Origin of the sequence: Paenarthrobacter sp. AMU7 (genome assembly GCF_041200195.1) — a bacterium.
Classification (GTDB): domain Bacteria; phylum Actinomycetota; class Actinomycetes; order Actinomycetales; family Micrococcaceae; genus Arthrobacter.
In genome coordinates this window covers 2,635,688-2,746,488 of record NZ_CP165735.1, presented here as the reverse complement: position 1 = coordinate 2,746,488, position 110,801 = coordinate 2,635,688, and the positions used below count along the sequence as shown (strand labels likewise).

Below are 110,801 nucleotides of genomic sequence, written 5' to 3'. Positions count from 1 at the left end.
GCGTGATGACGTTGAAGATGTGACGGGCTCTGAGCTGTTGGATGAAGACGACCACGACGTAGTAGATGCCGTTGTCTTTTGGTGGCGGGATGGCGACGGCGATCTTGTTGATGCCCTCATGGATTCGCTCACCACGCTGAAGGAAGGCGGAGTTGTCTGGGTGATGACCCCTAAGTCAGGCCGTGACAACTATGTTTCTCCGGCTGATATCCAGGATGCGGCCCCCACGTCCGGGTTGCACCTCACCACCTCTGCCGGGGTGTCGAAAGACTGGAGCGCCACCCGACTGGTGCCGAAGAAGAACAAGTGACCGATGTCCGACTGGCGCCGGCGCCTGCGGTTGTACCGCAGCCGGGCCAAACTGCGCCGGACTTTGAGCTCGTAAACCAGTTTGGCGAGCCTGTCCGCCTGTCGGATTACCGGGGCCGCAACGTAGTTGTGGTGTTCTACCCCTTCGCGTTCTCCGGGATCTGCACCGGTGAACTCTGTGAGATTCGTGACAACATTTCGGCGTTCGAGGATTCGAACGCCGTGGTACTTGCCGTCTCCGTGGACAGTAAATTCACCCTGCGCGCTTACGCCCACCAGGAAAGCTATGGATTTGACCTCCTGGCTGATTTTTGGCCCCATGGGGCGGTGGCAAGGTCCTATGGGGTTTTCGACGACGTCAGTGGTATGGCTCTGCGGGGAACGTTCATCATCGACGCCGCGGGGATCATCCGGTACGTTGTCGTCAATCCACGTGGACAAGCGAGGGACTTGGCTGAATACCGCCTCGCGCTCACGGCGCTCGATCAGCAGCAAGCATGAGTGCCGGCCGGCCCGGCGTGGGAATGACTGGTTTTGCCAGCATGGCTCCTGCGCCGGCGGCGCAGCTTGATCCCGATGAGCTTCTGTCAGTCAGGAAGGCTGTAGAGGCCATGGGTGGAAAGCGTCTGGCGGTGCTGACGGGCGCCGGGCTCAGCACCGACTCCGGTATTCCGGATTATCGAGGGCCAGGTTCTGCACCCCGGAATCCCATGACCTTCCAGGAGTTCATCGGCAGCGAGGCCAACCGCAGACGCTATTGGGCCCGGAATCATCTTGGGTGGTCCCACTTGAGGCATGCCGACCCCAACGCCGGACACGCCGCGGTCGCGCTGATGGAGCGCAGGGGCCTCCTGTCCGGCCTCATCACTCAGAACGTCGACAGGCTCCACGAGGACGCCGGCAGCGTCAATGTGGTGGATTTGCACGGGCGCTTTGACCAGGTGGTCTGTCTGGAGAACCGCCATATATTCAGCAGGCGGCTCATTGCAGCGATCCTTGAGGAGATCAATCCAGGGTTCCTTGAAGCCGCCCTGGAGTCCGGGCTCGTGGAAATGGCTCCGGATGCTGATGCAACGGTTGAGGATCCGGAGCTCATCACCTCGTTCATCATGGCGGTGTGTCCCAGGTGCGGAGGGATACTTAAGCCCGACTTCGTCTATTTCGGCGAAAACGTTCCCAAGGACCGCGTTGAGCGCGCCTACGCCATGGTTGATCAAGCGGAGGCACTCCTCGTAGCAGGCTCGTCGCTGACGGTGCAGAGCGGGCTGCGCTTCGTGCGCCACGCTGCCAAGGCCGAAAAGCCGGTAGTCATCATCAATCGGGGAGCTACCCGGGGTGACAGCTATGCCACCCTGAAACTCGAGCTCGGAGTCAGCGGCGCCTTGGACTATTTGGCACGGAATTTGCCGGATCTTACAAGCGCGAATCCGCCGATTGGTGTTTCTCCCGATTGATCATGTAGAGTCGTTGTTCGTTGGTTGAAGCGCTGAGGCACTGAAACCGCACAATGGGTCTTTAGCTCAGCTGGTAGAGCGCCACGTTTACACCGTGGATGTCATCGGTTCGATCCCGGTAGGACCCACCGATGGAAACCCCGTCACTCCTAGCCTTTGGCTGGCAGTGGCGGGGTTTTTTCGCGCGAAGGCCACGTTCTCCACAACCCTTTAATGTCAGGGCCGGCTTCTAGGATTTTCTCCATGGAGCACGTATACATCCGCAGCAGCACGCAGGGCACGCCCGCGGTGGTGGTGAGGGGCAATCGGGAATGGCGGATCGTGGTCGAGCCTGTGCGTTGGTTTGAGCGCGTCCCATGGTGGGAGCAGTCACGGCGAATGCCGAGGGGGCAAGGCCGCGTTGATGTGGAGATCTGGCAGGTTCAGGTTCGCTTGGGAAGCAATCTCCGGTCCGGCATTGCTACGTGGGAGCTGATGCGGGACGGTGCCGGAGGAGGTTGGTGCCTCAGGGGCGAAGAAGTGGCCGCGGCCTAGGTTTCCCGGGAAATGGATGAGCTCTCCACCGCGACTATTGGGGGATGCCGCGGTGGAGAGCTCGAAAATGAATATACAGAGAACTTTTCGGTTTGGAAAGCTGAGCATGCCAAACGGCAGGAACGTGTCCAAGAACCGGTTGGGTCTTGCCTCATGGTGGCAGCAGGGCGACACACTATGATGGGAAGTGTTCAGCTGAATGAACGCGATGAGAGAGTTCTGACGAAGGAGAATCATGGCCGATTCCCGCACCACCCGTTCCGAGGGGCTGGGTGCTTCGTCGCCTGCCCCTGCCGTGACCCGCGCAGCAGCGGTTCTTGAGGCGCTTGCAGGATCTCCGTCGGGTCGGCTGACGCTGAGTGATCTTTCCCGCGAACTTGGCATCCCCAAATCGTCCACGTCCAATCTCTTGCTGGCGCTTGAGGAAGCCCGCCTCATTACCAGGCAGGGCGCGGACTTTGCCTTGGGGCGGAAACTGGTGGAGCTGGGCGCCGCCTACCTGAGCCGGCTCGACGAGGTCCAGGAGTTCTACAAATACTGCGAGCAGGCGCCTACCCTTTCGGGTGAGACGGTGCGCATCGCCATGCTCGACGGCGACCACGTCATCTACCTGGCCCGCTATGAGGGGCATCCTGCGGTGAGGCTGACCTCCAATATTGGCGACAAGATGCCCGTCTCCCTTTGCAGCGTTGGCAAAGCCCTGCTGGCGCAACTGCATGATCACGACATTGAATCGATGTTCCCTGACGGCATGGAACTGCCGGTCATGACTGCCAACTCACTTCGCACCGCAGAGGAACTCAAGTCCCAAATAGCTGCCATCCGGAAGCAGGGGTTCGCTTTCGAAGATGAGGAGTCGACGGTGGGTGTGGTCTGCCTCGCTGTGCCCGTCCCTACGCATGGAGCCCACGGTCCCAGTTTGGGACTTTCGGTGACTGCGCTGAAGGCCACCTACTCCGAGGAGCAGGGCGCCTTGATGGTCAAGGAACTCAAGGAGTTGGCGCGATCACTGGGTAACCCGATGGGCTAATCCCTTATCTCCCTGGGACGCAATAAATAAATCTGATTACAACCTTGGCAGCGAGTTCAACAAGCTGTACGCTGTTCATCATAGTGATCTTGGCGGTGATGCCATCACTATCTCGCCGGGCCAACGGGGGCCTGGGGTGATTTTGAGGGAGTGCTTGTGATAACTCGTACTAATGAACGGCTCGCAGCTGATGCTGACGATGCTGTTGTTGAGCCGGAACAGCTGCGCAGGGCTACCTTGGCCAGCTCCGTAGGCTCAGCCTTGGAGTACTACGATTTCTACATTTACGGATTGGCTTCCGCGCTGATCTTTGGCCCATTGTTCTTTTCCCCCCTGGGCCCGGAGGGTGCTCTGATCGCCTCCTTCGCCACCTATGGCGTTGGATTCGCGGCGCGGCCCTTCGGCGGGTTGATCTTTGGCTACATCGGCGACAGGTTTGGCCGCAAGATGGTCTTGATCCTAACCATTGCCTTGATGGGTACGGCAAGCTTCGCTATTGGGTTGCTTCCGACCTTCGAGCAGGCCGGAATGCTCGGGGCTGTCCTGCTGGTGACCTTGCGGATCATCCAGGGCCTTGGCGCAGGCGCAGAACAGGCCGGCGCCACTACGTTGATTTCCGAAGTAGCTCCGCGCCGTCGTCGTGGTTTCTTCGCATCATTGCCTTTCGTGGGCATCCAACTGGGTACCCTCCTCGGCGCGGGAACCTTTGCTTTGATTGCCATGGCTGACAAGGCCGTCCTGCAGGGCTGGCTGTGGCGGGTGCCCTTCCTGGCCAGCTTCATCCTGATCGCGGTGGCCATCTTCATTCGCCTCAAGCTCAAGGAAACGCCTGCCTTCCAGGAGTTGGAGAAGCACAAGAATGTGGTCAAGAACCCCATCAGTGCGCTGTGGAAGCACTCCAAGAAGAATGTGCTCCTGGGCATCGGGCTCCGTATGGGCGAAAACGGCAATTCATCGATCTACTCGGCCCTGCTGGTGTCGTTCATGAGCATGCCGGCAGGCGTCTTTGCCGGAAACAACTCGATCGGTCCGGTGGGCTTGCTGATCGCCGCTGGGTTCGCTGCGGTCCTGGTGGTGACGTTCGGCGCGCTGTCCGATAGGTTCGGCCGCGTTCCGGTGTACCGCTACGGGGCCCTGTTCCAAGCCATCATTGCGGTTCCTGCCTTCTACCTGGTCACCCTGGGCAACGTCACTCTGGTGTGGGTTGTCATGTCCGTGGGCATCGCCATCGGCGTCCAGTCGATGCTGGGCCCCCAGTGCCCGCTGCTGCCGGAGCTGTTCGGCTCCCAGTACCGCTTTACCGGTGTGGCCATGAGCCGGGAAATCTCAGCCGTCCTGGCCGGCGGACTCGCACCCCTGCTGGGTGCGCTCATGCTGGCGGCCACCAACCACTCGTGGTGGGTGCTGGCCATCTACTCCCTGGTCCTGGCGCTGATCTCCTTCGTCACCACCTTCTTCACTCCGGAGACGGCGGGCCGCGATCTCGTCAGCACCGAAGACGCCAAGTAGCGTCCCGGCACCACAAACACAGCGTGGCACCCTCCACACGGAGGGTGCCACGCTGTTTTGTAGGGAACTGGCGCTTGCCGAACTATTCCTGTTCTGCCTGCATCGGCCTGAAAACGCTGCCTGACAGGGGAGAGGTTGCGAACCATCCGGTGCCTGTTCCGGGTGGGGCGTAGGCCAAAGAACGTGCGATTCTCTCCTTTTCTGCGTGTGCCGCAGCTGCAAGGGCATCGAAGGCAGCAACTACCTGCGGGTTGGGGGCTCTGGTGCCGCAAAACCGGTGCGGCCGGGCATTTTCTTCAGAGGGCCAGAACTCAACTTCATAACCGTCGCCGAGTTCGTCCGCCACTCGCTGGGCCAGGCGATGACCTTCAGCGGAGTATCTGGCAGCAGTCTCCGCTGACTTCCAGGTGAAATCGCGTGTCAGAGACTCGTAGTAGAACTGTTCCCAGTCCCGGAGCTCATGCACCAGGCCTCCAGGCAGCCTCGTGAGGGAGTAGTCGATGGGACCGTCAAGCCAGAGCGCCGTGTCCCCGTAGTCCGGAAACAGGCGCACGGTGAAGCGTTGAAGACTCTCCGAGGCTGCCATGGGGCGATGCTACCTCAGCCGGTACGACAATAGGCACGGCCATGGTTGCCCTTGGCCGTGCCCATTGCAGGAATGTATGTCTGAAGCCCACAGCCGCCGCGGGTGGCTGTGGGGCCTAGTAGAAGTGGACGGGATCCACCAGGTGGGGCAGTTCCCCGCCGGCCAGGAACGTGCGGAGGTTGCTGCAGAACCGTTCGGCGATGAGGCGGTTCTCCGCAGAGCTCAGGGCGGAGGTGTGCGGAGACACCAGTACCCGGGGATGGCTCCACAGGGGGCTGTCCTGGGGGAGCGGCTCCACGGCGAAGACATCAAGGCAAGCGTAGGAGACCTGACCGTTGTCGAGTGCTTCGAGCAATGCGTCCTCGTCCACCACTGTTCCGCGGCCCACATTGACGAAGACTGTGCCGGGTTTCATGGCAGCGAAAATGTCCCTGTTGAACAGCTTCTCCGTGTAAGGAGTGCCGGGGAGGGTGTTGACCACTGCGTCGGCGCCTGCCAGCAGTCCGGGGAGTCCGTCGTTGCCGGTGACCTCATCAATCCCATCGATGGCTTCGACATTGCGCTTGGTTCCGCTGACCTTCATGCCCAGGGCGCGTGCGATGCGTGCCGTCTCCGTGCCGATCTCACCGAGCCCGGCAATGACCACCTTGGAGCCGTTGGCCAATTTGGTGGGGGTGCGGAGCCCGGGCCAGAACTTGGTGGCTTGGTCTTGTGCCATCTCTGCGCTGCGCTTGAATCCGTTGAGGATGCCGAACGCGCAGAACTCTGCCAGCGGTAGCGCGTGGACGCCTGCGGATGTGGTGACGCGGAACTTCTGCAGGGTCTCGGTGTCCAGGCCTGAGGCTTTAACTGCTCCGCCTGCGCCGGCGGCCATGGCGTGGATCCACTGCAGGTGGGGGTTGCTGGCAGCAACGCGTGCCAGCCCGGCGGGGCTTTCATTGGGGAAGCCGTAGAGAACCTGCGCCCGGTTCAGCAGGGACCAATAGCGCTCCTCCTGCTCGGGCGTGCGCTTGAAGTCGGGATCGCCTGCGTGATCGGCAGGAAACCGCTCGGGGGGCAGCAGATCGGGTTCGTAGAGAACTGTTACGGAAGGATCTACAGCGCGGATCAGCTCTACGTGCTCTGCTTCGAGCGGCACAGCGATGGCGATGGTAAGTTCATCAGTCGTCATGGTGTTCATCATACTGAATGGCGGCTAGGATATTGAACAGAATTTCTGAAGATGACCACAAAGAAGTGAGGTGTTACCTTCCATGATCAGTCAACGAGTGGGCTTCGTGGGCCTGGGACTCATGGGCGCACCCATGGCCGCCAACATCGCCAAAGCCGGCTGGTCCGTCACGGGCTGGAACCGATCCGATGCAGCCTTCGAAAGGCTGACCGGCGTTCGTCGCGCAGCAAGCGTCGCGGAACTCCGTGACGAGGACGCCATCATCTTCATGCTCCCTGACCTGCCGTTCATTGAAGGAGCCGCCGAGGACCTGCTTGGCTCATGGCGGAACCAACCGCCAAAGCCCGGCACCGCCGTCGTGATTATGAGCAGTGTCTCGCCAACAGCGGTACAGCAGTTCGGTACGACAGTCCATGAGGCAAGCAGTGGCAACGCCGTGGTGATGGACGCGCCGGTCAGTGGAGGCACAGCCGGTGCGCAAAACGGGACACTGGCCATCATGGTTGGAGCCACCGAATCCGGTTTCCAAACGCTGCAACCACTGCTGGGCGCCATGGGGACCACCGTTCGTCGGATGGGACCACTGGGAGCAGGGTCCCTCGCCAAGGCGTGCAACCAACTGATTGTCGGAACCACGACGGCGGCGCTCGCCGAAGCCGCCGAACTCGCCGAACGGTCCGGTATGGAAGTGGGAGCCCTCTTTGACGTCCTGTCCGGCGGGCTGGCGGGAAGCCGGGTTCTGGACATCGTTGGTCCACGACTGGCCGCCAAGGACTACGCACCTACCGGTCCGGCCAAGTTCATGCACAAGGACCTTGGCTTCGTGGTGTCCAGCGCGGAAGCCGTTGGTTCCGCCGTTCCCATGGCTGCAGCCGCGATTGAACTCTACGCAGAACTCAAACGCCAGGGCCTCGGCGACCAGGACCTCGCCGTGGTCCGCCAAACCATCGCAAACCTGAGCCGGGCGCACGCAGCGTCGGCGAACACCAACTGAACCGGCGCAACCACAGAAGGAATGAAGAACAAAAGATGAGTGGACTTTTTGATCTGACAGGGCGGGTTGCCTTGGTCACTGGTTCGAGCAGGGGGATTGGTAACGCGTTGGCCAGGGGCCTGGCCGATGCCGGCGCTACGGTTGTGCTCAATGGCATCAATCCGGAGCGGCTTGAAGCGGCCCATCAAGCCATGGCGGTGGATTATCCGGCGGCCCGGGTGCACAGCCGCGCCTTCGACGTTACGGACGCTGCGTCCGCTGCTGCGGGAGTTGCCTGGGTGGAGGAGAACGTTGGCCCACTGGAGATCCTGGTGAACAACGCCGGGATACAGCACCGCGTTCCCATGCTGGATTTGGACGTCAAGGACTGGGACCGGGTGATCACCACGGACCTGACCAGTGCATTCCTGGTAGGCAGGGAAGCTGCACGGCACATGATCCCCCGGGGACAAGGGAAGATCATCAATATCTGTTCGGTCCAGACGGACCTTGCCCGGCCAACCATCGCACCGTATGTGGCTGCCAAGGGCGGCCTCCGGAACCTGACCCGCGCCATGACTGCTGAGTGGGCCGCGTCAGGTTTGCAGATCAACGGCATCGCGCCGGGGTACATCCACACGGAAATGACGCAGAACCTGGTGGATGATTCCGACTTCAACTCCTGGATACTGGGCCGCACACCGGCCAACCGGTGGGGGACGGTGGCCGATCTTGCCGGACCCGTGGTGTGGCTTGCCTCCCAAGCGTCCAACTTCGTCAACGGCCAGACGATCTTCGTCGACGGCGGAATGACGGTGGTGGTCTGATGAACATCACTCTTCCGGCTTTCGGGCCCGCTGTGGTTGCCCATGGAAAGGGCGATCTCCGGATCGAAGACATCCCGTTGACCGCACCGGCTACCGGGGAAGCGATCGTGGAGATTGCCTACGGCGGGATCTGCGGTTCAGACCTTCATTACTGGTTGCATGGTGCGGCAGGGGAGTCGATCCTCAAAGAACCCATGGTCCTCGGGCACGAGATTGTGGGAGTGGTGGTCCAGCAGGCCGCCGATGGTTCCGGCCCTGGCGTGGGAACGCCGGTGGCCGTCCATCCAGCGACCCCGGCCCCTGGGGACGCCAGGTATCCGGAAGACCGGCCGAACCTCTCCCCTGGCTGCACGTACTTGGGCAGTGCTGCCCGGCATCCGCATACGGACGGCGCGTTCAGCCGCTACGCCAACCTGCCCTCCAGGATGCTCCGCCCGCTGCCGGAAAACCTGGACCTTCGCACCGCTGCGCTCGTCGAACCGGCCAGTGTTGCATGGCACGCAGTGGCCCGCGCGGGCGACGTCAAGGGGAAGACGGCCCTGGTGATCGGCAGTGGCCCGATCGGCGCCCTTGCCGTCGCAGTCCTCAAGCGTGCCGGCGCGGCCAGGATCGTCGCTGTCGACATGCATGACAAGCCGCTGGAAATCGCCGGCGCTGTTGGCGCGGATGAAGTCCTCAAGGGCGATGAAGCGGAGGCCATAGCGGCAGTGGATGCCGACGTCGTTATTGAGTCCTCGGGAAGCCACTACGGACTGGCCTCGGCCATCAAGGGAGCCACGCGCGGCGGCAAGGTAGTGATGGTTGGCCTGCTGCCGTCAGGACCGCAACCGGTGTTCATCTCTCTGGCCATCACCCGCGAGTTGGAACTGCTCGGCTCGTTCCGCTTCAATGACGAAATAGACGACGTAATTACTGCTTTAGCCGATGGGTCGCTGTTCGTGGACCCCGTGGTGACGCACGAATTCGACCTCGCCCACGGACTGGAAGCCTTTGAGGTAGCCAGGAACTCCGCCGAATCCGGCAAGGTCCTGCTGAACTTCGGATAACTGCCGGCTAGTTTTTGGACACAGGCACGAAGACGCGGGGCTGGTCATCCCAGCTGGGTGCCAGCTCCGCTATGGTCTGCCGCATGATCTTTGCCGCCGCGTCCCGCGCCAGGGAACCGTCTCCGGCGTCGATCGCGTGGGCGACGTCCATGTGCCACTGCAATGCCTGCTTCTGGGGGTGTTCAGGCATAAGTCCGTGCACCGTACGTCCGGTGAGTGTCTCGGTGACCTGGCCAATGAGGTTGGCGAACATTTCGTTGCCCGAGCCGGACAGCACCAGGGCGTGGAAACGGATGTCAAGGTCCAGGAACCTGGCCATGTCGCCGGCGTCGCCGGCTTCCTTCATGGCCAAAGAAATACCCACCAGCTCTTGGCGGAGGCTTTCCGGTGCATTGACTGCGGCAAGTTCTGCAGCAACGGGCTCGACGGCGGAACGCAGCTCTGCGAGAGACCGCAACTGGGCGCCACGCCCTTCGCCTGCCAGCCGCCAACGAATCACCAAGGGATCGAAAGGATTCCACCGGTGCGCAGGAAGGACCCGAATGCCCACCCGCTTGATGGTCTCCACGAGGCCCAGCGACTGCAGGACGCGCACAGCTTCCCGTACTACCGAGCGGGACACTTTGAGTTCGTCTTCCAAGTGCTCCGCCAACATCACATGTCCGGTTGGCAGGGCGCCACCCACAATCCGGGTTCCCAAATGCTCAACGGCGCGGTGGTGGAGGCTGGTCGACATAGAGGTAAGCATAGTGGCGCACGGGTCGCCTGCGTGCAGGACCCGGCGTCGCATGCACGGGTGGATCCGGGCGCTCATCATAGACTGTTTATGACGCGGGGAGCTTCCATAACGTGGGCACCGCTTTCCCGCCCTAGGTTTTAATACGTATGGTTTATTACAGCCCCTGGTTTTGAAATCGCTTCCTGTGTGCCCCCAGGGGGGCACGGCAGGACTGTTTGTACACGAACGAATTGGAGTTTTGATGTCAGCACACATCGGTGTCACCGGCCTTGCGGTGATGGGCGCCAACCTGGCCCGCAACCTCGCCCGCAACGGCTTCACCGTGGCTCTCCACAACCGCTCCGTGGAAAAGACTGACGCCCTGCTCGAAAAGCACGGCACGGATGGCGACTTCATCCGCACGGAAACGCTGCAGGAACTCGTCGATTCCCTCGAAAAGCCCCGTCGCGTCCTCATTATGGTCAAGGCAGGTGCTCCTGTTGACAACGTGATCGAACAGCTCGAACCGCTGCTTGAAGCCGGTGACATCATCATCGACGCCGGCAACTCGCACTACGAGGACACCCGCCGCCGCGAGGCCGCGCTGGCAAAGAAGGATCTCCACTTTGTCGGCGTCGGTGTATCCGGTGGCGAAGAAGGCGCCCTTAACGGCCCATCCATCATGCCCGGCGGCTCCCGCGAGTCCTACGACGCCCTCGGCCCGCTGCTGGAGAAGATTTCCGCCAAGGTCGACGGCGAACCCTGCTGCGCCTGGATCGGCACCGACGGTGCCGGCCACTTCGTCAAGATGGTCCACAACGGCATTGAATACGCCGACATGCAGGTCATCGGTGAAGCATTCGACCTCCTCCGTTCCGGTGCAGGCATCGAGCCCGCCGAGCAGTCCAAGATCTTCGCAGAATGGAACAAGGGCGATCTGTCCTCCTTCCTGATCGAAATTTCCGCTGAAGTCCTGGGGCACGTTGACGCCAAGACGGGCAAGCCGTTCGTGGACGTCGTCGTCGATGCCGCAGGCCAGAAGGGCACGGGCCGCTGGACGGTCATCTCCGCCCTGGAACTCGGCTCCCCGGTCTCCGGCATCGCCGAGTCCGTTTTCGCCCGCGCACTGTCCTCCCAGACCGAGCAGCGCAAGCTTGGCCAGGAACTGCTCGCCGGCGAAGAAGCCTCCGTGGAAATCCCCGAGACCTTCGTCGAGGACGTCCGCCAGGCACTGTACGCCTCCAAGCTGGTCTCCTATGCCCAGGGCCTGGACATGCTGACCTCAGCAGCCAAGGAGTACGGCTGGGACCTCAAGCTGGATGAGATCGCTTCGCTCTGGCGTGCAGGCTGCATCATCCGTGCAGAACTGCTCAAGGACATCACCAAGGCATATGCCGCGGAAGAGAAGCCCGCCAACCTGCTGTTCGCGCCGGCGTTCACCAAGGCCATCGCCGAGGCACTCCCGGCGTGGCGCCGCGTCGTGGCCACCGCAGTCCAGTTGGGCATCCCGGTACCGGTGTTCTCCTCCTCGCTGGCCTACTACGACGGCCTGCGCCGCAAGCGCGTTGCCGCTGCCCTGATCCAGGGCCAGCGCGACCTCTTCGGAGCACACACCTACGGCCGTGTGGACACCGAGGGTACGTTCCACACACTGTGGGGCGAAGACAAGTCCGAGATCTCGGCGGTCGACACCCACTAGCATCACCGTCCCGTCAAAGGCCGGTCCATCCCCGTTAAGCTGGGGAGGGCCGGCCTTTGCCGTACGCGAAAGAAGGAGAACCGCCATGGCATCCCGTATTGCGGTGGTCACCGGGGCCTCCACAGGAATTGGCTTTGACACAGCCATCGCCCTGAGTGCGGCCGGATTCACGGTCTACGCCGGCGCGCGCCGCGTGGAGAAGATGGAGCCACTGAAACCCCACGGCATTACAGTCATGTCCTTGGATGTCACCTCGGAGGAATCCATGGCATCGGCGGTGGCGCTGGTGGAAGCGGCCCACGGACACATCGATGTGCTGGTGAACAATGCTGGCTATGGCTCCTACGGATCCCTCGAGGAAGTGCCGTTGGCCGAGGGCAGGCGCCAATTCGAGGTCAACGTCATGGGCCTGGCCAGGATGACCCAGCTGGTGATCCCAGGGATGCGTGCCGCCGGCTCCGGCAGGATCATCAATGTCACGTCCATAGGCGGAAAAATCTACGAGCCATTGGGCGCCTGGTACCACGGAACCAAATTCGCCGTCGAAGGCATGAGCGACGCCCTGCGCCTGGAACTGAAGCCGCACGGCATCGACGTCGTAATCATCGAACCGTCAGGGACCAACAGTGAATGGGGCACCATTGCCGGGGAGAGCCTGCTGGCTACGTCCGGCGACGGGCCTTATCAGCAGCAGGCTCATGTTGTGGCTGCTGCTTTGGCGTCTACATCGGGAGAGGGCCACGTGTTGTCGACTCCGGCACGGGTTGTTGCCAACGCCATCGTTCGGGCCGCAACGGCAAAACGCCCCAGGACCCGCTACCCGGTGGGCAGGGGAGCCTGGAGCGTCCTGGCGATGCGAAGGATTCTTCCGGACCGTGCGTTCGATGCTGTCTTCTGGAATTTCTACAGAAGGCTGGCGGGCTAGATCCGGTATTCGATGTAGTACTCCGCGGGATCCACGGCGGGCTTGGTTTCGGACCTCGCGTCACGGTGCCGCCAGGTGGCAGGTATGCCCGTGATGATGGACTCCGGTGGCGCGTCCTTGACCACCACGGCGTTGGCACCGATTGCGCTGCCGGCACCGATAGTGATGGGACCCAGGACTTTTGCGCCTGCGCCGATGGTGACGCGGTCGCCGATGGTGGGGTGCCGCTTGACTTTGGCCAGCGAACGGCCGCCAAGTGTTACGCCGTGATAGATCATCACGTCCTCGCCGATTTCGGCGGTTTCTCCGATCACCACACCCATCCCGTGGTCGATGAAGAACCGGCGGCCAATGGTGGCACCAGGATGGATCTCGATGCCCGTCAGGAACCTTGCCAGTTGGGAGATCAGGCGCGCCGGAAAACGGAGCGCCGGATTCTGCCACAGCCGGTGCGTCACTCGGTGGGCCCAGATGGCGTGCAGGCCGGAATATGCGAAAAAGTTCTCGAAAGAGCCTCGAGCCGCCGGGTCGTGTGACCGGGCGGCGTCGAGGTCTTCCTTAAGCCTTGCGAAGAAGCTCACAAAGACCTTTCTACAGGAAGTGAAGGTTTGCAGGCGTTGTCTCAGCCGCGGATGTCGTCGAACAGCACAGTGGAGATGTAACGCTCTCCAAAGTCGCAGACAACAGCGACAATCAACTTGCCGGCGTTCTCGGGGCGCTTGGCCAGTTCGAGGGCACCCCACACGATGGCACCGGAGGAGATGCCACCGAGGATGCCTTCACGGGCGCCGAGTTCACGGGCAACACGGACGGAATCTTCCAGCGTGGCGTCCAGGACTTCGTCGTAGATGTTGGTGTCCAGGATTTCGGGAACAAAGTTGGCGCCGATTCCCTGGATCTTGTGGGGACCCGGAGCGCCACCGTTCAGGATCGCGGAGTCCTTGGGTTCGATAGCCACGATCTGTACGCCCGGCTTGCGTTCCTTGAGGACCTGCCCGACGCCGGTGATGGTGCCGCCGGTGCCCACGCCTGCAACAAAGATGTCCACTTCACCGTCGGTGTCTTCCCAGACTTCCTCGGCAGTGGTGGTGCGGTGGATTGCCGGGTTGGCCTCATTGGCGAACTGCTGCGCCCAAATGGAGTTCTCGGTGTTGGCGACGATTTCCTGGGCCTTCTCCACCGCGCCGCGCATGCCTTCGGATCCGGGCGTGAGAACGATTTCGGCACCGTAGGCGCGCAGCATGACGCGGCGCTCGGTGGACATGGTCTCCGGCATGGTCAGGATGACCTTGTAGCCGCGGGCTGCGCCCACCAGGGCCAGTGCGATGCCGGTGTTGCCGGAGGTGCCTTCGACGATGGTTCCGCCGGGCTTCAAAGCGCCGGACTTCTCGGCAGCGTCAATGATGGCCACACCGATGCGGTCCTTGACGCTGTTGGCCGGGTTGTAGAACTCAAGCTTGACGGCAACCGTGGCGTCAAGGCCTTCGGTAAGCCGGTTCAAGCGGACCAGCGGTGTGCGGCCGACCAGCTGCGTGACGTCGTCGTAGATCCTAGCCATGAAAATTTCGCCTATCTCTGAAGAGGGAATGCTGAGGTCAGCCTAACCAGCCGGATCGAAACACCGCTAAGCAGTAAGCCATGCAGAGTAATATTTCCGGGCCTTGGCCAGCTTCGGGTTAATAATCACCTGGCAGTAACCCTGATAGGGGAATTTGGCGTAGTAATTCTGGTGGACTTCCTCGGCCTCGTGGAACTCAGGCAGGCGGCTGACTTCCGTCACAATCGGATCCGACCAGAGCGCCTGGGCACGCTCGATGGCTTCCTCGAACAGCACTTTTTCTTCCGTGGTGGTGTAGAACATCGAAGACCTGTACTGGGTACCGACGTCATAGCCTTGCCGGTTCAGCGTGGTGGGGTCATGCAGGGCAAAGAACATGTCCAGAATGACCTCTTCGGGGACCACGGTTTCATCGAAGGTTACGGCCACCACTTCGGCATGGCCCGTGGTTCCTGAGCAGACCTGGTAGTAGTCGGGATTGCGGACGTGGCCGCCCGTGTAGCCCGAAACAACTGAGCTGACACCGCGGGTTTTCTGGTAAACGGCGTCCAGGCACCAAAAGCAGCCACCGCCAAGTACGAAAGTTTTCATGTTCTCTTCAATGGATCGGAGGGCTTGATGATTCCCGCTTCACCTTACGGGAGAATTACGGCACCCGGCAGGCCTGCGGGTGGCGGAACTGCCTCATCCGCCGTGGAAGGGAAGAAGTAGGGAAGAATAGGAGCATGGAAGCAGTAAACACCGGTATTTCTGATGCGGATTCGGTCGATGATGACCAAGCAGTTGAAGAGGACGAAACAGTTGACGCCGGCGGAGACCCCACGCTTGGCCAGGTGTTGCTTGCTGTTGAAGAACTCTGGCCCGAGTCACTGGCCGAGGACTGGGACGAAGTTGGCTTGGTGGTGGGACGCCCCAACGTCCCCGTGACCAAGGTCCTCTTCGCAGTAGACCCCACGTTGGCTGTCATCGACGAAGCCATTGAGTGGGGCGCCGGACTGCTGATCACCCACCACCCTCTGCTCCTTAAAGGGGTGAACTCCGTGGCCGCCACCTCTGCCAAGGGCTTGGCGGTCCACCGGTTGATCGAGGCCGGAACGGGCCTTCTGACCGTCCACACCAACGGCGACTCCGCAGTCGGGGGAGTCTCGGACGTCCTGGCTGACGCCTTTGGACTGGAAAACGTGGAGCCGCTGACTCCGGCTGCCAACGGCTTGCCTGAAGAGGGCATCGGCCGCGTGGGTGACCTTCCGGAACTCATCACGCTCGGTGATTTCGCGGCGAGGGTCTTTGAAATGCTGCCTGCAGTGGCCGGCGGCGTCCGCGTGGCCGGTGACAAGGACGGGCTGGTGCGGCGGGTTGCCGTCTGCGGGGGCGCCGGCGACAGCTTGTTCGACGCCGTTCGTGCCAGCCATGCCGACGTATACGTGACCGCTGACATGCGCCACCACCCGGCCTCCGAAGCCCGTGAGGGTGCAAGCAATGGCCGGCCATATTTGATCGACGTTTCACACTTTGCCAGCGAGTGGCTGTGGCTCCCTGCCGCCGCAGAAGCGCTGGGCAACGTGCTCGCAGACCAAGGCTACGACGTCGAGATCCGTGTCAGCAGCACCAACAGCGATCCCTGGGACTTCATACTCACTCCCGGCGGGGACTAGAGTCTAGAAGGATACGGACGGTCTCAACAGGATGGGGCCGGTCCGGCCGGAACTGATCTCCAGGCCCGGCATCGATAAGCGGAGGTAAGCGTGGCGAAAGCAGCACCGGCAGAACAACTGAAATTGCTTGAACTGCAGGGACTGGATGCCAAGCTGAAGTCGCTGGCCGGCCGTCGGAAAGTCCTGGAGACGGATCCCCGGATCACGGACCTCACGGATGCGCTGAACGTGGCCAACGGCGAACTGGGGGCAGCCAAAGTTGCCGTCCATGACGCCGAGGCCGAACTTCGCCGGGCGGAAGCCGACGTGGAGCAGGTGGCCACCCGCATTGAGCGTGACGAGACCCGGCTCAACAGCGGCACCGGCCTGTCCAAGGATCTGGTGGCGCTCCAAAGCGACATTGCCTCACTGAACAAGCGCCGCTCTGACCTTGAAGACGTCGAGCTCGAGATCCTGGAACGCTTGGATACGTTGCGCGAACGCCAGGCTGCCCAGCAGGTGATCGTCGATGACATCCAGGGATCCTTCGGCAGCATCCGGGCAGAACTCGATGAGGCGATCGCAGAGATCGCTGCTGAAGAGACGGTGGTGCGGGGCCAGCGCGCGGCTTTTGCGGAGGCTTTGGATGCCGGCCTCCTGGCCGTATACGAGAAGACCATTGCCAAGAGGGGAGTGGGCGCTGCCCGGCTGTTCCACGGCAAATCCGAGGGATCCGGCATGATGCTCAGCCCGGGAGACCTCGCCGAAGTCAAAGCCGCCGCGGAAGATGACATCGTGTTCTGCCCGGACTCAGGCGTTATCTTGGTCCGTTCGGCAGACTGGAACTGACAGGGCCTCAGCTAGCCGGCCCGAACTCAGCTGGACAGGATGATGTTGAGCGCGTGGGGCTTGCGGGAAGTGCCCTCAACGAGTTCTGCCGTCCAGACTTCGCCGGCAGCCTTCAGGAGTTGATCCGGGGTTGCCGGCGCCTTGCCACGCCGGGTGATCAAGTGCCGCGCCAATTCTCCGCGGGTGTGCTTGGCGAAGTGGCTCACCACTGTGCGCTTGCCGTTGGCTTCATTGAAGACGTTGACGTTGACCGTCTGCGCGGCTGGGGGAGCCCAAGCAGCGGCATAGGTGCTGGAGCGGCAATCCACCATGAGTTCGCCGTCGGCACGTGAGGCGAGGGCGGCGTTAAGCTGCGGCTTCCAGAACGAGGCGAGGCGTCCGACGTCGGGCAGTGCCGTTCCCATGGACAGCCGGTAGGCAGGCACATGGTCGCCAAAGCCGATGGCGCCCCAGAGGGCGGACACCACCAGAATGGATTCAGTGGCCTTACGGCGCTGGGTTGGCGTCATGCTATTATAGCCCAGGGCGTCGTAAAGCACGCCCGAATACACCTGGTGCGCAGGGGCTGCCGGTTCGGTATGGAGCCGGGTATTACGTTCGACGTCGTCCCGCAACGAGGCGCCGACGCCCAGGAGGGAAAGTGCGTCCTCGTGTGCGCTCACTGTGCCCAAAGCCTCGAGCACTTTTGCCCGGTAAGGATTCAGCTCCGGAAAGCTCAGCGACTCCCACTCGATGACGGGACCTTTGGGGGCAGGGGTCTTGCCTTCGGAAGGCGGCAGCAGAATCAGCACCCGTCGATATTACCGCCGGACTTTGGCCGGTCCCAACGCCGGTAGACTGGACGGCGGATGGGTCGACCAGGCGGTCGCGCGTCACGAAAGTGGCTCGAGGAACGTCCGGGCTCCGTAGAGCAGGGTGGTGGGTAACGCCCACTCGGGGTAACCCGCAGGCCAGTGCCACAGAGAACAGACCGCCTGCGCTGCGTGATGTTTTTCATCGCGGAGCAGCAGGTAAGGGTGAAACGGTGGTGTAAGAGACCACCAGCTCCCTGGGTGACCGGGGAGGCTAGGTAAACCCCACCCGGAGCAAGGCCAGACAGGACACGTTTGAGGGCTGCTCGCCCGAGTGTCCGGGTAGGCTGCTGGAGGGCGTCGGCAACGGCGTTCGTAGATGGATGGCCGCCACTCCCTTTCCGGTAACGGTAGGGGATGACAGAACCCGGCGTATCGGTCGACCCATCCATTTATGACTCGCGTAAACGCGCCGTGTGAGTGATTTCACGCCCCTGGGCGGCCTACGCCCCCTCCTTCCGCCCTAGAATGGTTACTGAACGTAGATGTTCTGCCGCCGGGACTGCGTTCGCAGCCGGCGGATTTTCTTTGCTCTCGTTCAAGGCGCTGTGGGTGGACCGAAGCCCGCCGGCGCATGTGCCGCAGGACTACTCCGGGCGGCCGCTGCCATCTGCATACGAGGACGTATGTGGTTGACCCAAGGAAGGTAGTTCTGTGAGCCAGACGTCAGATTCTTGTCTTGATAAGTGGATGGGCCGGGAGGCTCTCGCCGAGGCCATGATTCCGGTGATCGGCCGGCTGTACCGGGAAAACAACGTGGTCACCAGCATCCATGGCCGCAGCCTGATCAACAAGTCCACCATGAACATCCTCAAGGCGCACCGATTTGCCCGCCGGATGAGCAACCACGAGCTCCTGCTCGAAGAGACCGCACCCTTGCTGAACGCCCTGTCGGAGCTGGAACTCGGCGCAGCAGCCATTGACATCGCGCGCCTGACCGAAAAGTTCCGGGCAGAAGGCAATGGCGCCTCCCTGGACGAGTACTTGCGCGCTGAACTTGCCGAGATCGTGGGCAAGCGCGGCGCTGACGACCGGACCAGCACCGACGTCGTGCTTTACGGCTTCGGCCGGATCGGCCGTCTCCTGGCCCGCATCCTCATCGAAAAGGCCGGCGGCGGACACGGCCTTCGACTCCGTGCGATCGTAGTGCGCAAGGGCGCCGAGAATGATCTTGTGAAGCGCGCGAGCCTGCTGCGCCGCGACTCCGTGCACGGCTCCTTCGAGGGCACCATCCGCGTTGACGAGGAAGCCAACACCATCACTGCCAACGGCGTGCAGGTCCAGGTCATCTACTCGGACAACCCCGCCACGGTGGACTACACCGCCTACGGAATCAAGGACGCCCTGGTAGTCGACAACACGGGCCGCTGGCGCGACGCTGAGGGCCTCTCCCAGCACCTGCAAAGCAAGGGTGCTGCCCGCGTCCTGCTCACAGCTCCGGGCAAGGGCGACCTCAAGAACATCGTCCACGGCATCAACCACAAGGACATCTCGGACGATGACAAGATCGTCACTGCTGCTTCCTGCACCACCAACGCCATTACACCGGTGCTCAAGGCCATCAATGACAAGTTCGGCATCATCCACGGCCACGTGGAAACAGTGCACTCGTTCACGAACGACCAGAACCTTATTGACAACTTCCACAAGGGCGATCGCCGCGGACGTTCCGCTGCGCTGAACATGGTCATCACCGAAACCGGTGCCGCCAAGGCCGTGGCCAAGGCTCTGCCGGAACTTCAGGGCAAGTTGACCGGCAATGCCATCCGCGTTCCCACGCCGGATGTTTCCATGGCCATCCTCAACCTGAACCTGGAAAAGGGCACCACCCGGGACGAAGTCAACGACTTCCTTCGCGAAATGTCCTTGCACTCCGATCTTCGGAAGCAGATCGACTACATCGATTCTCCCGATGTTGTCTCAACGGACTTCGTCGGCTCGCGCCGTGCAGGCATCGTCGACGGCCTGGCAACGATCTCCAATGACAAGAACCTCGTACTTTACGTTTGGTACGACAACGAGTTCGGTTACTCATGCCAGGTTGTCCGTGTCATGGAGGAAATGGCCGGCGTCAACCCGCCGTCGTTCCCTGCCCGCGACGTCGTGGCTCCCATCGCCGTTCTGGAAACGGCCGGCGCCTAGTAGCCGTAAGTATTCGCGGGTTTCCCGGCTGAATCACTGGTATCAGCCGGGAAACCTGACCAAAATGGGTTCATGGAAAATGAATCAACTTTGGAGCACGAAACAGCACTGGAACACGCACTGGACGTAGCCCGAGCCAATCACAAACAAGCCCAAAAACTCCTGGATCAGGCTGTTGCGGCCAACGCCTCCGGCGACGTCCCGGACCAACGGGTGGAGCAACTGCGGGCACTCCTCGCGCTGGCAACCGAGGACCTCCAACGCGTGCTGCGCGAGCAATAAACCCGGAGATCCGCCCCCACGGTGTGACTTCTCCTACACACTGTGGATACCGGCTCTTTCTGTCGGGGCCTTGTCCTACGCTCGTAGGACATGCCTGCCCCCACTGGACGGAGTCCCTTGAGTATCACCTGGTCTGCCTACAAACGCGCCCGCCGCAGATCCCGGCAAGCATGGACGATTCTCGCCTTGGCTGCCGCAACCATCGTGGCGGCGCTTTCCTGGTTTTTCACCGCGGGCCAATTCTCCGCAGCAGATCCATGGGTAGCAGGACCCAGCGAAGCGCCCGTTTACAACTCCCTCTGGATGAAACCCGTGCGCGGCGCCGCCGCGGTGACTGCCGAGAAGGCCGCCGATGCCTTGGACCGGCTGCCGGTCAAGGGCAGGGCCCCCAAATCAGACTATGACCGGGCGGCCTTCGGACAGGCCTGGGCCGATGCCGACCGTAACGGGTGCGACACCAGGAACGACATCCTCCGGCGTGACCTTTCCGCTGTCGAGTTCACAGAAGGATCTTCCTGCAAGGTGGCCGGTGGCAGTTTCCACGAACCCTACACCGGGGCACAGGTGGTTTTCAGGCGGGGGCAGGAAACAAGTGCGGCCGTCCAAATCGACCATGTGGTTGCCTTGGCGGACGCATGGCAAAAAGGGGCACAACAGCTGACCGTTCAGCAGCGGCAGACTTTCGCCAACGATCCTTTGAACCTGATTGCGGCCGACGGTCCTGCGAACGTCAAGAAAGGGGCGGGTGACGCTGCGACGTGGCTGCCGGCCAACAAGAACTTCCGCTGCCACTACGTCGCCCGGCAAATTTCCGTGAAGGCCGCGTACAAGCTCTGGGTAACACAGGCGGAAAAGGACGCCATGAAGGGCGTCCTCTCCTCCTGTCCGGAGCAACAGACCATCTACAGCTCGAGGTGACCGTGCCCCAACTGCCAGGTGCCGCCGTCGTCGATTCTCTCCAAGACCACCCGCTGAAGTGACGTCTCCCGGGGAAGCTTGTCCAGGTCCTGGAGCCCGCGCTGCCGGAAGGTGAAATACACGGCGTCGGTAGGGGCTTCAGAACAACGGTCCAGCGTGAAGCGCCGGGCAAACGAGGCAATGTTGCTCTCAGGCAGGTGGTCAGCAAGATAGGGGTCCAGCATCCACGAATCGCACGTGGCAACGGCTGCTGGCTTATCAGGGAAGTATCGGGGGAAGAACAGGCGGGCCTCGGACAAGCTGGCATCCACCGAGGCGGGGGACAGCCCGCCATCTTCTGGAATGTGGACGCCGAGTACCCAGTGACCGTCAGCCGCGGGGGTACCGGCTTGAGCGGTTTCCTCCGGGCTGCGGACCAGATGGAACTGCAGGCGGCCCAGCCTGAACAGGTTCCCTGCCATGTGCAAGGTCATCCAGCCCCAGGTATCGAGGCCGAACCGGCCATGGACCCGCCGGTTGATCCTGAGCTGCAGTCCCATGTCAGCCAGCGATGCCGCAGAGACTTCGGGAATGATACCGAGCTTCAGGTGATAAGCGTGGACGGTGGGGGAGAAGCGGAGCAGTGCTTCGATCCAGACCGATTCGTCGGGGTTGTCTTCCTGGATGCTGTCCAGTGGAAAGGAACCCAGCCGCTCGTCCATGGCAGCCATGGCGCGCAGCACCGCTTCGCCGGGCGGAGTTGCGAGAAGGGCGGTGCACTCCTCCGCGTCGTCACCGCTGATGTCCAGGAGTTCGAAGAGTCCAGTGTGCGGGGTCGGGGTCATGGCTCAGTGTCCAAAAGGATCGGGATCGACGCCGGGCATCCACGTCAGGCCGGGCACGCCCCAGCCGTGCTTCTTCGCTTGCTTGAGGGCCTTCTTTGCGTACCTGTCCACCAGCCGGTTAACGTACAGCTTGCCGTCCAGGTGGTCGAACTCGTGCTGCAGAATCCGGGCAAACCAGCCGGTCGCTTCAAAGTCCACAGGGTTGCCGTCACCGTCGAAGCCCTGGACGCGCGTCCATTCAGCACGCTGCAACGGGTAGTACTCTCCCGGGAAGGACAAGCAACCCTCAACATGCTCGTCAGGGTCCGGGAGAGCTCCCGAGACTTTGGAGAGGGTGAGTACCGGGTTGACCAGCACGCCCTGTTCCGGAACGTCGTCGTCGTTGGCGTACTTGTAGACGAAAATGCGCTTGCCCACACCGATCTGAGGGGCTGCGAGCCCTACCCCGTTGGCGGCGTCGTTGGTCTCGAACATATCCGCGATCAGCACGCGGAGTTGGTCGTCGAAAACCTCCACTTCGCTGGCCCGGCGATGCAAAACAGGTTCGCCCCAAATGGTGACTGGCAGGACGGTCATGTCAGTTCTTCCTTTGTTGATCGCTGAAGTCCGTAGCGGCGCAGGTCCGCTTCAGGGTTAAAAGCAAAGGCCGCACCGGATAACCGGTGCGGCCTTTGTGGAAACCGGCTCTGCAGCCAATCTCGGTGGGGTGAGCTACGGGGGTTGAACCCGCGACCTCCTGGACCACAACCAGGCGCTCTGCCAACTGAGCTAAGCCCACCATGTGCCTTTTGGGGCTGAACCGTTTGACCGGCTTTCCTTCAAGGCAACGACAAATAGCTTACCTGCTGTTTAGGGGTGCAAAGTCCACTTTTGCCGGTTTTGGCGAAAAAACCTTGAAAAATGGTGCAGATCACACAGTTTCTGTGGAGCCCAAGGTCTCCGCAGTGGCCATGACGTCCCTGGAGATGCGCTGTGCCGTGGCCGTGTCCGGTCCGGGCGCGGGCACGAAGACGGCCTGGCGGTAGTAGCGAAGTTCGTCGATGGAGTCCTTGATGTCGCCGAGGGCGCGGTGCCCGCCGTGCTTGGCAGGCGACTGGAAGTAGGCGCGCGGGAACCAACGCCGCGAGAGTTCCTTGATGGTGCTGACATCGATCACGCGGTAGTGGAGGTGCTCCACGATGTTTGGCATGTCCCTGGCCAGGAACATGCGGTCTGTTCCCACGGAGTTGCCGCCCAAAGGCGCTTTACGGGGGTCCGGAACCCACTTCTCGATGTATTCAAGTACCTCGGCTTCGGCCTCGGCCATGGTCTTCCCATGGGGGAGTTCGTCGAGGAGCTTTGACCGGGTATGCATGTCCCGCACAAAATCATTCATTTGTTCCAGGGCAGCATCGTCCGGCTTGATGACGACGTCGACGCCGTCGCCGAGGATGTTGAGCTCGGAATCCGTCACCAGCGCCGCAACCTCGATTAGGGCGTCGTTATTCAGGTCCAGGCCGGTCATTTCGCAGTCGATCCAGACGATGCGTTCATTAGTAATAGGCACGCGCCCAGCCTATCCTTCAGCCGCTTCGAAGTGCTCTGATGGTACGATTTTTGAGCGCGGCAGTGTCTTTTTCTTCCTGCCGTGGAAAGTCCCAAAGACGCAGAATTTCTCCCGAATGTACCGGGCGAACGATTGGATGACGACCACATGACGGTGCCAGTACCCGCCGCCCAGAAGGCAGGGACAGCAGCGCCGACGGCAGATGCTGCGGCCAGCGAGGTTGATAATGCCCGTTCGCCGCTGATTGCCGGTTTCATCGGCTCCATGTTCATGGTCTTCGGGTCCCTGGGCGTGGGCTGGCTGGCTCCGGTCTCCGAACTTCGGAGGTTGCCACTCTTCATCTGGATGCGCACCGAAGGTGTTGGAGTCGCCCTGTCGATTGTCCTGCTGGCCGTCGGTGGAATGCTGCTGGTCCGGGCCTGGCTGCGCTTGGGTCAACGCGTCCGGGTCTGGGGGCTGGAGGCGCGGAAGGCAACGCTTCAGGCCGTGGCTGCGTGGGGATTGCCCATGATGTTCACCGTTCCCCTCTTCAGCAGGGACGTTTACGCGTACATCGGTCAGGGCCGTCTGATGGTCGAAGGCATCAATCCCTACGAGAATGGGATTTCCGCGCTGCCCAATTACTTCCAATTGGGTGCGGACAAGATGTGGACCGAAGCGCCGGTGCCGTACGGGCAATTGTTCCTGTGGATCGAGCAGTTCGTCGTCTGGGTGACCAATGTCCAACCTGAAGCAAGCATCATGTTGTTCCGGCTGGTTGCCCTTGTGGGAATCGTCCTCTGCATCATCTACGTACCCAAGCTGGCGGAACTTCACGGAGTGAATCCGCACCGGGCACTGTGGCTGACAGCCGCAAATCCGCTCTTCCTCACCAACTTCATTGCCAGTGTCCACAACGACGCCCTGATGATCGGGCTGGCCCTTGCGGGACTCTACTACTGCGCAACACGTCGCGTGATCCTGGGCTTGGTGCTGGTCACCCTCTCCATCTCCGTTAAGCCCATTACGGTGGTGTTCCTTCCCTTTATTGGGCTCTTGTGGGCCGGCAAGGGGGCTTCCTGGCCACGGAAGTTCGCCTTCTGGTTCTTGACCGCCGGGCTGAGCTTCGGATTGCTGTATGCCATGAGCATGGTTAATGGCTTCGGATTTGGCTGGATCAATGGCCTGTCAGCTCCGGGCAGTGTTTGGATCTGGTACGCCCCCATCGGCCTGATCGGCTTGGTGGTGGCGTCCATCTTCAATGTCTTTGGACTGGATGGCTGGGGCATGGCCAAGTGGGTTTACGACGCCGGCAAGGTGCTCATGGTGGGCGCCATCGCCTGGCAGGTCTTCCGCGGTGACTACGACCGCCTGATGCGCCGTCTCACTCTGGCGTTTGCAGCTATCGTCATTCTGGCTCCGATGATCCAGTCCTGGTACGTGGTCTGGCTGATTCCGCTCTTTGCCGTGACCGGTATCCGCAATGACTGGCAGGTCAAGGCCGTCTATTTCGTGGTCTCCTTCTTCATGGTCTACGCGATCTCGGACCAGCTGGACGTCTTCCCGTACCTCCAGAGCGAAGACCTGGGCCTGGCTTTGACGTTGGCGCGGAATGCAGCGGCCATCATTGCCTTGCTCTTCGCCGTGTACCTGATCTTTGTGGACCCTAAAACCAAGAGCCTGTTCCGGAAACACGACGAGCCAGGCCTCCGTCCGATCATCTGAGCCGCATCAGCTCGACGACAAAAGCCGTGTCCCCTCACGAAGGGACAAAGGACTCAGCGATGACGCGTTATCTGCGGCAAAATTCCGGACCCATTCGGGATCTGATTTGCTGTATTCGCGCAGCGCCCAGCCGATGGCCTTGCGGATGAAAAACTCCCTGCTGTGCAAATTGGGTTCGATGACTGCAGCCAGCAAGCCGTGATCGGTCATGGACTTCGCCCCCAGCTGGGCAGTAATTGCAGCCCGGCGGATCCACAGGTCGTTGTCCTCGGCCCAGCGAAGCAGCAAGGGGGTCATCGTCGGCTTATGCGCAAGCAACAGTGCGCATATCCGGGGCGAAACTCCATCCACCAGGTCCCACCAGGCTCCTGTCCGGATAATTTCCTCGTACACGGGCAGCATGTCCAGGTCTTCCTTCACCATCCGCTGGCCCGTCAGGTCAATGGCTGCGTACCGCTCTTCGCGTGCCTCGGCATCGCGCCACAACAGGAGAACCGCCTCCCGCAACTCGTCAGGGGATGAGACAGGAAACTCTCTTGCTGCTGCTTTGACGATGCTCCGCACCTCGGGAACCCTGACCCCGAGTGAGGGCATGGCCGACTTCATGTACTTCTGGGCACCAAGCGCCCGTTCAGCGTCCCCGGACGAGCGGAGTGAGGAGCGGATCGAGTCCACCAGTTCCTTGGTCATGCGTCCAATGTAGGACCGATGTATGGCGGAGGGTCTCCTGCCATTGCCCGGAGACCCTCGCAGGCATAGCCGGGGAGTCGTAGAGTGGGCAACGTGGCCGCAGTTGGCCGCACAACCAGCCCCTGAGGGCACGCCCAGCAACGGAGGACCTTTGATGTCAATGCTGAAAACTCCCGAGCAGATTACGTTGATGCGTGAGGCCGGCAGGGTGGTGGCCAATGCTTTGAAGGCCGTCAAGAAGCACGCTGCCGTGGGAGTTTCCCTGAAGGAGCTTGACGACGTCGCGGCGGCAGTGATGTCCGACGCCGGCGCCAGGCCCGCCTTCCTCGACTATCATCCCCGCTGGGCGTCCGTGCCGTTTCCCGGCGTGATCTGCGCCAGTGTCAATGATGCCGTGGTGCACGGTATCCCTAACGGCTATGCCCTTGAAGACGGCGATCTGCTGAGCGTTGACTGCGGTGCTTTCCTGGAGGGATGGTGCGGAGACGCCGCCATCAGCTTCATTGTCGGGGAGGGCGATCCCTTGGACCAGGAACTCATAAATGCGACGGATGCCGCACTGGCGCGGGGAATAGAAGCAGCGCGCGTGGGCAACAAAATGGGGGATCTTGCCTACGCCATAGGTGGTGAAGCCAAACGCGCAGGTTACGGCCTGTTGGCCGATCACGGCGGACATGGCATCGGCCGGACCATGCATGCCGAACCTCCCGTTCCCAACATCGGGCGTCCGGGGCGGGGCATGAAGCTGGAGGAGGGCCTGGTCATCGCCATCGAGCCCATGTTGATTCTGGGGGGCAAAGACGATTACTACCATGATGAGGACGAATGGACCCTGCGTTCGGCGAACGGACGTAGAGCAGCCCACAGCGAGCACACGGTTGCCATCACGGCGGACGGCCCGATGATCCTGACCCTCCCTTGATTCCGGCACTGCCGCATAACAGGCCACGCTTTGAATCAGGCACGCTCTGAATCAGGCCACGCTTTGAATCAGGCACGCTCTGAATCAGGCACGGTCTCAGGGCGCCGCCTGGCCCTTGGTCAGCCTCACCACGGGCCGGCCTGGCACGGATTCGGAGACCGGGCCGAATCCGGCAGCCAGGAAAAGCGACAGAGTGCCGTGGTAAAGCTCCGCTGAGGTTGCCTTGGTCCTGAGCCCTGTGTCGACGGGATAGGCCTCCACGACCTCAGCACCGTTGGTGAACGCATGGCTTACGGCGGCGGCCAGGAGCGCGGCCGACACCCCGGTGCGGCGATGACGTGGTGCCACGACGAAACAGCTGATGGCCCAAAGCGCGGTGTCGTCCGTTGTGGCCGATGGTATTGCCCTCAGCACTGGTGACCGTTTCAGCCGCCCGTAGGTTGCCCGGGGCTCAACAGCGCACCAACCCACTGGATCACCGTTCCTGAAGGCCATGACCCCCGGTGCAGGTTCATTGCTGAAAGCTGACTTCAGCATTTCCTTTCGATCATCCGGAGACGTGGTGTCCCAATCCTTGCCGGCAAGGACGAACCACCGGCACCAGCACCGGGATGGTTCGCCCTTGGTCCCAAACAGTTCCTCAACTGCTGCCCACGACGCAGGTGCCGTTTCTAGCCTGAGTGCATCCTCGTGCTGTGCCATGGACCCAGAATAGGCCTCACCGTCGCGGCTGGAATGGCGGGTTACGGGCACCAGGCTCAAGGTTCAAGCGCCAGCACCCACCAGCTCTCCTGTCGAGGTGTTCACCATCAATGGCCCGGTTCCATCGGGATCATCCATCCCGGCTGCTACTGACTCTTCCTCCGGAGGAGCTTGTTCGGCATCCTCAGTGTCCCACTCGCCGCTGCTCCCGGGGCCACCCGGGGCGGGGCTGGACAGAGCCTCGTCCGAGGGCGCAGTGTCTGCGGCGGCGGAGTCCGCTGGAGCAGAGGTGCCGTTCATGCGGGTGAAGTTGGCGGAGCCCCACATGAGGTCGTGTCCCACGGATTCGGCGTCGATTTCCGCTACATGGTAGACGCGGCCTTCATGTTCCCATTGCCTCAACCGGAGCCTTCCCATGACCAGCACACGCTGCCCCTTTTTGACGCTGCACCCAACGTGTCCGGCAAGGTATCGGAACGATTGCACCGTATACCAATTGGTGTTGCCGTCAACCCACGTGTTGCTCGCCCGGTCATAGCGGCGCTCTGTGGTTCCCAGGCGGAACGATGCTGTAGCCGTTCCCCGTGTGGTTGTTGAACTCTTAACCTCCGAGGCCACGAAGCCCCGGACGGTGATGATGTCATTCATTGGTGGTCCTTCTGGATGTAGGGAGTGCCTGTCCGGCTCTTTCAGCTTCATCCAGTGAAGCCGTCGAAGGCAGTGCCGCGGGGGCCTATGTGCATAACCCTGGCGAACGGGCCCTTGTGGAGGAATGGAGGCCGCTGGTGATGAGATGGCGGGCTACCCGCCGATGGCACTGTAAACTCTTTGTGGCGCCAGCCGCCCATGGTGGTGACGGCGTCAGTGCGCCCCAGTAGCTCAGGGGATAGAGCAGCGGCCTTCTAATCCGCCGGTCGGGGGTTCGATTCCCTCCTGGGGCACAGAAAGAGAGGCTCTGACCTGCATAAACGCAGGTCAGAGCCTCATTTCCCATAAGCTCTCGAGACTCTAATCCACCGCTTACCCACCGCTTTCATCAGCGGCGGCGCGTGTTGCGCTTCTTGATCACGATTCTCATGGTCTTGGAAGTGACTTCCTTGGCAACAATGTGGGACCCTGCTGCACTACTCAGCCCCACCGCGTCACTGATCGCCTTCGCTTCAGCGCTCAGACCTGCAACCCACAGTGAACCCACAAGCCAAGCGATGAAGACAAAAATGTAAACGCCGTCGGCAATGACTTTCGCGTCGAAGACCTGCGCGAGAGTAGACCGCACGGAGAAGTCTGCGATTTCCTCGCGGTAACCCTTTACGCCATCGACCGCGTTGTGGGCCGCTTGCACGAACTCCGGGTCGATCTCTCCATTGGCTACCAACTCCCCGAAGTGGGCGAGCACCGACAAGTCGGGAAGCTGTGTCGCTAAATTCGCGGCTGTGGCTGCAGCCGCAAACGCAGTAAGGGTGGGAATGAGTGACTCTTGGATCGCAGCCAGCGCTGGGGCCATGGCCTTTGCAACTTCCGCCTGCATCGCCTGAATACTGGCGGCAGCCTGGATATGGGCACGCATCGCCTCCATGGCCGGAGCCAAGGCTGCCTGCATTTCACGCCGGAACTCATCATCGGGATCGAGAAATCCCACAGTGGTATTCACTGTCCAACCTCCATCTGATTTCCAAATGCCTGCAGTAGCTCCGTCATGTCCGGCGCCTCATGGGTCTTTTGCACGTAGTGACGGCTGGTAATCTGCTCGCTCGAGTGACCAAGCTGGGCAGATGCGGAGGCCATGCCCTCGGCGTTGGCCAAGAGCGTACCTACCGATTTGCGGAACGTGTGGGGGTGACCCACTGGAACCCGATGTCATCGCGGGCGGAGCGCCACTGTTTGCGGAAGGGACTGGCACATCGCTATCCACTTGGCTCAACTTTCGTAGACTCGGCGCAAAGGGTCAGCGGTATGTGCCCTTGAACCAATCTGCCAGAACCGGAAGGCCGGAAGCGGTAATTATGGCGCATGCGCGAGTCTTGCCGTATGGCCATTACTCCTGAAACGCTGCAGCTCTCTGACGATGCCAAAAGGGCACTTCTTAGGATTTCGGACAATCACCTAAATGCATTGGTGGCCGCGTGGGTAGGGGTCTGGGACGAGATCGGCCCTGAGCTGGAAGCCGCGGTCCTAGAACTGGCATTGAACGCCAAAGATGGTTACGTACCGCGCCGTGACGTTGCCAAGAGTAAGCGCCTAGCGGCCACGTTGGAACTGGCGACGCAGAGGCTCGAGGAGCTAGCAGACAACATTGGCGAGACAGTCGGCGGGGACTTGGCGGCCATCGCCAGGGAAGGGCGGGCCGCTCAGACCGCCATGATCAAGTCCCAAATTCCAGCCGCCCATATCAGCGTGGTCACAGATCACACCGCGGCCGCGCCAATTGACGCCATGGTCGCCCGCACCCTCGAGCGCATCCACAAGGACACTCGGCCACTGCCCGCAGCCGTAATCAAGTCGATAAAGGCCGAGCTGATACGGGGTATTGCTCTCGGGGAAAACCCGAGGAAGACAGGTCAGCGAATCGTAAAACGTGCCGAGGGGCGATTCAATGGTGGCCTCACTCGCGCAATGATGATCGCGAGAACGGAAGTCCTGGACGTGCACCGAGTCGGATCCCAGCTCTCAGACCAAGCCAACACTGACATCCTCGAGGGATGGCGGTGGCACGCGGCACTGTCGGCACGGACCTGTCCTAGCTGCCTCGTGAACCACGGAACCATGCACGCAGCCTCCGAGCCGGGACCCATTGATCACCACCAAGGCCGCTGCGCCCGGGTGCCAGTAGCCAAGTCCTGGGCTCAACTCGGTTTCAAAGGTATCTCGGAACCAGAGGACGCTTTCCCAGACGCTCGCGAATGGTTCGACAACCTCACGGAAGAGTCGCAGATCCAAATCATGGGGAGGGAACGGCTCGCTCTCTTGCAGTCCGGTTCTATTGAATGGCAACAGCTCACAACTCGAACACAAAACGGAAACTGGCGCGACTCCATGACTGTTACGCCACTCCTCGCACTGAAGGCCTAATCAGTCATCGAAGATCGGAGCTTGGGTGCTTGGACGGCCTGCCGCGGCGTTTTTTGAGCCAGCGGGACTGCCCCGCATGCGGAGGCCACCACAACGAGCACTGCAACGCCACCCCCCATCAACAGACGGTGCATCTAAATTTAAATGCACGGCAGCTTCGCAAAACTAGATAGTTTGATGCCATGACTTTCTTGCCACCACAACTTTCGGAAGAACCCCCAACCGGAGAGGTTTTCCACTACACGTCAGCTGACGTGGCCATCACCAACATCCTGACATCGCGCACCCTGCGCCTGTCACCTATGCATTCCACCAACGATCCATGGGAGAGCGAGCCTATCTACACGGGCTTTACCCTCGTGGACGGGGAACAATTTGACGGTGACACCGCACAGGCAGCCACGGAGGAGCTCGACAGGCACATACGGCTCCACTCCAAGGTGCTCTGCCTCACCAGAGATTGGGGCGTGAACCTGCCTCGATTTGAAGGGGAACGCCGCGGATGGCGTCACCTCTCATCGTGGGCGCATTACGGCGGCGGCCACGCTGGCATCTGCCTGGGCTTCAACCTTGAGAAGCTCGCCGCAGCCTTCGAGAAGGTTGGCGGTCCAGACGCGCTCCGAGTCGCTGGCCCTATCACCTATTGGGCAGGGAAGTATGCGCCGTTCTTGGATCAAATCGACACCCGACACCTCCACAAGTACGGTACGGACGCGGTAGCAAGGCACTATGCCGAGGTTTTCCAGAAGCGCATATTCCTGACCAAGCACGCAGACTGGAGCTCGGAGTACGAGTACCGCTTCGCGCTTATGAACCAATCCACGCTTCCGGAGTACATCGACATCAGCGACGCACTGACGAGTGTGTTCCTGGGACACTCCTTCCCGGAATGGAAGCTACCGTCACTGCGCGAGGCGCTATCAAACTTCGGAGCAATCGAGGTCAGCCGTATGCGATATCACAATCGCACCGTTCAGGCCGACCCGCCCGGCCAATTAGCCGAGCCGGCAGCGACAGCCTTCCCGCCCAAGGAGACTGGGGCCCTAATGGAACGTGTGGCTGCCCTCGCGGGCGAAGCGGAGTATCACGTGGTGTAGACCTGAAGCTTGATGCCGCCCATGGTCAGTCTGCCTGCCCGTGGGCGGCCCGGGGCCGCCAACTCCGGATGCGAAGGGGAAGCGGGTCCTACCTGAAGCCCCTCGCAGCAAACCTGACTGCATCCTCCATGGTGTGCCACATGATCGTTCCATCGACCGACCGGCCTAAGGGATTCGTGAAGTAGCTTGGATCTGGTCCGTTTTCTTTAACAAGCGGGCCAAGTTCATCCGAGCCCCCATCCCAAACCTTCCGGATCATCCACTCCTTGAGGCTGAGGTCCTGGTTCACCACCTGATAGGTGTACGGGCCAATTTTTAGGCTCAGGTACACAATTTCATCTTCCCTGCTCATGAGATATCCCTTCAGGCTCCGGCCGCCCTTCGGCCTCTGCCTAACTCCAGCTTGTCAAACAGGGCCGACAGAACGCCGGCGTGCGGCAAGATGAATCCATGAACAACGAACCATTCTTGCCCCGCGGCTTTCAGCTCAACATCTCCGACCAAGCCGACCGGGCGGCGGCACTCAGTGCGGACTTTGAAGAAGCAATGGAAAGTATCGCCGAAGCCAAGCAGGAAGAGTACGAACGCGAAGAGCAGAACCGGGAGAACATCCAACTGACCGCAAAAGTTCTCAACGGCATGCTCACGACAATGCGAGAAGAGGCAGAAAAGGCCGCCGCCCGGGACAAGGAAGCCAAAGGCACCGCACGAAAAAACTTCTGGATCGCCCTATCGTCAATGATCCTGGCCGCGTTGGCTGTCATCACCCCATTCGTGATCGAAGCCATTAAAGGGTGGAAGTAGTCAGCAGGAACGGGGTAACCAATGAAAGGCCGCCCCACCCGCCTGTCATCGCAACATGAGTATCCACGCGAAAGTGACAGCCGAACCAAGGACAGGGACTGACCTACCGAAGACATCCAGAACTTTCATGGCGATCCGATAACGCCAGGCAGTCCGGCAGTTGCGTGAACACGTGCAATTGAGGTGTGGCTTACCCACGGTTCCTCTTCCCGAGACCGCCCAGAGATGGCCAGCATCGCACGGTAGACGATTGCCATACACTATGGAAAATGCCTACCATGAGGTGAAGGCCCAACCTAGGTTAGGTTTCTTCATCACAGCGGGCTCCACCTCGATTGCTTGGCGGTAATGAGGGTGGTGGCCCGCTTGTTTTTAACTTGGTAGCAACAAGCCTACGCCTGAAAAACCCAAGGGTCTTGGTGACAATCGGATTCGGTCCGCACGCCACCTGCGCGCCTTGTTCTAGCCGTTCAAACGTAGGGAAAGAGTGGGAATCCCTCCGCTTCCCAGCAACGACGCGGTAAGGGAAGCCCGGAGGCTTTCCGCTATTTTCCCTACCGCACGCTTTCAAATCGTTATAAAGAAACGTGGCAGACCTTTTCCTCTGTCGTAGATGTGGACCCAGGAGGGACTAGTAACGACGGCCAGCGATCCGAGATTCGCACCCGGCCAGATCGTGAACGGCAAGACGATCTGCGGTGCGAAGAACAAACAGGAGAAACCCTGCGGACTATCCCCTGCCGAGGGCGCCACCCGCTGTGGCGCCAATGGTGGGAATTCGCCATAGTCCGGAGCGCTGCTGTGAGTCTAGGTCCAGCCTGCCCACCGCTTACCCACCTGAAACGACGAAAACCAACGCCAAAGGACGAGGACCACACACTGGTCAAACGTTCGAAATCCCCGCAAACACGCGGTCAATAGCGGATCACCACAAACGACAAAAAACAGCATCTTCTAATCCGCCGGTCGGGGGTTCGATTCCCTCCTGGGGCACCACCGCATCCCCCTTGGACAAGCTTCCAAGGGGGATGTTCCTTTATCGCCTCGCTTCAAGAACTTCGATGCAACGGCATCACAGGCCTTCCGCTCATGGTGGTTCGCGCCATTCCTCGGCCGGGTTACCAAAATCCCTTCAGCCGAACCCTGCCGGTGAACACCCCGTGTGAATGGCACAATGTCTAAGTGATGAGCAGGGGAACGACGCCGGGTGGCAAGTCAACGGGGGCAGCGAAAATCCGCGGTGCAGCATTGTCGCTGACGGTAGCGGTAACAATTGCGCTGACTGGTTGCACTTCAAGCACGGGGTCCACGGCGCAACCAGGGACCGTCCCGGCCCCCTCCACCTCTGCCCAAGCCACAGCTCCGGTGGATCCTGCCGTGGCCGCCACCTCGGCAACCGTCGAAACCACGTTGAAAAACCTCGTGGCCGGCAACCCCAAGCCGGACCAGGAAGCACTCCGATCGGCCTTGGTATCGGCCGGGATTCCGAAGGCCAACGTGGAAGTGTCTGTCAGCCGTACGCCCACGGGCCTTGACGTCGATGCCCTGGAGGCAGCCGCTTTGACCGGAGGGAGCTGCGTCGTGGGGCAAATCCGTGACGGTGGTGTCCTGGTGACCGTACTGCCCGTGCTGGCTACCGGTAAATGCTTCGTGGGAGACGCCCGCTAGCGGCTCTTCGGGGCGCGAATGTGAGTTAAGCAGGCCGAGCCATTAGATTTAAGGGCATGGCGGAATTCATTTACACGATGACCAAGGCTCGCAAAGCCGTTGGCGACAAACTTATTCTGGACGATGTCAGCATGTCGTTCTACCCTGGCGCGAAGATCGGCGTCGTGGGACCGAACGGTGCTGGTAAGTCCACCATCCTGAAGATCATGGCCGGACTGGACACCCCTTCGAACGGCGAGGCCCGCCTGAGCCCCGGCTACACCGTGGGCATCCTCCTGCAGGAACCGCCGCTGAACGAGGAAAAGACTGTCCTGGGCAATGTCCAGGAAGGTGTAGGCGAGATCTACGGCAAGATCCAGCGTTTCAACGAGATCTCCGAAGAAATGGCCAACCCGGACGCGGATTACGAGACGCTCCTGGATGAAATGGGCAAGTTGCAGGAAGCCATTGACGCTGCCGATGCCTGGGATATCGATTCCCAGCTGGAACAGGCTATGGACGCCTTGCGTTGCCCGCCGGCCGATTCCGACGTCACTGTCCTCTCCGGTGGTGAGCGCCGCCGCGTGGCCCTGTGCAAGCTGCTCCTCCAGAAGCCTGACCTGCTGCTCCTCGATGAGCCCACCAACCACTTGGACGCCGAGAGCGTGCTGTGGCTCGAACAGCATCTCTCCCAGTATCCCGGTGCTGTCCTTGCCGTGACCCACGACCGTTACTTCCTGGATCATGTGGCAGAGTGGATCGCAGAAGTTGACCGCGGCCACCTCTACCCATACGAAGGCAACTACTCCACCTACCTGGAGAAGAAGAAGGCCCGTTTGGAGGTCCAGGGCAAAAAGGACGCCAAGCTGTCCAAGCGCCTTACCGAAGAACTTGAGTGGGTGCGCTCCAACGCCAAGGGCCGCCAGACCAAGTCCAAGGCCCGTCTTGCCCGCTACGAAGAAATGGCTGCAGAGGCCGACCGCACGCGCAAGCTGGACTTCGAAGAGATCCAGATCCCGCCGGGACCGCGCCTGGGTTCCCTGGTCATCGAGGCCAAGAACCTGAAGAAGGGCTTCGACGACCGCGTCCTGATCGATGGCCTCTCCTTCTCGCTGCCCCGCAACGGCATCGTTGGCGTCATCGGACCCAACGGCGTGGGTAAGTCCACGCTGTTCAAGACGATCGTCGGCATGGAGCCTTTGGACGATGGTGAGCTCAAGATCGGCGAGTCCGTGAAGATCTCCTACGTGGACCAGTCCCGTGGCGGTATCGATCCGAACAAATCCCTCTGGGAAGTTGTCTCGGAAGGCCACGACTTCCTCCAGGTCGGTCAGGTCGAAATGCCTTCGCGTGCCTACGTGTCGGCGTTCGGCTTCAAGGGCCCGGACCAGCAGAAGAAGGCCGGTGTCCTCTCCGGTGGTGAGCGCAACCGCCTCAACCTTGCCTTGACGCTCAAGCAAGGTGGCAACTTGTTGCTGCTTGACGAACCTACCAACGACCTCGACGTCGAAACCCTGAGCAGCCTTGAAAACGCCCTTCTCGAGTTCCCTGGTTGCGCAGTGGTGGTTTCGCACGATCGCTGGTTCCTCGACCGGGTAGCGACCCACATCCTCGCCTACGAAGGCGACGACGAGAACCCGTCCAAGTGGTACTGGTTCGAGGGAAACTTCGACTCCTACGAAGAGAACAAGGTGGAGCGCCTTGGCCCCGATGCCGCCAAGCCGCACCGCGTCACGCACCGCCGCCTGACCCGCGACTAGGAATTCCAGGTACACACAGAAAGGCCGGTCCCGCAAGGGACCGGCCTTTCTGCTTTAACTTCCCGCCGTCACACGGCGCCTCGAAAGCCTACGGGATCCGCACCATACCCTCTTGGGCAACGGTGGCAACATGCAGTCCGTCGCGGTTGAAGATGCGGCCCGTGGCGAGTCCGCGCGCGCCTTGGGCGCTGGGGGACTCCTGGACGTAGAGCATCCACTCGTCCACCCGTACCGGGCGGTGCCACCACATGGCGTGGTCGAGGCTGGCGACGCTCATTCCCGGCGTCATCCATGCGAGGCCATGGGCGCGGAGAATAGGTTCAAGCAGCGTGTAGTCGCTGGCATAGGCCAAGGCCGCGCGGTGCAGGTTGGGATCATCGGGCAACGGTCCCATGGTTTTCATCCACACGGCGTTGCTTGCCACGTGCTGGGTGGGCGGGGAAACATAGAGCGCCGGGTCAATGTGGCGGACGTCGAACGGACGTTCCGATGACATGTGCCGCGCCATCGGGTGGTCGTACTGCGACAACAGCTCCGCAGTGCTGGGCAGGGATTCCGGGTCGGGGATGCCTTCGGGCATGGTTGCCTGGTGGTCCAGGCCGGTGTCCTCCACCTGGAAGGACGCGATCATCGAGAGAATCGGCACGCCGTCCTGGTACGCGTGAACGCGCCGGGCGGAGAACGAACGCCCGTCCCGCAACCTCTCAACGCCGAAAGTGATGGGCTTGTTGGCGTCCCCCGGCCGCAGGAAGTAGCCGTGCATGGAGTGTGCCACCCTGTCCGGTTCCACTGTTCGCATGCCTGCCATCATCGACTGCGCCAAAACCTGGCCTCCAAAGACCCTGTGCCTCGGCTGTTTCTGCGATGGGCCCAGGAAGATGTCCTCGTTGGTCCGGGCTCCGTCAAAGTCACCAAGGTCCAGCAGGCCGATCAGCACATCCATGGGGTCTTCTGCGGGTGCTTCCACTTCAAGGCCAGCATTCGTCTCAGTCATGGTTCGACTTTAGACGCCGCCCCGACCCCTCTCAACCGGGGACATGCCGGTAGAGTCGATGATGTGACAGACGTCTTGACCCAGTCCTTCCGCTTCGCCGATCCCCGTGACCTCGCTGACTTGAAAACCTTTGTGACGCGGGCAAAGAGCATCGACGACGGCGCCATCCGCCTCCAGGCCGCGGGCAGTGTCCTGGCCGCATACGTGTGCGTCCTGCGGCCGCGCATCCTGGGCGAGTCCACTCCCACCATCCTCGGCCTGCGGACCATGGCCCTGGCTGAGCCGGCCCAGGCCGATGTGACGGTGACGCTTGCGTCCGTTATGGACCGGTTGGCCCGCTCGGGTGCTGACGACGTGGAGCTGCCCATTCCGCCGTCGACCGTTTCCGAGTCCTGGGCCGGCGTTGGGGCGCCGCGCTCCGGGTGGGAAGCGCAGGGATCAATACTCGACGCCGACCTCAGGTCGGCTGCCGAGGCCGGCATAGCCGAGGTGGCCGGTGTCATTCCGGCTTTGGCGGGTGCGGCGGTGGTCAACAGCGCCAGGGCAGCAGTATGGGGTCGTGAGCTTCCAGACGCCGGCAACCTTCCTGCCGGCGCGGCCTTCGCTGCTTTCGCTCTGGGCTTCCTGGGCGACGCCGAGCAGAAGGTCTTCCGCAATGGCCGCTGGTTCCGTTTGAGCGGCCCCCGCGGACATGTGCTGGTGCGCACAGGCGCAGGCCTGGGACTCGGCTTCTAAAGGTCAGGCTCCGGACGAAGGACTGTTAACCATGGTCAGCGCAGCCCGTTCCATGTAGTCCCACAACGTGCCCTCATGCAGAGGGGAGAGCTCCAGGGAGTCCACCGCCGTGCGCATATGGAACAGCCAGCGGTCCTTGGCCTCGGGGGTTACCCGGAACGGCATGTGGCGCATGCGGAGCCGGGGATGGCCGCGTTCTTCGCCATAGGTGGTGGGGCCGCCCCAGTATTGTTCCAGGAACATCAGGAAGCGCCTCTTGGCCGGCCCCAGGTCCTCCTCCGGGTACATGGGCCGAAGCAAGGGATCCGTGGCAACGCCGTCGTAGAAGACGTCGATGAGCTTGACGAATGTCTCGTGACCGCCCACTGCGGCGTAAAAACTGTCCGTGTAGGCGGGCTGGCTGAAGGGATCATTCTGCATCAGCTGGCGTCGGGGGCCTGTTTGGGGTGCCGGGGGTTGCCCGCCTGCTGTGCTACTCATTGGACTTCTCCTCGGCTTTGGTGACGCGGGGTGCGCCTGCTGTGACGGGCGCAGTTGCTGCAGCGCCGGGCTCAATGGTGGTGTCCGGTGTTTCCAGTGGGACGTAGTCACCCTGCGAGCGGTTGCCCACGCGGAGGATCTCGCCGTTGCGCAGATACCAGATGGCTCCGTCTTCAGCGCGGACCCGGGTGATGCGCAGGCCCACGGATTCAACGGTACCAATCACTTCGCTGGTGACAATGACATCGCCGATTCCGTATTGGTCTTCGATGGTGATGAAGATTCCGGCGAGGAAATCACGGATCAGTTGCTGGGCGCCAAAGCCGATGGCGACACCCAGGATGCCCACGCTGGTCAGCAGCGGCGCGACGTCGACGTTCATGTACTTGAGGACGTAGATGATCACGATCACCACCACCACAACGCTCACCAGGCTCGTCAGCAAGGTGCCGATTGTCTCGGCGCGCTGTGAGCGGCGCTCGTGGTCGAGCGCGCGGATGGCTGGTTGCACCCACTTGAAGTGCGCTTTCTTGAAGAAGGAACTTCCGGCGGAAACCCGCCGGGTGATGCGCAAGATGACGAACCGCGCCACGATCCACACACCCAGGCCCACGCCTACGGTGATGAGGATTGAAACGAGGTCGATCTTTTCGGGTTCCAAAGTGACAATTTCTGCCAGGGGGATGGAGGTCAAGGGTGAATTTCTCCTTGTCGTCGGCCCGTGTTCGCCGGGCGCGGAACACTCTGTCCACCTACAACCCTAGCGCCGTAGCGTGACGGTATGCGCATCCTGGTCCTTGGCGGTACCGCCTTCCTGTCCGCAGAAACCGCCCGGCAGGCTGTTGCCGCCGGACATGACGTCACCTGCTTTGCCCGTGGCACCTCAATGACCCCGCCCGACGGCGCCACCTGGGTCAGGGGGGACCGCGACTTGGGCGCGGCGGCCTATGCTGAACTCGACGGCGGATGGGACGCGGTGGTGGAGGTATCGCGGGATCCCGTGCAGGCAGGCGAGGCGTTGGACGTGCTGGGAGCCGCCGCCGCTCACTGGACGTTTGTGTCGAGTTGCTCTGTTTATGCAGACCATTCGATACCCTGCGCGGATGAGGGCGCGGAGCTGCTTGAGCCGCTGCCGGCGGGACAGGCAGGTACCCCGGAGACTTACGGCGAATCCAAATCGGCTATTGAGCAGATGACTCTGGCTGTGGTGGGGGAGAAGGCACACATCGTGCGGGCGGGTCTCATCAGTGGCCCGGGGGACGTCACTGACAGGTACGGATACTGGCCCGCCCGATTCGCTGCTGACACTGACCCGGTGCTGGTTCCTGACATCCCGGATGCCGCAACACAGATCATTGACGTCCGGGATCTTGCCGCCTGGATCCTGCAATCCGCCGGTGGAGGACTGACCGGTACCTACAACGCGCTGGGAGACGTCGTGCGCTTTGAGGACTACCTGGCCGAGTCCCGGCAGGCGGCTGGAACCGGAACCGGGGATGGAGCGGTGCAGGACGTTGTCCGGGCTGGCGAAGGGTGGCTCCTTGAGCACGGCGTCGACTACTGGGCAGGACCGGACTCGCTTCCGTTGTGGTTGCCGGCGGACCATGATGGCTTCCAGGCCCGGTCCAACAAAGCTGCACGTGAGCGCGGAATGGTCCTGCGGCCCTGGCAGGAGACGTTGGCGGCCACGCTCGAGGATGAAAGGAGCCGGGGATTGGACAGGGAACGCAAAGCCGGGCTCAGCCGCGAAACCGAACGACGTCTCGTGGCACTATGGCGGGCCCAACAGACCTAGGCCGCTGCCGGCGTCGTGCGTGGTTCGTGGAGGACGGGGAAGTTGACGCTGCGGGCGATGAAGCAGACCTGGTTGGCTTCGTGGTGCAGTTGGGGCATCAACTCGGAATGGCTGGCATCGGCAATGGTGACGTGGGGTTTGAGCGTGACGCTTTCGAATTGACCGCTGCCGTCCCGGTTGAGCTTCATCAGGCCCTCGGCATTGTCCTCGTAGCCGGTGACCACCACCCCGTGCTTGACGGCCACATGGAGAAAAGACAGCATGTGGCACTGCGAGAGGGCAGCGAGCAGCAGCTGCTCCGGGTTGTAGCGTGAACGGTCCCCATGGAAGGTGGGATCAGCGGAGCCCTGAAGGGTGGGCAGACCCGGGATCTCCACGTCGTGGTCCCGTGAATAGGCCCGGTAGCCGGCCGTGCCCTCACCCAGGTTTCCGGTCCAGCGGACTGTCAGAGCGTAATGGTGTTCGTTGAGGCCCATGCGGACAGTCTAGCCAGCAGGCATCGACTGTCCGCAGTGACCTCGTCAGGTGCGGGCCTAGACGTCGGCAGCCCGTGCGCGGAGGGCGCGGGCCACGCCGTCACGGTTCTCCAGCATCATCCGGCGAAGGGCCGCGCTGTCCTCCGGAAGCGCCGCCAGGAACTCGTCCGTACGGTCCACCGTTGCCTGCGTCGTGAGCTGCGCGGGGTAGAGTCCCACCACGATCTGCTGCGCCAGGGCGTGAGTGCGCTCCTTGACGATTCCAGGCACGGCGTCAAAGTACTTTTCGGCGTAGGGCTCCAGCAAGTCAGTGGTGGGGACCCGCATAAACCCGGCCACGGCTGACGCCTGCAGCGCGTTGGAGAGTTCTCCGGTGACAACGATCGCGTCCCACGCTGCAGCTTTGGCTTCAGCAGTGGGGATGGCAGCCTTTGCTTGGGCGGCTGCATTTTGACCGTTGGAGGTGTTGTCGCGGGCAAGTTCGGCGTCGATGCGTTCCTGGCCTTGGCGCCCACCGGCCACCAGTGCGGTCAGGAGCTCCCAGCGCATGTCCTGGTCCACCGTGAGGCCTTCCAGCGTTTCGGCTCCGTCCAGCAGCGCCTGGATGCGGTCCAGCTGGCCCCCGCCGCGCGCGAGTTGGGCAAAGGACTTGGCGAACTGCAGCTGGGCATCCGAGCCCGCTTCCACCGAGGATGCAAGCTCCCACAGCTTTTCTGCGGCCGCGATGGTGACCTCGGCTTTGTGTTCGGCGGCCACGTAATAGGTCAAGGTGGTGGCCAGCTGGCGAAGTTGGACCAGAATGACCGAGGAATCCGTTTCATGGGCAATGTTGGCCAGGACCAGGTCCACGTAACCACGGGCGGGGGTTTCGCCGTCGCGCGCCGCATCCCAGGCCGAGCCCCATACCAAGGTGCGCGGCAGGCTGGCTGAGAAGTCCTTCAGGTGGGCCGTGGCGGTGGCAAGGGAGTGCGGGTCGAGGCGGACCTTGGCATAGGCGAGGTCGTCGTCATTGAGCAGGATCAGGTCCGGACGTGCCTTGCCCATCAAGGCAGGGACCTCCGTGCGGGGGCCATCGACATCAAGCTCCTCCCGGTGGGAGCGTTCCAGCTTGCCGTCACCGGAGAGCGAGTAGAATCCAACCGCGAGGCGGTGCGGACGGAGGGTTGGCTGTTCGTCGATCGCGGTCTGCAGAATCGCGAATCCGGTGATGATGCCGTCAGCGTCAACGCTGACCTCGGGAGCAAGGGTGTTGACGCCTGAAGTTTCAAGCCAGAGCTTGCCCCACCCATCCAGGTCGCGGCCGCTGGCCGCCTCAAGCTCCACCAGGAGATCGGTGAGCTCAGTGTTCTTCCAGGCGTGCTTGGCGAAGTAGCTGCGGACGCCGGCCATGAACTGCTCCGGACCTACCCAGGCCACCAACTGCCGGAGCACGGAAGCCCCCTTGGCATAGGTGATGCCATCGAAGTTCACCTCCACGTCTTCGAGGTTGTTGATTTCCGCGAAGATCGGGTGGGTGGTGGGCAGTTGGTCCTGCTTGTACGCCCAGGACTTCTCCACCGAGGCGAAAGTGGTCCAGGCGCGGTCGAATTCCGTGTTTTCCACAGCGGCCAGGTGCGACATGTATTCGGCGAAGGACTCGTTGAGCCAGAGATCGTTCCACCACCGCATGGTCACCAGGTCCCCGAACCACATGTGGGCCAGTTCGTGCAGCACGGTGATGGCACGCCGTTCGACCTGGGCGCCGGTGACCTTTCCACGGAATACGTAGCCTTCCAGGATGGTCACGGCGCCGGCGTTTTCCATGGCCCCGGCGTTGAACTCGGGGACGAACAACTGATCGTACTTTTCAAACGGGTAGGGGCAGCCGAACTGTGCTTCGAAGAACTCAAATCCTTGACGGGTCAGGGTGAAGATGTTGTCCGCATCGAGGTACTGCATCAGCGACTTGCGGGCAAAGACTCCCAGCGGCACAACCCGCCCGTCGGCGCTGGTGACTTCGGAACGGACCGACTGATACGGTCCGGCGATCAACGCAGTGACGTACGAGGACAGGCGGGGAGTAGGCGCGAATGCCCACACGGACCGGGCGCCGCCGTCTTCTCCGGCAGGAGCTTCAACGGGAACCGGCGTGGGGGAGTTGGAGATGACATCCCAATGCGACGGCGCTGTGACGTTAAAAGTGAAGGTTGCTTTCAGGTCGGGCTGCTCAAAGACGGCGAACATACGCCGGGAGTCCGGAACCTCGAACTGCGTGTAGAGGTACACCTCGCCGTCCACGGGGTCAACGAAACGGTGCAGTCCCTCGCCCGTGTTCATGTAGGGAGCGTCGGCGACCACCACCAGCTCGTTGTCGGCGGCGAGGTCCGGGAGGTGGATACGGATACCGTCCGAAACTTCCGCGGGGTCCAGATCGGTTCCGTTCAAGGTCACGCTGTGGACGGCCTGGGTGATGGCATCAATGAAGGTGGTGGATCCCGGGGCCGCGGAGAACTTCACCACCGTGGTGGAACCGAAGACCTCAGGGCCTTTGGTCAGGTCCAGAGTGACGTTGTACGACTCGACATTGAGCAGTCGGGCGCGGATCGCGGCTTCGTCGCGCGTGAGGTTCAGGCCTGGCAAGTGGTGCCTCCGGAAGATTTTGGGATGCCCGGCCACTCGAGGCCGGATGCTGGTGTGAAGCCATTCTTTCACTCCACGGCCCGAAGGCAAGGAGGGAACACCACAGTGTCGCCCCACGGAGTAGCGTTGGATTATGGGATCGTTCCGGGACACTCTCGACTTCCGCGCACTGAGGTTTGCGGTTGCCTTTCCTTTGCTCCTCGCCGTCGGATTCGTGGTGTGCGCCCAAATGCTGCGCAACGATCTTCCCAACCCCGTTGCCGTGATGTGGAACGCCGACGGCGGCAGCTCGTTCGCGCCGTTCGGCGCCTATGTGACCGGCGGCGCAGCCCTCATCACCTGTTGCGGATGGGCTGTATTCCTCCAGGCGGTGTCCATCACCAGGCCTGTTGTCATGAGGCGCGTCATGATGGGCCTGGGACTGACAGTGAGCCTTTTCATCACCACGGTGGTGGCAGCCGGACTGGTGGGACAGTCCGGGCTGGGGGACGCGCGCGAGTCCCATGTGGACCCGATCGTGCTGGCCACGGGCAGTGGCGCCGCGGTGGCCCTGGGCGTCGTGATGATGTTCGCCTTCAAGCCGGACCCGCGCTGGACCCGCGAGGACGACGTTGCCCTCCAAGAGGAACTGACCCTGCTCGCGGACCCGGACCTGGCCCGCGACACGCTTCGCCTGTGGGTGCATGCCCGGAGCTCGGTTTTCATCATGATCATTGTCTCCGCCGTTTTTCCGGCGGCCTTGATTGCGGTCGCCGTCCCTTGGCTCGGCGCCTTGGTGGCCGTGGCTGCTTTGGTAGGCGCCGGCTTCCTGTTTGCCCGCGTGCGGGCGGACAGGGGAGGCCTGCAGGTGTTTGCCGGTGGCATCGTGCGCGTCTTGACCGTCCCCGCCGTCGAGATCGCCGGGGCGGCTCCAGCGGACGTCAAAGCGGCTGATTATGGGGGGTGGGGTTGGCGGCATCACGATGACGCCACGGCAATGCTTGTCAGCAGCGGGCCTGCCGTCGTCGTAAGGAAACTTAACGGGGGACGGGTGGCTCTCAGTGCCGGCTCGCAGGCCTCAGCTGACAAGCTGGCCGGGATACTCAACCGGGCGGCCCACCGGGCCCGGGATGATGGACCGTCCCAACAACCCCGGTAGCGGTACCCTAGGTAGCGCATCCCTCACCGCCGCGCCCCGGCCAGACGCCGTCCCCGCGCGCCAGAAAGAACGGACTTCCTGTGACTACACCCCGCGTCCACATCGCTACTGACCATGCCGGCATGGAACTGAGTGCCCACCTGGTCAGCCACCTCACGGCCAAGGGCTATGAAGTGGTGGATCACGGACCCAAGGAGTACGACGCCCTGGACGACTACCCCTCTTTCTGCATCAACGCCGGCGTTGCTGTCGTGGCGGATCAGGAAGCCGGCATCCACGCCCTGGGAATCGTCTTGGGTGGTTCGGGAAATGGTGAGCAAATTGCCGCCAACAAGGTCAGGGGTGTCCGCGCTGCGCTCGCCTGGAACCTTTCCACCGCAAAGCTGGCCCGGGAGCACAACGACGCCAACGTCGTCGCTGTTGGAGGCCGCCAGCACTCGGTTGAAGAAGCTACCGAGCTCATTGAAGCCTTCCTTGAGGAACCGTTCAGCAACGATGAACGCCATGTCCGCCGGATCGGAAAAATCGCGGTGTACGAAACCACCGGCGAAATCGTCGAGTAGTGCCTGAAGGACATTCGGTCCATAGGTTGGCCCGCCAATTCCAGGATGTTTTTGGCGGCCGCCGCCTGGCCGTTTCCAGCCCGCAGGGTCGGTTCACCCACGGCGCGCAGGTGCTGAGCGGGCACACCATGGTTGAGTCGAGGGCCCACGGGAAGCAGTTGTTCCTCAGGTTTGACCACGATCTCTTCCTTCACGTCCATCTGGGCCTGTACGGTGCGTGGAACTTCGGCGGGGACAGTTCCTTCAAGGGTGCCTCCAGCATCGGTGCGCCACGACGCATCGGTGAGCGGGAAACAGGGCCGGCACAGGACGAAGTGGCGTTAGGTGAAACGGAGTACACAGGCCCGCCTGCACCGGTGGGCGCCGTCCGTGTCCGACTCGTTTCAGACCATGGCTGGGCCGACCTCCGTGGCGCCACGACATGTGCCGCCATTACGGCGGCGGAAGTTGCCGTCGTCATGGAACGGTTGGGTCCGGACCCGTTGCACAACCACCCCGGCGACCGAGGGGAATTCATCCGCCGCCTGCGCCGCCGGAAAACGGCGGTGGCCCTGTTGCTGATGGATCAGTCCGTCTTGGCCGGCGTGGGCAATATTTATCGAGCGGAAGTGCTGTTCCGGCAAGCCGTCGATCCCTGGACGCCGGGCAGCTCCCTTGACGAGGAAACGGCAGGGCGTCTGTGGGACGACACCGTGGCCACCATGTCCGACGGTGTTCGTGACGGACGGATTGTTACGACGCCTTCCGCGCTGTGGAGTGGTGGCGGTGTCGTAGCGCCCGACGCCGACGCCCACTTTGTCTACAAGCGGGACGGCATGCCCTGCCGGGCCTGCGGGACGCCGGTGGGCATGACGGAAATCGGTGCGCGCAAGCTGTATTGGTGTCCGGGCTGCCAGGTGTAGCAGCAACAAAAAACGCCCCGATCCGAGGATCGGGGCGTTTTCCCTTGGAGGGGACGACGGGAATCGAACCCGCGTAATCAGTTTGGAAGACTGAGGCTTTACCATTAAGCTACGTCCCCAGGACGGATCTCCTTCTTTCAGGACATCTTCCCGGTGGCTGTTCAAGCCGGGTACAACTAAACCTAATTCCGGCGGCGGTGTCAAATGTGCATTCCTGGCTCGCTTGCCCGTAGACTGTCCTGTGCGTTCGGGGTGTAGCTCAGCTTGGCTAGAGCGCCTGCTTTGGGAGCAGGAAGTCGCAGGTTCAAATCCTGTCACCCCGACTCTGTGTTTGTGTCCGCCTCAGGGACGCGACAGAACCCCATACCCACAAAATCAGGAGTACTTAGACTGTGAAGAGCGCTGTCGAGAACCTCACCGCAACGCGGGTCAAGCTCAACGTTGAGGTTCCCTTTGAGGAACTGAAGCCGAGCATCGATGCCGCGTACAAGACCGTTGCTTCGCAGATCCAGGTTCCCGGATTCCGCAAGGGCAAAGTTCCCACCAAGCTGATCGACCAGCGCGTTGGCCGCGGCTACGTCCTGGAGACGGCCATCAACGATGGCCTCAATGGCTGGTACCAGGCTGCAGTTCAGGAAACGGGCGTTCGCCCCCTGAGCCGTCCCGAGGTTGAAATCACCGAGGTTCCCGACCCCACCTCCACCGATGGTGAACTCAAGTTCCAGGTGGAAATCGATGTCCGCCCCGAGATCGAGCTGCCGGACTACGCCGGCATCAAGGTCGAGGTGGCTGCCGCTGAATCCTCCGAAGCTGACGTCGAGAAGTCCCTTGACGAACTGCGTGGCCGTTTCGGCACGCTGAAGTCCGTTGAGCGCCCCGCCAAGAACGATGACTTCCTGACCATCGACATCACCGCCACCATTGACGGCAAAGAGATCGATTCCGCGGCAGGCCTTTCCTACCAGGTTGGCGCGGGCACCATGCTTGAAGGCCTCGATGAAGCCGTGACCGGCCTTTCAGCCGACGAAGAGGCAATCTTCGACACCACGCTGGTGGGCGGCGACCACGCCGGCGAGTCTGCCCAGGTGAAGGTTGTTGTCAAGGCCGTCAAGGAGCGCGAGCTCCCCGAGGCCAACGATGACTTTGCACAGCTTGCCTCCGAGTTCGACACCCTTGCCGAGCTCCGTGAGGACCTCGCCAAGCAGGCTTCCGACTCCAAGGTTGTGGAGCAGGGCGTTGAGGCACGCGACAAGGTCCTGGACAAGCTCGTTGAGCTCGTTGAGGTTCCGGTTCCGGATTCCGTGGTCGAAGAGCAGATCGAAGCGCACTTCAACCCGGAGAACGCCCACGGCGAAGGTGACCACGACACCGAGGAACACCGCGCCGAGGTCAAGGCCAACACCGAGCGTGCGTTCCAGAACGAGATCATCCTTGACGCCATCGCGGACAAGGAAGAAGTGGATGTCAGCCAGAACGAGCTGATCGACTACATCGTCACCACCGCAAGCCAGTACGGCATGGACCCCAACCAGTTCGCCCAGATCATTGATCAGAGCGGCCAGGTCCCCATGATGGTTTCCGAGGTCCGACGCCGCAAGGCGCTGGCAGTTGTGCTCGGCCAGGCAGAGGTTGTCGACTCCGAGGGCAACAAGGTTGACCTCACCGACTTCGTTCGTCCTGCCGGTGAAGCAGCAGCCGAAGAGGCCGCCGCAGTCGAGGCAACCGACGAGGCCGACGCTGCAGCAAGCGACGACCCCGCAGCAGTGAAGTTCTAGTCAACGACTTCAACCGGCCCCGGATCTTCTGATCCGGGGCCGGTTTGCTTTTAAGGCTGAACATTGGTGCTGAACGCAGACGTGCGCCGTCAGCGAACAGCGCGATTCCGGCGAACAAATCACCGCGGAAAACGGTTAGTGTCCAAGTAGTGAAGTTCAGTGAGGTCACTGGCACCAGCGAGAGGTAAGTACTTATGTCACAGCAATCAGAGGCTCCCCGGATGGCAACTGTCGATCCCGCAGCCCAGGACAACTACATCTACAACCGCCTGCTGAAAGAGCGCATTATCTGGCTCGGCTCTGAAGTCCGTGACGAGAATGCCAATGCCATCTGCTCCCAGCTCCTCCTCCTCTCGGCCGAAGACCCGGAGAAGGACATCTACTTGTACATCAACTCCCCGGGTGGGTCCGTGACGGCCGGCATGGCCATCTACGACACCATGCAGTTCATTCCGAACGACGTCGTCACCGTCGCCACGGGTTTGGCTGCCTCGATGGGCCAGTTCCTCCTGTCGTCCGGCACCAAGGGCAAGCGTTACGCCACGCCCAACGCCCGCATCCTGATGCACCAGCCTTCCGGCGGCATCGGCGGCACGGCCTCGGACATCAAGATCCAGGCTGAACTGATCCTGCACATGAAGAAGGTCATGGCGGAACTCACGGCTGAGCAGACCGGTCAGTCCGTAGAGACCATCCTCAAGGACAATGACCGCGACAAGTGGTTCACTGCCGCCGAGGCGTTGGAATATGGCTTCTTCGACAAGATCTCGGCGCACGCCGGTTCTGTTGCCGGTGGTGGCGGAACGGCCAACCAGTCGGGCGCAGAGCCGAACTCCGAAAACTAACCGGCACAAAGAACCACTGAAACCCCAGGAGTAAAGAACATGAATTACAACTTCGGATGGTCTGCCGGTAATCTCCCGTCCAGCCGTTACGTCCTGCCCCAGTTCGAGGAGCGCACGCCTTACGGCTTCAAGCGCCAGGACCCGTACACCAAGCTGTTCGAGGACCGCATCATCTTCCTCGGTGTCCAGGTTGACGACGCCTCCGCCGATGACATCATGGCCCAGTTGCTGGTCCTTGAGTCAACCGACCCGGACCGCGACATCACCTTGTACATCAACTCGCCAGGTGGTTCGTTCACTGCCATGACGGCCATCTACGACACCATGCAGTACATCCGTCCGGAAATCCAGACGGTATGCCTGGGCCAGGCTGCCAGTGCAGCTGCAGTCCTGCTCGCTGCCGGTACCCCGGGCAAGCGACTGGCACTCCCGAACGCACGTGTCCTGATCCACCAGCCGGCTCTCTCCGGTGGCCAGGGTGGCCAGGCCTCGGACCTCGAAATCCAGGCTGCGGAAGTCATGCGCATGCGTACCTGGCTTGAGGACACGCTGGCACACCACTCCGGCCGCACGTCCGAGCAGGTGAACAACGACATCGAGCGTGACAAGATCCTCACGGCTGCTGATGCCTTGAGCTACGGCCTGATCGATCAGGTTCTTGACTCCCGGAAGATCAAGCCGCAGGCAATCACCCGGTAGCACACGGAATTCGACGCCGGTGCGGTTCACGAAATATGGACCGCACCGGCGTTCTGTTTCCACCCAAGCAGCTCATTGTGACCTAGAGTGGATCTTGTCACGGTGGTGCCAACCGCGGCTTGGCCGCACACTTGAGTACGGCGCGGAGCCGCATCACCCGCATGCAACGAAGGGATTCCCACATGGCTCGGATTGGCGAGAGCACGGATCTGCTGAAGTGTTCTTTCTGCGGAAAGAGCCAAAAGCAGGTACGGAAGCTGATAGCCGGGCCCGGTGTCTACATCTGCGATGAATGCATCGAGCTGTGCAACGAGATCATTGAAGAGGAACTCGCTGAAGTTTCCGATCTCGGCAGTTTCGAACTGCCCAAGCCCCGTGAGATTTTCGACTTCCTGCAGGAATACGTCATTGGCCAGGAACCGGCCAAGCGGTCGCTGGCAGTGGCTGTCTACAACCACTACAAGCGGATCCAGGCCGGCCATGCACCCAAGACCGGCAGCCTCGGCGAGGGATCGCATCACGAGGACGTGGAGATCGCAAAGTCCAACATCCTCCTGATCGGCCCCACCGGCTGTGGCAAGACCTATCTCGCCCAGACCTTGGCCCGTCGACTCAATGTTCCCTTTGCCGTAGCGGATGCGACTGCACTGACGGAGGCCGGCTACGTGGGCGAGGATGTGGAGAACATCCTGCTTAAGCTCATCCAGGCCGCGGACTATGACGTCAAGAAGGCCGAGCAAGGCATCATCTACATTGACGAGATCGATAAAATCTCGCGTAAGAGTGAGAATCCATCAATCACCCGTGACGTATCCGGTGAAGGTGTGCAGCAGGCGCTCTTGAAGATTCTTGAGGGAACCGTGGCATCCGTGCCCCCTCAGGGCGGCCGCAAACATCCGCACCAGGAATTCATCCAGATCGACACCACCAACGTGCTCTTCATCGTAGCCGGCGCTTTTGCGGGCCTTGAGGACATTATTGGCTCACGGTCCGGGCGTAAGGGCATCGGCTTTGGTTCACCCCTGAACGAGGCCCGGGACAACGTGGACAGCTACGGTGAAGTGATGCCGGAGGACCTGCTGAAGTTCGGCCTCATTCCGGAATTCATTGGGCGGCTCCCGGTGATCACCACTGTCTCCAACCTGGACCGGCCCGCCCTCATCCAGATTCTGTCCACCCCCAAGAACGCGCTGGTGAAGCAGTACCAGAAGATGTTCCAGCTGGACGGCGTGGATTTGCAGTTCGAAGACGACGCCCTGGACTCCATCGCGGATCAAGCGCTCGAACGCGGCACTGGTGCCCGTGGGCTCCGGGCCATCATGGAAGAAGTGTTGCTGCCCGTCATGTTCGATCTCCCCAGCAGGGACGACATAGCCACGGTGGTCATCACAGCTGATGTTGTTTTGAAGAAAGCCCAGCCCACCATGATTGCCCACGACGTGGTGGCCAAGCGCCGGAATAAGTCGGCCTAGCAGCCTGTTGGCCTAGGCAAGGAGCGGTTCCGTTGGACCGCTTGCCACCACACGTATCCCACCTTTTCCGAGGAGTTCCCTATGCCCGAAAAGTCCACGCCCGAACAGACCGTCAACAAAGCCGATTTTTGGTTTGATCCTGTTTGCCCGTTTGCCTGGATCACGTCGCGCTGGATTGGTGAGGTTGAGGAGGTACGTGGCATCCAGACTGAATGGCACGTGATGAGCCTCTCCGTCCTCAACGAGGGCCGGGACCTTCCTGCCGACTACCGGGCAATGATGGATGACAGCTGGGGTCCTGTCCGCGTGATCATCGCCGCCCAGGAACTTCACGGCGCGAACTACGTCAAGCCGCTGTATGACGCCATGGGAGAGCAGATCCACCACGAGGGCAACAAGGACCGGGCATCGGTCATCCAGAAGGCCCTTGCCGAGGTAGGCCTGCCGGCTGATCTGGCACGCTTCGCTGACTCGGAGGAGTATGATGCCCAACTGCGCTCGAGCCACGAGGCGGGGATCTCATTGGTAGGCCAGGATGTTGGAACTCCCGTAGTTGCCTTCAATGGGACTGCTTTCTTCGGTCCCGTACTGACCCGTATTCCCCGCGGTGAAGAAGCCGGTAAGATCTGGGACGCCACGGTGACCTTGGCCGGCTACCCGCACTTCTTCGAGTTGAAGCGCAGCCGCAGCGAAAGCCCCGAATTCAACTAGTTTCCCGAACCCAAGAGGCTTCCCAACCTCAACCAGCAGGTTACTTCAGGAACCGGGATGTCCGTCGGTCAGCAAGGATCTTTCCGTTGGTCTGGCAGGTGGCACAGTATTGCAGGGAGGTGTCCGCAAAGGACACCTCCCTTACTACGTCCCCGCATACCGGACAGGGAAGGCCGGTCCGCGCGTGCACTCGGAAGTTGCTGCGTTTGGTGTCCTTGAGTTCGCTGGACGGCTTGCCTGCCGCTGCGTTGACAGCTCCCACCAGGATCTCCTGCATGGCCTCGTAGAGCCGCGCCACTGTGGCCTGGTCCAGGGACTTGGCGCTGGCGAAAGGAGAGATTTTTGCTGCGTGCAGGATTTCGTCACTGTACGCGTTTCCTATGCCGGCAATGACGCCCTGGCTCCGAAGCAAGCCCTTGATCTGTTGGGAACTGGATCCAAGGATCGACGCCAACGCGGCAAGGTCGAAGTCGGGGCTGAGGGGCTCCGGTCCCAAGGTGGCGATTCCCGGCACGTCCTGGGGATCCCGCACCACATAGATGGCCAGGCTTTTCTTGGTTCCGGCTTCCGTGAGGTCCACGCCGATGTGGGCTTCGTCGGCAGGACGGTGCAGCAGGAGCCTTGCAGAGATGTTGCTTTTGCCCATCCGCAGTCCGGCAGACGAAGGGTGCTCGGTGTAGCGGACCCAACCGGCCTTGGCCAGATGGAAGACAAAGTACAGGCCGTCAACATCAACGCACACGAACTTACCGAGGCGTTGTACACCCTGAACGGTTCTGCCTTCCAGGACGCTGTACGGAGGATCAGCAGTCTTCAGTGCGGAGAAGGAGTTGATGCGGACCTCGTTGAGCACGGCTCCACTGAGTTGGGTGTCCAGATACATGCACAGGCCGTGCACTTCGGGGAGTTCCGGCATGCTCAATACTCTGCCACAGGTAGCCCCCGGAGCGCAGGAGAACTACAGGTTTGTAGTTCTTCCAAGGGTCTTGTGCATTGCATTCAGCGGGACAACAATGGTTCTTACCCACTTCGAAAGAAGAGGGACACGGAAACCAAAGATTCAGTGATTGCAACCAACGCAGCCTTTGGCAAAGTTGGAAGCAGGCTACCAGTGATGAGGTAGGAAGACCTGAAATTCCTAGGATTCCGCCAGACTGTCAAGACATCACCAGACAGCCGAAAAGTCGAAGCCCCACCAACGGCAAAACGCTGATGGGGCTTCCCCTTTGCCCTGAATCAATGGGCGCAGTGACTTCCGGGACTACGACTGGGACGCGGACGTCTCCTCGGCAGGCGCCAGGACAACGTCGCTGACGGTCAGTTCGCCTTCACCGGACTGGAGCGTGATTTCCTGTGCGTTGGCGGCTGCCTTCAAGTCGCCCAGGCCGGCCTTCAGTTGGGCCACCAGAACCTCCGAGGCCGTGATCGAGGCAGAGACCACCTCTGTGCGCTGCTTGACCTTTGCCTCGGACTTCGCTTTGCGGATACCGCTGAGAGCAATGCCCACTGTGCCAAGCATGGTGGTGTCGCCGTCGGTGATTTCCAAGGCGGCGGGCCACTCTGCACGGTGGACGGACCCTGCGCGCCACCAGCCCCAGACCTCTTCGGTGGCGAAGGGCAGGAACGGTGCGAAGAGACGCAGGAGCGAGTCCAGCGTTGTCGCCAGCGCAGCAAGGACCGAGGCCTGCTCAGTCTCGCCGGCGGCACCATAGGCGCGGTCCTTGATGAGCTCTACGTAATCGTCCGTGAACTGCCAGAAGAAGGATTCGGTGATCTGGAGTGCGCGGGCGTAGTCGTAGTTCTCAAACGCCTTGGTGGACTGGGCAACGACGTCGGACAGTTGCGCGAGCAGCGCACGGTCCAGCGGGTTGGTCAGCACAGAGAGGTCACCGGAGACCACGGAGTCCTCGGTGGCACCAAGGTTGAGCACGAACTTGGAGGCGTTCAGCAGCTTGATGGCCAGGCGACGGCCGATCTTCATCTGCGCTATTTCGTAGGCAGTGTCTGCGCCAAGCTTGGCCGAGGCCGCCCAGTAACGGACGGCGTCGGAACCGTACTCGTTGAGCACATCCGTGGGCACCACAACGTTGCCCTTGGACTTGGACATCTTCTTGCGGTCCGGGTCCAGGATCCAGCCGGAGATGGCCGCATGCTTCCACGGGGCATTCTTCTGCAGGGCATCAGCGCGGACAGCCGACGAGAACAGCCAGGTGCGGATGATGTCGTGGCCCTGCGGACGGAGGTCGAAGGGGTAGACCTTGGAGAACAGGTCCTCGTCACGGCTCCAGCCGCCCACAATCTGCGGGGTGAGAGAGGACGTGGCCCAGGTATCCAGGACGTCGGCGTCACCTGTGAAGCCATTGGCTTGGTCACGCTGCGCTTCGTCGAAGCCGGGAGCAGCGTCCGCAGCGGGATCCACGGGCAGCATGTCGTCCGAGGGCAGGATGGGGTTGTCGTAATCCGGGTTGCCTTGGGCATCCAGCGGGTACCAGACGGGGATGGGCACGCCAAAGAAGCGCTGGCGGGAAACCAGCCAGTCACCGTTCAGGCCGGCGATCCAGTTCTCGTAGCGGGAGCGCATAAAGGCCGGGTGGAAGGTGATTTCCTGGCCTCGACCGATCAGGCGTTCGCGGCGTTCCTCATCGCGGCCACCGTTGCGGATGTACCACTGACGTGACGTGACAACCTCGAGGGGCTTGTCGCCTTTTTCGAAGAAGTTCACCGGGTGGGTGATCTTCTTCGGTTCGCCGTCCAGCAGGTCCGCTGCCTTGAGCAGTTCAACTACGGCTTCCTTGGCGGAAAAAGCGGTCTTGCCCGCGATCGCAGCGTAGGCTTCCTTGCCTGCCTCGGTGGTGATCCATTCCGGGATGTCGGCAATGATGCGGCCGTCGCGGCCCATGATGGCACGCGTGGGCAACTGCAGTTCGCGCCACCAGGTGACGTCGGTGAGGTCGCCGAAAGTACACACCATGGCAATGCCGGAGCCCTTATCCGCCTTGGCGAGGGGGTGGGCCTTGACCTCAAGCTCGACGTCGAACAGCGGGGACTTCACGGTCTTGCCAAACAGCGGCTGGTACCGTTCGTCGTCGGGGTTTGCCACCAGGGCCGCGCAGGCAGCCAGCAGTTCCGGGCGGGTGGTCTCGATGAAGATCTTCTCGCCGTCTTCAGTGAAGAACGGGTAGCGGTAGTACGCGCCGGCAACTTCGCGGTCCTCAAGTTCGGCCTGTGCAACAGCCGTGCGGAACGTCACATCCCAAAGCGTGGGAGCTTCGGCCATGTAGGCGTCACCGGCAGAGAGGTTGGTGAGAAAGGCGCGCTGGGAGACCGCACGTGAAGTGTCGTCAATAGTGCGGTACGTCAGGTCCCAGTCCACGGACAGGCCGAGGGTCTGGAACAGGTTCTCGAAGACCTTCTCGTCCTCAACGGCGAGTTCCTCACACAGTTCGATGAAGTTCCGGCGCGAGACGACGTCGAAGTCGCGCTGGTTCTTGGCCGGCTGCGCGGGCGGCGTGTAGTCGGCCTGATAGGGGATGGCCGGATCGCAGCGCACACCGTAGTAGTTCTGGACGCGGCGCTCGGTGGGCAAGCCGTTGTCGTCCCAGCCCATGGGGTAGAAGACGTTTTTCCCGGTCATTCGCATGTACCGGGCCTGGACGTCAGTCTGGGTAAAGGAGAACATGTGGCCCACGTGGAGCGAGCCGGATGCCGTGGGCGGGGGAGTGTCGATCGAGTAGACCTGCTCCCGGGTGGTGTCCGGGTTGAACTTATAGGTTCCTTCAGCCAGCCAGCGCTGCGTCAAGGCAGCCTCAAGGCCTTCAAGGGCCGGCTTGTCGGGAACGTTGATGGGGTTGGTGGCGGGCGTGTCTGTACCCTGCGTTGATTCAGCCATGGATCAATTGTTTCATGGCCTGGCGTTACAGCCCGCCGGGGAATGACTGCGCACCCCCGGATAAGGTGGTGCCATGACTTCGGCAGCGCACAGCACCCCCTCAGGACAGAATTCCGGCACAAACAGGACGGCCGTGGTGACCGGTGCAAGCACCGGCATCGGTGAAGCCACCGTGAGGGCCCTGGCTTCCTCGGGTTGGACGGTATTCGCGGTGGCGCGCAGGGCCGACAGGCTCGAGGCCCTGGGTGCTGAGACCGGCGCTGTGCCGTTCCCTGCTGACATCACCAACGACGACGACGTCGCCGCCTTGCTGGAGGCCGTGACCACGTCCGGAGGTGCTGACACCCTCATCAACATCGCCGGCGGTGCACGTGGCGCGGACACCATCGCCAACGCCGACACCGGGGATTGGGAATGGATGTACCAGGTCAACGTGTTGGGGACCATGAAGATCACCCGGGCGTTCCTGCCCATGTTGCGGGACCACGGCGAAGGTACGGTCCTGAACCTGACCTCCACTGCCGGCCTGTCGGCGTATGAGGGCGGTGCCGGCTACAACGCCGCCAAGTTTGCCCAGCACGCCATGACCAACGCCTTGCGCCTGGAAGAGGTGGGCAACAACATCCGGGTCATCGAGGTGGCTCCGGGACTGGTGCAAACGGAGGAGTTCGCCCTCAACCGGCTGGGCGACAAGGACGCGGCCGCGAAGGTGTATGCCGGCGTCGAGAAACCCCTGACGGCCGCGGACGTGGCGGACGTCGTGAAGTACGCCGTCTCCTTGCCGCATCACATCAACCTCGACGAGATCGTCGTTCGTCCTGTGGCACAGGCAGCCAACCACAAGCTGATCCGCAGGGAAAGTTAACCGGCCGGAATGCTGAGCGTTGCCAGGATGGCGGCGTGGTCGGTGCCCGGAACGTGGAGGACCGCATAGCCGCTGTTGCTGATCCGGGGCGAGGTGACCATGTGGTCGATGACAATGCCCGGCAGCGGCTGTCCCTCCATGGGCCACGTCGGGGAGAACCGCCCACCGGAAGCAATGCCGACGTCAACGAGCTTCGTGCCCGTTTGCTGACCACCCAAGGCGTTATCGAGCAACGAACGGAACTCGGCGTGATCGTACGTTGCGTTGTAGTCGCCCACCAACAGATGGTTCCCGGGCCGGGAAGCCTGCCGGGACAGCTTGTCCAGATCGCTGCGCCACTGCCCGATCCGCTCATCAACCGGTGGAAGGGTATGGACGTTGGTGAGGTTCAGCGCCGCCGTGGAACCAGCACCGGCATCCGTGACCTGTACCCGGGTCACGTCCATCCGGAACGGGGTGTCAGGGAGCAGCCCCACGGCCTCCAGCGGGAACACGGAGTACACCGCGCCGCCGGACGCGTCGTCATTGGGTTGGCTGAGGAGATTCGGCAGCACGTGCTCCAGGCCCGCTGAGCTGAGGGCGTCTTCAAGCCGTTGGGTGTGTTCCTGGATCGTCAGCAACTGGACACCGTTCTCGCGGACCAGCCTCACAATGGTCGCCGCGTCCGCCTCGCCATACTCGGAGTTGAGGCTCATCACCTTCAGCAAAGCCGTGGCCGTCCCTGCCGGCAGTGCTTCCGCTTTTCCGCTGTCCAAAGGGAACAGCCAGAAGAGTTGAACCGCCAACAGCGCCGCCGTCGTGAGGATGACCCACCACCGCCGCCCCACCACAGCAAGCACCAGCGCAAGCGCCGCGGGCAGCACCATCCAGGGTGTGAAGGACAGCAACTGCACCACAACGAGGGGCCATTCAGCAGGGATGGCACGGAAAATCGACAGCCCCGCTACCGGCAGCGACACCACCAGGCCCAGTACCGACCACGCGATGGACGCGGACTGCCGGGGGCGGCTTTCCTGAAGTGCAGGAGCGGGAAGCATCATGGGGATGAGTCTATGTATCAGCAGCGCCACCGGACTCCATCCATGGGATGAACTCCGGGTAGAGGGAGGCGCCAGGCTGCCGCTAGACTTGGGGGAGCAGCTTTGACCCGGCCATCACCGGTGAGCTTCCGGAAGAACAGCTCTGACCACCTGCAAAGGTGGCAGGCGCCCAGTAGAACCGGACGGGTAAGCCCGTCACAGCAGTAATGAGAGGCCGGAATATCCGTTCCGGTAAGTGAGGTGGTACCGCGGTACCTGCGCAGCCGACAGGCAGCACAGAAGCCGTCCTCGCATCCTGACAGTCAACCAGCTATCACAGGATATGAGATGACCCACTACCCCAAGGCCTCAGCGTCTTCGTCCGGCACGCACGGCGTGTCCGCTTCCGTGAAGTTCCCGGAAATCGAAGAGCGCATCCTCAAATACTGGGATGAAGATGGCACCTTCCAAGCCAGCATCGACCAGCGCGACAGCGACCTTCCCGGTGGGACAGCCGGAAGCAACGAATTCGTCTTCTACGATGGCCCTCCTTTCGCCAACGGCCTGCCCCACTACGGCCACCTGCTGACCGGCTACGCCAAGGACCTCGTGGGCCGCTACCAGACCCAGCGCGGCAAGCGCGTGGAACGCCGCTTCGGTTGGGACACCCACGGGCTCCCCGCAGAGCTCGAAGCCATGAAGCAACTGGGTATGACGGACAAGACCCAGATCGAAGCCATGGGCATCGACAAATTCAACGACGCCTGCCGCGCCTCCGTCATGAAGTACGCCAATGAGTGGAAGGCCTACGTCACCCGCCAGGCCCGCTGGGTGGATTTCGACAACGACTACAAGACCCTCAATGTCGAGTACATGGAGTCGGTGCTCTGGGCTTTCAAGCAGCTGCACGAGAAGGGCCTGACCTACAACGGTTACCGCGTCCTCCCTTACTGCTGGAAGGACGAGACGCCGCTGTCCAACCACGAACTCCGCATGGACGACGACGTCTACAAGAACCGCCAGGACCAGACTGTCACTGTGACGTTCCCCATCAAGGCAGGAGAGTCCGAACTCTCCAAGGCTCTTGAAGGTGTGCAGGCGCTTGCCTGGACCACCACGCCCTGGACGCTGCCCACCAACCTGGCGCTCGCCGTCGGGCCTGACATCTCCTACGCCGTCCTGCCCGCAGGACCCAACGGCGTGAAGGCGGCCTCCGCTGAGGCGCCGGTCACCGGCAGCTTCCTGCTCGCTGCTGACCTTGTGGGCTCCTACGCCAAGGACCTGGGGTACGGTGACGGTGCCGACGGCGTCGCTGCCGCAACTGCCGCCGTTGTCTCCACCCACACAGGCGCCGAGCTGGCAGGCCTTGAGTATGAGCCGCTGTGGAACGACTTTGCGGATACTGAGAAGTACGGGACGCAGAATGCCTGGCGATTCCTGGTGGCGGACTACGTCACCACCACCGACGGTACGGGCATCGTCCACCAGGCTCCGGCCTATGGTGAGGATGACCAGAAGGTCTGTGAAGACGCCGGTATCCCTGTGGTCCTCTCCGTGGATGAAGGCGCCAAGTTCCTGCCGCTGTTTGCCCATGGCGAGCTGGCCTCGATCGTTGGCCTGCAGGTTTTCGACGCCAACAAGCCCATCACCCAGGTGCTCCGCGCCGATGGCCGGTTGGTCCGCCAGGCAAGCTACGAGCACAGCTACCCGCACTGCTGGCGTTGCCGGAACCCCCTGATCTACCGCGCAGTGTCATCCTGGTACGTGGAGGTCACCAAGTTCAAAGACCGCATGTCCGAGCTGAACCAGGAGATCAACTGGATCCCGGGCAACGTCAAGGACGGCCAGTTCGGCAAGTGGCTGGACAACGCCCGCGACTGGTCCATCAGCCGCAACCGCTACTGGGGCTCACCCATCCCCGTTTGGCAGTCGGATGATCCCGAGTACCCGCGCACCGACGTCTACGGTTCGCTGGCGGAACTGGAAGCCGACTTCGGCCGCCTCCCGGTCAACAACGAAGGCCAAGTGGACCTGCACCGTCCGTTCATCGATGAACTGACCCGCCCCAACCCGGACGACCCCACAGGTCAATCCACCATGCGCCGCGTCGAGGACGTCCTGGACGTCTGGTTCGACTCCGGCTCCATGCCGTACGGACAGGTGCACTACCCGTTCCAAAACGAAGAGTGGTTTGACACCCACAACCCGGCGGACTTCATTGTGGAGTACATCGGACAGACGCGCGGCTGGTTCTACATGCTGCACATCCTGTCCACCGCTCTGTTTGATCGCCCGGCATTCCGCAATGTGATCAGTCACGGCATCGTACTGGGCTCCGACGGCCAGAAAATGTCCAAGAGCCTGCGCAACTACCCGGACGTGTCCGAGGTCCTGGACCGCGACGGTTCCGACGCCATGCGCTGGTTCCTCATGTCCAGCCCCATCCTTCGCGGTGGGAACCTCGTGGTGACCGAGCAAGGTATCCGCGATGGCGTCCGTCAGGTCATCCTGCCGCTGTGGAACGTCTACAGCTTCTTCACGCTGTACACCAACGCATCGAACGGGGGGTCCGGTTACGAGGCGAAGCTGCGCTACGACGGCTACGCCGACACGCTGGACCAATACCTCCTGGCCAACACCGGAGACTTGGTCCGGAACATCACGTCAAGCCTGGACAGCTACGACATCTCGGGTGCCTGCGATCAACTGCGCAGCTACCTGGACATGCTCACCAACTGGTACGTCCGGCGCAGCCGCCAGCGCTTCTTCGACGAGAATGTTGACGCCTTTGACGCGCTCTACACTGCGTTGGAAGCCGTGTGCCGGGTGTCGGCATCGTTGTTGCCGCTGGTCTCCGAGGAGATCTGGCGTGGTCTCACGGGTGGCCGCTCCGTACACCTGGCTGACTGGCCGGACGCGTCCTTGTTCCCTGCCAACGCCGGGCTGGTGGAGGCCATGGACCGTGTGCAGCAGATCTGCTCCACTGGTTCCAGCTTGCGCAAGGGAGCCAACCTGCGCGTCCGCCTGCCGCTGCAGGAACTGACTGTTGTGGCACCTGGAGCAGACGCGCTGGAAGGCTTTGCCGCCGTCGTCGCCGATGAACTGAACCTCCGGTCCGTCCGCCTGTTGGACGCGGCAACTGCCTCGCCTGAGGAATTCGGCATCGAGCAGAAGCTGGTGGTCAACGCCCGCGCTGCCGGACCTCGCCTGGGCAAGAACGTCCAACAGGCCATCAAGGGATCCAAGTCCGGAGATTGGTCTGTCAATGATGCCGGTGTTGTGGTTGCCGGTGGCCTCGAGCTCGAACCGCACGAGTACACGCTGGAGACTGTGGTTGCGGAAGCCGCCGATGGCGGCAGTGCGGCAGTAGCGGTACTTCCTGGCGGTGGCTTTGTGGTCCTCAACACCGAGGTCACCCCGGAGCTTGCGGCAGAAGGGCTGGCCCGGGACATGGTCCGCGCCATCCAGCAAGCCCGCAAGGACGCTGGACTCAACGTGAGCGACCGCATCCGGACGTCTGTGGAGGCCGCACAGGATGTCGTTGACGCCCTGAAAGCCAATGCGGAGCTCGTCAAGACAGAAACGCTGACCCTTGAGCTGGAGGTTCTGCTGGCCGGCGTCGACGAACCGCAGGTCACGGTCACCAAGGCAGGAGCCTGACCATGACTGACGAATTCTCAGTAGAAAGCGTCTACGCCGAACTTCTGGGCCGTGCTCCGGAAAACAAGATGGAACCGCGCCTGGCCCCCTTGTTCCGTGCCATGGATGTACTGGGGGAGCCGAACAAGGCGTACCCGATCATTCACATCACCGGTACCAACGGCAAAACGTCAACGGCCCGCATGATCGAGGCCGGACTCCGTGCCCGCGGACTGAGCACGGGCCGCTATACCAGCCCGCACTTGTCCAAGGTCACCGAGCGCATCAGCATCGACGGCGAGCCCGTGCCCGACGCGACGTTCGTGCGCATCTGGGACGAAATCCGCCCCTACCTGGAAATCGTGGACAGCGAGCTCGAGGCCGACAACCAGCCCCGGCTGACCTACTTTGAGTGCCTCACAATCTTGGGCTTTGCTGTGTTCGCGGACCAGCCGGTTGATGTTGCCGTGATCGAAGTCGGGTTGGGTGGCATCACCGACGCCACCAACGTGGGCGACGGTCAAGTCTCGGTCATCACGCCGATCTCTTTGGACCACACGGATCTCCTGGGCGACACCACCGAGGACATCGCTTATGAGAAGGCCGGCATCATCAAACCCGGCGGGTTCCTGGTCAGCGCCGCCCAGCCGGTGGACGCCGCGCAGGTCCTGTTGGAGAAAGCCCGCGAAGTGGACGTGCCGTTCCGGTTCGAGGGCGTTGAATTTGGCGTTGAGTCCCGCGCAGTGGCCGTGGGTGGCCAGGTGCTCACCATCCAGGGATTGGCCGGCCGCTATGAGGACCTGCTGCTTCCGCTCCATGGGGCCCACCAGGCTGAAAATGCTGCCGTCGCCGTTGCAGCACTGGAAGCCTTCTTCGGCGGGGGAGAGAAGGAACTCGATGCAGAGGTGCTGACGGAAGCGTTCGGCAACGTGACGTCCCCAGGGCGGCTGGAGGTTGTCCGCACGGCGCCTACCGTAGTGGTTGACGCTGCGCACAATCCGGATGGCATCCGCGTCTCAGCTGAGGCCATCCAGGAGGCCTTCAGTTTCAGCAAGCTCGTAGTGGTGGTAGGAGTCCTGCGCGAGAAAGACGCGGAGGAAATCCTGAAGACCCTCAGGGATTCCCTCGGTGGACTTGCCGGAGAATTCTGCTTCACGCAATCCAACTCGGCGCGTGCCGTTCCCGCAGCGGAACTGGCCGAACTCGCCGTCGACCTTGGCTTCGGCGAGGACAACATCCACATTGCGGAGAAGCTCGATGACGCCCTTGAATGGGCCGTGGAGCGTGCGGAATCCAACGACGACCTCGCAGGCGGCGTCCTGGTGACCGGCTCCATCACCGTGGTGGCCGAGGCCAGGATCCTGCTCGGAAAGGCCGGTGCCTAAGCATGGCAAAAATGACCAAGGCGCAGCGTGAATGGCGCCCCGGCATGCCCAAGAAGCGCCGCTCCACCAAAGTGATGTTCGCATCCACCGTGCTCCTCCTCGAAGCCTTCGTCGCGTTCTTCGGCACGCTGGCGGTCTTCGGGTTGAGGCGCGGGGAGGTGGCCCCCGGCATCATCCTGGGCGTGGGCATCGCCCTGAGTGTGGTGCTGGTCCTCGCCTGCGCTGTGTTGTCCAAGCCTTGGGGGATCGCCGTTGGCTGGGCGCTGCAGCTGGTGCTGATCCTGACGGGCTTTGCAGAGCCAACAATGTTCATTGTGGGCATCCTGTTCGCCATCTGCTGGTGGTACGGGATCAGGGCCGGCATGAGGATTGACCGTGAAGTAGCCCAGCGGGACCGTGAACAGGCCGAATGGGATGCTGCCCACGGTGACGAAGCAGACCCGCAAACCCCGTAAACTGGCTGGGAAAACCACCGACCAACCACATTGGAGCAACTGTGAGCATTGAACGGACCCTCGTCCTGGTCAAGCCCGACGGCGTCGCCCGCAACCTGGGCGGAACCATCCTCGCCCGGATCGAAGCCAAGGGTTACACCCTGGCGGAACTGAAGAAGGTCAACGCATCCCGCGAGCTGCTGGAGCAGCACTATGAGGAGCACGTGGGCAAGCCGTTCTACGAGCCACTGGTTGAATTCATGCTGAGCGGACCGGTCATCGCGGCGGTCTTCGAGGGCCACCGTGTCATTGAGGGCTTCCGTTCGCTGGCTGGAACCACGGATCCCACCACGGCAGCACCGGGCACCATTCGTGGTGACTTCGGCCGCGACTGGGGCCTGGCAGTCCAGCAGAACCTCGTCCACGGCTCGGATTCCGTTGACTCGGCTGAGCGCGAAATCAAGATCTGGTTCGCGGGCTAGTCACGCATCACCGAAACTATGGAAAAGGCCAATGTTCATCACGAACATTGGCCTTTTCTGTCATCCCGCGGGAGGTTTTCCTAAGCGGAGGACCCCACGAAGATGTGAATGAACGAGAAGAAGATGGTAGCGGCGACGGCAACGTACAGGAGCGCCACAATGATCCAGCCGGATTCGCCCAGCAGCTTTGCCAAGGCCGGTGGCGCCTTGATGACTCCGTGGGTGACATTGCGGATGGTTACCCACACGAACAACGGGATCATGGCAGCCCACACCACCATGCAGAACGGGCAGAGTACGTGGATGGCGTAGAGGGCCTGCGACCACAGCCAGACAACGAACGCGAAGCCAAGGGTAACGCCTGCCTGGAGGCCCAGCCAGTATCCTCGTGAGAACTTGGCCCCCGCGAGGATACCCATCGCCGTGGTGATGATGACGGCAAAGGCCACGATGCCGATGAACATGTTGGGGAACCCGAACACGGAACTCTGCGGTGTCTGCATGACCGCCCCGCAGGAAACCCAGGGATTCACATCGCAGACGGTTACGTGGTTGGGGTCCTTGAGTACTTCAAGCTTCTCCAATACCAAGGCTCCGGATGCCACCCATCCGATCACACCGGTGACCAGCAGCAGCCAGGCAAAGGGTTTGTCACGGACAGTCCGGGGGAGTGGATCCTGGTGGGGACCTGCCTGCGTGGAGAAATCCTCCACGGAGTTGGTGGATTGGTTGGCCAGGTTTCCCCTGGCTGTGCTCGGCATCGCGGATCTGGTCCTTTTCAATGTACGGTCCGGCCACGCCGGTATGGGCTCTTGGGAGGATTGTAACTCCGGAGGCTGGACGGTGCCCCCAAGCTTCCGGTTGACGCCTGTTCCCCGGAGCTGCGACACAGCGGCCTACCGTGGGAAGGTGAACAGGTGTGAGAGAATGAACATGGCCGGAGCCCGATCCACATTCGGAATCCGGTCCGGTGACTTTGTTCCCAAGACCGCCAGTATGAGCTGGGCATGCCTGGATCACGTGATCCTTGGTGGGCCCGCCATGACAATGGACGGCACCTGGTTGTGGCAGCAGAACAACGGGTTTCAGAACAAGGGCGCCGGCTTTCCAGGGCTGCCGCACCCCAATGATGGTGCGAACCGGAGAGCATACTACCGACTTCTGTCAACGCCTGCGGGTTTTGACAATATTTGCCCCACTGGGCGCCGGATGTGGCGGTGTCGCTGGGGCAGGAGTGTTGCCACATATGGATAATGACCAGGTTGTAGCCGTTAATGATGAGGCAGCTCCCGCGGAAACTGCGGAAGCGCCAAAGAAAGCCACCCGGACCCGGCGCAAGGCTGCGCCCAAAGTTGCAGCTGACGCCGAGGCACAGGCCGCAGCAGCGCCTGTCGTTGAATCGACGGAGGCCCCTGAGGCAACGGAGGCCCCCGTTGCGCCGGTACGACGTACCCGCTCACGCAAGAAAGCAGAACCCGCTGAGCCACTGCCCGGTTTGGGTGAGGACGTCGCTGCCGCGCCGGAAGCCGCTGTAGAGACCCAGCCCGAAGCCGTCGCCGTGCCTGCCCCCGAAAAGCCGGTCCGCCGTCGTCGTACTGCCAAGCCCAAGGTTGAAGCGGAGGCGCCTGCCGCCGACGAAGCACCTGTTGCTGCGGAAACCACTGTTGAAACCACGACGCCGGACGCCGCCTCCCCGCAGGCGTCGCCTGCTGCTCAAGCAGATACCGTTGATGCGGCTCCTGTTGAGGCAACCCCCGAAGAGGAGGAAGCCGCCGCTGCAGGCTCTGCTTCGCTCTTCCTGGAGCCCGTGTCCATCACGTCCATGATCTTCCAGGCTCCGGACCTCACCACTGTTCCCCGCGTTGTCGCGGTGGAGGAGAAGGAAGAGGATTCTGGGGAAGAAGCTGAAGCCGGTGCCGAGGATGAGCTGGAAGATGCCGGCAGTCGTCGCCGCCGCCGTAGCCGTGGCCGCCGTGGCCGCCGCGGGACCGAACGCGAAGAAAGTGAAGCCGGAGAGGGCGCCGAGTCTGACGATGAGGAAACTCCCGCTGCTGAAGCCTCCGACGAAGGGGTGACCTCGCGTCGCCGTCGTCGTCGCCGCCGTGGCGACCAGGACCTTGAACTGACCGGCGGCTCGGACGACGATCCGCCCAACACAGTCACCCGCGTCCGCGCTCCCCGCCCCATCACGGAAACTGCTCCCTCGAATCGCGTGACCAGCGTCAAGGGCTCCACCAGGCTTGAGGCCAAGAAGCAGCGCCGCCGTGAATCCCGCGAGACCGGACGCCGCCGCCAGGTCATCACCGAGGCCGAATTCCTGGCCCGCCGCGAATCAGTGGACCGCCAGATGATTGTCCGCCAGCGCGACGACAGAATTCAGATCGGCGTCCTGGAAGATGGCGTGCTTGCCGAGCATTTTGTCTCCAAGACCCAGCAGGACTCCCTGATCGGCAACGTTTACCTGGGCAAGGTCCAGAACGTCCTGCCGTCCATGGAAGCTGCCTTCGTGGATATCGGACGCGGCCGCAACGCCGTGTTGTACGCCGGTGAAGTGAACTGGGACGCGGTCAACCTCGAGGGCCAGCCGCGCCGGATCGAGAATGCGCTGAAGTCCGGCGATTCCGTTCTGGTCCAGGTCACCAAGGACCCTGTAGGCCACAAGGGTGCCCGCCTGACAAGCCAGATCTCCCTGCCCGGCCGCTACCTGGTGTACGTGCCCGGTGGTTCCATGACCGGCATTTCACGCAAGCTGCCCGACGTCGAACGCAACCGCCTCAAGCGCATCCTGAAGGACCGTTTGCCGGAAAACGCCGGCGTCATTGTCCGCACGGCTGCTGAAGGTGCGTCGGAAGAAGAACTGACGCATGACATCAACCGCCTGCGCGCCCAGTGGGAAGGCATCGAAGGCCAGGCCTCCTCCACCAAGGTCCTGGCACCGGAACTGCTCTACGGCGAACCCGATCTGACCATCAAGGTGGTCCGTGACGTCTTCAATGAAGACTTCTCCAAACTGATCGTTTCCGGCGACGACGCCTGGGACACCATTGAGGCTTACGTAACCTACGTTGCCCCCGACCTTGTGGGCCGCCTCGAGAAGTGGACCAAGGACCAGGACATCTTCGGTGCCTGGCGCATTGACGAGCAGATCCACAAGGCACTGGAACGCAAGGTCTTCCTCCCATCCGGTGGTTCGCTGGTCATCGACCGCACCGAAGCCATGACCGTGGTGGACGTCAACACCGGTAAGTTCACCGGCAGCGGTGGAAACCTTGAAGAAACCGTCACCAAGAACAACCTCGAAGCTGCTGAGGAAGTAGTTCGCCAGCTTCGCCTGCGTGACATCGGCGGCATCATTGTCATCGACTTCATCGACATGGTCCTTGAGTCCAACCGCGACCTCGTCCTCCGCCGTATGGTTGAGTGCCTTGGCCGCGACCGCACCAAGCACCAAGTGGCTGAAGTGACGTCACTGGGCCTTGTCCAGATGACCCGCAAGCGCATGGGTACCGGCCTCCTTGAGGTCTTCGGTGAGCAGTGCGAGCACTGTGCAGGCCGCGGCGTGGTCACCCACGATGAACCGGTGGAGCACCGTCGCGCCAACGTTGTGGCTGCCGAGCACCACCGCCCCCACACTGAGGCGCAACAACCCACAGCCCGAACAGAACGCAAGCGCCGCCGTGGCAAGGGCGGGGGACAGGCTGTCGCCGAGGCTCCCGCGCAGGTCCACAGCACTGCTTCCGCCCCTGCCGCACCTCCCGCGGCTTCCGAGCCGCAGGATCCTGCCAAGCAGGCCAAGGCAGAGGCAACCCGCGCTGCGCTGGCGACGATCGCTGCTGCCGCCCACGCTGCCCACCTCCACGATGACGAAGTTCACCGTGCAGAAGAGCAGGCACGGGCGGCCGGCCAGCACCAGGCGCCTGCCGCATCACAGCCGGAGGCCGGAGAGCACGCCGACCCCGAATCAGACCGGGAAGCATCGGTGCGTGACACACGGTCCACACCGGTTCTGCGATTCGGCGGCGAAGAAGTGGCCTTGCCTTTCGGGGAACACCACGAGGAACCGCCTGCCGCCAAGCCTGCCATGAGCCTGGATCTCCTGGCCGAAGCGTTCTCCCACCTTGGCGCAGCACCCGAGGCGAAGCCCGAAACCGTGGTTCCTTCCAAGGCAGCCGCTGCACCTGCAGCCGCCGTGGCGGGGCCCGTGGACGAGGACCCTGAAGCTGCTTCGGCGTCGAAGTCCCGCCGGGGGCGCCGCAACCGCAGTGCGAGCCGCGCCCAGGGTGCAGCCAACGAGACCAGCGTTGAGCACCACGAGGTAACTGCTACCGCAGCGCGTGGAACTGCACACCAGGCCAAAGCACCGGCGGAGCCTGCCAAGAAGGCAGCGTCCGAGGAACCCATCATCCTTGGGGTTGGTGTTCCCGCTTCGGAGCTCTAGGACCCGATCCGCAAGGGCCCCGCAGTAACCGCCACAGGCGGGTACTGCGGGGCCCTTTGCTGTCTGCTCACAGCGGTCATAACCGGTCTTCTGCGGAGTGCAGTTCCCGGGCCGTGCTGCTTCCCGGCTACGCTGGGGATTGACACGGGGTGCCGGGCATAGGGCCCGGCTGAGATCCAGACCCGTTGAACCTGTCCGGTTAGCACCGGCGAAGGGATGTCCCCATGACGTCATCGTCGTATTCTTCTGTGTACCCTCTGGCTGTTTGCGGCCGGGAAACGCCCCGGGTACTGAGTATCGCGGGCTCGGACCCCTCCGGCGGTGCCGGTATCCAGGCTGACCTGAAGAGCATTGCGGCGCAGGGCGGCTACGGCATGTCGGCGATCACCGCGTTGACGGCCCAAAACACGCTGGGCGTCAGTGCTGTCCATGTTCCTCCGGTGGAGTTCCTGCGACAGCAGTTGGAATCCATCAGCACGGACATCGCCATCGATGCCGTCAAGATCGGCATGCTGGGTGACGCTGCGGTGATCGATGAGGTCCGCAGCTGGCTTGAGTCGGTGCGTCCCGGCGTCGTGGTCCTTGACCCGGTGATGGTGGCCACCAGCGGCGACCGCCTCCTGCGAGGGTCTGCCGAGCAGGCCCTGCGCGCTCTGCTGCCGTTGGCGGACCTTATTACCCCGAACCTCCCGGAGCTTGCCATGCTGTTGGGGGAGCCTGAAGCTGCTGACTGGGATTCGGCGTTGAACCAGGGCAAGCGACTGGCTGCTGAGTGCGGCACCACGGTCCTGGTGAAGGGCGGACACCTGGCAGGGGCGGAATGCCCGGATGCCCTGGTTAACACCAGCGGCCTCCTGCGGCAGGACGTCATCGAGGTAGCCGGACCCCGCATGGAAACGAAGAACAGCCACGGCACGGGCTGTTCGTTGTCGTCGGCTCTGGCCACGGTCCAGGCCCGCACCGGCGATTGGGAAGCTTCCCTGCGCGAAGTCAAGCCGTGGTTGCTTCAGGCGCTGCTGCATTCGGACAGCCTCGACGTAGGCCAGGGAAACGGGCCGGTCCACCATTTCCACCACCATCAGGTCCTGAGGCCGGGGCAATTTGCCGCGGCGCTGTGGAAGGAAGCTGCTCCGGAGCTCGAGGCAATCTACAAGCTCAGCTTTATTGACGGCCTGCAATCGGGCGACCTCCCGGAGGCTGCGTTCAATTACTACCTCGCGCAGGACGCCCTCTACCTCAACGGGTATTCCAGGGTCCTGGCGCGTGCGGGCGCCCTTGCCCCCACGGAGGAGGAGCAACTGTTCTGGGCCAAAGCGTCACAGCAGTGCCTTGAGGTCGAATCGGAACTGCACAGGAACTGGCTCAGCACCCGAGAGGCATCCTCGGTGACCGGACCCGTCACGAAGTCCTACGTGGACCACCTGCTGGCATCCTCGGCCACCGGCAGCTACTCCGTGGTGCTGGCGGCCATCCTGCCGTGCTACTGGCTCTACGCAGAGGTGGGCCAGCGGCTCCATGCATCGTTCGTGAAGGCGGGATCCCCGGCGGCGCATCCCTACGCGGACTGGCTCAGGACTTACGCCGATGAAGAGTTTGCTGCAGCCACCAAGAATGCGATCAATTTCACGGACGCCGCTGCAGCGGCAGCTTCCGAGGGGGAGCGGGCATCAATGGTGGAGGCTTTTGCCCAGTCCTGCCGCTACGAAACTGCGTTCTTTGACGCACCCCGGCTGTTCGCCTGACCGTTCCTGCCCGGGCTTTTTATCTCCGGGTTTCAAACCGCCCCAGCGCGTCGCGGGTCAAATCACGTTAATCGCCCCAAACCCTGTAGGCTGTATGGGCACGGTGCCGGGAGAGTCCGTTACAACTGGTGATGCAAGTCACGTGGTAGCCTCCGGACCCGGCCTCATTTGCAGCCGAGGGTCAAACTAGCGTAATCTTGATCTTCGGTGCTTACGCCAACACTTGGGTTATGCCCCTTGGAATTGTTCAAGGGATGACTCGCGGACTTCGATCAGAAGTCCACGGCGTTGAGGCACAGCGCGAACCAAGCCTGATTTCGGTTCCAGGTTCCGCACGCAAATTTAGTTATAAACGTCGAGAGAAGTGAGTACCCAAGTGGTGTACGCGATTGTCCGCGCAGGCGGCCGCCAAGAAAAAGTTTCCGTTGGAGACTACGTAACGCTTAACCGCGTCCCCGGTGGAGCCGGCAGCACGCTTGAGCTGCCCGCCTTGCTCCTGGTTGACGGCGATAAGGTCACCTCCGCAGCTGCGGAACTGGCCAACGTCAAGGTGACGGCTGAGATCCTCGAAGACCTCCGTGGTCCGAAGATCGTCATCCAGAAGTTCAAGAACAAGACCGGCTACCGGAAGCGTCAGGGTCACCGTCAGGAACTGACCAAGATCAAGATCACCAGCATCGCGTAACTTTCGTTACCCGCTGTTCAGGTTTTTCAGTTTCCCCAGAAATTTAGAGGCAGGCATTTCACATGGCACACAAAAAAGGCGCGAGTTCCACTCGCAACGGTCGTGACTCCAACGCACAGTACCTGGGCGTCAAGCGCTTCGGCGGTCAGGTAGTCTCCGCAGGCGAAATCATCGTTCGCCAGCGTGGCACGCACTTCCACCCCGGTGCAGGCGTTGGTCGCGGTGGCGACGACACCCTGTTCGCCCTGCAGGCCGGCTCGGTTGAGTTTGGTACTCGCCGCGGACGTCGCGTAGTGAACATCGTTGCTGCTGCAGCTGCAGAGTAACAACAAGTTCTGAACCGGTGGAGCGGGCCAAACGGCCCGCTCCACCGTTCTTTTAACCGCATTACAATCGACTAGGGCGCTTTAGCGCACTGGTTTTGCAACAGCGCTGGCAACAGCAACAAACGCTGTAAGTAAGACAGCAACTGAGGAGATCCACGTGGCGAGCTTTGTAGACCGGGTAGTCCTGCACGTATCCGGCGGAACCGGCGGCCACGGCTGTGTCTCTGTAAAGCGGGAGAAGTTCAAGCCCCTCGGTGGCCCCGACGGCGGCAACGGCGGCAATGGCGGCGATGTCATCCTCCGGGTGTCCGCCCAGACCACCACGCTGCTGGACTACCACCATGCACCCCACCGCCACGCCACCAATGGTGGCCCGGGCATGGGCGACTGGCGCGGTGGCAAGAACGGCGAGACCCTGATTCTTCCGGTCCCCGACGGCACCGTCGTCAAGACCAAGGACGGCGAAGTCCTGGCAGACCTCGTGGGTGAGGGTACTGAATACGTCGCAGCTGCCGGCGGCCAAGGCGGCCTGGGCAATGCTTCCCTTTCCTCCCAGAAGCGCCGAGCGCCGGGCTTTGCCCTGTTGGGCATCGAAGGCGAATCCAGCGACATCGTCCTGGAACTGAAGTCCATTGCGGACATCGCGTTGGTCGGCTTCCCCTCTGCCGGCAAGTCCAGCCTGATCGCAGCCATGTCTGCTGCCCGGCCGAAGATCGCCGATTACCCGTTCACCACCCTCATTCCCAACCTGGGCGTGGTCCAGGCGGGAGAAGTCCGTTTCACCATTGCCGATGTCCCCGGTTTGATCGAGGGTGCCAGCGAAGGCAAGGGACTCGGGCACAACTTCCTGCGGCACGTTGAACGATGCGCGGCATTGGTGCACGTCCTTGACTGCGGAACCCTGGAGTCGGACCGGGATCCCCTGTCCGATCTCGCCATCATTGAGGCCGAGCTGGAGAAGTACGCGGTTGACATGAGTTACGCCGGTGTTGACGGCGAAGTTGTTCCCCTGAACGAGCGCCCCAAGCTGGTTGTCCTCAATAAGGTTGACCTGCCCGATGGCAAGGACATGGCTGAGTTCGTTCGTCCCGACCTGGAAGCGCGGGGTTACCGCGTGTTCGAAGTCTCGGCAACCAGCCACGAGGGCCTGCGCCAGCTCGGATTTGCCATGGCGGAGATCGTCAAGGCAGCGCGCGATGCCGTGGCAATCGCACCCCCCAAGGTTGCACCGCCGGTTCTGCGGCCCCGTGCGGTCAACGAGTCCGGTTTCAAGATCCGCCGCGAAGAAAAGAACCTCGAGCCGCTGTTCCGTGTTCTGGGCGAAAAGCCTGTGCGCTGGGTCAAGCAGACCGACTTCACCAACGAGGAAGCCATCGGCTATCTTGCCGACCGTCTGGCTAAGCTGGGCGTGGAAACTGAGCTCTTCAAGGTTGGCGCCAAGCCTGGCGACACCGTGGTCATCGGTGAAGACGACGGCGTGGTGTTCGACTGGGAGCCCACCATGATGGCCGGCGCCGAACTCCTGGCAACCCCCCGCGGTACCGACATCCGCGTTGCGGACATTGGCGACCGTCCTACACGTTCGCAGAAGCGCGATGAGCAGATTGAGCGCCGCGAAGCCAAGGCCGCCGCCCGTGCCGAGCTTGAAGCAGAACGCAAGGCCGGCATCTGGACCGAATCCGTCAGCGGCCGCCGCGCACAGACCGTGAGGGAGAGCACCCTGGACGCCGGTGATGACGACTAGGACCGTCGACGTTCCGGCCACGGCCGAAGGCCTTGAACGCCAGGCCCTCGCCACCGCCAAGCGGATTGTGGTCAAGGTGGGGTCCTCTTCCTTGACCAGCATCAAGGGCGGTATCTCCGAGAAATCCCTTGCGGGACTGGTGGACGCCCTGGCGGACAAGCGCAACGCCGGCACCGAGATCATTCTGGTCTCTTCGGGGGCCATCGCTGCGGGCCTGGCACCTTTGGGACTGGCCAAGCGACCCAAGGACCTGGCAACGCAACAGGCTGCCGCCAGTGTAGGCCAAGGATTGCTGATGGCCCGCTACACACAGGCATTCAGTGCCCACGGCGTCACCGTCAGCCAAGTGCTGCTGACCGCGGATGACCTCATGCGCCGCACGCAGCACACCAACGCTTTCAGGGCGTTGGACCGCCTGCTCAACCTTGGCGTGGTGCCAGTGGTCAACGAGAACGACACCGTGGCCACGCACGAGATCCGCTTCGGTGACAACGACCGGCTGGCCGCTTTGGTAGCCCACCTGGTCCGCGCGGATGCGCTGGTACTGCTGTCCGACGTCGATGCCCTCTATGACGGTCCGCCGTCCCAGGGTGCCAAGCGTATTCCGTTGGTTCAGGGTCCTCAGGACCTTGAGGACGTCACCATCGGTAAGGCCGGTAAGGCCGGCGTCGGAACCGGTGGAATGATGACCAAGGTCGAGGCGGCGTCGATCGCTGCCGGCTCGGGTATCCACGCTTTGGTGACGTCAACGGCCAATGCCGCGGCCGCCTTGGCGGGGGAGGACGTGGGGACTTGGTTCTCCGTCAATGGCAACCGCAAGCCGGTGCGCCTCCTGTGGCTGGCGCACCTGGCGACGGTTCAGGGACGCTTAATGCTCGACGACGGTGCTGTTAAAGCAGTCCGCGAACGGCACAGGTCACTCCTTCCCGCGGGCATTTCGGAGGTCAGCGGTGATTTCGAAGCCGGCGATCCCGTGGAGATGGTTGCCCATGACGGAACCGTGCTGGCGCGTGGGCTGGTGAACTACTCTTCGGAGGAACTTCCGCGCATGCTGGGCCGCACTACCCAGGAGCTCGGCCAGGCGATGGGCCGGGGTTACGACCGCGAAGTTGTTCATGTTGATGATCTGGTGCTCCTGCGGACGCCCCGCTCATCTAAACTTGGAGCATGACTGAAGCGCTGACCCCTGATGCCCCTGTGATCTCCGACGTTTCCGGTGTTGCCGGACAAACGCCGGAGAACCCTGTGGCAGGCGGCGTTCCGCTCTCCCCGGAGGATGTCCAGGCCGCCGTTCATGCCATTGCCGACCGTTCCCGCAAGGCTGCCCGCCGGATGGGCCAGGCGAACCGTGCCTGGAAGGATCGTGCGCTCCGTGCCATTGGAACAGCCTTGGTGGAGAACCGGAAGCATGTTTTGGAGGCCAACGCCAAGGACGTTGCCGCAGGCCGCGCCAATGGCACGTCCGCAGCGCTCCTGGACCGCCTCACGCTGACTCCTGCCCGGATCGATGGCTTGGTTGCGGCCCTGGAGAATCTGGCAGGCCTGCCGGATCCCGTAGGCAACGTAGTCCGCGGACAGACGCTCCCCAACGGCCTGCGCCTGCGCCAGGTCAACGTACCCATGGGCGTTGTGGCCGCCATTTATGAGGCCCGCCCGAACGTGACCGTTGATATCGCCGGCTTGGCCCTCAAGAGCGGCAACGCCGTGATTCTTCGTGGCGGGTCCGCTGCGGCGAACACCAATGAGGCTTTGGTGCGGATCCTTCGGGAAGCACTGGATTCGGTGGGCCTGCCGGCCGATGCTGTCCAGACCGTGGACCAGTACGGCCGCGAAGGTGCCAACGTGCTGATGCGTGCCCGCGGGCGCGTGGACGTCCTCATTCCGCGGGGCGGGCGGGACCTCATCCAGACGGTGGTCACTAACTCTGCCGTACCCGTTATTGAGACCGGCGAAGGCAACGTCCACATCTTCATCGACGAGTCCGCGAATGAAGAAATGGCTGTGGAGATCCTCCTCAATGCCAAAACACAGCGTCCCAGCGTCTGCAACACAGTTGAGACCCTGCTGGTGCACTCGGGCTCAACGGTGCTTCCTGCTGTTGCCAAGGCATTGCGGTCACAAGGGGTGACGCTCCATGTGGACGAGAGGATCGCCGCTGCCTTGGGCAGGGACGTCGAAACCGTTCCCGCTGACGACGACGATTGGGCCACCGAATACATGGACCTGGATCTTGCAGTGGCCATGGTGGACAGCCTGGATGAGGCCGTCAACCACATTCGCACGTGGACCACGGGACACACTGAAGCGATCCTCACCAACAACCTTGCCAATGCCGAGAAGTTCATCGCAGAGGTTGATTCCGCTGCCGTGATCGTCAATGCCTCCACGCGCTTTACCGACGGCGGTGAACTGGGCCTCGGCGCCGAGGTGGGCATTTCGACACAAAAGCTGCACGCCCGGGGTCCCATGGGCCTCACGGAGTTGACCACCACCAAGTGGATCGTCCAGGGTGAAGGCCAAGTCCGCAGCTAGCAACGCTGTAACATAGAACAGAAGTCCGGAACGTCGGGATGCCCCGCCGTGCAAACATTTGAGAACCAACTAGGGGAGAAGATGCTGTTTCAGCAGATCGCCACGTCCATTGCCGCCCAAACTGAAGGCGGCGGCCACGAGGAACTCGCACCCCTGTGGGCAGAGCCGTGGGTCTTCGGCATCGTGATGTTTGCCCTGATGCTGGTCCTCCTGTTCGTCACCCTGTCCTACACCAACCTGGGCAACCGCCACGAGGCTGTTGAAGAGCACGCTGATCCGCACCGCCAGCACCCGAACAAGCACACCCACGGGCAGGGCCACTAACATTATTGCCGCAACACCACGTGGGGAGTCGGGGCGCAGGCTTCGGCTGGGCGTGATGGGTGGAACATTTGATCCAATCCATCACGGCCACCTTGTGGCTGCCAGTGAAGTCGCAGCCAAGTTCGGACTCGACGAAGTGGTTTTCGTGCCGACGGGACAGCCGTGGCAGAAGTCGCACAAACTTGTCAGCGAGCCGGAGCACCGGTACCTGATGACAGTGATTGCCACGGCATCCAACCCACGGTTCACTGTCAGCCGGGTTGACGTTGACCGTCCCGGCCCAACGTTCACCATAGACACCCTGCGTGATTTGCGGGCCCAGCGTCCTGACGCGGACCTGTTCTTCATCACCGGTGCGGACGCCTTGGCCCAGATCCTGTCCTGGAAAGATGTGGACGAGTTGTGGTCGTTGGCGCACTTCGTCGGGGTGACCCGTCCCGGACATGAACTGAACGACCTCGGACGGACTGATGACGTCAGCTTGCTCGAAGTTCCGGCTATGGCGATCTCCTCCACGGATTGCCGGATCCGCGTGGGCGCAGGCAATCCCGTCTGGTACCTGGTGCCGGACGGAGTGGTGCAATACATCGCAAAATATGGTCTGTACGCGCCCCAGCCCGTGGCAGGGGAGCTGACGCCCGCACTTTCCGGATCAGACGACCAAGCACGTACTGAATGAGTTTTGAATGAGCAGCCAGGAACAGCGACCCATCCGCAGCAGGCGTGAGCTTCGCCGCGCCCGGGAAGAACAGTCGGGAGCCGCCGCGCAGCCGGATGCCACTGCGCAGCCGAATGCCACTGCGCACCCTGATGCCACTGCGCAGCCGGACGCGCAACCAGAAGCCACCGCGGAACCGACGGCGCAGCCGAAACCTGCCGCGGAGCCAAAGGTGCCGGCAAAAGCCGGCGTGGATTCCAAGGCCCCCACCACAAGTGCCGCTGCTGGTGCTGACCGTCCGGCTGGGTCTGACCGCCCCGCTGCCCGTAACCGCCGTGCCGCTGATGGTCCGGTGGATGCTGTAGGAACCGCCGCGCAAGAGCGATCCTCGCAGGTCCGGGCACGTGACCGTGCAGCCCTGCGGACCATCAAGGAACTCGCGGACAAGGAAGAACAGCTCTCCGGAGGTGGGCCTCCCACGCGGCGCCAGCTGCGGCTTCAGCAGCTCCAGGCCGAAGTTGCCACGTCAATGAACCCGATCGTTCCAGTGCCGGGTTCCGCGCAGGAAGCTGCAAAGCCGGGTGCTCCAACTGATGGCGCCGGAAACGCCGACGCTACGAAGTCCGCGACCACCAAGCCCGGCATGGCAAAGCCCGAGGTTGCCACAGCCGGGGACGGCAACGAAACTCCCGCAGAGAAGACCACGCCCAAGGACAAAGCTCCGGATGCCGCCACGGAGTCCGGAATGTCCGTTGAGCAGGCCCTTGCAGTCCGTGAGTTGATCGCGGCGCAGGTTCAGAACCAGACGTCCAAGCTGGAACACATCGCCGAGCAGGATCCGTTGGCTGTTGATCCAGCGGTGTTGGCGGAGCAGATTGCCCTTGCCGAACGTGCGGCGGTGTTGAACAAACGAGCTGCAGCCAAGCAGAAGCTTGCCGAGCAGAACAAGGCTGAGCAGGGCAAGGTCGAGCAGGCAAAGTCTCCGGCGGCCACGTCAGGCCCTTCCACGGCCAACAACCTGGCCATGGTGACTCCTTTGGAGTTCGTCAAGGTTCCTGGTGTTGAGCGTCCGGTCATGAAGCGTCCCAGTACCACGTTCGTACCGTTGATCACCTCGGCAGGTCCAACTCTGGATGACCCGTCGCAGGTCAAGAAGCCAGGATCCCGAGGCCGCGCAGGAGTTCTTGCCCGGGCGGAAGCTGTAGCCAGGTCCGCCAGGAAGAAGCCTGCTGCACCTGTGGAGCGCAGCGAAGAGACGCAGCGCCCGCCCGTTTCTGCCAGTACGGCTTACGGACTTGATCCGTTGGACGTCAATACTGCAGGACTGGCACGGGCTCAGCGCAACAGGCTCCTGCAATACGGTGTTTTGGCCATGGGCCTGGTTGCGCTCATCGTCGGCATCATCATGATCACCAGCGGCTAGTTCCGCTTTATCCCGGCAAACGCCAAACCAAGGCCACCGGCCACAACAAGGAGTCCCCGTGTCTGCACATGAACAATCCATCACCCTCGCCCGTCACGCAGCGCGTGCAGCGGCCGATAAGCTCGCCGAAGACATTGTTGCGCTTGATGTGAGCGAGCGCTTGGCGCTTACTGACATCTTCCTTATCGCGTCTGCTCCCACTGAGCGCCAGGTTAACGCAATCGTCGATGGCATCGAGGAAGAACTGCTCAAGCAGGATCTCCGTCCCGTGCGTCGTGAGGGCCGCTCCGAAGGCCGTTGGGTCTTGCTGGATTATGCGGACATCGTAATCCACGTCCAGCACGCAGAAGATCGCGTGTTCTATGCTCTGGAGCGCCTCTGGAAGGACTGCCCTGTGGTGGATCTGGAGCTCGGTGACGATGCCTCCGCCAAGGCTGTTTCCGCGGAGGACTCAGAGCACTAGAAGCTACGGCAACCGAATATGCCCGATTTGGAATTTTCGGAAATGCTGTTCTAAGATATTTGAGTTGCTTCGGCGCGGATGGCTGAAATGCTGAACGTGAAGCAGCAAGAATATGGGGCTGTGGCGCAGCTGGTAGCGCACCTGCATGGCATGCAGGGGGTCAGGGGTTCGAGTCCCCTCAGCTCCACCATCAAGGGTCCTGCTTTCGTCAAGGAAAGCAGGACCTTTCTTGTACCCGGAGTCAATTGATCCAGCTGGCTGTACCGGGCTCACGCAGTTGGGTGATCAGCGGGTCATGGAACCTGCGGCTGGGTGCTTGCGCCTGATGTCAGGGTTGGCAGCATGAATTCCCACATTTGTTCGATCCTGGCCATAACGTCGGCGCGCGCGGTGAGAACCTCGGAAACCATCTGGACTCCGGTGAAGGATGCAATCAGGTATCGGGCAAAGGCAGCGGCATCCAGATCGGCGCGGACATCCCCCTCCGTCTGGGCTTGAGCCAATAACTGGTGGGTGGTGTTGATCCAGTCCTGATACGGGGCGGAAACGTCAGCTTGGAATGCGGAGGCTTCAAAGGTGAGCCGGATACCACCTTGGACTATCGGTTCATCCAAGAGCTGCTGCCCGAACATTCTGCAGAGGCTGATGATTTTTTCCAGCGCAGTGTTGTTGGAGCCGGCGATCTCCGAGCCCGCCGACTGGACCAAGGCGTGTTGTTCGTCGATGACCGCCAGGGCAAGCTCCCGCTTGGACGTGAAATGGAAATAGAGGGCGCCCTTGGTCACGCCCGCGCGCTTGGTGATGTCAGCCAGGCTGGCGTTTCCGTACCCAATCTCAGCGAAGACGCGCGCTGCGCCTTCAATGACTGCCAGCCGGGTGTCCTGCGCACGTTGCTGCATCGGTAGTGGCTGACCTTTCGAGCGATGTGGTGGGGTCGGATGATCTGGCAGGGGATGCTGGCAGTGGCACCTCCGGAACCCATAACGCTATCACCGGGCGCGGCCGGGTCAGTCAAATAAACCGACTGGACGGTTTTGTTTCTGGAGGTATCGATCTTAGACTTCATGGGGGCGGAGCTGGATGACAGCACGCTCCCAGGCAGCCGGTTTGGGGGGAGGCGCGGTGGATTCGTCCAGCGCGCCTCGGCTGCCGGGTTTCATTGATAAGGCGCGGCCCGGGGGTGACGCAGTTCACGGTTGGCCGATTTCGCTTCTCGATGGATTGTGGTTAGTATTGACGAGTTGCTTCGACGGGAAGAGAAAAACTTCACCGGAAAATCAACAAATCCGGGGCTGTGGCGCAGCTGGTAGCGCACCTGCATGGCATGCAGGGGGTCAGGGGTTCGAGTCCCCTCAGCTCCACTTCGGAAAAAGACCCCGCTCACTTGAGCGGGGTCTTTTTGCATGTACTGAAACCCGGTCTCCTTATCCAGGGGGGCGGGCGAACTCGGCGCCGCTGACGAACTCGACACCTTGGAACGGTTCGTCGCCTACAACGTGGGCATTGTGGCCCGGCGGGATCGTGTAGGAGTCGCCGGCAGAGATACTGATCTGGCCGCCGTCGTCGGTTTCAACGTCCAACTTGCCGGAAACGCAGAATCCGACGTGGCTCAACTGGCAGGAGTCGGTGCCCACCACAGGTTTGATGCAGTCAGCCCAGGTCCAACCGGGCTCAAAGGTCATACGGCCGATTGTGTATTCTCCTACGGTGACGAGGTCCAGAACGGTCTTATCCGGGCGGCGCGTTTCGTCGGGAGAGTTGTGGGACTTTACTTCAAGGTTCGTGACAACATTGACACTCATGGCTTCTCGCAGGGGAGGGGGAGCCGGATGATGGATGGTCCCGGTGCCTGGCTCCCTTGTCACCGCGACGTGTGCCGGCCGCCTCTGTGATGGTTCAACCAAACTGACGGGACAGCCAGGTGTTTAGGTGCTGCACTTTCAGGTTCCTCCCAAGCACTGGCAAAGTCGAGTCAAAAACGCAACGAAAGTGAGAACCTCCATCGTGACGGCATTGGAACTGGAAACCCTGTTTGGCTCCTTGAGCAGGCTCCCGGACGTCGAAGCGGAGAATTTGCAGGCCTACGACGCCACTGACCGGATTCTGCTGGAGACAGCGGCAGAAATGGTAGGCCAGGAAACCGGGGTTGTCGTCATTGGCGACCGTTACGGTGCCCTGACGCTGGGTGCGCTGGTGGGACTCGGCGTCGGGCATGTCCGTGTTCACCAAGACCTTGTCACGGGGCGGCTCGCGTTGGAGCGCAACGCAGCTGCAGCAGGTCTCGAGGGCCGTTTCACGCAGCACGGTTTAGGCCCGGAATTGCTCGGCAATGCAGGGCTGGTACTGGTTCAATTGCCGAAGTCGCTCGCTGAGTTGGAGGAAACCGCCGACGCCGTTGCGCGGTTCGCAGCGCCGGATACGGTGGTGTTGGCAGGCGGCCGTGTCAAACATATGTCCACCGGGATGAATTCAGTCCTGGAGAAGTACTTCTCCACTGTCCAACCACAACTCGCCCGCCAGAAATCCAGGGTGCTCATTGCCCGGGATCCCCAACCGGTTCCGGACACACCACCATTCCCCGTTGTGGAACCATTGCAGGAGTTGGGAATCACGGTTTGCGCTCATGGCGCAGTCTTCTCCGGAGCCCGCCTGGATATTGGGACGCGTTACCTGCTGACCTTCCTGGACCGGATGCCGGCTGCCCGCCGCGTGGTGGACCTGGGATGTGGCACGGGGATCCTGGCCACCATGTATGCACGGCGCCATGAGGAGGCGAACGTGGTGGCAACGGACCAATCCGCTGCTGCTGTTGCCTCGGCCCGGGGTACGGCGGCGGCCAATGGTGTGGGGGATCGGGTGGCCGTCCTTCATGATGACGCGATGTCCACGCTTGCACCCGGCAGCGCGGACCTCATCCTGCTGAACCCGCCGTTTCATGTAGGGGCAAGTGTCCATGCAGGCGCTGCGCTGAAGATGTTCCAGGCCGCCGGACGTGTGCTGGCGCCAGGTGGGGAGTTGTGGACCGTCTACAACAGTCACTTGCAGTACCGGGGTGCGCTGGAACGGCTTATTGGACCTACGTCGGAGGAAGGCCGCAACCCCAAATTCACGGTGACACGCAGCCTCAAATCCTGAGGTCACCGTCATCAAGGGCCGGTGCAGGAAGCTGTCACATACAATTCAGTGGCATCGTTACCAACCCCTGACTTCGTCGCCAGCGTGTGCTCGTACCTGTGGGGCTGTGGGTATCGTACGATGCAGACAGAGACTAAACCCGACCAAGTTTTTCCGAATGACGAGGGGCATCAGTGACTGAGATCCGGCAGCCGACACCGAGGCGCGGAACGAATCTACCCCGTATGGGGGACTTCAATCTGACCGTCATTCTGGAGGCGATCCGGCGGTCAGCGCAGGGACTCAGCCGCGTGGAGCTGGCACAGATTGTTGGACTTTCCCCCCAAACCATTTCCAATATTTCCCGGCGCCTGCTGGATCAAAAGCTGATCGTCGAAGCCGGCAAGGAAGGATCGGGGCCGGGCAAGCCGCGGACCATCCTTCGGTTGAACCCGGCTGGGATGTACGCCGTCGGTGTCCATCTGGACCCGGCCGTCATCACTTTCGTGGTCCTTGACCTGTTGGGCGACGTCGTCAGGCATTCCCGGATGTCCACCCCTGGCGGGGACCCCGCCGGCGTGATCACCAGCATCGCCGCGCAAATCAAGGTCCTGGTCGAAGAATCGGGCGTGGACGCATCCAAGATCGCTGGTCTTGGCGTTGCCGTCCCTGGACCGATTGACCTGGATGAAGGCTCTGTAGTGGAGCCGCCCCTGCTGACCAGGTGGAATCGGGTGCGTATCCGCGAGGCCCTGAGCGAAGCCACCGGGCTGGAGACCCTGGTTGACAAGGACGTCACCAGTGCAGCTGTTGCTGAGACCTGGGCCGGAGGCGCGAGCGGCGCCGGCAGCTTTGTTTTTATGTACATGGGTACCGGCATCGGTTGCGGAATCGTGCTCAACGATGAAGTAGTGCGTGGAACCTCCGGCAACGCCGGCGAAATCGGCCACATCGTGGTTGATCCTTCCGGACCTTTGTGCGATTGCGGACTGCACGGATGCGTTAAGTCCTCCTGCATCCCTCAGGTCTTGGTGGCCGAAGCCGAAGCAGCCGGTGTCCTGGACGGTCACCGTGAGGGGGCAGACGGCCCCGAGGTCCAGGAACGTTTTGCAGCGCTGTGCGACCAAGCCGACGCCGGGAACCAAAAAGCCATTGCCATTCTGGACAAATCGGCCACCCTTGTGGCTCGTGCCGTGTCCGTAGTGACCAATACCCTGGATGTGGAGCGCGTGGTTTTCGGTGGACCCTTCTGGGGCCGTATGTCGCCCTACTTCCTGGAGCGGGTTCCGGAACTGCTGGACAGGAACAATGCCGCCCGCATGATCCATGACCTGGAAGTTGTAGGCACGGGAGTGGGCGAGGACGTGGGCGCCATCGGTGCAGCATGTCTCGTCCTGGAGCACATGCTGGCACCGCGGGCCCAGCGGCTCCTTCTGGAAGGCTGAATCAGCACGACGTTTGACGGATTGGAGCACCATGGGCCGCCCGATGAAGTTAGCCGGTATCAAACACGTGGCGCGGAAGTTTGCCGCCATCGCTTCAGCCACCGCCGTCCTTGTGGCAGCCAGCTCCTGTTCGCCTGCGCCTGACGCGGCCGGGAACAAGACGCTGAAGATCGTCTATCAGAAGACGGATGCCTTTACTGCCCTCGACGCAGTCATGCAGGACGCCAAGAATGAGTTCGAGGCAGCCAACTCCGGGGTTGCCGTTGAGCTTCAGCCCATCCAAGCCAACGACGACGACTACGGAACCAAGCTTGCCCTGGCCCAGCGTTCCGCGGAAACGGCACCGGATGTCTTCTACGAGGACACCTTCAAGGTCCGTTCGGACGTCGACGCCGGGTACCTCCTTAAGCTTGATGGCTACCTTGAGAAGTGGGACGACTGGTCCCTGTTCAATGAAGCAGCCAAAGCGGCCGGCCGGGCAGATGACGGCAGTATTTATGCGGTGCCGCTCGGTACGGACACCAGAGCCATTTGGTACAACAAGACAGTCCTTCAAAAGGCGGGCATTTCCTTGCCCTGGCAGCCAAAGACCTGGGATGACATCCTGACCACGGCCCGCGCCGTGAAGGCATCCGATCCCAACGTGATCGCCTTCAACATGTACGCAGGCAAGGGGACCGGCGAGGGCACAGTCATGCAGGGCTTCTATGAACTCCTCTACGGGACAGACAGCACCTTGTATGACGAGAACGCCAGGAAGTGGGTAGTCGGGTCCCAGGGATTTACTGACTCACTGGCGTTCTTGAAGACCCTCTACGACGAAAAACTCGCAGTGAGCCCCGCCGAGGCCTTGGATGCCAACGTCTGGAAGAAAGTCTTTGGCGAGTGGTTCCCGCAAGGCAAACTGGCGGCCACCGTGGAAGGTTCCTACACGCCGTCGTTCTGGCAAAAGGGTGGGGCGTACGAGTGGGCAGGATATGAGCAGGACATGGGCGTCGCGATGTTCCCCACCAGGAATGGCCAGGAGCCCGGAGGTGTCAGTATGTCCGGCGGCTGGACGCTTGCGGTGGGTGCGAAGAGCAAGAACCCTGACCTTGCCTTCCAGTTCCTCACCACTGCTCTGAACAAGAAGAACGCGTTGGCGTACGACATCAACAATTCGCAGATTGCCGTCCGGACCGATGTCGCCACGGAAGCGGATTATTTGGCAGCCAACCCGTTCGTCAAGGATGTTTCGGACCTGGTGGCCGTAACGCATTACCGGCCCGCCACTGCTGACTATCCGAAGATTTCCACTGCAGTCCAAGTGGCCACGGAGTCAGTAATAACGGGCAAGCAAAGCCCCGAGGATGCCGCGGCAGAATACGATGCCACCGTCCGGAAGCTTGTGGGTGAGGACAAGGTCCTGGAGAAATGACCATCCGCCGCGTCCTGCGGCTCCTGCCGGTAGTTCCGTCGATTCTGTTGCTCCTGCTTTTCCTCGTGGCCCCGGTGGCTTGGTCCTTTTATGCGTCCTTCACCAATGCGTCGTTGACGGGCAGAGCGGCGCAGGACCCGCAGTGGGTGGGCGCCGACAACTACGCCCGGATGTTCAGCGATGACTCGTTTCCGCTGTCGGCCTGGCTGACCGTGGTCTTTGTCGCGGCGTCGGCGGTGTTGGGGCAGAATGTGCTGGGCCTGCTGATTGCGCTGCTGATGACGCGTTCACGGAAGGTGGTCTCTTCCGTGGTGGGTACGGCAGTTGTTGCGGCCTGGGTCCTCCCGGAAATTGTGGCTGCGTTTGCCGCCTATGCCTACTTCAACCGGGAAGGAACTCTGAACCAACTGGCCGGCATAGTAGGTGTCGACGGCGTGGACTGGCTGTATTCGTTCCCCCTTGTGGCAATCATCCTGGCCAATACCTGGCGCGGCACCGCTTTTTCCATGCTGGTGTACCGGGCGGCTTTGGCAGACGTACCCCGGGACATTTCCGAGGCTGCGCTCATGGACGGCGCCCGGGGGTGGCAAAGGCTCACTTTCATTACCCTGCCTCTGATCCGGAGCAGTATCACCACCAACCTGATGTTGATTACGCTGCAGACGCTGGCCGTTTTCACCCTCATCTGGGTGATGACAGCGGGCGGTCCTGCCAACGCCAGCACCACTTTGCCGGTCCTGGCGTACCAGGAGGCGTTCAAGTTTGGTGACATCGGCTATGGAACGGCGGTGGCGTCGGTCCTGATCCTGCTGGGCATGGTGTTCGGTGCGCTCTACGTTCGGCTCCTGAGGGAGCGTCGCCCGTGACCACCAAGGGACTGCGAGCGCGGCAGAAGGCACCAGGCACGACGACGGGCGGCACCGCCCGTTCCAGGGCCAGGTTGGGTGCGGATATCGCCTTGGCCGTGATCGGTGTCTGCTTTGTGGCGCCTTTATTGTGGTTGCTGCTGGCCGCCGTCGATCCCCAGGCCGGATACCAGACCAAGGTGCCATCGGCGCCGTCGACCGCCAACTTCAGTGCGGTGCTGACTCCTGAGCTGCTGTTTCAGCCGTTGGCCAACAGCTTGTGGTTGTCTGCCGGTACGGCTGTGGTGAACCTTCTTGCTGCTGTGTTGGCCGCTTATCCGTTGTCCAGATATCAGTCCCGGTTCAACAAGCCGTTCATGTATACGGTGCTGTTCGGCACCTCGCTGCCGGTGACGGCCATTATGGTGCCCGTGTATGGGTTGTTCGTCCAATTGCACCTGTTGGATTCCATGGCAGCCACTATTTTCTTCATGGCGACCACTACTTTGCCCATGGCGATCTGGATGACCAAGAACTTCATGGACTCGGTTCCTTTGGAACTGGAGGAGGCGGCCTGGATGGACGGGGCGTCAGCCATGGCGGCGCTGCGTACCATCGTCCTGCCGCTGATGAGGCCGGGGCTGGGCGTGGTGTTCATCTTTGTCTTCATCCAGGCGTGGGGAAACTTCTTTGTTCCCTTCATCCTGTTGTTGTCACCGGGCAAGCAACCGGCGGCGGTGTCCATCTTCAGTTTCTTCGGTCAGCACGGAGCGGTCGCTTACGGCCAGTTGGCAGCGTTTTCCATCCTGTACTCGGTCCCGGTGCTGCTGCTCTACGCGTTGGTGTCCCGGGGCATGGGGAACTCTTTTGCCCTGTCTGGGGCTATGAAGGGTTAGCGGCGCTCAGTCGATGTCCTCGATGATCTCGCCGTACGGTATGGACTCGTCCAGGTGGGCCTGATGTCCGGTAGAGCCTGTGTTGTAGGTGATCCGGACCCCGTGGCGTTCGTCGGCGGCTGATTGCAGGAGGACGGGCCGAACGGCGTCGATGACGTGCTGGTCCTGGGCGGCGAGGTACTTCTGATAGGCGGCTGGTAGCTGATGCATGGCAAAAGGATAGACCTCGGAGGGCTGCATGGGGAGGGGTCCCCATTGCGGCCCTGGACAGGGCAGGCTTCGATAGAGTGGCCCATGCAGGCGGAAGCACTGATCCCGGCTTTGTTGCCGGCTGCCTGCCGGGAGACGTCAGACGCCAGCGAGGGGACCACGAGTGCAACAGACCACAGCCACGGCCGGCATCGACGCACCGGACATGGCCCGTGCCCAACAACTCGTGGGCAGCATCATCCGGAGTTTCGAGAACAAAGTGGTGGGCCAGTCCAGGCTCCGCGAGACGTTGGTCATCGGCTTGTTGACGGGCGGCCACGTGCTGCTTGAAAGTGTGCCGGGCCTTGCCAAGACCACGGCGGCCCAGGCAATCGCGGAATCGGTCAGTGCGGAGTTCCGCCGGATCCAGTGCACTCCGGACCTGTTGCCCAGTGACATCGCCGGCACGCAGATATTCGATGCTGCCAAAGGAACCTTCATCACGCAGCTGGGCCCGGTCCACGCCAACATCGTGCTCCTGGATGAGATCAACAGATCCAGCGCGAAGACCCAGAGTGCCATGCTCGAGGCCATGCAGGAACGGCAGACGTCCATCGGTGGCGAGTCCTACCCTTTGCCGCAGCCGTTCCTGGTGCTGGCTACACAGAACCCGATTGAGCAGGAAGGGACGTACCGGCTCCCCGAGGCCCAAATGGACCGTTTCATGCTCAAGGATGTCCTGGACTACCCGAGTCCGGCCGAGGAAGCCGAAGTCATCCGCCGGATTGACGCCGGTGTGTTCGATGCCGACCAGAAGCCGCCGGCTGCTGCCTCACTGGACGCTGTTGTCCAGGTCCAGGAACTCGTGCGACGGGTCTACATCGACCCCGCGATCGTCAGGTACATCGTGGGCCTTGCCTACGTCACCCGCAATGCTTCCCAATATCTGGAGCCCAAGCTCGCCAACCTGGTGGAGTTCGGCGCCAGCCCCAGGGCCAGCATTGCCTTCAGCCAGGCAGCCAGGGCCCTGGCCTTGCTGAACGGCCGAGACCACGTCATTCCCGAGGACGTCAAAAACCTCGCCCACCGGATCCTGCGGCACCGCATCATTCTCGGGTTCGATGCTGTGGTTGAAGGCGTCCCGGTGGAAACTGTCATTGATGCCGTCGTGGCGTCTGTCCAGACACCGTAGCGGGGACTACGCGTGCCCAGCCTGCTTCGCCGGGTTAAGTCGAAGATGTTCATCTTCGCCCACCGGAGGACACTGACCCTGCTCGACGGTGAATACGGCTCCGTTTTCACAGGCCGCAGCCTGGACTTTGATGAACTGCGGGCCTACGTTCCTGGAGATGAAGTCAGGGATATTGATTGGAAAGCCACCGCACGGCACGGATCGCCCCTGGTCAAGCGGTATGTGGCGGTTCGCCGTCACTCGGTGCTGTTGCTGGTGGATACCGGACGGACCATGGCTGCCCAGGCTTTGTCTGGTGAATCCAAGAAGGACATCGCTGTGCAGGCAGCCGGAGTGCTGGGGTATCTGGCGTGTCGCCACGGTGACGACGTCGGCCTCCTGCACGGGAACGAGACCACAACCCGGTATGTACCTCCCCGCAGCGGCGAGGAGCACCTGGAACGCTTGCTGCAGGAGGTCGATGCGGGCGTTGTCCTGGACGGGCCGCCCAGTTCCCTCGCGGAGCAACTCGACTACGTCCTGAGATACTTGAAGGGACGCCTGCTCGTGGTTGCCGTGACGGACGAGTTCATGCCCGATGCCCGTACTGAGGGGCTGATGCGCAGGCTTCGGGCCAGGCACGAAGTCCTGTGGCTGACCGTGCGGGACGCGAACCTCACACCGGTGGCAGACAAAGGTGCCACGAACAGTACGGATGTGGGCACCGGGCAGGGAATCCCCGCGCTGCTGGCCGCCGACAGCAAGATCCAGGCAGCCTATGAAGCTGCCATGGTGGAACGCGGAGAACGTCGCAGCTCCATCTTCCGCCGATTGGGCATAGCCGAGGAACAAACCTCAGGCAGTGCGGACGTCCTGCCTGCCGTCTTTGCACTCCTTGAGAAGCACCGTTCGGGTGGGCCAACTGCCAGGGGTTCCGGTGGAGGTGGCAATCGTGCAGGATGATGCCGGCTTCTACGCGCCACTGCAGTATCAGCCGCAATGGTTCTGGGCCGGCCTGCTGATAGTGGTGGTGGTGGGTGCTTGGTATGCCTGGATCTTCCGGCCCATTCGCCGGAGACCACCAGCCGGACAAGGACCGCCACAGCAGGACCTGGACGCCCTGCGTTCTGCGTGCCTCGCGGCCATCACCGCCACAGCAGAAGACGCCGACGCCGGACGGATACCAGTGCGCGACGCCCACCAAAGACTTAGCTTCCTCGTGCGGGAGTTCGCCGGGGCAGCCACGGGGCTACCCGTCACGTCCATGACGCTGGAAGATCTCCGCCGCCAAGGTCTCGAGGAACTTGCTGAAGGAATCGCGGGCATCTACCCCAACGAATTCTCCCGTGTGCCAATCCACCCCGTGGGGCACTCAGCAGAGACTGCGCGACAGGTGGTGATCGGATGGAACTGAGCTACTGGTGGATCCTTCCCCTTGCCGCAGCAGCGGTGGCCATCAGCGCCTGGCTGTACCGCCGTCGTCGTCCTCCACGGACCCGGCCCGTCGCGCACGGAGACCGCCTGACCGACCTGCCGGAGTACCAGCACGCACTACGCAGGTACCGGCTGCGGCTGATGGTGTCAGTGGCGCTGGGTGTCGTATTCCTCGCCGCCACCGCTACAGCTGCCGCCCGGCCCGTCCTGCGCGCCACGGAGCAACCGGAAATCCGGAACAGGGACATCGTGCTCTGCCTGGACGTGTCCGGATCCATGACCAGCACCGATGCCGCCATAGCCACCGTGTTCCAGGAACTCGCCAAGGAATTCGACGGCGAGAGGATCGGCATGGTCATCTTCGACAGCAGCAGCGTGCAACTCTTTCCCCTCACGGACGACTACGACTACGCCGCCGAACAGCTCGCCGAAGCCAAGGAAGCCTTGGACAGCGGGGCAGGATCCTTCTTCGACGGCACGTGGAACGGCGCAGGCTCCTCGCTGATCGGCGACGGCCTGGCGTCCTGCGTGCAGAGCTTTCCCGATGACGCAGGCGCCACCGATGCCCAGCGCTCGCGGTCCGTGGTGCTGGCCACTGACAATTTCCTCTCCGGCGAGCCGATCTTCAGCCTGCAGGAAGCAGCAGCACTGGCAGTCGACAAAAACGTAAAGGTCTATGCCCTGAACCCCAGCGACATGGACTACGGCAACCAACCTGATGAACCCGGTGCCCAACTCAGGGCTGCCGCTGAGGGTACCCAGGGCGCCTACTTCACCGTGGACGGCGCTGAGGCCGTGCCGGGCATTGTGGGGAAAGTGCAGGAAACAGAAGCCACCAGCTACCGGGCAGCTCCTCAGTCGGTAGTAGCCGATGCTCCCGCCTGGCCGCTCGGGATCGCCCTGCTTGCCGGAACGGGCATGCTGGTGCTCGGATGGAGGCTGGAACCATGACCTTCGCACCGGTCTTTCCATGGCCCCTGTTGGTCCTGGCCTTCGCCGCCATGCTGATGTTCACCGTGCTGGCCCTGAAACGGAACGCGAGGCCGGCAGCGTTGCGGGGCGCCGCCGTCGTGCTTCTGCTCCTTGCCGCGCTCCGGCCAGGTTGGCCCGGTGGACAGGCCAACACCGCCACCGCGGAGATGGACGTCTTCTTCGTGGTGGACACCAGCACCAGCATGGCAGCCGAAGACTACAACGGCTCCAGTACCCGCCTGACGGGGGCCCAACGTGATGTCATGGCGATAGCCAAGGAGCTCGCCGGTGCCAAATTCTCCCTGATCACGTTCGACAACCAGGCCACCGTCCGAATGCCCCTCACCCGCGACGCCACCGCGCTGCAGACTGCCATGACCACGCTCCAACCCCAAAACGCCCGATACGCCAAGGGAAGCAGCGTCACTGGTGCGGCACAGCTCCTCAAAGACCGGCTTGCCGCGGCCAAGGAGCAACACCCGGGCAGGCCTGCTCTGGTCTTCTACGCCGGCGATGGCGAGAACACCAGCGCCGAGCGGCCAGCGGCCATGGACGCCGCCAACGTAGCCGGGGGAGCAGTCCTCGGATACGGCACCCCTCAGGGAGGACGCATGAAGGAAACCCCGGATGCCGACGCCGGCTACCTCAAGGACCGCAGCTCCGACACCACGCAGGACGCCGTTTCACGCATCGACGAAGACCAACTCCGCGCTATCGCCGAGCAACTCCGCCTCCCCTACGCACACCGGACCGGGACAGAGCCGCCGTCGGACATGCTTGCAAAAGCCAAGCCAGGTGTCCTCACTATCAGCGACGCGGACACCCCCGGACGAATTGAGCTCTACTGGCTCCTCGCCCTGGCTGCCTTCCTGCTGGCATTGCACGAACCACTGCGCCACCTCGCCGCACTCCTGAACCTCCGGCCTGCAGCAGCAAAGGAGCGCACCCCATGACCCACGACGTACGACGACGGCGACTCCGCCTTACGCTGTGGTCCGCGCCGGCGGCCCTGCTGGCGCTCGCAGTTGCCGCGAAACTCCTGGGTGTGGGCGTCCTGGGTGGTGCAGCCGCGGAGTCCTACGCAGCCGGTCAGGAAAATGACGTTGCCCGGGCTGCCTCCTGGCTCCATGTAGCCAACTTCGTGGAGCCGCACAAGGCGTCGTTCGCCTCCGGGGACGCCCGGGTGCTGGCCGGTGACTTCGCCGCTGCACGGGAAGAGTTCGAGACGGCTTTGCGGCTCGGCCCAGGTGATGACGAGTGCAAAGTCCGGGTCAACCTTGTCCTGAGCATCGAGAAATTGGGGGACGCGGCAGGGGACGGTGACGCTGCGGCCCGGCTGCTTGCGGAAGGACTTGCTGTCGCCGAAGCATCACCGCCGCAATGCCATGCTGTTGGTCCCGCCAACGCCGCAGGGGAGGGCGCAGCCCTTGACGCGGCGGAGGACCGGCTCACGAACAAAATCGCCGAAGGAAAGACGCAAAGCGGCACGGCGCAGCAGCCTTCCGGGGAATCCCCGTCCACGCCTCCACAGGAACAGCTCAAACAATTGGAGGAGAGCGCGCAACGAGCCCAACGGGAACGCTCGGAGGGGCAGGAACGCGGAGAATACCTGCGCAGTCCTGACGATGGCCCTCACGTTGACAGGCCATGGTGAACCTATGGGTGAACAAAGTTCACGAATCCTTGGACTCACATCGGACAACCGCGACGGCGGCCGGCCACCATAAGGTGACCGGCCGCCGTCGTTCGCTGTTAAGCGTTGCTGGCTACTCCCAGAGGATTTCGTCATCCACCACGCCGTCTTCGTCGGCTGCGACCACCAGGAGTTCGTCCGTGAAATGAGATCCGAGGGTGAAGTCCAGCACAAAATACCGCTCTGGCTGTCCGGGGTAGATGGCCACGTGGCCGAGCTTGAGGGCCTTCAGGAATACATCATTGGTTAGTTGGCCCTTGTCCCGGACGCCGAAGACCGATTCCAGCTGCTCGTCCTTGAGCTGTGAGCTATGGAAATGCAGGAATTGCTGGGGATTGGTGCCGTCCTGGTCAAGCTCTTCGGCAATCATTTCCCTGACCTGGTCCACGAGTTCGGGCAGGAAGCGCAACCTGTAGTCCACCTTGCGCATGGCGGCCTCATCGAAGTGGTCGTGCGCGGTGACATTGAGGTCCAGCTCCAACTGGTTGCCGGCGAGTTCGTGTCTTGCGACGAAGCAATGTTCACGCCCGTGGTTGAGCTCGATCTCCCCAAAATGTTTGCTCGCTACCTTGCCCATGTGATCAATCTAACCCCATCAACCGGCGGGTTCCAGCACTTGGGGATATTTCACCGGCGCCGTTGCGGGGCCTTGACAGGCGCGGTTTTCAAGGGGTGAAGTCCGCTCTTACCCGACGTCTCCCGGAGGGTGTCGGCCAGCAGTTGTGTGAACAACTGCACTTGCGCCGTCCGCTTTTCGTTGATGAGCAATGCGAAGACGTTGCGCGCCAGCCGAATGTCCGGGACGTCAAGGACCACGACGCCGGATGGCCGGTTCCGGAGCGCCAGTTCGGGTACCAGCGAGGCACCCAGGCCGGCGGCGGTCATCTCCAAGCTGGCGTGGAAGTCGTCGCTGTACGCCACCACCCGTGGATGGAGGTTGCAGCTGGCGAACAGGCGCTCGATCACCAGGGCGTCGCTGGTGCCGGGGTGGTGGACGATCCACGGCATGTCGGACAGGTGAGCGGCTTCTATCTCGGCGTCCTCCCGGATTTTCCAGGATGCCGGCAGCACCACCCTGAAGTCGTCGTCTCCGATCCACTGCCGTTCCAGGGAGTGTGGCCAGGCCAGTCCGGACTGACCCACCTGGTAGACCAGCGCCACGTCCAGTTCGCCGCCGCTGCGCAGTCCCTGGATGGTTTGGGCGGGCTCCGCCACGGAGACGCGGAGCTCAATGCCCAGCCCGTTCCACCGATCGTTCCGGAGGATTTCCGGCAACACGTAGGTGGCAAGGCTGGGGAAGATGCCAAGCCTCAGTTCCTGCGCGGGGGAGTCGTTGGTTCGTGAAGCGGCAGCCATGAGGGCTTCGACGTCTGTCAGTACCTTCGATGCGTGCCGGGTCATGGTCACGGCAGCTTCCGTGGGGACAACGCTCCGCGCCGACCGTTGGAAAAGCTCGACGCCGGTATCGCGTTCCAGCGCTGCCATCTGTTGGGAGACTGCCGAGGCTGTGTAGCCAAGCTGGGCGGCGGCAGCAGCGAAGGAACCCAAGCGGGTTACTTCCATCAGCGTCCGGAGGTGGAGGAGATTGACCATCAGCAGATTTTAGCTGTTCGCCACGCCACATTTTCAAAGTGTCACGACACGCCGTATCCGGGCGACACGCTGGAGATTAAATGTGGCTAAGTAGTCCACAGGGTGTGGATGACATCTCTCAATTTGGCGGAATCACGGACATTTTGAGGGCCCTCGCCTGTGGACGAGCGGTGGATTGAATGACATACTTGTAATACATCATCTTGGGGTTCCAGTTCGACGCTTGCACTACATGTAGTATCGATTTACGGATTGAGCGGGAAACCAGCACAAGACAAAATCAGAGCGTGTTGGCTGTCACGGCAGCCCGCGGGCCGGTATCGGATTCAGTAGCTAGTTCCGGTTGAGCCCGCCAGATACGAAGAGCGACAGACTTCAACTAAGGGGACAGGGATCATGACCGTAACGGTTTACACCAAGCCGGCCTGTGTTCAGTGCAACGCAACCTACCGGGCACTCGACAAGAAGGGCATTGCCTACCAGAGTGTCGACATCTCCCAGGATGCCGAGGCCCTCGAGCGCCTCAAGGCACTGGGCTACATGCAGGCTCCGGTCGTCGTAACCGAGCAGGACCACTGGTCTGGTTTCCGCCCGGACAAGATCGAGGAACTGGCCCAGGCCGTTTCCTCCGTGGCCTAAGTTTCATTCAAACTTCGCCACCACAGCACACTAAGAATTCCTATGTAGTCGAGGTGACTCCCATGGCACCGCTGGCAGCGGCACCCGTACGCGATGCTGCGGAAGCTGTGACCACGAGGAGTCACCTCATCTACTTTTCCTCGATCTCCGAGAACACCAAACGATTCGTCGAAAAATTGGGTACGGATGCGGCGCGCATCCCGCTATACGCCCAGGATGCTCCGCTTCGAGCCCTCGAACCCTTCGTCCTTGTACTGCCCACTTACGGCGGAACAAACGGCGAAGGTTCCGTGCCGAAGCAAGTCATCAGATTTCTCAACGATTCCAGGAACAGGGAACTGATCCGCGGTGTTATCGGAGCAGGGAACACCAATTTCGCGGACAACTACTGCGCGGCGGGAGACATCATCTCCGTCAAGTGCAAAGTGCCGCATCTTTACAAATTTGAACTCATGGGAACGCCGGAAGACGTTCAGCGGGTCAACGAAGGGCTGGAAAAGTTTTGGACACAACTGTCGCAGAAACAGAAGTAACCGGGGGCGCTGTGGACACGGTCAAGAAGCCGCTGCCTGAGGCTTTCAAGGGCTTGGGTTATCACGAGCTCAACGCCATGCTGAACCTGTATGGCCCCAACGGCGAGATCCAGTTCGAAGCCGACCGTGAGGCTGCGCACCAGTACTTCCTGCAGCACGTGAACAACAACACGGTGTTCTTCCACGATCTGGAAGAGAAGCTCGATTACCTGGTGAAGAACCAGTACTACGAGCGCGAAACTCTTGACCAGTACACGATGAACTTCATCCGCGACCTCTTCAACCGCGCGTACAAGAAGAAGTTCCGCTTCGAAACCTTCCTTGGTGCCTTCAAGTTCTACACGTCCTACACGCTGAAGACTTTCGACGGCAAGCGTTTCCTGGAGCGCTACGAAGACCGCGTCTGCATGGTTGCCCTTCACTTGGCACGCGGCGACGAAGACCTGGCCAACCGCCTCGTCGATGAGATCATTGACGGCCGCTTCCAGCCGGCTACGCCTACGTTCCTCAATGCCGGCAAGGCACAGCGCGGCGAGCTCGTCTCCTGCTTCCTGCTCCGCATCGAAGACAACATGGAGTCGATCGCCCGCGCCATCAACTCCGCGCTCCAGCTCTCCAAGCGTGGCGGCGGTGTAGCGCTCTCTCTCACCAACATCCGTGAACACGGTGCTCCGATCAAGCAGATCGAAAACCAGTCCTCCGGCGTCATCCCCGTGATGAAGCTCCTCGAAGACAGCTTCTCCTACGCCAACCAGCTCGGTGCCCGCCAGGGTGCAGGTGCCGTGTACCTGCACGCCCACCACCCGGACATCCACCGCTTCCTGGACACCAAGCGTGAGAACGCCGACGAGAAGATCCGTATCAAGACGCTCTCCTTGGGTGTTGTGGTTCCGGACATCACGTTCGAACTCGCCAAGAAGAACGAGGACATGTACCTCTTCTCCCCGTACGACGTCGAGAAGGTCTACGGTGTCCCGTTCTCCGATATTTCGGTGACCGAGAAGTACTACGAGATGGTTGACGATTCCCGGATCAAGAAGACCAAGATCTCTGCCCGGGAGTTCTTCCAGACCCTCGCGGAGATCCAGTTCGAGTCCGGCTACCCGTACATCATGTTCGAGGACACCGTGAACCGGGCCAACCCGATCGACGGCAAGATCACCATGAGCAACCTCTGCTCGGAGATCCTCCAGGTTTCCTCGCCGTCCATCTACGCCGAAGACCTCAGCTACGAGACCGTGGGCAAGGACATTTCATGCAACCTCGGTTCCATGAACATCGCCAAGACCATGGATTCGCCGGACTTTGGTCGTTCCATTGAGACGTCCATCCGCGCCCTCAGCGCTGTGTCCGACATGTCCTACATCAACTCGGTGCCGTCCATCGCACAGGGCAACGCCCAGAGCCACGCTATCGGCCTTGGCCAGATGAACCTTCACGGTTACCTTGCCCGCGAGCACGTCCACTACGGTTCCGAAGAGGGCCTGGACTTCACCAACATCTACTTCTACACGGTGCTGTTCCACGCTCTGCGCGCTTCCAACCGTCTTGCCATCGAGACCGGCCAGAAGTTCGGCGGCTTCGAGAAGTCCACCTATGCTTCGGGTGAATTCTTCGACAAGTACACCGAGCAGGAATGGGTCCCGGCAACGGAACGCGTCTCCGAGCTCTTCGCCGGCCACCACATCCCCACGCAGGATGACTGGCGCGAGCTGAAGGCCTCGGTCATGGAGCACGGTATCTACAACCAGAATCTCCAGGCCGTACCGCCTACCGGTTCCATCAGCTACATCAACAACTCCACGTCGTCGATCCACCCGGTGGCCGCCAAGATCGAAATCCGCAAGGAAGGCAAGATCGGCCGCGTCTACTACCCGGCTCCGTACCTGACCAACGACAACCTGGAGTACTACCAGGACGCCTACGAAATCGGCTACGAGAAGATCATCGACACCTACGCCGCTGCCACGCAGCACGTGGATCAAGGCCTGTCCCTGACGCTGTTCTTCAAGGACACCGCCACCACGCGTGACATCAACAAGGCCCAGATCTACGCATGGCGCAAGGGCATCAAGACCCTCTACTACATCCGTCTCCGCCAGCTCGCGCTGGAGGGCACTGAGGTGGAAGGTTGCGTCAGCTGCATGCTGTAATCAGCCTTTATCGGTTGATTAGTTGCGGCCCCGGCTGCACTTAAAACTAAAGAGTACGACGGCGGGTTTCCACCCGCCGTCGTAGGCTTATCTCAAGAAAACCATCGCTTTAAGGGGATGAAATGACCGAAAAGGTCAAGCTGCTGACACACGTCGAGGCCATCAACTGGAACAAGATCCAGGACGACAAGGACGTGGAAGTCTGGAACCGTCTGGTCAACAACTTCTGGCTCCCGGAAAAGGTGCCGCTGTCCAACGACGTCCAGTCGTGGCACACCTTGACGCCGGATGAGCAGCAGCTCACCATGCGCGTTTTCACCGGCCTCACGCTCCTGGACACCATCCAGGGCACAGTTGGCGCCGTTTCGCTGATCCCGGATGCGATCACCCCGCACGAAGAAGCCGTTTACACGAACATCGCCTTCATGGAGTCGGTGCACGCCAAGTCCTACTCGTCCATCTTCTCCACCCTGTGTTCCACCAAGGAGATTGACGACGCTTTCCGCTGGTCACTCGAAAACGAGAACCTGCAGAAGAAGGCGCAGATCGTCATGGATTACTACCAGGGCGACGATCCCCTGAAGCGCAAGGTTGCCTCCACGCTGCTGGAGAGCTTCCTGTTCTACTCGGGCTTCTACCTGCCCATGTACTGGTCCTCGCGCGCCAAGCTCACGAACACGGCCGACCTCATCCGCCTCATCATCCGTGACGAGGCCGTGCACGGTTACTACATCGGCTACAAGTTCCAGAAGGGCTTGGAGAAGGTTTCCGAGGCACGCAAGCAGGAAATCAAGGACTACACGTTCGAGCTGCTCTTTGAGCTGTACGAAAACGAAGTCCAGTACACCCACGACCTCTATGACGGAGTCGGCCTGGCCGAAGACGTCAAGAAGTTCCTGCATTACAACGCCAACAAGGCGCTCATGAACCTCGGCTACGAGGCGATGTTCCCGGCGTCCGTTACCGACGTGAACCCGGCCATCCTGTCGGCTCTGTCCCCGAACGCCGATGAGAACCACGACTTCTTCTCCGGCTCGGGCTCCTCCTACGTGATTGGCAAGGCTGTCAACACGGAGGATGAGGACTGGGAGTTCTAAGCAGCAGTTGTTTTTATTGAGGGCGGGCAGCGAGCAATCGCTGTCCGCCTTTCTTGTGTCTGGATCATGTTCTGGAGGGTCGGTGTCCGGGGAGTGGTGGGGCTTTGGAGTGGTAGGTGTGTCCGGTGGGTGTGCTGATGTGCAGGGTGTGGGTTTCTGCGGGCAGGGGTGTGGCGTTCCAGCCGGGGTTTTCCTTGGTGTGGTTGCATGCTTCGCAGAGCCCTGCGGCGTTGTCCAGGGTGGTGGTTCCGCCGGAGTGCCAGGGCACGATGTGGTCGATGTGCCGGATGGGCGCGTCGCAGTACGGGGTGCGGCAGGTATGGTCCCGGGTTTGGATGAATCGCCGGTGTCGGTGTGGGAAGAGCCGGGCTTTGGAGTCCATGGCCAGCAGTTCCCCGCTGCCGGGCGCGGTGTAGAGCCGCCGGACCCAGACCGCGAAGTCCTGACCCGGCCCTATCGCGGCGTTTGTCCCGGCCCGGCCGTGTGTCTCTTCTGCGCCGATCAGGGTTCTGGCCCATTCCGCGGGGACGATGCCGTAGCCCTGCAGCCTGGCCGGTTCGCTGTCTCCCTGAAAGAGGGTGCGGTCGGTCATGACGAGGTCCAGGTTGATGCCCGTAAACCCGGCCCGGGTGCCGGTGACACGTTCGACCAGGGTGTCGGCCATGACCTGGCCACGGCCCCGGGGATCACCACTGGAACGGGCAGCATCAGCGGACCGGGTCAACGCCGCATACACCGCCACCCCTTGGGCGACCGGGAGCAGCGCGGTCAGGTACGTCATGGTGTCCGGTGCCGGGCGCAGACTCACGGTCCGTTCGCTCGCGGCGTGGCTGGCCCGCTGCGCCACGGACCGTGGGTCACGCCGGTACGCGGCCGCTTTCACGGCAGCGACCAGGGCCCGGTCACCGAAACCCTCGAAAGTCCCGGCATCGGGAGCGAGTTCCTCATCCACGGCGGCCCGGTCCTCAACACTGAGGCAGGCTGTTTCCTTTACGAGCAGTGTGGCCCGCCACTCGTTCAACAGGCCCTTGTTCAACGCCGCCAGCGTGTGTGGCATCTCCGTGGCCAGGGCCTTGGCAAGGCCCAACAACCTCGAGCCCCGGTTCGGTGATTCCCGCCGCGCCAACGCCACTTGCGCACCGACACCCTTGCCACGCTCCGCCGCAGGGACTCCGGCCTCGGCCTGTTCAGCCCGCTGCGCCAGATCAAACGCCACAGCAATCTGCGCCTGCAAACCGGAGATGGCCGACTTCATCTCCTCCAACACCCGCAACTGACCGATCAGGTCACCGCTGACAGTGCTGGGCTGAACTGAACTGCCGGCCTGAGCCAGCACCCGGGACAGAGCTGGAAGAGGCACAGCAGAGACCGCCGCCCTCACTTGCCCGTCCCGGATCTGCTTCATGTCCCTACTCTCGCAGGGGGTACCGACATTATTAGGCGCTTTCGGTCAGGCGGCTCTGAACCATCCCAGCCTTGTCCGCGTCTTTACATCAGGGGAAGATCATCATCATCGTCGGGAGGTTCGCCATGGTGCAGCTGGAGAAGTTCGAAAAGTACTTGATCGAAGAGTTCTACGATGACTACCGGTCTGGCGACATGTCGCACAAGACCTTCACCCGGCGGGTGGCTTTCATTATGGGAAGCATGACGGCGGCTGCGGCGGCCATGACCTTGGTGGGCTGCACGCCTGAGGAGGTACCGCGAACCACGGATCCGATGCCCACGCCATCGCCAACAACCATGGCAGGATCTCAAGGGCCAGCCACCACCGCCGTCCCCAATGCCAAGAGCCCACTGTCCGTTCCGGAGGGCGCGGCAGGTCTGGCATCGGCCACCGTGAAGTTCGACTCCAACGGGACCGAAATCAGCGGTTACCTCGCAAGGCCCGAGGGCGGCCAACCTGGTCCCGCCGTATTGATCTGCCACGAAAACCGCGGCCTCACCCCGCATATCCAGGACGTTGCCCGTCGCTTCGCCAAGGAAGGCTACGTGGCGCTGGCTCTGGACCTCCTCAGCAGGGAAGGCGGAACGGCGACCATGGATCCCGACGCCGTTCCGGGAGCCCTGACGCAGGCGGGCGCCGCACGCCACGTGGGCGACTTCAAAGCTGCCTTCGATTACCTCAACGGCCAGGACTTCGTCGAAGAGGGCCGCATCGCCATGATTGGCTTCTGCTTCGGCGGCGGCATCACGTGGCAGGCGAGCACCGAGATCCAAGGTCTAAAAGCCACCTCAGCGTTCTACGGTCCAGCACCTGACCTGGCCAAAGTCTCCGCCATCAAGCCGGCAGTCTTTGGCGTCTATGCCGAGAACGACGCACGCATCACCGGCGCTATGCCCCAACTCCAGGAAGCCTTGGACGCCACGACGGTCAAGCACCAACTCAAGGTATACTCCGGCGTGGATCACGCCTTCCACAACGACACCGGTGAGCGCTACGTGGAGGCCCAAGCTACAGCAGCATGGAACGACACCCTGGCCTGGTTCAAGGACAACGTCTAGGCCCCGGCACACGGGAACCTACCCCTGCAACCGCGCAGCTTCACTTGCCAGCTCGGCCTCCAACGTCTCGATGCTCGGCAGGCTGGCCACCAACTCGTCGGGGAGTGAGTCCGCGAGGGATGTCTTCCACTCCGCAATGCCCACGGGAGCGTTGAACCCACGCAATGCGTACTCGGCCACCACGCTGTTTTTCTCCTTGCACAGCAGTAATCCGATAGTTGGCTTGTCGTCCGGGTGCGCCATGAGGTCGTCCACTGCTGCCATGTACATCCCCAGCTGCCCGAGGAACCCGGGTTCGAACTTCACGGCCTTGAGTTCGATCACCATGTAGCAGCGCAGCTTCAGGTGGTAGAAGAGGAGGTCCGCGAAGAACTCGTCGCCGGCGATCTCCAAGCGCACCTGCTCACCTACAAAAGCGAACCCTTGGCCCAGCTCCAACAGGAATTTCTCCACATGTTTCACCAACTGCAGCTCCAGGTCCCGTTCGGTGTGCCGATCACTCATGGACAGAAAGTCGAAGACGTAGGGATCCTTGGTCGCCTGCTGCGCCAGGTCCGAATCTGCGGGGACCATCGTGGAGGCAAAGTTGGTGATGGCCTGCCCCGAGCGCTCGTGCAAGCGGGTTGAAATCTGATGCGTCAACACGTTGCGGGACCAGCCGTGCTGGGCAGCTGCCGCTGCGTACCAGAGCCGCGTGGCGGCGTCGTCGAGTTTTTCCAGCAGTGCGATCTGGTGGTACCAGGGCAATGTTGCAAGCGGCTCTTGCAACATTGGGAAGTCGGGCCAAGCCTGGGCGAAGCTCTTCATGTACCGGAGGTTTCTGGGGGAGAAGCCTTTCGCTTCCGGGAAGCGGGTCCTGATGTCGGCAGCCAAACGAGTGACCACTTTGGCGCCCCAGCCCTGCTCGGATTCACGTTCGGCGAGCTGCCGGCCGATGCTCCAGTAGGAATTCAACAACTCGCTGTTGGCCGCTGCCATGGCCCGGGTCCTGCCCACGCGGACTTCCTTCGCCACAGTGTTGAGCAAGGTGGGGTACCAGTCGGGCATGGACGAAGCGGCCGGGACACCCGGAAATGATGCTTCGGTGGCGAGCTCTTGGGACGGCATGGTGCTCCTGTCGGTTGCTGTTGTTGTCACGCTAGGGGGAGGCCCTGACAAAATAGGCAGGTGAGTGAAGCCGGTGAATTCGTGGACCACACCCTGCAGATGGAATCCACCTGGGAGAAAGCTGCTGAAGCCAGTGAACGTCTGGGTGGGGCCCTGAAGGTGTATGGCGCGTCCGTGGGTGCCGTGCGGGGAACGGTGAGGGATACGCTGAAGCGGTACAAGAACCTGGACCATGACGACGTCACCGCCTTGAGTTCGGAGCTCTACGCGGAGCCTGTCTTCGAACGGCGTCTCGCCGCAGTGGTTCTGCTGCAGACCAAAGCAGGCATCCTGGTCAACACTGACCTGACCCGTATTGAAGGTTTCATCAGGCAAGCCGGGACCCGGGAGTTGGTGGATCCCCTGGCCTCAGACGTTGTGAGGCCGTTGGTGGCACGGCTGGAGGGACTCGCCAAGGAACGTGCCGAACGCGTCCTGGAGCGTTGGGCTGGAGATCCGGACCCCGAGCTTCGGCACGCTGCGGCATTGGCGGCAGGCACCGCCACCCCTTGATAAGCACCAGCGACCCGCCTAGCGTTTCCCTCACCACATGCCGAAGAGGCGAGAGGCAGGTTGATCGATGAAATCGCTCTGGTTGGACCGGGAAACGCGCATCACCTCCGACCAAATCCCGGAGGAAAAGCACTTCGACACCATAGTGGTGGGCGCCGGCCTCACCGGAATGGTTGCAGCGTTGCTGTTGTCACGGTCAGGCCAGCGTGTGGTGGTTTTCGAGGCCAGAACGCTGGGTGCCGTGACCACCGGCAACACCACAGGGAAACTGAGCCTCTTGCAAGGCGGTGTACTGTCCGCTTTGCGTGGCCAGTACCCCCTGAAAGTGGTGCAGGCCTACGTGGAGGCCAACAAGTCCGGCCAAGCCTGGCTGACGCAGTACATGGAGCAGCAGGGCACTCCGTTCCAGCGCCGCACTGCGGTGACGTTCGCAACCACGGACGACGGCGGCCAGCGGCTTCGCAAAGAGGCAGCAGTTTCACGGGACGCAGGTTTGAACGTCCACTTCAGCCGTGATGCCGGCCTGCCGTTCCCCGTAGTGGAAGCGCTGGAGCTCGAAAACCAGATCCAGATCAACCCAATGGACGTGCTGGAAACCCTTGCAAGGGACCTTCGCAGGCATGGCGGCATGATCGTCGAGGATCTGCAGGTCCGGAACGTAAGTTCGGAGCAGCCCTTGGAAGTCTCCACGCAGAAGGGTACCTTCACAGCGGACACCGTGGTGCTGGCTACAGGGACTCCGATCCTGGATCGTGGCCTGTACTTTGCCAAGCTTGAGCCCAACCGGTCCTATGCAGCGGCGCTGAAGGTACCGGGAGACATACCTCAAAGCATGTATCTGTCCATCGATTCACCCACCCGGTCCCAACGCACTCAGCCCACTCCCGAGGGCGAATTGCTCCTGGTGGGCGGCTACGGGCATGCGGGTGGCCGGGCCGCGTCGCCGCAGTCGCACCTGGATGACCTGCTCGGATGGGCAACAAAGCATTACCCTGGCGCTGAAGTCACCCACACCTGGTCTGCCCAGGACTACCGGGCCACCAATCTCATGCCCTTCTTTGGCAAACTTCCCCGCGGACAGGGACGGATTTTCTTCGGCACGGGCTATAACAAATGGGGGATGAGCAACGGGGTGGCGGCAGCACTGTCCATCACCTCGGACATTCTGGGAGGCCAGTCTGATTGGGCCACCGTCATCCATCATCGTGTCACCTCGCCGAAAGGCGCGGTTGAGGGTGTCCGGCACAATACGGACGTTGCCCGCCGGATGATCGAGGACAAAGCCAAGGTCAGGAAAAACCCCGAGATCACCGACGAGACCCGCCCACCGGAGGGGACAGGCGTCGTGGGGTTGTACAAGGGTGAGCCAGCGGCCGTGTCCACTGTGGAAGGGAAAGTCTGCAAGGTCTCCGCCACGTGCACGCACCTGGGCGGCCTCCTGAGCTGGAACGATGCCGAGAAGTCCTGGGATTGTCCGCTGCACGGCTCCCGCTTCACACCAGAGGGCCAGTACTTGGAGGGGCCCGCCACCCGTCCCCTGGAAAATTCGGTCGGTAAGAAAGAGAACTAGCCCAGCCGGTCCACGCGCCGCAGGGCTTGGTCTGCAGCGCGTCGTTTTTGGGTAGCCTCCCTGACGGAACGTTTCTTCAGGGATTCCGCAGCTTCAGCGTCCCTGGTCAGGCCAATAAGTTCTGCTTCGAGCGAGGACAGGCGCTTTTTGGCATCCTCAATCTCGGACTTGAGGCGTGTTCGACGGGCCGAGAGTTCGTTGACGACATCCCAGGCTGAGGATGCCTTTGCTTCGGCCTCCGCGGCTTCCTGGTCTGCGGCGTCGAAATCTTTTTGCGCGTCCTTCAACGCTGCCCGTTGCTTGGCTGCCCGGCGATCCGCCAGCGAGGTGGCTTCTTCCTGCGGCGGCTTTTTCCCGGGCGCCGCGGCTTGGGGAGGGGGTGACTCTTTGGTACGGGACGCGGGTTCCTTCTTTGCTGCCGGTTTCGATGCGACCTCCTGTTCGGGGACAACAAGGTCCCCGGGTGCGGCCGCAGCCACCGCATCTGTGAGGTCCACTGCCTCAAAGCCGCTGCCGCTGAGTCCCCGCACCAGCCGGCCTGTGCCGACGGCGGCGGCCGCGCCAGCGTCGGCCATGGCGGCCCGGAGCGTTTGTTCCACGTCGGCTGCTGCCGCGGCACTGAGGGGCGTCCCCAGCTCGGTGGCAAGTTCCTTTGCGGCATGCACGGCCGATGTCAGCTGCCCCTGCCGCTGCTGTCCGAGCTCACGAAACGCTTCTGCGTCTCCGTCCTCCTGGGCGGTTCTGAGAGCAACGCCAAAACGCACGACGCCGTCAATTACCTCAGGCTTGTGAACGGACAGCATGTTGATGGCCCAGGCACCGGCGGCGGGTTTGGGCAGGCCGCCGATCTCCTTGGCCAGGTCCTTTTCTCCATCATCCTTGGCTTTGCGGGCCAAGGCGGTTCGTTCAGCGGTGAAGTCTTTGGGCGGCACGGCGTACAGCTCTTGGGCGGCATCGCGGAGATCCATGGACTCATCCTAGGGTTCACTGCGCCCGGTCCGGTCGACCGAATCCATAATGCGACGTTGCTTAGGGTAGCCTAAGTCGAGTGGATCAGATCATGAGTTTGCCCTTCGGCGTCGCCATCGCGGCGCTCTTCGCTATTGTCATGATCCGCGTCAACGTCACGTACTGGATAGGACGCGGTGCCGTGGCCGGGTTCGCCCACACCCGTTTCGGTAGATCCCTGGAGCGTCCCAAAGCAGCCCGCGCGCAAGTCCTCATCCAGCGGTGGGGGCCGTACGCCGTCGTACTTTCCTTCCTGACCATTGGCCTGCAGACGGCCATCAACCTTGCAGCAGGTGCTGCCCGCATGCCGCTTCGCAGATACCTGCCCGCAGCAATTGCCGGTTCGCTCATGTGGGCGTTGCTGTATGCCACCATCGGGCTGGCAGCCTTGGAAGCCTGGCTTGTGGTTGCGGCGGCATCGCCTGTGGGAGCCGGGCTGGGGGTTGCGGCATTGGCCGCCGTCATCGTCTGGGTAGTGGTGGCCCGCAAGCGTCGTTCTGCGGCCAAATCAGCGGATACAGTGGTCTGAGTTCTACTGCTGGATCGGCGAAAGGCTTGGGTTGACTACTGCATTACCGGAACTGGCGGATGGCGATTTCTACTACGAATCGTTGGGTCAGGGCCGTTACAGGTCCACCATCCATGCCCAAGGTGCGTGGAATCCGCATGAGCAACATATGGCCCCGGCGTCGGGCATCATGGCCGACGCCCTTGTAAGGCATGAGCCCCGGGACGATGTCCGTATGGCGCGGATCAGTTATGAAATCCTGGGGCTGATTCCCGGCGGCGAGTTCCAGGTCACCACCTCAACGCTGCGGCCGGGCCGGACCATTGAGCTCATCCAAGCCGAGCTCTCCGCTGGAGGCCGTGTAGCCATCCGTGCCGCTGCATGGCGCATGGTGACCAGCGACACCAGCGCGGTAGCCGCAGTTGAGGACGAGCCCATGCCGGCCCCCGACGAATGCAAGCCGTGGGAGGGTGCAAGTGTGTGGCCTGGCGGCTATATCCGTTCCTTGGAAATGCGCTTGGCGGAGGGCCACCGGCCTGGATCAGGCAAGGTGTGGATCCGCACCCCGCTTCCTCTGACCGACCATGACGACAGCTCGGATCTTGCACGGTTGATGGGTCTGGTGGATACCGCCAACGGCATCGCAGCCAGGGTCCCTCCCGGCGAAAACAGCTACATTTTTCCCAATGTTGACCTCCAGGTACACATGTACCGGGCGCCGTCCGGTGAATGGCTGGGCCTGGACAACAAAGTCTCGTTCGGAGCGGACGGCATCGGCCTGACGTCCACGGTGCTGCACGACATCAATGGGCCGTTCGGCAGGGCCGAACAGATCCTGACGTTGAGGAAGAGCTGATGCGGGCCGAAGCACCCGCGGCGCAGCTCACCGCTTACCGCCAGCTGGAATCCATGGGTGCGGCACAGGACCTGGATTTTGCTTTGGAGCTGTTGCAGCGCGCCCGCAGCGGGCAGTTGGGCCCTTCGCTTCGCCTGTACCGTCCGCAGCCAACTGTGGCGTTCGGACAAAGGGACGCGAACCTCCCTGGCTTTCCCGCGGCGGAGGAAGCCTGCAGGGAGCTGGGGTTCGAACCCCTGATCCGGAAAGCCGGCGGACGCGCGGCTGCCTATCATCAGGGGACGTTGGTCATTGACCACATTGAGCCGCATCCGGACGCGATCGTGCGCGCGAAGGCAAGGTTTTCGGAGTTTGGTGAGTTGTTGGCCGGCGCGCTTCGCAGCGTTGGTGTCCACGCCGCGGTCGGCGAGATCCCCGGGGAGTACTGCCCTGGTGAATTCAGCGTCCACGGCGAGGACCCTGATTTTCCCGCTCACAGCATCAAACTGATCGGCACTGCACAGCGGGTGGTCTCCGGTGGGTGGCTCTTCAGCTCCGTGATTGTGGTGGAAAACTCCAAGCCCATCCGTGACGTTTTGACGGCCAGCTACGCCGCGTTGGGCCTTGACTGGGATCCTGCTACCGCGGGCGCCGCCAATGACCTTCTGCCCCACCTGGATGTCCAGACCGTGGAGGATGCAGTCATCGAGGCCTACCGCGGGTACGCGGACGTCGTCGACGGCGACTTCCGGAGCCTGGTGGGATAGGGACGCGAGCCCCTGCTTTCCAGGCCCCGGAGGCTGACTCGCCTTAGGTCAGTGGCCCCGGGCGATCCACTCGTCCAGATGCGGCTTTTCCGCTCCGATGGTGGTGGAGTCCCCGTGCCCGGTGCGAACCACCGTCTCTTCCGGCAAGCTGAGCAGTTTGGTCCGGATGGAGTCGATGATGGTGGGGAAGTCGCTGTAGGAGCGTCCCGTTGCACCGGGGCCGCCCTGGAAGAGCGTGTCTCCGCTGAAGAGTGTCCCTTCGCCGGGCAAGTGGAAGGAAACGGATCCCGGCGAGTGTCCGGGCGTGTGGATGGCCTTCAAGTTGGCTCCGGCAACGGTGAACTGGTCGCCGTCCGCAATTGCGGCATCGGGGTCGACGTCCGGGAACACTGCCCGCCACAGCATCCAGTCGTCCTGGTGCAAATGGATGGGTGCTTTGGTGAGATCCGCGAATTCACCGGCTGAGCGGATGTGGTCGTCGTGGCCGTGGGTCAGCAGGATGGCTTTGACGGTGCGGCCGTTGACTGCCTGCAGGATGGCGTCAGGGTTGTGGGCGGGGTCGATGACGAGGCATTCGGAGTCGTCCCCGACGATCCAAACGTTGTTGTCGACGTCCCAGGTGCCGCCGTCGAGCGAGAACGTGCCTGATGTGACCACGTGGTCAATGGTGAGGGTGCTCATAGTTCAACCACCGATCGGAGGACGGCGCCGTGGTGCATTTTGTCGAATGCTTCTTCCACTTGGTCGATGCTGATGCGTTCGGTGACGAAGGCATCGAGGTCCAGCTTGCCCTGCTTGTAGAGGTCCACCAGCATGGGGAAGTCCCGGGAGGGAAGGCAGTCACCGTACCACGATGATTTGAGTGAACCGCCGCGGCCGAAGACGTCCAGCAAGGGCAGTTCCAGGGTCATCTCCGGCGTGGGGACGCCTACCAGGACGACGGTTCCTGCGAGGTCGCGGGCGTAGAAGGCCTGCTTGTAGGTCTCGGGACGTCCGACGGCGTCAATCACCACGTCTGCGCCGAAACCACCCGTCAGGGCGCGGATTTCCTCGACGGGGTCGCTGTTGGAGGAATCCACTGTGTGGGTTGCGCCGAGGTCCTTTGCCCGCTCGAGCTTCTTTGCGTCGATGTCGACGGCGATGATGGTGGTGGCGCCTGCGAGCGCGGCACCTGCAATGGCAGCTACGCCCACTCCGCCGCAGCCAATGACGGCAACCGAGTCGCCGCGCTTGACGCCGCCGGTGTTGAGCGCCGCGCCCAAACCTGCCATGACGCCGCAGCCGAGCAGCCCAACGGCGGCGGCATCGGCGTCGGGGTCTACCTTGGTGCATTGACCGGCAGCGACCAGGGTTTTTTCAATGAACGCACCGATGCCCAAGGCGGGTGAGAGTTCCGTGCCGTCTTCGAGGGTCATTTTCTGGGTGGCGTTGTGGGTGTTGAAGCAGTACTGGGCCTGCCCGCGGTTGCAGGCCCGGCAGTTGCCGCAGACTGCACGCCAGTTGAGGACCACGCGGTCGCCGGGGGCTACGTCGGTGACGTCGGGGCCCACTGCGCTGACCACGCCGGTGGCTTCGTGGCCCAGGAGGAACGGGAAGTCGTCGCTGATGCCACCGAGTTTGTAGTGGAGGTCGGTGTGGCAGACGCCGCTGGTGAGGATGTCCACCAGTGCTTCGCCGGGACCGGGCTCGGGAACCAGGATGGTTTCCAGGGTTGCGGGTGCGCCTTTGGAGCGGACGACGACACCTTTGACTGCGTGGACCATGGAGATGTTCCTTTCGGGCTCGCGGAGAGCGGGCCCTTAAATGCAGCAGGGCCCGCAACGGATTCCCAATCTGTCTATCACAGGTGGCAGACAGCGTGTGGATTGTTCCGTGCGGGCCCTGGAGCGCTTAGGCGTGGAGCCGGCGGTTATGCGGCGACCAGGCGCTTCTCAACCTCCGAAGCGGAGGGGTTGGTAGCCGCGGTGCCGTCGGGGAAGAGGACGGTGGGGACGGTGCGGTTGCCTCCATTGAGCTGCTCGACGAGTTCGGCAGTGCCATCCACTTCTTCGATGTTGATCTCGGTGTAGCCGATGCCCTTGGCGTCCAGCTGCTTCTTCAGGCGGTTGCAGTAACCGCACCAAGTGGTCGAGAACATGGTGATGGTGCCGGAGTCGGGAGTGAAGTCCACAGAGCTCTCCTCAGTAGTGGTGGTTTGCACGGGTAATTCGTTGTTATCAACGGTAACCTGCCCCCTGATAATTCCCGTACGGCCGGGAAGCCGGGTTACGTCACGCGCATGCGCTGGTGCGATGTGGGAGGAAAGGGCAGACTGTTGGCATGTGTGGACGTTATGTAATGGCCCGTGCGGTGGGGGATCTGCTTGCCGATTTCGACGCCGAGCTGGAGAACGAGATCGCCCTGGAAAAGTCGTGGAATGTGGCACCCACCGACGCTGTTCCGATCGTGTTGGAGCGGCTTGTCGATGACAACCTGAAGCGGCAGCTCCACGTTGCCAAGTGGGGCCTGGTGCCATCGTGGGCCAAGGATCCCAAGGGTGGCGCCCGGTTGATCAATGCCCGCAGCGAGACCCTTTTGGAAAAGCCTTCCTTCAAGAAGGCTGCTGTTGCCCGGCGGTGCGCAGTTCCGGCCGATGGCTACTACGAGTGGAAAAAGGGTGAGGGGAAGAACAAGCAGCCCTATTACGTACACCCGGGGGATGGCCAGGGCCTGGTCTTTGCCGGGTTGTATGAATGGTGGCGGGACCAGTCGGCAGCTGATGATGATCCCGGTCGCTGGCTGCTGTCCATGTCCATCCTGACGGCGGACACCCCAACCGCCGAATCTGCCCGGACGCGTCGCAGTGCTTCGGTGTTTGACGAGCTCACTGCCCTTCACGACCGGGTTCCGCTGCCCATGGACACGGAGACCATGGAAGCCTGGTTGGATCCGCGGGAGAAGGATGCTGCGGGGCTGGTGGAGATGGTCCGTTCCAAGGCGCACGACGCCGCCTCCGGGTGGACGTTGGATCCTGTGGGCAGTGCCGTGGGAAACGTCCGCAATAATTCACCGGAGCTCATTGAGCCGGTGGAAGGCCTCTTCTGACGTCAGAGTGCTTCTGTTACCGGGACCCCGGATTGGAAGTCCCGGCCGTCCGCTTCGCTGAAGCCCGTCATCACATGGCCTTTGCTGAGCCCGTGGATGGCCGACATCGGGAAGTTTCCGGTGATGACGTTGCCGGAGTGCTCTACGCCCTTGATGTCGTAGTTTTCCTCGGCGCTCAGGGAGTGGTTGAAGGAGTAGAAGGAGATAGCCTCTCCATTCATGAATTCGATGCCGAGCCTACGCTGTGAGGAGTAATCCTCACTGGCAGCAACAAGGCCCACGACGTAAGCGCCGGAGCCTGGTATGTTCCCATCGATTTCAAACCTTGCCACCAGGTTGTCGTCCGATGCCGTGATGTTGACCTGCTTCAGGAGTGCGTCATTGGTACTCATGCCACAATCCTGCTCTGTGGACCCGCTGCCGTCCACCCCTTGACTTTCATCCTTCCAGCAGGCGCTGGATGTTCCGTGCCACAGTTGCCCTGTCAATATCCTGGCCTTTGCGGGCGGTCAGAAGGTGCATGGCAAGGCCATCTCCGTAGTCGGCCACCGACTCGGCCCGTGCCCTGGCGTCGGGCACCTTCAGAAAGCCCAGAATGTGGGTCAGCCCGGCGAGCATCCGCTCGTGGCCGGCCGCTACGACCTCGGGCTGGTCCAGGGCAAACGCGAACCTCGCACGGGTGAGGTCTGCATTTTCCAGAGCCAGTCCCATGAGGGCGCCCGTGAGTTGGTCCGCCAAGGCCGCCACCGACGTCGGCGTCTCCCATCCGTCCTGCTGGAGCAGGAGGGTGTCCCGCTCTTCGACGCGGTCGACGGCGGCACTGACCAGTGCGGCGCGGTTGCGGAAATAGTTCGAGGTGGTTCCGACGGCCACGCCGGCTTGGGCGTCGACAGCCCGGTGGGTAAGTCCTTTGAGGCCTTTCGCCGCCACGACGGCGAGGGCGGCGTCGGCAAGTTCTGTTCGACGGTCCGGCATGGCGAAAGTCTAGCCTCAAACCCTATCGCCACTACAAATGTAGTAGTACAGTGTGGCCATGGAAAAAGTGGACATCATCGGCGGCGGAATTGCCGGCCTGGCGCTCGCGGGCCGGCTGGACACCGGCCGGTTCGATGTCACGGTGTACGAGCAACGGCCGGAACTGCCCACAGTAGGAACGACCCTGGCCATGTGGAGGGAAGCCCAGGGGGCCTTGTCCGAGCTGGGAATTTTGGGAGCCGCCCGGAGCAGGGGAGCCATCATCAAAGCCGGAGCGCTTCGCAGCCCCTCAGGTGAGCCCATGCTGTCCATGGAAGGGGAGGGGCTCCTTGGGGTGTCACGGCCGGAATTGTTGAGGCTGCTGGACTCTGCCGTCCCGGAAGCCGTCCGCCGGGTAACTGGGCGCGTGGACCGACTCCCGGGTGACGCATGGCTGACTGTGGGGGCGGATGGGGTCAACAGTGTGGTCCGGCAGGCTTCCTGGGGATCGCGCAGCGCCGCCAGGCCCACGCCGTTCCTCGCTGTCCGTGGAGTCATTCCAGCAACTCCGTCCACCGAAGACATTGGCGAGTACTGGGGACACGGAGAGATTTTTGGATTGGCACCCACCGGGAGCGGAACCAACTGGTACGCCTCCTTCCGTTCAGACCTCGGCCCGGAGAAAGTGGACGTTGCCCAGGCTCTTGAACTGACACGGAACCGGTATGGCCACTACTCGCCTGCGGTAAGGAAGGTTCTTTCCTTGGCGTCGCCGGACAACTCCCTGGCCCAGCGGATTTGGACCACGCCAGCCCTGGGGCGTTATGCGCGGGGCAACGTGGTGTTGCTTGGGGATGCCGCCCACGCCATGACACCCAACCTGGGCCGGGGCGCCTGCGAAGCGTTGATCGATGCCGTGACCCTGGGCAAGCTCCTCAATGAAATGCCCAGGGATGCAGCACTCGCCACCTATGGCAGAAAGCGGATACTGCGGACCCAGCAACTTCGCCTGGCATCGTCAATGATGGGCAGCATAGCCCTCGCCCAGGGAATGCAGCCCTGGCGTGATGCCCTGCTGAAGCAGGCAGGCAAGCGGGTACCCCGGTCCAAGGGGAAGGCAGGAACTTCGAAGTAGGTTTTGTCCCGACCCCGGCGTAAACTGGATTTATTCGAACATACATTCGAATATAAAATCCGGCGCAAACGAGGTGAGGATATGGGGCTGTTCAGCGAGTCCGTGGAGGTCGGCTGCACGGAAACAGGCCAGCCACGCACCGTCCACTGGAAAGGGACGCACTACACAGTCTCCAACGACCCCGTCCGGTGGTACGAGCGACGCCAATGGTGGCTGGAAGAAAGCCGCGCCCCCCTGGGTACCGGAGCAGGACTGGTGGACCACGAAATATGGCGCGTCCAACTCCACCCCCTGGATGCAGTTGCCCCAACTGCAGACCCCATCACCCTTGACCTTGTCCGCCATGTCAGCAGCGGACGATGGCGGCTCCTTCGCATCCACGACGCTGCGCCGGCACAGGCCGTAGAGCCTGACGAAGCAGCGTGAACCCTTGAGCTTCACCCACTTGCACGTCTCCACGGCCTTCAGTGCGCACTATGGCGTCTCCTGGCCCGACGAACTCGCCAAAACAGCCGCAGCAGACGGCGCCACGGCGCTCGCCTGCACGGACCGC

At 62.1% G+C, this 110,801-nt stretch carries 111 protein-coding genes, 7 tRNA genes, 1 other RNA gene and 1 riboswitch (2 of these 120 running past the window's edge); of the genes, 80 read left to right on the top strand and 39 right to left on the bottom strand.

Annotation, left to right across the window (positions count from 1 at the left end; genetic code table 11):
* The 7 genes from ABQM86_RS12650 to ABQM86_RS12620 all read left to right on the top strand — a co-directional run.
* Positions 1 to 310, top strand: the 3' portion of a protein-coding gene (locus ABQM86_RS12650; protein ID WP_207593779.1) for a DUF3052 domain-containing protein. It extends 110 nt beyond the left edge of the window; the window shows 310 of its 420 coding nt (coding positions 111-420); the start codon falls outside the window, past its left edge; its stop codon occupies positions 308 to 310.
* Complete coding sequence (locus ABQM86_RS12645) at positions 307 to 810, top strand: peroxiredoxin (RefSeq protein WP_207593778.1); 504 nt, start codon at positions 307 to 309, stop codon at positions 808 to 810. Before ABQM86_RS12650 ends, ABQM86_RS12645 begins: the two co-directional genes overlap by 4 nt.
* Positions 807 to 1,763: an NAD-dependent protein deacetylase gene (locus ABQM86_RS12640; RefSeq protein WP_369744576.1), complete on the top strand. Its 957-nt coding sequence runs from the start codon at positions 807 to 809 to the stop codon at positions 1,761 to 1,763. The genes ABQM86_RS12645 and ABQM86_RS12640 overlap by 4 nt, the downstream gene beginning before the upstream one ends.
* Positions 1,764 to 1,818: 55 nt before the next feature.
* Positions 1,819 to 1,891, top strand: a tRNA-Val gene (locus ABQM86_RS12635).
* Between the two features lie 115 nt (positions 1,892 to 2,006).
* Complete coding sequence (locus ABQM86_RS12630) at positions 2,007 to 2,297, top strand: hypothetical protein (protein ID WP_280623004.1); 291 nt, start codon at positions 2,007 to 2,009, stop codon at positions 2,295 to 2,297.
* 235 nt (positions 2,298 to 2,532) lie between these two features.
* On the top strand, positions 2,533 to 3,327 hold the full coding sequence (locus ABQM86_RS12625) for an IclR family transcriptional regulator (protein WP_089595344.1): 795 nt from the start codon (positions 2,533 to 2,535) through the stop codon (positions 3,325 to 3,327).
* A gap of 150 nt (positions 3,328 to 3,477) precedes the next feature.
* Positions 3,478 to 4,836, top strand: coding sequence for an MFS transporter (locus tag ABQM86_RS12620; RefSeq protein WP_207593775.1), 1,359 nt, complete (start codon positions 3,478 to 3,480; stop codon positions 4,834 to 4,836).
* 82 nt (positions 4,837 to 4,918) lie between these two features.
* On the opposite strand, the gene ABQM86_RS12615 is transcribed toward ABQM86_RS12620, so the two are convergent.
* The gene (locus ABQM86_RS12615) at positions 4,919 to 5,422 is read right to left on the bottom strand and encodes a hypothetical protein (protein ID WP_369744575.1); all 504 of its coding nucleotides are present in this window, start codon (positions 5,420 to 5,422) and stop codon (positions 4,919 to 4,921) included.
* Positions 5,423 to 5,537: 115 nt separating this feature from the next.
* Positions 5,538 to 6,605 (bottom strand): D-2-hydroxyacid dehydrogenase, encoded by a 1,068-nt coding sequence (locus ABQM86_RS12610; protein WP_369744573.1) that lies wholly within the window; start codon positions 6,603 to 6,605, stop codon positions 5,538 to 5,540.
* A gap of 70 nt (positions 6,606 to 6,675) precedes the next feature.
* Here ABQM86_RS12610 and ABQM86_RS12605 point away from each other — a divergent pair, with 70 nt between their 5' ends.
* From ABQM86_RS12605 to ABQM86_RS12595, 3 genes are read left to right on the top strand one after another with little or no spacing between them, the layout of a single operon-like run.
* A complete protein-coding gene (locus ABQM86_RS12605; RefSeq protein ID WP_369744572.1) occupies positions 6,676 to 7,587 on the top strand; it encodes an NAD(P)-dependent oxidoreductase in 912 nt (303 codons plus the stop codon).
* A 35-nt stretch (positions 7,588 to 7,622) separates the two neighbouring features.
* Positions 7,623 to 8,393, top strand: a complete 771-nt coding sequence (locus ABQM86_RS12600) for an SDR family oxidoreductase (RefSeq protein WP_207593771.1) — start codon at positions 7,623 to 7,625, stop codon at positions 8,391 to 8,393.
* Positions 8,393 to 9,439 carry an L-idonate 5-dehydrogenase gene (locus ABQM86_RS12595; RefSeq protein ID WP_280623000.1) on the top strand — a complete coding sequence of 349 codons (1,047 nt, stop codon included), beginning with the start codon at positions 8,393 to 8,395 and terminating at the stop codon, positions 9,437 to 9,439. The genes ABQM86_RS12600 and ABQM86_RS12595 overlap by 1 nt, the downstream gene beginning before the upstream one ends.
* A 7-nt stretch (positions 9,440 to 9,446) precedes the next feature.
* Here ABQM86_RS12595 and ABQM86_RS12590 read toward each other — a convergent pair whose 3' ends face one another.
* On the bottom strand, positions 9,447 to 10,175 hold the full coding sequence (locus ABQM86_RS12590; RefSeq protein ID WP_369744570.1) for a FadR/GntR family transcriptional regulator: 729 nt from the start codon (positions 10,173 to 10,175) through the stop codon (positions 9,447 to 9,449).
* Positions 10,176 to 10,419: 244 nt separating this feature from the next.
* On the opposite strand from ABQM86_RS12590, the gene gndA reads away from it, so the two are divergent.
* Positions 10,420 to 11,856, top strand: coding sequence for an NADP-dependent phosphogluconate dehydrogenase (gndA, locus tag ABQM86_RS12585; RefSeq protein WP_014922062.1), 1,437 nt, complete (start codon positions 10,420 to 10,422; stop codon positions 11,854 to 11,856).
* Positions 11,857 to 11,941: 85 nt separating this feature from the next.
* A complete protein-coding gene (locus ABQM86_RS12580) occupies positions 11,942 to 12,781 on the top strand; it encodes an oxidoreductase (RefSeq protein WP_369744568.1) in 840 nt (279 codons plus the stop codon).
* On the opposite strand, the gene epsC is transcribed toward ABQM86_RS12580, so the two are convergent.
* From epsC to msrA, 3 genes are all read right to left on the bottom strand, one after another.
* Positions 12,778 to 13,362, bottom strand: coding sequence for a serine O-acetyltransferase EpsC (gene epsC, locus ABQM86_RS12575; RefSeq protein WP_011775089.1), 585 nt, complete (start codon positions 13,360 to 13,362; stop codon positions 12,778 to 12,780). The genes ABQM86_RS12580 and epsC overlap by 4 nt on opposite strands.
* Positions 13,363 to 13,403: 41 nt before the next feature.
* Positions 13,404 to 14,339, bottom strand: a complete 936-nt coding sequence (cysK, locus tag ABQM86_RS12570) for a cysteine synthase A (RefSeq protein WP_369744567.1) — start codon at positions 14,337 to 14,339, stop codon at positions 13,404 to 13,406.
* Positions 14,340 to 14,405: 66 nt separating this feature from the next.
* Entirely contained in the window at positions 14,406 to 14,930 is a 525-nt protein-coding gene (gene msrA, locus ABQM86_RS12565) for a peptide-methionine (S)-S-oxide reductase MsrA (RefSeq protein WP_089595334.1), read from the bottom strand.
* Between the two features lie 134 nt (positions 14,931 to 15,064).
* Between msrA and ABQM86_RS12560 the strand changes: the two genes are divergently transcribed.
* Both ABQM86_RS12560 and ABQM86_RS12555 read left to right on the top strand, forming a co-directional pair.
* Positions 15,065 to 15,994, top strand: a complete 930-nt coding sequence (locus tag ABQM86_RS12560) for a Nif3-like dinuclear metal center hexameric protein (RefSeq protein WP_207593768.1) — start codon at positions 15,065 to 15,067, stop codon at positions 15,992 to 15,994.
* Between the two features lie 90 nt (positions 15,995 to 16,084).
* On the top strand, positions 16,085 to 16,822 hold the full coding sequence (locus ABQM86_RS12555; protein ID WP_280622996.1) for a zinc ribbon domain-containing protein: 738 nt from the start codon (positions 16,085 to 16,087) through the stop codon (positions 16,820 to 16,822).
* Positions 16,823 to 16,848: 26 nt separating this feature from the next.
* Here ABQM86_RS12555 and ABQM86_RS12550 read toward each other — a convergent pair whose 3' ends face one another.
* Complete coding sequence (locus ABQM86_RS12550) at positions 16,849 to 17,613, bottom strand: YaaA family protein (protein ID WP_369744566.1); 765 nt, start codon at positions 17,611 to 17,613, stop codon at positions 16,849 to 16,851.
* 58 nt (positions 17,614 to 17,671) lie between these two features.
* Between ABQM86_RS12550 and rnpB the strand changes: the two genes are divergently transcribed.
* The 4 genes from rnpB (at position 17,672) to ABQM86_RS12530 (ending at position 21,015) form a co-directional block, all read left to right on the top strand.
* Positions 17,672 to 18,064: RNase P RNA component class A (gene rnpB, locus ABQM86_RS12545), an RNA gene on the top strand.
* 263 nt (positions 18,065 to 18,327) lie between these two features.
* Positions 18,328 to 19,815 carry a glyceraldehyde-3-phosphate dehydrogenase gene (locus ABQM86_RS12540; protein ID WP_207593765.1) on the top strand — a complete coding sequence of 496 codons (1,488 nt, stop codon included), beginning with the start codon at positions 18,328 to 18,330 and terminating at the stop codon, positions 19,813 to 19,815.
* A gap of 72 nt (positions 19,816 to 19,887) precedes the next feature.
* A complete protein-coding gene (locus ABQM86_RS12535) occupies positions 19,888 to 20,097 on the top strand; it encodes a hypothetical protein (RefSeq protein ID WP_207593764.1) in 210 nt (69 codons plus the stop codon).
* Positions 20,098 to 20,214: 117 nt separating this feature from the next.
* Positions 20,215 to 21,015 (top strand): HNH endonuclease family protein, encoded by an 801-nt coding sequence (locus ABQM86_RS12530; RefSeq protein WP_369746665.1) that lies wholly within the window; start codon positions 20,215 to 20,217, stop codon positions 21,013 to 21,015.
* On the opposite strand, the gene ABQM86_RS12525 is transcribed toward ABQM86_RS12530, so the two are convergent.
* The 4 genes from ABQM86_RS12525 to orn all read right to left on the bottom strand — a co-directional run bounded on the left by ABQM86_RS12525 (position 21,000) and on the right by orn (position 23,385).
* Positions 21,000 to 21,839: an acyltransferase domain-containing protein gene (locus ABQM86_RS12525; RefSeq protein ID WP_369744565.1), complete on the bottom strand. Its 840-nt coding sequence runs from the start codon at positions 21,837 to 21,839 to the stop codon at positions 21,000 to 21,002. The genes ABQM86_RS12530 and ABQM86_RS12525 overlap by 16 nt on opposite strands.
* A gap of 3 nt (positions 21,840 to 21,842) precedes the next feature.
* Positions 21,843 to 22,415 carry a peptide deformylase gene (def, locus tag ABQM86_RS12520; protein WP_369744564.1) on the bottom strand — a complete coding sequence of 191 codons (573 nt, stop codon included), beginning with the start codon at positions 22,413 to 22,415 and terminating at the stop codon, positions 21,843 to 21,845.
* Positions 22,416 to 22,541: 126 nt separating this feature from the next.
* A tRNA-His gene (locus ABQM86_RS12515) sits at positions 22,542 to 22,617 on the bottom strand.
* A 132-nt stretch (positions 22,618 to 22,749) separates the two neighbouring features.
* Positions 22,750 to 23,385 (bottom strand): oligoribonuclease, encoded by a 636-nt coding sequence (gene orn, locus ABQM86_RS12510; RefSeq protein ID WP_207593760.1) that lies wholly within the window; start codon positions 23,383 to 23,385, stop codon positions 22,750 to 22,752.
* Between the two features lie 147 nt (positions 23,386 to 23,532).
* On the opposite strand from orn, the gene mptB reads away from it, so the two are divergent.
* Positions 23,533 to 25,089 (top strand): polyprenol phosphomannose-dependent alpha 1,6 mannosyltransferase MptB, encoded by a 1,557-nt coding sequence (mptB, locus tag ABQM86_RS12505; protein WP_207593759.1) that lies wholly within the window; start codon positions 23,533 to 23,535, stop codon positions 25,087 to 25,089.
* 6 nt (positions 25,090 to 25,095) lie between these two features.
* On the opposite strand, the gene ABQM86_RS12500 is transcribed toward mptB, so the two are convergent.
* The gene (locus ABQM86_RS12500; RefSeq protein ID WP_369744563.1) at positions 25,096 to 25,779 is read right to left on the bottom strand and encodes a DNA alkylation repair protein; all 684 of its coding nucleotides are present in this window, start codon (positions 25,777 to 25,779) and stop codon (positions 25,096 to 25,098) included.
* A gap of 154 nt (positions 25,780 to 25,933) precedes the next feature.
* On the opposite strand from ABQM86_RS12500, the gene map reads away from it, so the two are divergent.
* A complete protein-coding gene (gene map / locus ABQM86_RS12495; protein ID WP_207593757.1) occupies positions 25,934 to 26,701 on the top strand; it encodes a type I methionyl aminopeptidase in 768 nt (255 codons plus the stop codon).
* A gap of 96 nt (positions 26,702 to 26,797) precedes the next feature.
* Here map and ABQM86_RS12490 read toward each other — a convergent pair whose 3' ends face one another.
* The gene (locus tag ABQM86_RS12490; RefSeq protein WP_369744562.1) at positions 26,798 to 27,403 is read right to left on the bottom strand and encodes a GNAT family N-acetyltransferase; all 606 of its coding nucleotides are present in this window, start codon (positions 27,401 to 27,403) and stop codon (positions 26,798 to 26,800) included.
* A gap of 63 nt (positions 27,404 to 27,466) precedes the next feature.
* Positions 27,467 to 28,051, bottom strand: coding sequence for a single-stranded DNA-binding protein (locus ABQM86_RS12485; RefSeq protein ID WP_369744561.1), 585 nt, complete (start codon positions 28,049 to 28,051; stop codon positions 27,467 to 27,469).
* Positions 28,052 to 28,271: 220 nt separating this feature from the next.
* Between ABQM86_RS12485 and ABQM86_RS12480 the strand changes: the two genes are divergently transcribed.
* Positions 28,272 to 28,344, top strand: a tRNA-Arg gene (locus ABQM86_RS12480).
* Positions 28,345 to 28,439: 95 nt separating this feature from the next.
* Here the strand turns inward: ABQM86_RS12480 and ABQM86_RS12475 are convergent.
* Positions 28,440 to 29,054, bottom strand: coding sequence for a hypothetical protein (locus ABQM86_RS12475; protein ID WP_369744560.1), 615 nt, complete (start codon positions 29,052 to 29,054; stop codon positions 28,440 to 28,442).
* A gap of 377 nt (positions 29,055 to 29,431) precedes the next feature.
* Between ABQM86_RS12475 and ABQM86_RS12470 the strand changes: the two genes are divergently transcribed.
* Both ABQM86_RS12470 and ABQM86_RS12465 read left to right on the top strand, forming a co-directional pair.
* Entirely contained in the window at positions 29,432 to 30,472 is a 1,041-nt protein-coding gene (locus tag ABQM86_RS12470; RefSeq protein ID WP_369744559.1) for a phage minor head protein, read from the top strand.
* 182 nt (positions 30,473 to 30,654) lie between these two features.
* Entirely contained in the window at positions 30,655 to 31,569 is a 915-nt protein-coding gene (locus ABQM86_RS12465) for a DUF2971 domain-containing protein (protein ID WP_369744558.1), read from the top strand.
* An 88-nt stretch (positions 31,570 to 31,657) separates the two neighbouring features.
* Here the strand turns inward: ABQM86_RS12465 and ABQM86_RS12460 are convergent, their stop codons facing one another.
* The gene (locus tag ABQM86_RS12460; RefSeq protein ID WP_369744557.1) at positions 31,658 to 31,921 is read right to left on the bottom strand and encodes a hypothetical protein; all 264 of its coding nucleotides are present in this window, start codon (positions 31,919 to 31,921) and stop codon (positions 31,658 to 31,660) included.
* 98 nt (positions 31,922 to 32,019) lie between these two features.
* On the opposite strand from ABQM86_RS12460, the gene ABQM86_RS12455 reads away from it, so the two are divergent.
* From ABQM86_RS12455 to ettA, 3 genes are all read left to right on the top strand, one after another.
* The gene (locus ABQM86_RS12455) at positions 32,020 to 32,373 is read left to right on the top strand and encodes a hypothetical protein (protein WP_369744556.1); all 354 of its coding nucleotides are present in this window, start codon (positions 32,020 to 32,022) and stop codon (positions 32,371 to 32,373) included.
* A gap of 1,185 nt (positions 32,374 to 33,558) precedes the next feature.
* Positions 33,559 to 34,041, top strand: a complete 483-nt coding sequence (locus tag ABQM86_RS12450; RefSeq protein ID WP_369744555.1) for a hypothetical protein — start codon at positions 33,559 to 33,561, stop codon at positions 34,039 to 34,041.
* 56 nt (positions 34,042 to 34,097) lie between these two features.
* A complete protein-coding gene (gene ettA / locus ABQM86_RS12445; RefSeq protein ID WP_207593754.1) occupies positions 34,098 to 35,780 on the top strand; it encodes an energy-dependent translational throttle protein EttA in 1,683 nt (560 codons plus the stop codon).
* Between the two features lie 88 nt (positions 35,781 to 35,868).
* On the opposite strand, the gene ABQM86_RS12440 is transcribed toward ettA, so the two are convergent.
* Positions 35,869 to 36,774 carry an acyl-CoA thioesterase II gene (locus ABQM86_RS12440; protein WP_207593753.1) on the bottom strand — a complete coding sequence of 302 codons (906 nt, stop codon included), beginning with the start codon at positions 36,772 to 36,774 and terminating at the stop codon, positions 35,869 to 35,871.
* A gap of 63 nt (positions 36,775 to 36,837) precedes the next feature.
* Between ABQM86_RS12440 and ABQM86_RS12435 the strand changes: the two genes are divergently transcribed.
* Positions 36,838 to 37,509 (top strand): hypothetical protein, encoded by a 672-nt coding sequence (locus ABQM86_RS12435; RefSeq protein ID WP_207593752.1) that lies wholly within the window; start codon positions 36,838 to 36,840, stop codon positions 37,507 to 37,509.
* 3 nt (positions 37,510 to 37,512) lie between these two features.
* Here ABQM86_RS12435 and ABQM86_RS12430 read toward each other — a convergent pair whose 3' ends face one another.
* Both ABQM86_RS12430 and ABQM86_RS12425 read right to left on the bottom strand, forming a co-directional pair.
* The gene (locus ABQM86_RS12430; protein ID WP_278251928.1) at positions 37,513 to 37,989 is read right to left on the bottom strand and encodes a globin; all 477 of its coding nucleotides are present in this window, start codon (positions 37,987 to 37,989) and stop codon (positions 37,513 to 37,515) included.
* Positions 37,982 to 38,683, bottom strand: coding sequence for a mechanosensitive ion channel family protein (locus ABQM86_RS12425; RefSeq protein ID WP_369744554.1), 702 nt, complete (start codon positions 38,681 to 38,683; stop codon positions 37,982 to 37,984). Before ABQM86_RS12425 ends, ABQM86_RS12430 begins: the two co-directional genes overlap by 8 nt.
* Before the next feature lie 87 nt (positions 38,684 to 38,770).
* Between ABQM86_RS12425 and ABQM86_RS12420 the strand changes: the two genes are divergently transcribed.
* Positions 38,771 to 39,784: an NAD-dependent epimerase/dehydratase family protein gene (locus tag ABQM86_RS12420; RefSeq protein ID WP_369744553.1), complete on the top strand. Its 1,014-nt coding sequence runs from the start codon at positions 38,771 to 38,773 to the stop codon at positions 39,782 to 39,784.
* On the opposite strand, the gene ABQM86_RS12415 is transcribed toward ABQM86_RS12420, so the two are convergent.
* Positions 39,781 to 40,260, bottom strand: a complete 480-nt coding sequence (locus ABQM86_RS12415) for an OsmC family protein (RefSeq protein WP_207593749.1) — start codon at positions 40,258 to 40,260, stop codon at positions 39,781 to 39,783. The genes ABQM86_RS12420 and ABQM86_RS12415 overlap by 4 nt on opposite strands.
* Before the next feature lie 57 nt (positions 40,261 to 40,317).
* Positions 40,318 to 42,879, bottom strand: a complete 2,562-nt coding sequence (pepN, locus tag ABQM86_RS12410) for an aminopeptidase N (RefSeq protein ID WP_369744552.1) — start codon at positions 42,877 to 42,879, stop codon at positions 40,318 to 40,320.
* A 133-nt stretch (positions 42,880 to 43,012) separates the two neighbouring features.
* Between pepN and ABQM86_RS12405 the strand changes: the two genes are divergently transcribed.
* The 3 genes from ABQM86_RS12405 to ABQM86_RS12395 all read left to right on the top strand — a co-directional run bounded on the left by ABQM86_RS12405 (position 43,013) and on the right by ABQM86_RS12395 (position 45,482).
* Positions 43,013 to 44,017 carry a hypothetical protein gene (locus ABQM86_RS12405; protein WP_369744551.1) on the top strand — a complete coding sequence of 335 codons (1,005 nt, stop codon included), beginning with the start codon at positions 43,013 to 43,015 and terminating at the stop codon, positions 44,015 to 44,017.
* Between the two features lie 80 nt (positions 44,018 to 44,097).
* Positions 44,098 to 44,580, top strand: a complete 483-nt coding sequence (locus ABQM86_RS12400; protein WP_337340994.1) for a ribose-5-phosphate isomerase — start codon at positions 44,098 to 44,100, stop codon at positions 44,578 to 44,580.
* Complete coding sequence (locus ABQM86_RS12395) at positions 44,580 to 45,482, top strand: Fpg/Nei family DNA glycosylase (RefSeq protein ID WP_369744550.1); 903 nt, start codon at positions 44,580 to 44,582, stop codon at positions 45,480 to 45,482. The genes ABQM86_RS12400 and ABQM86_RS12395 overlap by 1 nt, the downstream gene beginning before the upstream one ends.
* A 45-nt stretch (positions 45,483 to 45,527) precedes the next feature.
* Here ABQM86_RS12395 and ABQM86_RS12390 read toward each other — a convergent pair.
* A tRNA-Gly gene (locus ABQM86_RS12390) sits at positions 45,528 to 45,601 on the bottom strand.
* 129 nt (positions 45,602 to 45,730) lie between these two features.
* On the opposite strand from ABQM86_RS12390, the gene ABQM86_RS12385 reads away from it, so the two are divergent.
* The 6 genes from ABQM86_RS12385 to ABQM86_RS12360 all read left to right on the top strand — a co-directional run bounded on the left by ABQM86_RS12385 (position 45,731) and on the right by ABQM86_RS12360 (position 50,984).
* A tRNA-Pro gene (locus tag ABQM86_RS12385) sits at positions 45,731 to 45,805 on the top strand.
* 69 nt (positions 45,806 to 45,874) lie between these two features.
* Positions 45,875 to 47,257: a trigger factor gene (gene tig, locus ABQM86_RS12380; protein ID WP_207593745.1), complete on the top strand. Its 1,383-nt coding sequence runs from the start codon at positions 45,875 to 45,877 to the stop codon at positions 47,255 to 47,257.
* A 221-nt stretch (positions 47,258 to 47,478) separates the two neighbouring features.
* The gene (locus ABQM86_RS12375) at positions 47,479 to 48,102 is read left to right on the top strand and encodes an ATP-dependent Clp protease proteolytic subunit (RefSeq protein WP_278251958.1); all 624 of its coding nucleotides are present in this window, start codon (positions 47,479 to 47,481) and stop codon (positions 48,100 to 48,102) included.
* 39 nt (positions 48,103 to 48,141) lie between these two features.
* Entirely contained in the window at positions 48,142 to 48,801 is a 660-nt protein-coding gene (locus ABQM86_RS12370) for an ATP-dependent Clp protease proteolytic subunit (protein ID WP_024816918.1), read from the top strand.
* Between the two features lie 182 nt (positions 48,802 to 48,983).
* Complete coding sequence (gene clpX / locus ABQM86_RS12365) at positions 48,984 to 50,273, top strand: ATP-dependent Clp protease ATP-binding subunit ClpX (RefSeq protein WP_207593743.1); 1,290 nt, start codon at positions 48,984 to 48,986, stop codon at positions 50,271 to 50,273.
* A gap of 81 nt (positions 50,274 to 50,354) precedes the next feature.
* Entirely contained in the window at positions 50,355 to 50,984 is a 630-nt protein-coding gene (locus ABQM86_RS12360) for a DsbA family protein (protein ID WP_207593742.1), read from the top strand.
* 40 nt (positions 50,985 to 51,024) lie between these two features.
* Here ABQM86_RS12360 and ABQM86_RS12355 read toward each other — a convergent pair whose 3' ends face one another.
* Together ABQM86_RS12355 and valS are read right to left on the bottom strand one after the other, a co-directional pair.
* The gene (locus tag ABQM86_RS12355) at positions 51,025 to 51,900 is read right to left on the bottom strand and encodes an Fpg/Nei family DNA glycosylase (RefSeq protein ID WP_280622983.1); all 876 of its coding nucleotides are present in this window, start codon (positions 51,898 to 51,900) and stop codon (positions 51,025 to 51,027) included.
* Between the two features lie 345 nt (positions 51,901 to 52,245).
* Positions 52,246 to 54,873, bottom strand: a complete 2,628-nt coding sequence (gene valS / locus ABQM86_RS12350) for a valine--tRNA ligase (RefSeq protein ID WP_369744549.1) — start codon at positions 54,871 to 54,873, stop codon at positions 52,246 to 52,248.
* A 73-nt stretch (positions 54,874 to 54,946) separates the two neighbouring features.
* Here valS and ABQM86_RS12345 point away from each other — a divergent pair, with 73 nt between their 5' ends.
* Positions 54,947 to 55,738: an SDR family oxidoreductase gene (locus ABQM86_RS12345; RefSeq protein ID WP_207593739.1), complete on the top strand. Its 792-nt coding sequence runs from the start codon at positions 54,947 to 54,949 to the stop codon at positions 55,736 to 55,738.
* Here the strand turns inward: ABQM86_RS12345 and ABQM86_RS12340 are convergent.
* Entirely contained in the window at positions 55,735 to 56,778 is a 1,044-nt protein-coding gene (locus ABQM86_RS12340) for an endonuclease/exonuclease/phosphatase family protein (RefSeq protein WP_369744548.1), read from the bottom strand. The two genes, ABQM86_RS12345 and ABQM86_RS12340, sit on opposite strands and share 4 nt — an antisense overlap.
* A 327-nt stretch (positions 56,779 to 57,105) precedes the next feature.
* On the opposite strand from ABQM86_RS12340, the gene ileS reads away from it, so the two are divergent.
* The 4 genes from ileS to ndk are packed head-to-tail and all read left to right on the top strand — an operon-like array spanning position 57,106 to position 62,697.
* On the top strand, positions 57,106 to 60,417 hold the full coding sequence (gene ileS, locus ABQM86_RS12335; RefSeq protein ID WP_369744547.1) for an isoleucine--tRNA ligase: 3,312 nt from the start codon (positions 57,106 to 57,108) through the stop codon (positions 60,415 to 60,417).
* A gap of 2 nt (positions 60,418 to 60,419) precedes the next feature.
* Complete coding sequence (locus ABQM86_RS12330) at positions 60,420 to 61,781, top strand: folylpolyglutamate synthase/dihydrofolate synthase family protein (RefSeq protein ID WP_369744546.1); 1,362 nt, start codon at positions 60,420 to 60,422, stop codon at positions 61,779 to 61,781.
* Between the two features lie 2 nt (positions 61,782 to 61,783).
* Complete coding sequence (locus ABQM86_RS12325) at positions 61,784 to 62,236, top strand: DUF4233 domain-containing protein (RefSeq protein ID WP_207593735.1); 453 nt, start codon at positions 61,784 to 61,786, stop codon at positions 62,234 to 62,236.
* 41 nt (positions 62,237 to 62,277) lie between these two features.
* Positions 62,278 to 62,697 (top strand): nucleoside-diphosphate kinase, encoded by a 420-nt coding sequence (gene ndk, locus ABQM86_RS12320; RefSeq protein WP_089595301.1) that lies wholly within the window; start codon positions 62,278 to 62,280, stop codon positions 62,695 to 62,697.
* Between the two features lie 80 nt (positions 62,698 to 62,777).
* Here the strand turns inward: ndk and ABQM86_RS12315 are convergent, their stop codons facing one another.
* On the bottom strand, positions 62,778 to 63,458 hold the full coding sequence (locus tag ABQM86_RS12315) for a vitamin K epoxide reductase family protein (protein ID WP_280622980.1): 681 nt from the start codon (positions 63,456 to 63,458) through the stop codon (positions 62,778 to 62,780).
* A gap of 485 nt (positions 63,459 to 63,943) precedes the next feature.
* On the opposite strand from ABQM86_RS12315, the gene ABQM86_RS12310 reads away from it, so the two are divergent.
* The 12 genes from ABQM86_RS12310 (at position 63,944) to ABQM86_RS12255 (ending at position 77,222) form a co-directional block, all read left to right on the top strand.
* Positions 63,944 to 67,135 carry an Rne/Rng family ribonuclease gene (locus ABQM86_RS12310; protein ID WP_369744545.1) on the top strand — a complete coding sequence of 1,064 codons (3,192 nt, stop codon included), beginning with the start codon at positions 63,944 to 63,946 and terminating at the stop codon, positions 67,133 to 67,135.
* A gap of 135 nt (positions 67,136 to 67,270) precedes the next feature.
* Positions 67,271 to 67,369: riboswitch (TPP riboswitch) on the top strand.
* Complete coding sequence (gene thiD, locus ABQM86_RS12305; protein ID WP_369744544.1) at positions 67,360 to 68,877, top strand: bifunctional hydroxymethylpyrimidine kinase/phosphomethylpyrimidine kinase; 1,518 nt, start codon at positions 67,360 to 67,362, stop codon at positions 68,875 to 68,877. (Overlaps the previous riboswitch by 10 nt.)
* 376 nt (positions 68,878 to 69,253) lie before the next feature.
* The gene (gene rplU, locus ABQM86_RS12300) at positions 69,254 to 69,562 is read left to right on the top strand and encodes a 50S ribosomal protein L21 (RefSeq protein ID WP_018777818.1); all 309 of its coding nucleotides are present in this window, start codon (positions 69,254 to 69,256) and stop codon (positions 69,560 to 69,562) included.
* A 62-nt stretch (positions 69,563 to 69,624) separates the two neighbouring features.
* A complete protein-coding gene (gene rpmA / locus ABQM86_RS12295; protein ID WP_024816903.1) occupies positions 69,625 to 69,888 on the top strand; it encodes a 50S ribosomal protein L27 in 264 nt (87 codons plus the stop codon).
* A 157-nt stretch (positions 69,889 to 70,045) separates the two neighbouring features.
* Positions 70,046 to 71,632 (top strand): GTPase ObgE, encoded by a 1,587-nt coding sequence (obgE, locus tag ABQM86_RS12290; RefSeq protein ID WP_280622977.1) that lies wholly within the window; start codon positions 70,046 to 70,048, stop codon positions 71,630 to 71,632.
* The gene (gene proB, locus ABQM86_RS12285; protein WP_280622976.1) at positions 71,622 to 72,803 is read left to right on the top strand and encodes a glutamate 5-kinase; all 1,182 of its coding nucleotides are present in this window, start codon (positions 71,622 to 71,624) and stop codon (positions 72,801 to 72,803) included. The genes obgE and proB overlap by 11 nt, the downstream gene beginning before the upstream one ends.
* Positions 72,800 to 74,164, top strand: a complete 1,365-nt coding sequence (locus ABQM86_RS12280) for a glutamate-5-semialdehyde dehydrogenase (protein ID WP_369744543.1) — start codon at positions 72,800 to 72,802, stop codon at positions 74,162 to 74,164. Before proB ends, ABQM86_RS12280 begins: the two co-directional genes overlap by 4 nt.
* Before the next feature lie 81 nt (positions 74,165 to 74,245).
* Positions 74,246 to 74,488: a hypothetical protein gene (locus tag ABQM86_RS12275; protein ID WP_089595294.1), complete on the top strand. Its 243-nt coding sequence runs from the start codon at positions 74,246 to 74,248 to the stop codon at positions 74,486 to 74,488.
* Positions 74,489 to 74,492: 4 nt separating this feature from the next.
* Positions 74,493 to 75,167, top strand: coding sequence for a nicotinate-nucleotide adenylyltransferase (nadD, locus tag ABQM86_RS12270; protein WP_369746664.1), 675 nt, complete (start codon positions 74,493 to 74,495; stop codon positions 75,165 to 75,167).
* A gap of 7 nt (positions 75,168 to 75,174) precedes the next feature.
* Complete coding sequence (locus tag ABQM86_RS12265) at positions 75,175 to 76,569, top strand: hypothetical protein (protein WP_369744542.1); 1,395 nt, start codon at positions 75,175 to 75,177, stop codon at positions 76,567 to 76,569.
* Positions 76,570 to 76,627: 58 nt separating this feature from the next.
* The gene (gene rsfS / locus ABQM86_RS12260; RefSeq protein ID WP_091553904.1) at positions 76,628 to 77,032 is read left to right on the top strand and encodes a ribosome silencing factor; all 405 of its coding nucleotides are present in this window, start codon (positions 76,628 to 76,630) and stop codon (positions 77,030 to 77,032) included.
* Between the two features lie 114 nt (positions 77,033 to 77,146).
* Positions 77,147 to 77,222: transfer RNA gene (locus tag ABQM86_RS12255), tRNA-Ala, on the top strand.
* Between the two features lie 103 nt (positions 77,223 to 77,325).
* On the opposite strand, the gene ABQM86_RS12250 is transcribed toward ABQM86_RS12255, so the two are convergent.
* Positions 77,326 to 77,931 carry a ScbR family autoregulator-binding transcription factor gene (locus tag ABQM86_RS12250; RefSeq protein ID WP_369744541.1) on the bottom strand — a complete coding sequence of 202 codons (606 nt, stop codon included), beginning with the start codon at positions 77,929 to 77,931 and terminating at the stop codon, positions 77,326 to 77,328.
* A gap of 389 nt (positions 77,932 to 78,320) precedes the next feature.
* Between ABQM86_RS12250 and ABQM86_RS12245 the strand changes: the two genes are divergently transcribed.
* Positions 78,321 to 78,393: transfer RNA gene (locus tag ABQM86_RS12245), tRNA-Ala, on the top strand.
* 63 nt (positions 78,394 to 78,456) lie between these two features.
* Here the strand turns inward: ABQM86_RS12245 and ABQM86_RS12240 are convergent.
* Positions 78,457 to 78,834, bottom strand: a complete 378-nt coding sequence (locus ABQM86_RS12240; protein ID WP_207593725.1) for a cupin domain-containing protein — start codon at positions 78,832 to 78,834, stop codon at positions 78,457 to 78,459.
* 187 nt (positions 78,835 to 79,021) lie between these two features.
* Here ABQM86_RS12240 and ABQM86_RS12235 point away from each other — a divergent pair, with 187 nt between their 5' ends.
* The 5 genes from ABQM86_RS12235 (at position 79,022) to ABQM86_RS12215 (ending at position 84,749) form a co-directional block, all read left to right on the top strand.
* Positions 79,022 to 80,167 (top strand): class I SAM-dependent methyltransferase, encoded by a 1,146-nt coding sequence (locus ABQM86_RS12235; RefSeq protein ID WP_369744540.1) that lies wholly within the window; start codon positions 79,022 to 79,024, stop codon positions 80,165 to 80,167.
* A gap of 224 nt (positions 80,168 to 80,391) precedes the next feature.
* Positions 80,392 to 81,591, top strand: coding sequence for an ROK family protein (locus tag ABQM86_RS12230; protein WP_242703319.1), 1,200 nt, complete (start codon positions 80,392 to 80,394; stop codon positions 81,589 to 81,591).
* A gap of 43 nt (positions 81,592 to 81,634) precedes the next feature.
* Positions 81,635 to 83,008: an extracellular solute-binding protein gene (locus ABQM86_RS12225; RefSeq protein ID WP_369744539.1), complete on the top strand. Its 1,374-nt coding sequence runs from the start codon at positions 81,635 to 81,637 to the stop codon at positions 83,006 to 83,008.
* Positions 83,005 to 83,874, top strand: coding sequence for a carbohydrate ABC transporter permease (locus ABQM86_RS12220; RefSeq protein ID WP_369744538.1), 870 nt, complete (start codon positions 83,005 to 83,007; stop codon positions 83,872 to 83,874). The genes ABQM86_RS12225 and ABQM86_RS12220 overlap by 4 nt, the downstream gene beginning before the upstream one ends.
* Complete coding sequence (locus ABQM86_RS12215) at positions 83,871 to 84,749, top strand: carbohydrate ABC transporter permease (RefSeq protein ID WP_369744537.1); 879 nt, start codon at positions 83,871 to 83,873, stop codon at positions 84,747 to 84,749. The genes ABQM86_RS12220 and ABQM86_RS12215 overlap by 4 nt, the downstream gene beginning before the upstream one ends.
* Before the next feature lie 6 nt (positions 84,750 to 84,755).
* Here the strand turns inward: ABQM86_RS12215 and ABQM86_RS12210 are convergent, their stop codons facing one another.
* Complete coding sequence (locus ABQM86_RS12210; protein WP_089595283.1) at positions 84,756 to 84,989, bottom strand: hypothetical protein; 234 nt, start codon at positions 84,987 to 84,989, stop codon at positions 84,756 to 84,758.
* A gap of 133 nt (positions 84,990 to 85,122) precedes the next feature.
* On the opposite strand from ABQM86_RS12210, the gene ABQM86_RS12205 reads away from it, so the two are divergent.
* From ABQM86_RS12205 to ABQM86_RS12180, 6 genes are read left to right on the top strand one after another with little or no spacing between them, the layout of a single operon-like run.
* Complete coding sequence (locus tag ABQM86_RS12205; protein WP_369744536.1) at positions 85,123 to 86,130, top strand: AAA family ATPase; 1,008 nt, start codon at positions 85,123 to 85,125, stop codon at positions 86,128 to 86,130.
* Positions 86,131 to 86,142: 12 nt separating this feature from the next.
* A complete protein-coding gene (locus ABQM86_RS12200; protein ID WP_280622968.1) occupies positions 86,143 to 87,072 on the top strand; it encodes a DUF58 domain-containing protein in 930 nt (309 codons plus the stop codon).
* A complete protein-coding gene (locus tag ABQM86_RS12195) occupies positions 87,062 to 87,523 on the top strand; it encodes a hypothetical protein (protein ID WP_207593719.1) in 462 nt (153 codons plus the stop codon). The genes ABQM86_RS12200 and ABQM86_RS12195 overlap by 11 nt, the downstream gene beginning before the upstream one ends.
* Positions 87,514 to 88,494, top strand: coding sequence for a VWA domain-containing protein (locus ABQM86_RS12190; RefSeq protein WP_207593718.1), 981 nt, complete (start codon positions 87,514 to 87,516; stop codon positions 88,492 to 88,494). Before ABQM86_RS12195 ends, ABQM86_RS12190 begins: the two co-directional genes overlap by 10 nt.
* Complete coding sequence (locus ABQM86_RS12185; RefSeq protein WP_369744535.1) at positions 88,491 to 89,468, top strand: VWA domain-containing protein; 978 nt, start codon at positions 88,491 to 88,493, stop codon at positions 89,466 to 89,468. Before ABQM86_RS12190 ends, ABQM86_RS12185 begins: the two co-directional genes overlap by 4 nt.
* A complete protein-coding gene (locus ABQM86_RS12180) occupies positions 89,465 to 90,169 on the top strand; it encodes a hypothetical protein (RefSeq protein WP_369744534.1) in 705 nt (234 codons plus the stop codon). Before ABQM86_RS12185 ends, ABQM86_RS12180 begins: the two co-directional genes overlap by 4 nt.
* A gap of 112 nt (positions 90,170 to 90,281) precedes the next feature.
* On the opposite strand, the gene ABQM86_RS12175 is transcribed toward ABQM86_RS12180, so the two are convergent.
* On the bottom strand, positions 90,282 to 90,785 hold the full coding sequence (locus ABQM86_RS12175) for a DUF2004 domain-containing protein (protein ID WP_089595277.1): 504 nt from the start codon (positions 90,783 to 90,785) through the stop codon (positions 90,282 to 90,284).
* Positions 90,786 to 90,835: 50 nt separating this feature from the next.
* On the bottom strand, positions 90,836 to 91,801 hold the full coding sequence (locus tag ABQM86_RS12170; protein WP_207593715.1) for a LysR family transcriptional regulator: 966 nt from the start codon (positions 91,799 to 91,801) through the stop codon (positions 90,836 to 90,838).
* Positions 91,802 to 92,197: 396 nt separating this feature from the next.
* Here ABQM86_RS12170 and nrdH point away from each other — a divergent pair, with 396 nt between their 5' ends.
* The 4 genes from nrdH to nrdF all read left to right on the top strand — a co-directional run bounded on the left by nrdH (position 92,198) and on the right by nrdF (position 96,223).
* Positions 92,198 to 92,440 (top strand): glutaredoxin-like protein NrdH, encoded by a 243-nt coding sequence (gene nrdH / locus ABQM86_RS12165; RefSeq protein ID WP_011775022.1) that lies wholly within the window; start codon positions 92,198 to 92,200, stop codon positions 92,438 to 92,440.
* Positions 92,441 to 92,502: 62 nt separating this feature from the next.
* Entirely contained in the window at positions 92,503 to 92,973 is a 471-nt protein-coding gene (gene nrdI, locus ABQM86_RS12160) for a class Ib ribonucleoside-diphosphate reductase assembly flavoprotein NrdI (protein WP_369744533.1), read from the top strand.
* Between the two features lie 11 nt (positions 92,974 to 92,984).
* Positions 92,985 to 95,126, top strand: coding sequence for a class 1b ribonucleoside-diphosphate reductase subunit alpha (gene nrdE / locus ABQM86_RS12155; protein ID WP_337340370.1), 2,142 nt, complete (start codon positions 92,985 to 92,987; stop codon positions 95,124 to 95,126).
* 122 nt (positions 95,127 to 95,248) lie between these two features.
* On the top strand, positions 95,249 to 96,223 hold the full coding sequence (gene nrdF, locus ABQM86_RS12150) for a class 1b ribonucleoside-diphosphate reductase subunit beta (protein ID WP_011775019.1): 975 nt from the start codon (positions 95,249 to 95,251) through the stop codon (positions 96,221 to 96,223).
* Positions 96,224 to 96,287: 64 nt separating this feature from the next.
* On the opposite strand, the gene ABQM86_RS12145 is transcribed toward nrdF, so the two are convergent.
* Positions 96,288 to 97,628, bottom strand: coding sequence for a DUF222 domain-containing protein (locus ABQM86_RS12145; protein ID WP_369744532.1), 1,341 nt, complete (start codon positions 97,626 to 97,628; stop codon positions 96,288 to 96,290).
* Between the two features lie 71 nt (positions 97,629 to 97,699).
* Between ABQM86_RS12145 and ABQM86_RS12140 the strand changes: the two genes are divergently transcribed.
* On the top strand, positions 97,700 to 98,728 hold the full coding sequence (locus ABQM86_RS12140; RefSeq protein WP_369744531.1) for a dienelactone hydrolase family protein: 1,029 nt from the start codon (positions 97,700 to 97,702) through the stop codon (positions 98,726 to 98,728).
* 18 nt (positions 98,729 to 98,746) lie between these two features.
* Here the strand turns inward: ABQM86_RS12140 and ABQM86_RS12135 are convergent, their stop codons facing one another.
* Positions 98,747 to 99,835, bottom strand: a complete 1,089-nt coding sequence (locus ABQM86_RS12135; RefSeq protein ID WP_369744530.1) for a YhcG family protein — start codon at positions 99,833 to 99,835, stop codon at positions 98,747 to 98,749.
* A gap of 60 nt (positions 99,836 to 99,895) precedes the next feature.
* Between ABQM86_RS12135 and ABQM86_RS12130 the strand changes: the two genes are divergently transcribed.
* Positions 99,896 to 100,387, top strand: a complete 492-nt coding sequence (locus ABQM86_RS12130) for a DNA alkylation repair protein (RefSeq protein WP_369744529.1) — start codon at positions 99,896 to 99,898, stop codon at positions 100,385 to 100,387.
* A 67-nt stretch (positions 100,388 to 100,454) separates the two neighbouring features.
* The gene (locus tag ABQM86_RS12125) at positions 100,455 to 101,957 is read left to right on the top strand and encodes an FAD-dependent oxidoreductase (RefSeq protein ID WP_369744528.1); all 1,503 of its coding nucleotides are present in this window, start codon (positions 100,455 to 100,457) and stop codon (positions 101,955 to 101,957) included.
* On the opposite strand, the gene ABQM86_RS12120 is transcribed toward ABQM86_RS12125, so the two are convergent.
* Positions 101,954 to 102,925 (bottom strand): hypothetical protein, encoded by a 972-nt coding sequence (locus ABQM86_RS12120; protein WP_369744527.1) that lies wholly within the window; start codon positions 102,923 to 102,925, stop codon positions 101,954 to 101,956. The genes ABQM86_RS12125 and ABQM86_RS12120 overlap by 4 nt on opposite strands.
* Before the next feature lie 80 nt (positions 102,926 to 103,005).
* On the opposite strand from ABQM86_RS12120, the gene ABQM86_RS12115 reads away from it, so the two are divergent.
* From ABQM86_RS12115 to ABQM86_RS12105, 3 genes are read left to right on the top strand one after another with little or no spacing between them, the layout of a single operon-like run.
* Complete coding sequence (locus ABQM86_RS12115) at positions 103,006 to 103,494, top strand: DedA family protein (protein ID WP_369744526.1); 489 nt, start codon at positions 103,006 to 103,008, stop codon at positions 103,492 to 103,494.
* Positions 103,495 to 103,525: 31 nt separating this feature from the next.
* Positions 103,526 to 104,329: a thioesterase family protein gene (locus ABQM86_RS12110; RefSeq protein ID WP_369744525.1), complete on the top strand. Its 804-nt coding sequence runs from the start codon at positions 103,526 to 103,528 to the stop codon at positions 104,327 to 104,329.
* The gene (locus tag ABQM86_RS12105) at positions 104,329 to 105,075 is read left to right on the top strand and encodes a lipoate--protein ligase family protein (RefSeq protein ID WP_207593706.1); all 747 of its coding nucleotides are present in this window, start codon (positions 104,329 to 104,331) and stop codon (positions 105,073 to 105,075) included. The genes ABQM86_RS12110 and ABQM86_RS12105 overlap by 1 nt, the downstream gene beginning before the upstream one ends.
* Positions 105,076 to 105,123: 48 nt before the next feature.
* On the opposite strand, the gene ABQM86_RS12100 is transcribed toward ABQM86_RS12105, so the two are convergent.
* The 3 genes from ABQM86_RS12100 to ABQM86_RS12090 all read right to left on the bottom strand — a co-directional run bounded on the left by ABQM86_RS12100 (position 105,124) and on the right by ABQM86_RS12090 (position 107,245).
* Positions 105,124 to 105,756, bottom strand: coding sequence for an MBL fold metallo-hydrolase (locus tag ABQM86_RS12100; RefSeq protein ID WP_207593705.1), 633 nt, complete (start codon positions 105,754 to 105,756; stop codon positions 105,124 to 105,126).
* Entirely contained in the window at positions 105,753 to 106,838 is a 1,086-nt protein-coding gene (locus tag ABQM86_RS12095) for an S-(hydroxymethyl)mycothiol dehydrogenase (protein WP_337340243.1), read from the bottom strand. The genes ABQM86_RS12100 and ABQM86_RS12095 overlap by 4 nt, the downstream gene beginning before the upstream one ends.
* 146 nt (positions 106,839 to 106,984) lie before the next feature.
* On the bottom strand, positions 106,985 to 107,245 hold the full coding sequence (locus tag ABQM86_RS12090) for a mycoredoxin (RefSeq protein ID WP_024816868.1): 261 nt from the start codon (positions 107,243 to 107,245) through the stop codon (positions 106,985 to 106,987).
* Between the two features lie 167 nt (positions 107,246 to 107,412).
* Between ABQM86_RS12090 and ABQM86_RS12085 the strand changes: the two genes are divergently transcribed.
* Entirely contained in the window at positions 107,413 to 108,159 is a 747-nt protein-coding gene (locus ABQM86_RS12085) for an SOS response-associated peptidase (protein WP_242703629.1), read from the top strand.
* Between the two features lie 2 nt (positions 108,160 to 108,161).
* Here ABQM86_RS12085 and ABQM86_RS12080 read toward each other — a convergent pair whose 3' ends face one another.
* Both ABQM86_RS12080 and ABQM86_RS12075 read right to left on the bottom strand, forming a co-directional pair.
* The gene (locus tag ABQM86_RS12080; RefSeq protein WP_089595262.1) at positions 108,162 to 108,551 is read right to left on the bottom strand and encodes a hypothetical protein; all 390 of its coding nucleotides are present in this window, start codon (positions 108,549 to 108,551) and stop codon (positions 108,162 to 108,164) included.
* Between the two features lie 46 nt (positions 108,552 to 108,597).
* Positions 108,598 to 109,134, bottom strand: coding sequence for a TetR/AcrR family transcriptional regulator (locus ABQM86_RS12075; RefSeq protein WP_369744524.1), 537 nt, complete (start codon positions 109,132 to 109,134; stop codon positions 108,598 to 108,600).
* Between the two features lie 52 nt (positions 109,135 to 109,186).
* Here ABQM86_RS12075 and ABQM86_RS12070 point away from each other — a divergent pair, with 52 nt between their 5' ends.
* The 3 genes from ABQM86_RS12070 to ABQM86_RS12060 form a co-directional block, all read left to right on the top strand.
* Complete coding sequence (locus ABQM86_RS12070) at positions 109,187 to 110,248, top strand: FAD-dependent monooxygenase (protein WP_369744523.1); 1,062 nt, start codon at positions 109,187 to 109,189, stop codon at positions 110,246 to 110,248.
* Between the two features lie 81 nt (positions 110,249 to 110,329).
* Entirely contained in the window at positions 110,330 to 110,674 is a 345-nt protein-coding gene (locus ABQM86_RS12065) for a DUF6504 family protein (protein ID WP_207593700.1), read from the top strand.
* 4 nt (positions 110,675 to 110,678) lie between these two features.
* Positions 110,679 to 110,801, top strand: the beginning of a protein-coding gene (locus ABQM86_RS12060) for a DNA polymerase III subunit alpha (protein WP_369744522.1). It continues 3,378 nt past the right edge of the window; only the first 123 of its 3,501 coding nucleotides appear in the window; its start codon is at positions 110,679 to 110,681; its stop codon lies beyond the right edge, outside the window.

What these genes read in the sequence shown, in the direction of transcription:
- ABQM86_RS12640 (WP_369744576.1), top strand. Translation starts at nt 807, where the DNA reads ATGAGTGCCGGCCGGCCCGGCGTGGGAATGACTGGTTTTGCCAGCATG.
- ABQM86_RS12630 (WP_280623004.1), top strand. Translation starts at nt 2,007, where the DNA reads ATGGAGCACGTATACATCCGCAGCAGCACGCAGGGCACGCCCGCGGTG.
- ABQM86_RS12625 (WP_089595344.1), top strand. Translation starts at nt 2,533, where the DNA reads ATGGCCGATTCCCGCACCACCCGTTCCGAGGGGCTGGGTGCTTCGTCG.
- ABQM86_RS12615 (WP_369744575.1), bottom strand. Translation starts at nt 5,422, where the DNA reads ATGGCAGCCTCGGAGAGTCTTCAACGCTTCACCGTGCGCCTGTTTCCG.
- ABQM86_RS12610 (WP_369744573.1), bottom strand. Translation starts at nt 6,605, where the DNA reads ATGATGAACACCATGACGACTGATGAACTTACCATCGCCATCGCTGTG.
- ABQM86_RS12605 (WP_369744572.1), top strand. Translation starts at nt 6,676, where the DNA reads ATGATCAGTCAACGAGTGGGCTTCGTGGGCCTGGGACTCATGGGCGCA.
- ABQM86_RS12600 (WP_207593771.1), top strand. Translation starts at nt 7,623, where the DNA reads ATGAGTGGACTTTTTGATCTGACAGGGCGGGTTGCCTTGGTCACTGGT.
- ABQM86_RS12595 (WP_280623000.1), top strand. Translation starts at nt 8,393, where the DNA reads ATGAACATCACTCTTCCGGCTTTCGGGCCCGCTGTGGTTGCCCATGGA.
- ABQM86_RS12590 (WP_369744570.1), bottom strand. Translation starts at nt 10,175, where the DNA reads ATGTCGACCAGCCTCCACCACCGCGCCGTTGAGCATTTGGGAACCCGG.
- gndA (WP_014922062.1), top strand. Translation starts at nt 10,420, where the DNA reads ATGTCAGCACACATCGGTGTCACCGGCCTTGCGGTGATGGGCGCCAAC.
- ABQM86_RS12580 (WP_369744568.1), top strand. Translation starts at nt 11,942, where the DNA reads ATGGCATCCCGTATTGCGGTGGTCACCGGGGCCTCCACAGGAATTGGC.
- cysK (WP_369744567.1), bottom strand. Translation starts at nt 14,339, where the DNA reads ATGGCTAGGATCTACGACGACGTCACGCAGCTGGTCGGCCGCACACCG.
- msrA (WP_089595334.1), bottom strand. Translation starts at nt 14,930, where the DNA reads ATGAAAACTTTCGTACTTGGCGGTGGCTGCTTTTGGTGCCTGGACGCC.
- ABQM86_RS12560 (WP_207593768.1), top strand. Translation starts at nt 15,065, where the DNA reads ATGGAAGCAGTAAACACCGGTATTTCTGATGCGGATTCGGTCGATGAT.
- ABQM86_RS12535 (WP_207593764.1), top strand. Translation starts at nt 19,888, where the DNA reads ATGGAAAATGAATCAACTTTGGAGCACGAAACAGCACTGGAACACGCA.
- ABQM86_RS12525 (WP_369744565.1), bottom strand. Translation starts at nt 21,839, where the DNA reads ATGACCCCGACCCCGCACACTGGACTCTTCGAACTCCTGGACATCAGC.
- def (WP_369744564.1), bottom strand. Translation starts at nt 22,415, where the DNA reads ATGACCGTCCTGCCAGTCACCATTTGGGGCGAACCTGTTTTGCATCGC.
- mptB (WP_207593759.1), top strand. Translation starts at nt 23,533, where the DNA reads ATGACGGTGCCAGTACCCGCCGCCCAGAAGGCAGGGACAGCAGCGCCG.
- ABQM86_RS12500 (WP_369744563.1), bottom strand. Translation starts at nt 25,779, where the DNA reads ATGACCAAGGAACTGGTGGACTCGATCCGCTCCTCACTCCGCTCGTCC.
- map (WP_207593757.1), top strand. Translation starts at nt 25,934, where the DNA reads ATGTCAATGCTGAAAACTCCCGAGCAGATTACGTTGATGCGTGAGGCC.
- ABQM86_RS12490 (WP_369744562.1), bottom strand. Translation starts at nt 27,403, where the DNA reads ATGGCACAGCACGAGGATGCACTCAGGCTAGAAACGGCACCTGCGTCG.
- ABQM86_RS12485 (WP_369744561.1), bottom strand. Translation starts at nt 28,051, where the DNA reads ATGAATGACATCATCACCGTCCGGGGCTTCGTGGCCTCGGAGGTTAAG.
- ABQM86_RS12470 (WP_369744559.1), top strand. Translation starts at nt 29,432, where the DNA reads ATGGCCATTACTCCTGAAACGCTGCAGCTCTCTGACGATGCCAAAAGG.
- ABQM86_RS12465 (WP_369744558.1), top strand. Translation starts at nt 30,655, where the DNA reads ATGACTTTCTTGCCACCACAACTTTCGGAAGAACCCCCAACCGGAGAG.
- ABQM86_RS12460 (WP_369744557.1), bottom strand. Translation starts at nt 31,921, where the DNA reads ATGAGCAGGGAAGATGAAATTGTGTACCTGAGCCTAAAAATTGGCCCG.
- ABQM86_RS12455 (WP_369744556.1), top strand. Translation starts at nt 32,020, where the DNA reads ATGAACAACGAACCATTCTTGCCCCGCGGCTTTCAGCTCAACATCTCC.
- ABQM86_RS12450 (WP_369744555.1), top strand. Translation starts at nt 33,559, where the DNA reads ATGAGCAGGGGAACGACGCCGGGTGGCAAGTCAACGGGGGCAGCGAAA.
- ettA (WP_207593754.1), top strand. Translation starts at nt 34,098, where the DNA reads ATGGCGGAATTCATTTACACGATGACCAAGGCTCGCAAAGCCGTTGGC.
- ABQM86_RS12440 (WP_207593753.1), bottom strand. Translation starts at nt 36,774, where the DNA reads ATGACTGAGACGAATGCTGGCCTTGAAGTGGAAGCACCCGCAGAAGAC.
- ABQM86_RS12430 (WP_278251928.1), bottom strand. Translation starts at nt 37,989, where the DNA reads ATGAGTAGCACAGCAGGCGGGCAACCCCCGGCACCCCAAACAGGCCCC.
- ABQM86_RS12420 (WP_369744553.1), top strand. Translation starts at nt 38,771, where the DNA reads ATGCGCATCCTGGTCCTTGGCGGTACCGCCTTCCTGTCCGCAGAAACC.
- ABQM86_RS12415 (WP_207593749.1), bottom strand. Translation starts at nt 40,260, where the DNA reads ATGGGCCTCAACGAACACCATTACGCTCTGACAGTCCGCTGGACCGGA.
- ABQM86_RS12405 (WP_369744551.1), top strand. Translation starts at nt 43,013, where the DNA reads ATGGGATCGTTCCGGGACACTCTCGACTTCCGCGCACTGAGGTTTGCG.
- ABQM86_RS12375 (WP_278251958.1), top strand. Translation starts at nt 47,479, where the DNA reads ATGGCAACTGTCGATCCCGCAGCCCAGGACAACTACATCTACAACCGC.
- ABQM86_RS12370 (WP_024816918.1), top strand. Translation starts at nt 48,142, where the DNA reads ATGAATTACAACTTCGGATGGTCTGCCGGTAATCTCCCGTCCAGCCGT.
- clpX (WP_207593743.1), top strand. Translation starts at nt 48,984, where the DNA reads ATGGCTCGGATTGGCGAGAGCACGGATCTGCTGAAGTGTTCTTTCTGC.
- ABQM86_RS12360 (WP_207593742.1), top strand. Translation starts at nt 50,355, where the DNA reads ATGCCCGAAAAGTCCACGCCCGAACAGACCGTCAACAAAGCCGATTTT.
- ABQM86_RS12355 (WP_280622983.1), bottom strand. Translation starts at nt 51,900, where the DNA reads ATGCCGGAACTCCCCGAAGTGCACGGCCTGTGCATGTATCTGGACACC.
- valS (WP_369744549.1), bottom strand. Translation starts at nt 54,873, where the DNA reads ATGGCTGAATCAACGCAGGGTACAGACACGCCCGCCACCAACCCCATC.
- ABQM86_RS12345 (WP_207593739.1), top strand. Translation starts at nt 54,947, where the DNA reads ATGACTTCGGCAGCGCACAGCACCCCCTCAGGACAGAATTCCGGCACA.
- ABQM86_RS12340 (WP_369744548.1), bottom strand. Translation starts at nt 56,778, where the DNA reads ATGATGCTTCCCGCTCCTGCACTTCAGGAAAGCCGCCCCCGGCAGTCC.
- ileS (WP_369744547.1), top strand. Translation starts at nt 57,106, where the DNA reads ATGACCCACTACCCCAAGGCCTCAGCGTCTTCGTCCGGCACGCACGGC.
- ABQM86_RS12330 (WP_369744546.1), top strand. Translation starts at nt 60,420, where the DNA reads ATGACTGACGAATTCTCAGTAGAAAGCGTCTACGCCGAACTTCTGGGC.
- ABQM86_RS12325 (WP_207593735.1), top strand. Translation starts at nt 61,784, where the DNA reads ATGGCAAAAATGACCAAGGCGCAGCGTGAATGGCGCCCCGGCATGCCC.
- ABQM86_RS12315 (WP_280622980.1), bottom strand. Translation starts at nt 63,458, where the DNA reads ATGCCGAGCACAGCCAGGGGAAACCTGGCCAACCAATCCACCAACTCC.
- ABQM86_RS12310 (WP_369744545.1), top strand. Translation starts at nt 63,944, where the DNA reads ATGGATAATGACCAGGTTGTAGCCGTTAATGATGAGGCAGCTCCCGCG.
- thiD (WP_369744544.1), top strand. Translation starts at nt 67,360, where the DNA reads ATGACGTCATCGTCGTATTCTTCTGTGTACCCTCTGGCTGTTTGCGGC.
- rpmA (WP_024816903.1), top strand. Translation starts at nt 69,625, where the DNA reads ATGGCACACAAAAAAGGCGCGAGTTCCACTCGCAACGGTCGTGACTCC.
- proB (WP_280622976.1), top strand. Translation starts at nt 71,622, where the DNA reads ATGACGACTAGGACCGTCGACGTTCCGGCCACGGCCGAAGGCCTTGAA.
- ABQM86_RS12280 (WP_369744543.1), top strand. Translation starts at nt 72,800, where the DNA reads ATGACTGAAGCGCTGACCCCTGATGCCCCTGTGATCTCCGACGTTTCC.
- ABQM86_RS12275 (WP_089595294.1), top strand. Translation starts at nt 74,246, where the DNA reads ATGCTGTTTCAGCAGATCGCCACGTCCATTGCCGCCCAAACTGAAGGC.
- ABQM86_RS12265 (WP_369744542.1), top strand. Translation starts at nt 75,175, where the DNA reads ATGAGCAGCCAGGAACAGCGACCCATCCGCAGCAGGCGTGAGCTTCGC.
- ABQM86_RS12250 (WP_369744541.1), bottom strand. Translation starts at nt 77,931, where the DNA reads ATGCAGCAACGTGCGCAGGACACCCGGCTGGCAGTCATTGAAGGCGCA.
- ABQM86_RS12240 (WP_207593725.1), bottom strand. Translation starts at nt 78,834, where the DNA reads ATGAGTGTCAATGTTGTCACGAACCTTGAAGTAAAGTCCCACAACTCT.
- ABQM86_RS12230 (WP_242703319.1), top strand. Translation starts at nt 80,392, where the DNA reads ATGGGGGACTTCAATCTGACCGTCATTCTGGAGGCGATCCGGCGGTCA.
- ABQM86_RS12225 (WP_369744539.1), top strand. Translation starts at nt 81,635, where the DNA reads ATGAAGTTAGCCGGTATCAAACACGTGGCGCGGAAGTTTGCCGCCATC.
- ABQM86_RS12220 (WP_369744538.1), top strand. Translation starts at nt 83,005, where the DNA reads ATGACCATCCGCCGCGTCCTGCGGCTCCTGCCGGTAGTTCCGTCGATT.
- ABQM86_RS12210 (WP_089595283.1), bottom strand. Translation starts at nt 84,989, where the DNA reads ATGCAGCCCTCCGAGGTCTATCCTTTTGCCATGCATCAGCTACCAGCC.
- ABQM86_RS12190 (WP_207593718.1), top strand. Translation starts at nt 87,514, where the DNA reads ATGGAACTGAGCTACTGGTGGATCCTTCCCCTTGCCGCAGCAGCGGTG.
- ABQM86_RS12185 (WP_369744535.1), top strand. Translation starts at nt 88,491, where the DNA reads ATGACCTTCGCACCGGTCTTTCCATGGCCCCTGTTGGTCCTGGCCTTC.
- ABQM86_RS12180 (WP_369744534.1), top strand. Translation starts at nt 89,465, where the DNA reads ATGACCCACGACGTACGACGACGGCGACTCCGCCTTACGCTGTGGTCC.
- ABQM86_RS12175 (WP_089595277.1), bottom strand. Translation starts at nt 90,785, where the DNA reads ATGGGCAAGGTAGCGAGCAAACATTTTGGGGAGATCGAGCTCAACCAC.
- ABQM86_RS12170 (WP_207593715.1), bottom strand. Translation starts at nt 91,801, where the DNA reads ATGGTCAATCTCCTCCACCTCCGGACGCTGATGGAAGTAACCCGCTTG.
- nrdH (WP_011775022.1), top strand. Translation starts at nt 92,198, where the DNA reads ATGACCGTAACGGTTTACACCAAGCCGGCCTGTGTTCAGTGCAACGCA.
- nrdI (WP_369744533.1), top strand. Translation starts at nt 92,503, where the DNA reads ATGGCACCGCTGGCAGCGGCACCCGTACGCGATGCTGCGGAAGCTGTG.
- nrdF (WP_011775019.1), top strand. Translation starts at nt 95,249, where the DNA reads ATGACCGAAAAGGTCAAGCTGCTGACACACGTCGAGGCCATCAACTGG.
- ABQM86_RS12145 (WP_369744532.1), bottom strand. Translation starts at nt 97,628, where the DNA reads ATGAAGCAGATCCGGGACGGGCAAGTGAGGGCGGCGGTCTCTGCTGTG.
- ABQM86_RS12135 (WP_369744530.1), bottom strand. Translation starts at nt 99,835, where the DNA reads ATGCCGTCCCAAGAGCTCGCCACCGAAGCATCATTTCCGGGTGTCCCG.
- ABQM86_RS12125 (WP_369744528.1), top strand. Translation starts at nt 100,455, where the DNA reads ATGAAATCGCTCTGGTTGGACCGGGAAACGCGCATCACCTCCGACCAA.
- ABQM86_RS12120 (WP_369744527.1), bottom strand. Translation starts at nt 102,925, where the DNA reads ATGGATCTCCGCGATGCCGCCCAAGAGCTGTACGCCGTGCCGCCCAAA.
- ABQM86_RS12105 (WP_207593706.1), top strand. Translation starts at nt 104,329, where the DNA reads ATGCGGGCCGAAGCACCCGCGGCGCAGCTCACCGCTTACCGCCAGCTG.
- ABQM86_RS12100 (WP_207593705.1), bottom strand. Translation starts at nt 105,756, where the DNA reads ATGAGCACCCTCACCATTGACCACGTGGTCACATCAGGCACGTTCTCG.
- ABQM86_RS12095 (WP_337340243.1), bottom strand. Translation starts at nt 106,838, where the DNA reads ATGGTCCACGCAGTCAAAGGTGTCGTCGTCCGCTCCAAAGGCGCACCC.
- ABQM86_RS12085 (WP_242703629.1), top strand. Translation starts at nt 107,413, where the DNA reads ATGGCCCGTGCGGTGGGGGATCTGCTTGCCGATTTCGACGCCGAGCTG.
- ABQM86_RS12080 (WP_089595262.1), bottom strand. Translation starts at nt 108,551, where the DNA reads ATGAGTACCAATGACGCACTCCTGAAGCAGGTCAACATCACGGCATCG.
- ABQM86_RS12075 (WP_369744524.1), bottom strand. Translation starts at nt 109,134, where the DNA reads ATGCCGGACCGTCGAACAGAACTTGCCGACGCCGCCCTCGCCGTCGTG.
- ABQM86_RS12065 (WP_207593700.1), top strand. Translation starts at nt 110,330, where the DNA reads ATGGGGCTGTTCAGCGAGTCCGTGGAGGTCGGCTGCACGGAAACAGGC.